Source organism: Leucobacter luti (assembly GCF_004217175.1).
GTDB classification, from domain to species: domain Bacteria; phylum Actinomycetota; class Actinomycetes; order Actinomycetales; family Microbacteriaceae; genus Leucobacter; species Leucobacter luti.
Genome location: NZ_SHKI01000004.1, coordinates 1 through 114,996, shown reverse-complemented (window position 1 = coordinate 114,996; position 114,996 = coordinate 1). Strand labels below are relative to the sequence as shown.

Below are 114,996 nucleotides of genomic sequence, written 5' to 3'. Positions count from 1 at the left end.
CTCGGTTTTCGCGTCGTCTCCGGAACCGCGCTCGAGCAACAGCTCGACTCGATCCTCGCCCCCCGATCCCGCTGAGAGCGCGGCGATGGGCACCGCGAGGACATCCCCGTCGGTGGCCGCCACGGGGATTCTGATTCGGACGTTATTGCCGCGCAGCGCGTCGATCTGCGCTGCGCTGAGCTTGCCCGGAGTGAGCCGCACGGTGTAGCGGGCGGAATCACCGGAGGCCGCGCCGCCGCTCTGTCCGCCACCCTGGCCGCCGTCGTCGTCGCCGCTGCCCGCGTCGCCCGATTTCCCCTTCTTCGGAGCGATGATCTTCTGCACCGTGGCCGTGAGATCCTCGCCGTCAGGGCCCGGGAAGGTGGCCGTGAGCCCCTCGGAGAGCAGCTCCGCGTCCTGCTTGGAGATCGTGCCCACAATGGTGAGCGTTGCGCCCGAGACGGTCATGGGGGAGGTCGACAGGATGTCGCCGCGTGCCACGGAGACATCGTCCACGCGGCGGGGGAGGTCGCTGAGGAAGAGCGCCTCACTCGAGGGGAGCGTCGGCAGCACCCCCTCCTGCGCGGTGGCGAGCGCCTCCTGCGCGTCGATGAGCGCGTCGTTCGCCGCCGTCACGGAGGCGCGCTGTGCGGCCGGGTCCGGGCCGCCCTCGCTCACGGCCGCCTGCAGCTCGGCCTGTGCCTGCGCGAGCTGCACGCCCGCGTCGCGCGCGGAACGCTCGGCCTGCTGCAGCGTGTCCTGCGCCTCGGGGCCGCCGCTCGCCGTGGCGTAGCCGATCTGCTCGTACAGCGTGCCCAGGGCGGTTGCGGTGTCGTATTCGAACTGGTCGGAGCCGAGATCGCCGGCCCAGTATCCCATGCTGCTGAGGGCGCTCTTGAGCTGCGTCACGTCTGGCCCGCGCATGCCGACGCTGAGGTTGCGGTAGGCGGGCAGCTCGCCGGGGAACACGATGACCGGGCGGCCCGCGACCTCCAGGGCGATGCTGCCGGCGTTGAACTCAGCACCGGCCTCCGGGACGTGCCCGGTGATCACGGGGCGCGCGTCGGAGCCACCAGTGTCGAGCGACACGTCAACGGCGTCCGCGTACGTCACATCGCCCCGCGTCACTACCGTGTTCTCGATCTCTCGCGTTTCTACCGCCGCGGTGACGGGGCCCGCCTTGGGTGGGGCGGTGCGCGCCGCAAGCTCGGCCGGGGACACGATGAACTGCATGACCGCGATCCCGATGAGGAGCGAGACCACCGCGACCGCGGCGATGAGTGCGACGAGCCGCGTTCCCGACCAGGCGCGGCGGGTGCGCGCAGGGGCCCGCGTGCCCGCGGCGTCCTGGCCCTCGCTCGCGTCTGCCGGTGCGGGGGCGGTGTCCGTGTCGAAACTGGTCGTCGCCTCCGGTGCAGCGGGCTCCGGTGCAGCGGGCTCCGGTGTCGCGGCGTCCGGGGCCGCGGGGGAATCGGGAGTCGCCGCATCGGAGGCCTGCGCCCGTCGGCCGCGCCGGGGAAACTTCACTGCGGCTAGTCCTTCTTCTTCGCGCTGTACTTTGACAGGAGCGCGTCGAGCTCGGCCTGGTGCTGGTCGACGAACTTCTGCTCAAGGGCAAACTGCACCTTCATCTGCTTCTCCTGGTACTTCGTCTTCGTCTGGCAGGCGAAATCGGCGGTCGCCACCTCGATCTCGCGCTTCGCGAACGCGTCGGAGTCTTCCTTGCTCGGCTCGCGGTACTCGCCCTCGTCGCCGTCGGGCATGCCGAGCGCGTTGTACTCGTCATACATGACGTTTTGCGCGGCCATCGGGCTGGTGAAATCCGGATAGCCGGATTCCTCCATGCAGGCGGCCCAGGACTGGTCGATCTTGGTCATCTCCGGGTTCGGGTTCTCCTCGTCGTAGAGCTCCGTCCAGACGTCGTTCATTGAGTCGAAGAGATCGGTGAACTCGGGATCCTCGTACATCTCCATGTCGTTGCCGGACTTCTCCTGCTGCGCGAGCTGTGCGGCGCCGTAACAGCCCTGCTCGCTGAGGTCGGGGGAGTACCCGCCCTCGCTCGCCTCGATCTCGGCCCACTCCTCCTCGCTGAGGCTGGGTCCGGAGAGGGTCTCGTAGTACGCGGTCTGCTCGGACTCGCTCAGCGAGTTGACGTAGTCCTGATTCGGGTCGACGTACTCCTCCTCGGTGCCGCCCATGCCCTGCTCAATCCACGGGGAATTGACGATGCCGTAGCCGTACTCCTTGGCGAACTCCTCGGTCCCCATCTCCGGGCCGTCCATGTCCTCGGTGTTGTACACCTGACCCGCGTTTTGCGTGTTGGGGGTGTATTCAAACCCTTCCTTGGCCATGCACGCGGCGACGAACTCCTCGGTCTCGAGGTTTTGCTTGTCGAACTGCTCCTGCGTCATCTCCTGACCGTCCCACAGCGCGGTCATGTACTTCGAGAGTGGGCCGTCTTCGAGGGACGGTGTGCCGGTGCCGCCGTCTCCGCCGCTGCACCCCGTGAGGGTCAGCGCGGCGACCGCAATCGCGGCGGGGGCCCAGAAACGGACAGTACTCGTGCGTGTGATCATGGCACCTCAATCTGCAGGGGTGTCGGCGTGGGCGAGTCCCGGGGCTCGACGATGAGTAAATCGTCAAGCTAGCACACCAGTTGTCAGAGGAGCCCGAGAATCTGAGTGGTTCTCAGATGACACGTGGCGGGCCCCTGCGGTGCGTGGAGCGCACGCGAATCGCCGTGCGACAACGTCCCGGCCGCGGCCGCGCCCACGACGGCCCCGCCGGCGCCGCGGGGCTAGGCTGCGAGGAGCCGGGCCAGCTGAGCGCCGACGCGCTCGGACTCGATGAGGAACGCGTCGTGCCCGAACGGCGAGTCGATCCGCGTGGCGCGATCCCCGTCGAGGTTGCCGGGGGTGTGCCGAGCGATTTCGTCCTGGCCCTCGAGTGTGAACAGGCGGTCGCTCGGGATCCCGAGCACGAGGGTCGGCAGGTCGAGCGTTGAGAGCGCGGCGCGCACGCCGCCGCGGCCGCGGCCCACGTCGTGCGAGTTCATCGCCTGCACGAGCGTGACGTAGCTGCCGGCATCGAAGCGGCGCGTGAACTTGTTGCCGTGGAAGTCGAGGTACGACTCGACGGCGAAGCGGCCCCCGCCGCCGAGCGGGCTGACCGCGGACTGCCACGCGCGGCCGAACCGCTCGTCGAGCTCGGTGTTGCTGCGGTAGTTCAGCAGGGCGAGGCGGCGGGCCGTCGCGAGGCCGTGCGTCGGCCCGATCCCGTCGGGCGCGTCGTAGTAGTTGCCGCCGCGGTAGGACGGATCCGAGCGAATCGCCTCCAGCTGCACGAGGTTCAGGCCGATCTGGTCCGCGGTCGTGACCGGGGGGGCGGCGATCACCGCGAGCCGGTCGAGCCGATCCCGCTGGGTGAGCCCCCACTCAAGTGCGTGCATGCCGCCCATCGAGCCGCCGATCACGGCGCGGAAGCTCGCGATTCCGAGCTCGTCGGCGAAGCGCGCGGTCGCGGCAACCTGATCCCGGATCGTGAGGTAGGGGAAGCTCCCGCCCCACTCGCGTCCCTCGGGGGAGAGCGATGCGGGGCCGGTTGAACCCTGGCAACCGCCGAGCACGTTTGGTGCGACGATGCAGAAGCGATCGGTATCGAGCGGCCGGCCGGGGCCCACGATCTCGGCCCACCAGCCGTCGGTGGGGTGGCCCGCGCCCGCGGAGCCGACGAGGTGGCTGTCTCCGGTGAGGGCGTGGAACACGAGGATCGCGTTGTCGCGGCGCTCGTTGAGCTCCCCGAACGTCTCGTACGCGATGCGCACGTTCGGGATCTCGCCACCGAACTCGGTCGCGAGATCCCCGATCGCGGCGAACTTGCGGTCGCCAACGGGGTCGCCGTCGCGCCAGCCGCCCGAGATTGGCGGCCGACCCATGAGCGCGCGCAGCTGCGCGTCGGTGATGAAGTCAGTGGGGAACGAGTCCTCGGGGGTCTGCCAGTCCATAGTTCCCCATTCTGCCCGGGTTCCGGGGCGCCCGAGCGAATGTTACGCCCGAGCTCGCTGGCCGGGACCGTGCCGGGCCAGCGAGCTCGGGTGAGTGCGGCTAGACCCGCGCCGCGGCAACGACCGCGCGTGCGGCGGCGAAGCCCTTCTCGAGGTCCGCCTTGATGTCGTCGATGTGCTCGAGGCCCACCGACAGACGCACGAGGCCCGGGGTCACGCCGGCCGTGAGCTGCTGCTCGGGCGTGAGCTGCGAGTGCGTGGTCGACGCCGGGTGGATGATGAGCGAGCGCACGTCGCCAATGTTCGCGACGTGGCTGAACAGCTCCACGTTCTCGACGACCGCGCGCCCGGCATCAACACCGCCCTTGAGCTCGAACGAGAGCACCGCACCGACGCCCTTCGGGGCGTAGGTGTTCGCCGCCGCGTACCAGGGGCTCGTGGGGAGGCCCGAGTAATACACGGTGGCGACGTCCTCGTGCGAGTCGAGCCACTCGGCGACTGCCTGCGCGTTCTGCACGTGGCGCTCGATCCGCAGCGACAGCGTCTCGATGCCCTGCAGCAGCAGCCACGCGCTCAGCGGTGCGATCGACGAGCCGAGGTCGCGCAGCAGCTGCACGCGCGCCTTGATGATGTAGGCGATCGCGTCGCCGACCGCGCCCGTGTAGCTGACGCCGTTGTAGGAGGGGTCGGGCTCGGTCAGACCTGGGAACTTGTCCGCGTGCTCCGACCAGGGGAACGTGCCGCCGTCGACGATCACGCCGCCCAGCGTGGTGCCGTGACCGCCCAGGAACTTGGTGGCCGAGTGCAGCACGATGTCGGCGCCGTGCTCGAACGGGCGCACCAGGTACGGGCTCGCCACGGTGTTGTCAACGATGAGGGGCAGGTGGTTCTCGTGTGCCACGTCGGCGATCGCGCGGATGTCGAGCACGTTCGAGCGCGGGTTCGCGATCGACTCGGCGAAGAACAGCTTCGTGTTGGGGCGCACGGCGCGCTGCCACGCCGCCGGATCGTCCTGATCCTCAACGAACGTGACCTCGATCCCGAGCTTCGCGAGCGAGTACTTGAACAGGTTGTACGTGCCGCCGTAGATCGAGCTCGACGAGACGATGTGGTCGCCCGCGTTCGCGATGTTCAGCACGGCGAACGTCGACGCCGCCTGCCCGCTCGCGAGCAGCAGTGCTCCGGAGCCGCCCTCGAGCGCGGCGATGCGCTGCTCGGCAACCTCCTGCGTCGGGTTCGTGATGCGCGTGTAGATGGGGCCCAGCTCGGCGAGCGCGAAGCGGTTGGCGGCCTGGTCTGCATCCTCGAAGACGAAGGCCGTGGTCTGGTGGATCGGGAGCGCGCGCGACCCGGTGGTGGGGTCGGGCTGCTGCCCGGAGTGGATCTGCTTGGTTTCAAAGCCCCAGGCGTTCTGTTCTGACATGAATGCTCCTCGGTACTGATGCCGGACGACGGTGAATTGTGAAAGACAGGGGTGCTGCAATCACCGAGCGTACGAGGGAGTTCCCACCCCGGCAATTGAACGCGACACCCTGCGTAATGATAGACGCGCGGGGCGGGCGCGCCCCGGAGCTAAGCTGGCGGCAAGAACGCGGCGAGACGCGGCGGAACTCAGCGAGAACGGAGCACAGCATGCTGAAACGGGTCGTGGTGACCGGAGCGAGCTCGGGGATCGGTGCCGCGACGGTGCGACGCTTCACCGAGCTGGGGTGGCAGACCGTGGCCGTGGCGCGCCGCGCGGACCGGCTGCAGCAGCTCGCCGCCGAGACCGGGGCGCACCCGGTGCAGTGCGACGTGACCGACGAGGCGCAGGTCGCAGCGCTCGCCGCAGAGGTGGCTGCGACGGGCGGGGCGGTGGGGCTCGTCAACAATGCCGGCGGCGCGCTCGGCACCGAGTCGGTCGAGGCGTCCTCAAACGACGACTGGCGGCGCATGTTCGAGGTCAACGTGCTGGGCCTGCGCTCGGTGACCGCGGCGCTGCTCCCCGTGCTGCCCGCGGGGGCCGCGGCGACCGGGTGGGCGTCGATCCTCAACCTGACCTCCACCGCGGGGCACGCTGCGTATCCCGGCGGGGGCGGCTACAACGCGGCGAAGTACGCGGCGCACGCCGTGACCGAGGTCTTGCGGCTCGAACTCGCGGGCGAGCCGATTCGGGTCATGGAGCTCGCGCCGGGGCTGGTGCACACCGAGGAGTTCACGCTCAACCGGTTGCGGGGCGACGCCGAGGGTGCCGCGCGCGCGTACGCCGACGTGACGCCGCTGCTCGCGGAGGATGTCGCCCGCGTGCTCGTGGGGGCGTTTGAGCAGCCGCCCCACGTGAATCAGGACCTGATCGTGCTGCGGCCCGTCGCGCAGTCGAGCGTGTTTCACACCCATCGCGGTCCGCTCGCGCCGAGGGGCTGACCCCGTGGATCTCGAATCGCTGCGCGCCGCCGGAGCGATTGCCCCGGACTGGGCCGACGCGCTCGCGCCCGCGGCCGAGCAGCTTGCCGCGGCCGGGCACTTCGTCGCGGCTGAGCGGGCCGCCGGACACGAGGTGCTGCCGGATCGGGATCGCGTCTTCGCGGCGTTTGCGCGCCCGCTCGCCGAGGTGCGCGTGCTCATCGTGGGCCAGGATCCGTATCCCACACCGGGGCACCCGATCGGCCTGTCGTTTGCGACCGCGCCCGGCGTGCGGCCGCTGCCGCGGAGCCTGCAGAACATCTCACGCGAGCTCCAGACGGACATCGGTGCGCCCCCGCTCACGCACGGCGACCTCACCGGGTGGGCCGATCAGGGCGTTCTGTTGCTCAACCGCGTGCTCACCGTGCGCGCCGGCGCGGCTGGATCGCACCGGCAGCGCGGCTGGGAGGCGGTGACCGAGCGGGCGATTGAAGCACTGGTGGCGCGGGGCGGACCGCTCGTTGCGATCCTGTGGGGAAACGACGCGCGGGCGCTCGCCCCGCTGCTCGGCGAGGTGCCGCGCATCGAGAGCGCGCACCCGTCCCCGCTGTCCGCCGCACGCGGATTCTTTGGCTCGGCCCCGTTCAGTCGCGCAAACGCCGCGCTCGTCGCGCAGGGCGCCGCCCCGGTGTCGTGGGCGCTCGCCCCGGCGCCGGACGCGCAGCCGGCGCTCTGGGACTGAGCCGGCGCCCTGGGACTGAGCCGGCGCTCTGCGATGGATTCGGTGCCCCTGACTTGATCCGGCGCTCCGGGGGACTGAGCGGTGGTCCCGGCCCGCGCCCGGCATCGTGTAGACTTGGGCGCTGTACTTCGGCGAGGGGCGCGTGCGCCCGTTATCGACGCGGGACGGAACGCCTCTGCGGGCCATCTTGCTGCGTTACAACGCAAGTGCGAGACACCAATCCCGGCGGCCTGGCCGCCCATCATTGGGCGAAAGCCCGCAAGGAGAGATCACTATGAGCGATTCAAACCAGCTCGTCGGAACCCCCCGCGACACCTTCGGCAAGGGCGTCGCCCGCAAGCTGCGCGCGATCGGCCAGACCCCGGCGGTCGTTTACGGCCACGGCACGGATCCGGTGCACATCTCGCTGGAGACCCACCCGCTGAGCCTCATCCTCCGCCAGGCGAACGCCCTGATCGAGGTCGACGTCGACGGCAAGAAGCACCTCGTGCTCGTCAAGGACGTGCAGAAGGATCCCGTACGCCAGATCATCGAGCACGTTGACCTGATCGTGGTCAAGAAGGGCGAGACCGTCGAGGTCGAGGTCCCCGTGCACGTCGTGGGCGAGCCGTTCTCCGGCACCAACGCGCTGCAGGAGCTCAACACGCTCCGCCTGAGCGCTCTCGCCACCTCGATCCCCGAGAGCGTCGAGGTCAACGTTGAGGGCCTCGAAGACGGCACCCAGATCCTCGCCGGCGCCGTCGAGCTCCCCAAGGGCGCCAGCCTGCTCGACCCGGCCGACGCGCTCGTCGTGAACGTTGTCGCCCCGCGCGGCAACGCCGCTGACGACGAGGCAGACGCTGAGGAAGCCGCCGAGTAGTCTTCGCACACATTCTGGCCCGTCGGGTCGGCGTTCACGCCGATCCGACGGGCCGTTTGACTCTGTGGGGGTGTGTCAGTGGTCCCTGCGATCATTGAGTGCACGGAGGTGTTGAGTGTTCTGGCGAAAACGAAATCAAGTGGAGGACCGCGTGGCTGAGGACAGCTGGTTGATCGTTGGCCTGGGAAATCCCGGGGCGAAGTACGAGACGACGCGTCACAACGTGGGCCAGATGGCACTCGACGTGCTCGCAGAGCGGATCGGCGGCCGGTTCTCCCCGCACAAAGCCGGAGCTCGGATCGCCGAGGGGCGGCTGCGCCCCGGTGGGCCCAAACTGATTCTCGCCAAGTCGAACGGCTACATGAACACCTCGGGCGGTCCCGTGTCCGGGCTCGCAAAGTACTTCGGGGTGCCCGCGGACCGCGTGATCGCGATCCACGACGACCTCGACCTGCCGTTTGACTCGATCAAGCTCAAGCAGGGCGGCGGCCACGGCGGCCACAACGGCCTTCGCGACATCGCGAAGGCGCTCGGCACCCCAGACTACTTCCGCGTGCGCGTGGGGATCGGACGCCCGCCCGGGCAGCAGGATCCAGCCGACTTCGTGCTGAAGCCGTTCGGCTCCACGGAGCGGGGCAACCTCGGGGTACTGCTCGAAGACGCCGCCGACGCGACCGAGGCGCTCGTTGCAGACGGCTTGCTCGCGGCCCAGCAGCGCTTCCACGGCCGGAGCGGCTCATGACGCTGCGCGGGATTGACCGCCTGCTTGAGTCCTCCCCGTCGTTTGCGCGCGCGCTGGATCACAGCGGGGCGGACGCCGAGTTCTCGGTGCCCGAGGGCCTGCGCGCGCCCCTCATTGCCGGCCTGGTGCGCCGCCGGCGCGAGGCGGGGGACCGCGGCGCCCTCCTCCTTATCGCCGCGACGAGCCGCGAAGCGGACGCGCTGCGTGCGGCGCTCGCCTCGCTGATCCCCGAGGCCGTTACCGTCGAGTTTCCGGCATGGGAAACCCTGCCACACGAGCGCCTGAGCCCCAGCGCCGAGACCGTGGGCCGCCGCGCTGCGGCCCTCCGCATGATTCGCGAGCAGGCGCAGGCCGCCGCGACGCCGGGCAGCGACGCCCCGCCGCTCATCGTGGTCGCCTCGGTGCGGGCGGTGCTGCAACCGGTTTCCCCGCACGCGGCGTACGCCGAGCCGCTCACGCTGCGCGCCGGCTCCGAGTCGATCGGCCTCGAAACGGTCGCGCGCGACCTGGTCGCGCGCGCCTACACCCGCGTTGACATGGTCACGCGGCGCGGCGAGTTCGCCGTGCGCGGCGGCATCCTCGACGTGTTTCCGCCGGAGGCCGCGCAGGCGGTTCGGGTCGACTTCTTCGGCGATGAGGTGGATCAGATCCGCCGCTTCGCGGTCTCAGACCAGCGCAGCGCCGGCGACCCGCTCGACGCGGTCGAGCTGTGGCCCGCCCGCGAACTGCTGCTCACCGACGACGTGCGGCTGCGCGCGGCCGAGCTGCTGCCGCGCTTCCCGGCGCTGTCTTCGCTCCTCGAAAAACTGAGCGAGGGCATCCCGGTCGAGGGCATGGAGAGCCTGCTGCCGCAGCTCGTCCCGGGCCTGCAGCCGCTCACCGCGCTCCTGCCCGAGGGCGGCGCCGTGCTCGTGGCGTCCCCCGAGCGCATCGCCGGGCGCGCGGTGAGCCTCGCGGAGACCAACCGCGAGTTCCTTGAGGCCGCGTGGCACGCCGCGACGGCCGGGGCCGACGCGCCGATGCCGATCGAGGACGGCGGCATGCTCACCGTCGCGGAGCTGCGGGCGGCATCCGCGTCGCGACCCTGGTGGACCGTCTCCAGCTTCGTCCACGACGACGCGGAGTTCCCGGCGGCCGACGAGCCAGATACCGCGCCGGGCGGCGCGGCTGGCGCGACGGCGGCGACCGACGCCGCAGAGATCACCGTGCACGGCGGCCCGCTGCCGCGGCCGCCCCAGGGCGCCGACGCGACGGGGGCAGCGATTCGGCTGATCGGCGAGCGGGTCCGCGACGGCTGGCGCGTGGTCGTCACCGCGCAGGGGACCGGCCTCGTCGAGCGCGCACGCGACGTGCTCGCCGAGGCGGGGGCTGCCGCGCGCATCGTCGAGGAGGTCCCCGCAGAGTTCGAGGCGGGCGTCGTCTACCTCGTGGCCGGCACCGCGTGGTCGGGCTTCCAAAGCGCGGAGGCGCGGCTGGTCCTCGCCACCGAGACCGAGTTCTTCGGCCGCGCAATCAGCGCGCAGGCCGCGACCGGCCAGAAGCTCGCGAAGCGCCGCGGCAAGAACGTGGTCGACCCGCTCAAGCTCGTGGCCGGCGATTACGTGGTCCACGAGACTCACGGCATTGGCCGCTTCGTTGAACTCACGCAGCGCATGGTCCCCACCGGCATCGGCCGCGACGCGACGAAGGCGCTGCGCGAGTACCTCGTGCTTGAGTACGCCTCCACGAAGCGCGGCATGCCGCGCGACAAGCTCTACGTTCCCACCGACCAGCTCGATCAGCTCTCCCGCTACGTGGGCGGCGAGGCGCCGGCCCTCTCCAAGATGGGCGGCAGCGACTGGTCCACGGCCAAGAGCAAGGCCCGCAAGGCCGTCCGCGACATCGCCGTCGAGCTCGTGAAGCTCTACTCGGCGCGCGTGGCCTCGAAGGGGCACGCGTTCTCCCCGGACACCCCGTGGCAGCACGAGCTCGAGGAGGCGTTCCCGTACGCGGAGACGCTGGATCAGCTCACCACGATCGACGAGGTGAAGAAGGACATGGAGAGCCCGATCCCCATGGATCGGCTCGTGGCCGGCGATGTCGGCTTCGGCAAGACCGAGGTTGCGGTGCGCGCCGCATTCAAGGCGGTGCAAGACGGCAAGCAGGTCGCCATGCTGGTCCCCACGACGCTGCTGGTCAACCAGCACCTCGAGACGTTCCAGGACCGCTTCGCCGGGTTCCCCGTGCAGCTGCGCCCGCTCAGCCGCTTCCAAACCGAGAAGGAATCGAAGGACACGATCGACGGCCTCGCCGCCGGCACCGTCGACGTGGTGATCGGCACGCACCGCCTGCTCTCGGAGAGCGTGCTCTACAAAGATCTGGGCCTCCTCATCATCGACGAGGAGCAGCGCTTCGGCGTCGAGCACAAGGACGCGCTGAAAAAGCTGAAGACCAACGTCGACATCCTCGCGATGAGCGCCACCCCGATCCCGCGCACGCTTGAGATGGCGGTGACCGGAATCCGTGAGATGTCCACGCTCGCCACGGCACCCGAGGACCGGCACCCGATCCTCACGTTCGTGGGCCCGCGCAGCGACAAGCAGATCACGGCCGCTATCCGGCGCGAGCTGCTCCGTGAGGGCCAGGTCTTCTTCGTGCACAACCGCGTGAGTTCGATCGCGCGGGTGGCCGCGCAGCTCGCCGACCTCGTGCCGGAGGCGCGCATCGCGATCGCGCACGGCAAGCTCTTTGAGCACCAGCTTGAGCAGGTGGTGCAAGACTTCTGGGAGCGCAAGTACGACGTGCTCGTCTCGACCACCATCATCGAGACCGGCCTCGACATCGCGAACGCGAACACGATCATCATCGACGCCGCCGACAAGTACGGCCTGAGTCAGCTGCACCAGCTGCGTGGCCGTGTGGGCCGCAGCCGCGAGCGCGCGTACGCGTACTTCCTCTACGACCCGGAGAAGCCGCTCACCGAGCACGCGCACGAGCGGCTCGACACCCTCGCCGCCAATAACGAGCTCGGCGCGGGCATGCAGGTCGCGCTCAAGGACCTCGAGCTGCGCGGCGCGGGCAACCTGCTCGGCGGCGAGCAGTCCGGCCACATCGCCGGGGTCGGCTTCGACCTGTACCTGCGCATGATCGGCGAGGCCGTCAACACGTTCAAGGGTGAGGAGGTCGCCGGGAACGTCGAGCTGATCCTCGAGCTTCCCGTCGACGCGCACATCCCGGAGGAGTACGTGGAGAGCGAGCGGCTGCGCCTCGAGGCCTACCAGAAGTTCTCGGCGGCCTCGCACCCGCAGGCGCCAGACGACCACGTTGCGCTCGTGCTCGAAGAACTCACCGACCGCTACGGTGAGCCCCCGGCCGAGGTGCAGCGACTCGCCGCGGTGTCTGCCCTGCGTCGGCGCGCAGCGAAGCTCGGCCTCTCGAAGGTGGTCGCGGCCGGCCCAGCGCTGCGCCTCGAACCAGTGAAACTGCTCGATTCGCGCCGCATGCGCATGAACCGCATGTACCCGGGTGCCAGGTACACGGAGGCGACCGGCGCGCTGCAGATCCCGCTCCCCGGTGGCACCGCGAGCTCCCGCAGCCCGCTCGCCGGGGTGGGGCAGCCGAAGACGGGCGACGAGGGCGACATCGTGGCGTGGACCACGCGCGTGATCGCCACCCTGCTCGAGGACGACGCGCCGGCGCAGTAGGCCTGACGGGTCGCCGCGCGCGGGGCCCGCGGGTGCGGCCGGGACTACTCGGCCGCGCAGGCCTCCTGCAGCCGGGCTCCGGTCTCTTGCAGGGCCGGCAGTCGCTGCGAGAAGAGCGCGGTGAGTTCGCCGCCGTACTCCTGCAGCGCGCCGAGCTTGCTCAGATCACCCGAGGTGAGTCCCGCGAGGTCCGGGGCGCCGAGGGCCGCGATGTCGGTCGCGAGCCCGCTCCACTCGGTCTGCGCCTCGCCGAGTGCCGCGAGCACAGCCGGGTCAGTGATCGACGCCGATGCCGCGTCGAGCGCCTCGATCACCGGGTCGACCAGGGCGCCGGCGTCGACCGGCTCGCCCGCGAGCGCGTCGGCGATGAGCTGCGGCCCGCTCTGCGCGGCCTCGCTGGTGACCCGGTCGATCGCGGCGCTCGCCACCTGACACTTTGAGCCAGACGCCGCGGCCTCGGACGTGCCGCCGCCGGACCCGCCAGAGCCGCTCCCGGCGCTCGACCCGCCGGAGCCGGGGAGCCCCGGAATCGCGATGCTGCAGGCGCTGAGCGGCAGCATCAGGAGCGCGAGCGCGGCGGCCGCGGCTGCCCCGCGACCGCGGACGGGGGTGAACCGGCGTGTCATTGGTGTGATCCTTCGCGTGGAAACGTGAAGTCCCTCACACTACCCCGTGCGGCTGACACTTTCGGGTGCCGCCGGTGGCGGCCCGATCGGAGGCCAGATTTGGGTGGGCGGTGCGCTCGGCAGTGCGGTCGGGCGAGCGATCGGGGGCCCGCGGGACGGGAGATCTCCGCTCACGTCCAGGGGCGGTGAGTAGTGTGGTTGCATGGAAAGCGCGAGCATCGGAGCCGACATCCACCCCGACAAACCCAGCGCCGCGAGCGGTCTCGACGCCGCCGCGGCAGCGGTCGCGAGAGCTGCGCAGACGGTGCAGCGCATGGTCTCGCCCGGCGGCTGCGCCTGGCACGAGGCGCAAACGCACGAGAGCCTCACCCCGTTTCTGATCGAGGAGGCCGCCGAGTTCGTCGACGCGATCGAGCGCGAGCTGCCGGCCGCCGAGATCCGCTCCGAGCTGGGCGACGTGCTCTACCAGGTGCTGTTTCACGCGGCAATCGCCGAGCGTGACGACGAGGGATACGGCCTCGCCGAGGTGGCGGATCACCTCACCGACAAGCTCATCGCGCGGCACCCGCACGTGTTCGGCGATCGCGGCTACATGAGCATCGAGGAGTTGCACGCGGAGTGGGAGCGCCTCAAGGAGGACGCCGCTGGCGAGGAACGCGGCTCGCGCGGCGTGCTCGACGGCATCCCTGCCGGAATGCCCACCCTCGCCCGCACGGCCAAGATCGTGGAGCGGTTGAAGCGGGCCGGGCTCGTGAACCCGGGAGCGGGGGAGGGCGCGCCCGACGACCCGCTCGCCGCCGCTATCGGCCCCGACGAGCAGCGGCTCGCCGAGGTGGGGATCGGCGACGCGATGCTCACGCTCGTGATGCGGGCAAACTCGGCGGGGGTCGACCCGGACCGCGCCCTGCGGCTCGCGGCCGACCGGCTCTCCGCGCGCGTGATGCACGACGACGCCTCCTGAGGGTGCCGCCCAGCGCAAGCGTCCGCCGGCGGACCGCGCGGGCTCTCCGCGGGACGGTTGCGCGGGCGCGCAGCGAGACGCCTGGGCGGCCCCGCGCTAGCTGATGAGGCCGCGGCGGCGCGCGGCGGCGACCGCCGCGTGCCGCGTCGACGCGCCCAGCTTCGTCATTGCGGTCTTCATGTAGCTCTTCACGGTGCTCTCCGCGAGGGCGAGGGCGACGGCGATTTCCTGATTCTTCAGTCCGGTGGCTGCGTGGATGAGTACGTCGAGCTCGCGCGGCGCGAGCTGCACCTGGTCGACCTCGGGCGCGGGGGAGCCGAGCCTCATGAGGCGCCGTTCGAGCGCCGCGAGCCGCGCCCGGGTCTCGGGTTCGCCGGTTTCGGCGGCGATCTGGCGCAGCTCTGCGTGGCCCGCGCGCAGCTCCTCGAGGATTCCGCTCGGGATTGCGGCGAGCCCCGCGTCCGGAGGCCCGTGGCTGTGCAGGGGGCCGGGCCGGCTCACGGTCTCGGCGACGCGGCGCGCCACCTCGTCCTGAAACTTCACCTCCTGCGCGAGCGCGCGGGCGATCGCGACGCCCGCCTGCACGAACCGCGTCTGCGGGCGTACGGCGGTGCGCGTGGCCCCGTAGAGCACGCCGCGCACGTCGCCGGCGAGCACGACTGGCACGGCGAAGAGCGTGCGCACGCGCTCGGCGCCGATCTCGAGGTCGTAGTCGTGCGTAATGAGCGGTGAGTGCGCGTAGTCGGACGTGATCCGCGGTCGCACCTCGCTCATCGCGCGCCCGCCGAGGCCGCGGCTGTGCTCCACGCGGAGACCTTGCAGGCTGTCGGTGTGGTTGCCGGTCATTGCGGTGACGGTGGTGACCCCGGCGGCCTCAAATCCGCCGAAGGTGAGGGGGAACGCGGTTTCGCGGGCGAACTCGGCGACGGCGTCGGCCAGCGCCCGCTGCAGATCGGGGTGGGGGGAGTGCGTCATTGAAACTACCAACTTTCGGGGGTACTGCGATGGTAGACGCACTCCTAGCATCGTGGAAACACCTCGCAAAGATGCAGTGTGGGTCTGACGATTTCAAGGGAGAAATGTCGTGACACTTAGTACCGAACATGGCAAAGTTGCGCGCTACAGCGACGTCTGGCGGGACAGCCAGAGCGATCCTGAGGGCTTCTGGTTGAAGGCGGCCGAGCGGATCGACTGGGTCGCCAAACCGCAGACCGCACTGACGCAGCGCAGCGACACCGACTGGAGATGGTTCGCGGACGGCACACTGAACGTGTCCGCAAACGCGCTTGACCGACACGTTGCCGCGGGCCGTGGCGACACGACCGCGCTGATCTACGACTCTGCAATGACGGGCACCACCGCGCGGCTGAGCTACCGCGAGCTGCGGGACCGGGTTGCCGCGTTCGCCGGGGCGCTCCGCGGCCTCGGGGTCGAGGCGGGCGACCGGGTGCTGGTGTACTGCCCTATGACCCCGGAGGCCGTCATCGCGATGCTCGCCTGCGCCCGGATCGGGGCGATCCACTCCGTCGTCTTCGGCGGCTTCGCGGCGAACGAGCTCGCGATGCGGATCCGCGACGCACAGCCGCGGGTGATCGTGACCGCGTCGGGCGGCCTCGAGCCAGGCCGGGCGGTGGAGTACCTGCCGCTCGTGAGCCGCGCGCTCGAGATCTGCGGGGGCGCGGCCTCCGGCGTCGAGGCGGTCGTGGTGCGCGACCGCGAGGCGGTGCCCGGATCCGCCGCCGACTACGCGGCGGACTCCGAGATCCCGTGGCTCGACTGGGACGAGCTCGTCGCCGACGCGGAGCCGGCGGACCCCGTCCCGATGCGCGCCGACGACCCGCTCTACATCCTCTACACCTCCGGCACCACGGGGAGCCCCAAGGGAATCGTGCGCGACAGTGGCGGGTACGCGGTGGCGCTGTCGTGGGTGATGCAGCACGTCTACGACTTCGGGGTGGGCGACACGATCTTCACCGCTTCGGACGTCGGCTGGGTGGTGGGCCACTCGTTCATCGTCTACGGCCCGTTGCTCGCGGGCGGCACCACGGTCCTGTACGAGGGCAAGCCGGTGGGCACCCCGGATCCCGGTGCGTTCTGGCGGGTACTCGCCGAGACCGGCGCGAAGGTGCTCTCGACCGCGCCAACGGCGCTGCGCGCGATCAGGCGCGAGGATCCGGAGCTCACCGAGCTGCGCAAGTACGACCTCTCGCGGCTACAGGCCGTGTACCTGGCGGGGGAGCGGATGGACCCGGAGACCTGGCACTGGGTGCGCGACGGGCTGGGCGTTGAGATCGTCGATCACTGGTGGCAGACGGAGACGGGCTGGCCCATCTGCGCAAACCCGCTGGGGATCGAGACGCTGGAGGCGAAGGCCGGCTCGACGACGGTCCCGATGCCGGGCTTCGACGTGCGCATCGTTGACTCCGCGGGGGCCGACATCACGGCGCCGGGAGTCGAGGGAAACATCGGGATCCGGACCCCGCTCCCGCCGGGGGCCATGCTCGAGATCTGGGGGAGTCGCCAACGCTTCATCGACTCCTACCTGACCGCGTTCCCGGGCTACTACGCCACGGGCGACGCCGGGCACTTCGACGAGGACGGCCACCTGTTCGTGATGGGCCGCACCGACGACGTGATCAACGTCGCCGGACACCGCCTCTCAACGGGCTCGCTCGAGGAAGTGCTGCTGCTGCACCCCGCGATTGCCGAGTGCGCCGTGATCGGCGCGCACGACGAACTCAAGGGCCAGCGGGCCGCGGGCTTTGTGACCGTGAAGCACGGCGTGCGCGTCACCGCTGAGGATCTCGCGGCGGAGCTCGTGCGGCTCGTGCGCGAGCACATCGGCCCGGTCGCGGCGTTCCGCGACGTCACCGTGCTCAACCGGCTCCCGAAGACGCGGTCGGGCAAGATCCTGCGCAAAACAATGCGGCAGATCGTTGACGGGGAACCCTACACGGTGCCCGCCACGATCGAAGACACGGGAGTGGTCGACGACTTCATCGACGCGCTCGCCACGACCGTCACGGCGCCGCCCACGCGCGCCGTCACGATCCCGCGCTGACTCACGCGGCGAGTCGGCGCGAGATCCGCTGCCGGCCGGCCGCCCTCCACCCCAACTCACCCCTCATGCGGCAAGGAGGCCCCATGGTTCACAACACCCCACCCATCACCCCGCCCGATTCGCCGCCCGGTCCGGCGCGCGCGGGCGGCAACCCCGGCGACGTCGAGGTCGACTACGTCGATTTTCAGGCGCGCCCCGAGTTTCAGGAGCTGCGGCACCGCTTCCGCCGCTTCGTGTTTCCCGTCACCGTCGCGTTCATGATCTGGTTCCTTGGATACGTGCTGCTCGCGGCATTCAACCACGAGTTCATGGCGCGCCCGCTGCTCGGCCTCAACGTGGGGCTGTGGCTCGGACTTGCGCAGTTCGTCACCACGTTTGGGATCACAATGTGGTACGTCCGCTTCGCGAACCGGCGCCTCGATCCGGTCACCGAGGGGCTGCGCGCGGAGCTTGAGGACATCGCCGCGGGCGCTGCCCCCAATCAGGCACACGAGACTGAGGCGGGCACCAAATGAACACGCTGAGCATGCTCCGGCTGGAGACGAGCGCCGAACAGAACCCGGTGCTGAACATCTCGATCTTCCTCGCGTTCGTGGCGGTGACCATGGTGATCGTGATCCGTGCGAGCCGCAACAACCGCAGCGCGGCCGACTTCTACGCCGGAGGCCGCGCGTTCACCGGCCGTCAGAATGGCATCGCGATCGCCGGCGACTACCTCTCCGCGGCCTCGTTCCTGGGCATCTGCGGCGCGATCGCGATCAACGGCTACGACGGCTTCCTCTACTCGATCGGGTTCCTCGTTGCCTGGCTCGTCGCGCTGCTGCTCGTGGCCGAGCTGATGCGCAACACAGCGAAGTTCACGATGGCCGACGTGCTCTCGTTCCGCCTGCGCCAGCGCCCGGTACGCATGGCCGCGGCGCTCACCACGCTCGCCGTGTCGTTCTTCTACCTGCTCGCGCAGATGGCGGGCGCGGGCGGGCTGGTGTCGCTGCTGCTCGGCATCGACGACGGGCTCGGCCAGTCGCTCGTGATCGCGGTGGTCGGCGTGGTGATGATCATGTACGTGATGATCGGCGGCATGAAGGGCACCACCTGGGTGCAGATCATCAAGGCGGTTCTGCTGATCCTGGGCGCCGGGGCGATGACGATCTGGGTGCTCGCGCTCAAGGGCTTCAACTTCGCCGCGGTGCTTGAGGCTGCGGTGCAGCACCCGGAAAACCAGAACGGGGCCGCGATCCTCGCGCCGGGGCTCCAGTACGGTGCGAACCCGATCGACTTCGTCTCGCTCGCGCTCGCGTTGGTGCTCGGCACCGCCGGACTCCCGCACGTGCTCATGCGGTTCTATACGGTTCCGACGGCGAAGGAAGCGCGGCGTTCGGTGGTGTGGGCGATCTGGCTGATTGGGATCTTCTACCTGTTCACGCTCGTGCTCGGGTTCGGTGCCGGGGCGCTCGTGGGCCCCGAGACGATCATGAACGCGCCGGGCGGGCAGAACTCTGCCGCGCCGCTCCTCGCGGCGGAGCTGGGCGGGCCGCTGCTGCTCGGCTTCATCTCGGCCGTCGCCTTCGCGACGATCCTCGCGGTGGTGGCCGGGCTCACCATCACGGCGTCGGCGTCGTTCGCGCACGACATTTACAACAGCGTGATCAAGCGGGGCACCGCGTCAGCGAAGCAAGAGGTGCGCGTCGCGAAGATCACGACGCTCGTGATCGGCGCCGCAGCGATCCTCGGCGGGATCGGGGTCCAGGGGCAGAACGTTGCGTTCCTCGTCGCACTCGCGTTTGCCGTGGCCGCCTCGGCGAACCTGCCGACGATCCTGTACTCCCTGTTCTGGTCAAAGTTCACGACCCGCGGCGCGGTCTGGTCGATGGTGGGCGGTCTGGTCACTGCGATCGGCCTGATCGCGCTGTCGCCCGTCGTGTCCGGTGACCCCACCGCGATGCTCGGAGACGGTGTCGACTTCGCGATCTTCCCGCTGAAGAACCCTGGCATCGTCTCGATCCCGGTGGGCTTCCTGCTCGGCTGGCTCGGGTCGATCACTGACCCGGGGCGCGAGTCGAAGAAGCTTGCGGCGGAGATGGAGGTGCGCGCGCTCACCGGGTACGGCGCGGAGCCGCCGGTGAAGCACTGAGGTTCGGGGGTCCGGATCCGCGATCAGGACCCCCGTCTCGCACGGCATCGGCGCGGGCCGGGTGCGCCTCCCACCGGGGGCGCACCCGGCCCGCGGCGGTGCGTGGGCGCTCGGCGGTGCGGCCCGGAGCAGTGCTGCCTAGTCGGTCGCCCCACCCCAGAGGGCGCGCACCACGGCGACCGCGTCGTCAACGCTGACTCCCGCAGCCTGCGCCTCGGCAGCGAGCGCCCGGGCGCGCTCGACGACAGCTTGCGGTGCGCGCGAGGAACCGGGGGCAACCCGGGTGCCGGCCGCGGTGCGGGTGACCACCAGACCCTCCTGCTCCAGTGCCCGGTACGCCTTCGCCGCGGTCGCCTGTGCGATCCCGAAGTCGCGCGCCGTCTGGCGCACCGTGGGGAGGCGCTCGCCGTCGCCGAGCTGGCCGGCTCGGATCGCACCGCGGTACAGCTCGGCGATCTCGTCCGCGGTGCGGGGGAGCGCCGAGTCGGGGGTCATAGCGTTCATGGTGCCACGCTGACCGCGGGCTGCTCCGCAGCCGCGCGGTTCCAGCGCACCGCGGCGCGCACGGTGTCCACGGCGAGGCGGAGCAGCAGCGCGGCGCCGAGCCCCTGAATGACGTAGCCGCCGCGGTGCATCAGCGGAGCGAAGGCCTGATAATCGCTCCCGCCGAAGACCGGGAGCGCGTCCGGGTCCGCGGGTGCCATGATCAGGTCGATGCCGATGCTGCGATCGCCCGCGAAGCCGATGAACGCACAGACCGCGCCGAGCGTGAGCAGCAGCCCGCCGAGCACGAGCAGCACCATCATGCGCGCGGTGGCGGTGCGCTCCGCGCGGGTGTCCGCCGCGGATACGCGGGCGGACGCCGGCCGGTTGGCGTCGGCGGCGAGCGCGGTGCAGAGCGCGGCTGCGGCGGCCCCGATCGCGAGGAGCGTGACGAGGTGGTTGGGCCACCCGGCGCCGGCCGCGTACCCGGAGCCGCCGAGCACGGTGAAGTACACGGGGAGGTCGGTCGCCTCGGGCACGATCCCAAACCGGTTGGCGCCCGCGGGGGCACTCACCCCGATGAGCGTGTGCCAGCCCGCGGTGAGCGCGAGGACGCCAGCCGCCCCGATTGCGGTCCACAGCGGCGCGCGCGGCGTAAACGCCCACCAGTGGCGGCGCGGCGCGAGCGCGCGCTCTCCCGGCGCCGGGCGCGGCTCGCGGGAGAGCACCGCGGCGCCGAGCGCGACCACGAGCGCCGCGGCGAGGAGCGGGGCGGGGCGGCGCCACCAGCCGTCGAACCCGCTCGCGTCGACCACGCCCGCGCGGTAGCCCAGCCAGCTCGTTCCCGTCGCGACGGCGAGGAGGGCGAGTGAGCCGCAGATGCCGAGCCACGTGAGGGCGCTCGCGCGCCGCTCGCGACTCGGCAGCGAGACTAGGCGCCGCGGCACGACCCAGGACAGGGCGAAGAAGGCAAGTCCCAGGGTGAGGGCGACCTCGATTGGGAAGATTTCTTTCGCCTGCCACAGCAGCGTGCGGAGCCAGTTCAGTGCGTCCACGGGGATCCTCTCGTCATTCTTGTGATGCGAGGCTAGCACAACTTGTGCTGCGATCGCGGCTCAAGGTGTGTGCGGCGCCGCGGAGGTGGAAGAATGGACGACTATGGCCAACCCCGTGAACCCGCCGCGCGGCATGCGCGATTTCCTGCCCGCCGACAAGGCTCGCCGCGAGCACGCGCTCGGCATCATCAAGGGCGTCTACCGCGCGCACGGCTTCGACGAGATCGAGACCCCGGTGGTCGAGGACTACGCGCGCCTCCACTCGGGCCTCGGGGGCGACAACGAGAAGCTCTCGTTCTCGATCCTCAAGCGGGGCATCACGCCCGAGGCGCTCGCCGCAGCGGCCGAGGCCGGAGACGTCGAGCAGCTCGCAGACCTGGGCCTGCGCTTCGACCTCACCGTGCCGCTGACCCGCTTCTACGCCTCGCACCGCGCGGAGCTGCCGCCCGTGTTCCGCTCGATCCAGATCGCCCCGGTGTGGCGCGCCGAGCGCCCGCAGAAGGGGCGGTACCGCCAGTTCGTGCAGGCGGACATCGACGTGATCGGGGAGCCGGGAATTCTCGCTGAGATCGAGCTCGTCACCGCCACCTCGCAGGCGCTCGCCGAACTCGGCCTCGACGGCTGCGTGATCCGCGTGAACGACCGCCGCATCCTGTTCGGGCTGCTGGGCCACTGCGGGTTTGCCGCCGAGACCCACGACCGCGCTCTCATCACGATCGACAAGCTCGACAAGATCGGTGCCGACGGCGTGGTGGCCGAGCTGCGCGAGATCGACGCCGCGGCCGCTGACCGGCTTGGCGCGGTGCTGTCCGCCGTCGAGCCCGCGCTCGCCGGCGCGGGCATCCAGCTGACCCGCGACGCGATCGCGGCGGTCCTCCCCGCCGGCGCCGCAGAAGAGGGCATCGCGAACCTCGCCGAGCTCGGCGCCGCGCTCGCCGGCTCGCTGCCCGCAGGGGTGACGGTGTGCTTCGACCCGACGCTCGTGCGCGGCATGGGCTACTACACCGGCACGATCTTCGAGGTCGCGCACCCCGGATCCGGCAGTTCTGTGGGTGGTGGCGGTCGCTACGACGGTATGGTGGGGCGCTTCCTCGGCCAGGACGTACCCGCGGTGGGCTTCTCGATCGGCTTCGAGCGGGTCGTGGACCTGCTCACGCTGCCGGAGACCACGGGGCCCGACGCGGTGGCGCTGGTGTTCGACCCGGACGTCGACTTCGCGCGCCTCGTGGGGCTGAAGCGCGAGCTCGTGGCGCGCGGCCACCGTGTGCGCCTCGAGAAGCGGCAGAAGAACATGAAGACTCTGCTCGCGCGGGTTGCTGCGGACGGGTTCACGAGCATCGCGAACGTGCGCGCGGAGACCGCATCGGCCGCCGACCTCGAGCTGCGCCCGCTCGCCGGCTGAGTCTTGCCGGCACCCCCTTGACCGGCGGCCGGGGCGGTGCGAACCTATCCCCAGAGCCGCACCCGGCGGCCGGATGGGGAGTACCGTCGTGAGCACTCAGATTTTCGTCAACATCACCACCACCGACCTCGATCGCTCGAAGGCGTTTTACACCGCGCTCGGCTGCGAGATCAACCCGCTGTTCACCGATGAGAACGCCGCGTGCGTGGTCTGGGATGAGCAGGTGTTCTTCATGGTGCTCACGCACGAGCACTTCGCACAGTTCACCGACAAGCCGCTCGCGGATCCTGCCCAGTCGGCGCAGGTGCTGATCGCGCTCTCGCGCGACTCGCGAGACGACGTCGACGTGATCGCTCGCGCCGGACTCGCCGCCGGTGGGCGCGAACCGCGCGAGCCGCAGGACTACGGCTTCATGTACTCGCGCACGGTCGAGGACCCGGACGGCAACATCCTCGAGTTCCTCTACATGGATCCGGCCGCGGCCGAGCAGGGGCCGGAGTCGTATCTCGCCGACAAGGCCTGAGTGCGCGCGCGTCGGCGTCGATTCGGTGGCCGCTAGACTATTCGAGTCGGCGACCCCGCCGCACACCGTCGCCCAACTACCCAGCACTGACACACACCTGAGGAGCGCATAGTGGCATTTATCGACGCAGTGATCGCACGCGAGATTCTTGATTCTCGTGGAAACCCGACCGTCGAGGTTGAGGTTGGCCTGACCGATGACTCAGTGGGCCGCGCGGCGGTGCCCTCGGGTGCATCGACCGGCGCGTTCGAGGCGTACGAGCTGCGTGACGGCGATGCCGACCGCTACCTGGGCAAGGGTGTCACGAAGGCCGTCGACGCAGTGTTCGACGAGCTCGCCCCCGCGATCGAGGGCTTCGCCGCCGACGACCAGCGCGTCATCGACGCCGTGCTCCGCGAGGTGGATGGCACTGACAATAAGCAGCGCGTCGGCGCGAACTCGATCCTCGGCGTGAGCCTCGCGGTGGCGCACGCTGCCGCTGCCGCGGCCGAGCTGCCGCTCTACCGCTACCTGGGTGGGCCGAACGCGGCGACGCTGCCCGTCCCGCTCATGAACATCATCAACGGCGGCGCGCACGCCGACACCGGGGTTGATATTCAGGAGTTCATGGCTGTGCCGCTGGGTGCCGAGTCGTTCTCCGAGGGCCTGCGCTGGGGCGTTGAGGTGTACCACTCCCTGAAGGCGCTGCTCAAGGAGAAGGGGCTCACCACCGCGCTCGGCGACGAGGGCGGCTTTGCCCCCGACCTGCCGCACAACGCGGCGGCGCTTGATCTGATCGTCGAGGCGATCACGCGCGCCGGCTACGTGCCGGGCAAGGATGTCGCGCTGGCGCTCGACGTCGCATCGACCGAGTTCTACGCCGACGGTGTGTACACCTTCGAGGGGAAGCAGCGCACGGCCGCCGAGATGAGCGCCTACTACGCAGACCTGATGGCGAAGTACCCGCTCGTCTCCATCGAGGATCCCCTCGCGGAGGATGACTGGGACGGCTGGAAGATCCTCACCGACGAGATCGGTGACCGCGTGCAGCTCGTCGGCGACGACCTCTTCGTGACGAACCCCGAGCGTCTCGCGGACGGCATCGCGCGCGGCACGGCGAACTCGATCCTCGTCAAGGTGAACCAGATCGGCACGCTCACCGAGACGCTTGACGCGGTGCAGCTCGCGCAGCGCGCCGGCTACACTGCCGTGATGTCGCACCGCTCCGGCGAGACCGAGGACGTGACGATCGCGGACCTCGCCGTCGCGACCGACTGCGGCCAGATCAAGACCGGCGCCCCGGCCCGTTCTGACCGGGTCGCGAAGTACAACCAGCTGCTCCGCATCGAGGAGGAGCTCGGTGGGGCCGCAAAGTACGCTGGCCGCGCCGCCTTCCCGCGGTTCACGGCCTAGTCGCCGCGCGGCACTGACGAACGAGACGGCACGGTGAAACGCTGGGCGGGAGACCTCGGGGCCTGGGCTTCGAGTCTGCGCTTCAGTGGCTTCACCGTGCTCGTCGTGGTGCTGGTGCTCGCCGGTGCCGTGATCGTGAGCCCCAGCCTGTCGACGTATGTGCAGCAGCGGCGTGAGATTGCCGAGCTGCGCGAGAGCGTGCGCATCCACCAGGAGGCCGTCTCGGAGATCGATGCCGAGCGGGCCAAGTGGAAAGACCCGGTCTACGTGCGCTCGCAGGCACGGGACCGCCTGTTCTACGTGCTTCCGGGCGAGACGCAGCTCAACGTGATCGACGATATCGTGATGCCCGTCGAGTCCGACGAGGAAACGAGCGCCGAGCTCTCACGCATCCAGGACAACTGGGCGCGTGGTCTCGCGGGGTCGTTCCTGAGCGCCGGCACGATCGCGGCCGACACTGCCGCCGACGCCGCGACTGACGCCGGAGCAGACGCCACCGATGCTGACCCCGCGGCAGACCCCGCCGCGGCGGATCCCACACCCGAAGCAGACCCCGCCCCCGAGGGCACCGAGGAGACCACAGAATGAGCCGCCCGCCATACACCGAGCCCACCGAGGCTGACATTCGCGCCGTGAGCGAGCAGCTGGGGCGCGAGGCCCGCGGCGTCATCGGGATCGCGGCGCGCACCTCTGACGGCAGCCCGACGGTCGTCGCGACCGCGCCGCGGCTTCCCGACGGCTCCCCGTTCCCCACCTTCTACTACCTCTGCCACCCCGAGGCCGTTGCCGCGGCGTCGCGGCTCGAGGCCGTCGGGATGATGGTCGAGTTCAACGAGATGCTCGCCGAGAGCGAGGAGCTGCGCGCGCAGTACGCCGCGGCTCACGAGCAGTACATCGCCGACCGCGATCAGGTGGGCGAGGTGCCGGAGCTCGCGGGCGTGAGCGCCGGCGGCATGCCGACTCGTGTGAAGTGCCTGCACGCCCTCATCGGCCACGCCCTCGCGGCGGGACCCGGCGTGAACCCGATCGGCGACCTCGCGCTCGAGCGCAGCGGCTGGCGCCCCTAGCGGCCCCGGCAGTCGCCGCGGGCGGCGAATATGGATCCGGGGTCCAAATTGTGGGACTCCGAGCGGTTCTCAGGCGAAAAATCGAAGAATCAACGAGATTCTGACGTTTCTCCGTCGAAGTGTCTGAGTGGGACCTGATTGCGCGTTACACTGAATGCAGGGCACGAGTTTGCCCAATCCGCTGTGTCCGTAATGTGGACAGTACCCGCACAAAGTACCAAGGAGACCGCCCCGTGGCGAAGAAGATTCTGATCGTTGGCGGTGGCTACGCCGGCTTCTACACCGCATGGAAGCTCGAGAAGCTGCTCCGTGCCGGTGAGGCCGAGGTCACCATTGTTGACCCGCTGCCGTACCTCGCGTACCTGCCGTTCCTCCCCGAGGTCGCGGCCGGTTCGATCGAGCCGCGGCACGCGGTCGTCGCGCGCCGCCGTCACCTCAAGCGCACCGCGAACATCGCGGGCAAGGTGACCGGAATCTCGCACGCCACGAAGACGGTCACGATCACCCCGAACGAGGGTGAGGTCTTCGACTTCGAGTACGACCAGATCGTTGTCACCACCGGCTCGGTGTCGCGCACGTTCCCGATCGCCGGCATCGCCGACAACGCGATCGGCATGAAGACGATTGAGGAAGCCGTCGCCGTCCGCGACCGCCTCGTCGGCAACTTCGAGCGCGCCGCGTCGCTGCCGAAGGACTCGGCTGAGCGCGCGCGCCTCCTCACTGTCACCGTCGTTGGCGGCGGCTTCGCCGGCATCGAGTCGATCTCCGAGCTGCGCTCGTTCGCGACCAGCCTGCTGCGCCGCTACCCCGAGATTACCTTCGACGAGACGAAGTTCCACCTCGTCGAGGCGATGGGCCGCATCATGCCCGAGGTGTCGCAGCAGACCGCAGACTGGGTGGTCAAGGACCAGACCCGTCGCGGGATCGATATCCACCTCGACACGCAGCTCTCCTCCGCGGTCGACGGCAAGATCGAGCTCTCCACGGGCGAGAACTACGAGTCGGATCTCATCGTGTGGACCGCCGGCGTCATGCCGCGCCCGTTCCTGCGCGGCACCGACCTTCCCATCGGCCCGCGCGGCCACGTGATCGGCAGCCCCACGCTGCAGATCACCACCGAGGACGGCGAAGTGGTCGAGGGCGCATGGACCGCCGGCGACACGTCGCAGACTCCCGACATTTCCGCGACCCCCGGGCCCGGCGGTTTCTGCGTGCCCAACGCGCAGCACGCCGTGCGCCAGGGCCGCCTGCTCGCGAAGAACATCGCCGCGTCGCTGCGCAGCGAGGGTGTGGCCGAGTACAACCACAAGAACCAGGGCGCCGTCGCCGGCCTCGGCATGAACACCGGCGTGTTCCAGTCGGGCAAGTTCGCGATGCGCGGCTACCTCGCGTGGCTCGCGCACCGCTTCTACCACGGTCTCGCGATCCCCACGTGGGAGCGCAAGTGGCGCGTGTTCGGCGGCTGGGTGGGGCACTTCTTCCTGGGCCGCGACGTCGTCAACATCGAGGCGACGCAGGAGCCCCGCGCGATCTTCCAGGAGTTCGCATCGCGGCCGAAGCCGGCAGCGGAGTAGCACTCGCATCAGCACAGCGCCCCGGGAGCCACAGGCTCCTGGGGCGCTGTGCTGTGTGCCGGGCGCCGGAGACCCGGTTCGCTGGCCGGCGGGCTACTTCTCGGGGGCGTGTTTGCTCAGGAACGCGAACATCTCGGTGTCGTCGACGCCGGGGAAAGTGCCGGCGGGAAGCGGTGAGAGCACGTGCGCGTGCATGCGCGCACTCGGCCAAGCTTTCCCCTCCCAGCGTGCGAGCAGACCCGGTTCGGGGGTGCGGCAACAGGCCGGGTCCGGGCAGGTCGAGGTCTTGCGCTCGTGGGTGTCCCGGCCCCGGAACCACTTCGCGTCGTCGAACGCGACGCCACACGCGATCGCGAACGGGCCGAGCTCCGCGTCTCCGGTCTGCACACTTGTCCAGAACGTCCCGTTGGGGGTGTCCGTGTACTGGTAGAACTCGCTCGTGCGGTTCGTGCGGTTGAACGCGGTGCGGCCACCCCACTTGTGACACAGCACCTCGCCCTCGATCGAGCCCGAGTCGTCGCTCGGGAACGGGAGGTTATTGTTTTCGTAGCCGCGCACGAGCGTGCCGGCCCCGTCGGCGCGGTAGTGGTGCACGCGGAGGTCGAGGTGAGTGGTGGCGAGGTTGGTGAAGCGGTGCGCGGCCGCCTCGTGCGTCACGCCGAACGCGTCGCGGAAGTCCTCGATCGCGAGGTTGCGGTTGCGCTTCGCCTGCTGCAAAAACTCGACCGCGCGGGCCTCGGGCATGAGGCAGGCCGCCGCGAAGTAGTTGATCTGGAGCCGCTGTTCGAGAAATTCTGCATAACTTGCCGGTTCGGCGTGCCCGAGCACGCGGTGGGCCATCGCCTGCAGCGCGAGCGAGCGCAGACCGTGGCCGCCGGGGATCGAAGCCGGCGGGAGGTAGATGCGGCCGTTCTCAAGATCGGTGATGCTGCGCGAGTTCGAGGGGAGATCGTCGACGAAGATCAGGGTGAAGCCGAGCAGCTCGGCGAGCATCGCCACCTGCCGGTGCGTCACGGCGCCCGTGGTGTGGCCGATTCGGCGCATGAGGTCGGAGGCGATCAGCTCGATGTCGGGAATGTAGTTGTCTTGCTCGCGCATCTTCAACCGGATCGCGGTGTTCATGCGGCGCGCCTCCTCTGAGGTCGCGGCGGCGGCGCGGGAGCGCCGCGCGAGCTCACGGTGCAGCCCTACGAGCGACTCGAGCGCGTCGTCGCCCAGCGTGCGCGGCGTGCGCACGTGGGGGAGACCGAGGCGCTGATAGCCGGGGCCCGCCTGTGCGCGCTCAAGCTCGATCTCGAGCGCGCTGCGCTGATCGGGCGCTTCCCCGGTGAGAAACGCCGCCGGATCGACGGCGAGCTCGCGGCCGAGCGCCTGCAGCAGACTGAGCTTTGGCTCGCGGCGGCCGTTCTCGATGAGGGAGAGCTGGCTCGCGACCACGCCGACGCGCTCGCCGAGCTGCTCAAGGGTGAGGCCGGCGTTCGTGCGGAAGTGACGCAGCCGCTTGCCAAGCACGAGGCGGTCGAGTTCGACCTCCGAGGCTGGAGAAATGCTGTTCGGTGCCATAAGTTGACTATACGGCAAATTTCTTAAAAGTTTACAGCCGATTTGGTGAACGAGACGTGAATTTGTTCCTCAGAATGGAGATGTCACCGATTCTTCACCAGAGTGAGTTCTGAGGAGCACGACCACATGGGCATCAGTCAGACCGTCGAGACCGCGCCGTCAATCGCGGATCTCGTCGCCGCCGAAGCGACCACGTCAAACACCGAAGTGCTGCAGTGGGTAACCGAGGTTGCCGAGCTCACGAAGCCCGACGCTGTGGTGTGGTGCACGGGCTCGCAGGACGAGTGGAACCGGATCACCTCCGAGATGGTCGAGGCGGGCACACTGATCCCGCTCAACAAGGACCTCCGCCCCGGCAGCTTCCTCGCCCGGTCGCACCCGGCCGATGTGGCGCGTGTTGAGGATCGCACGTTCATCTGCTCCGAGAACGAGGCAGACGCCGGCCCCACGAACAATTGGATGGCGCCAGACGCCATGAAGGCCGAACTCATGCCCCTCTTCGACGGCGCAATGCGCGGGCGCACCATGTACGTCGTCCCGTTCTCGATGGGCCCGGTCGGCGGCGCGATCACGCAGCTCGGGATCGAGATCACCGATTCTCCCTACGCCGTGCTCAACATGCGGATCATGACCCGCATGGGGCAGGCCGCACTCGACGGCATTCTCCCCGGGGGCGAGTGGGTGCGCACCGTGCACTCGGTCGGCGCTCCGCTCGAGATCGGCGAGGAAGACAGCGCCTGGCCGTGCAACGACACCAAGTACATCACGCACTTCCCGGAGACGCTTGAGGTCTGGTCCTACGGCTCCGGCTACGGCGGGAACGCACTGCTCTCGAAGAAGTGCTTCGCGCTGCGCATTGCCAGCGTGATGGGCAAGAACGAGGGCTGGCTCGCAGAGCACATGCTGCTCCTCAAGCTCACCAACACCGAGACCAACAAGGCGTACCACCTGTCGGCCGCGTTCCCGTCGGCCTGCGGTAAGACGAACCTCGCCATGCTTCAGCCCACGATCCCGGGCTGGAAGGTCGAGACCATTGGCGACGACATCGCGTGGCTGCGTCCCGGCCGTGACGGCCGCCTGTACGCGATCAACCCGGAGGCCGGCTTCTTCGGCGTCGCCCCCGGCACCGGTGAGACCACCAACCCCGTCGCGATGGAGACGCTGTGGGGCAACACCATCTACACGAACGTCGCGCTGACCGACGACGGCGACGTGTGGTGGGAGGGGAAGACCGACGAGGTGCCCGATCACCTCATCGACTGGCAGGGCAACGAGTGGACCCCGGACTCCGGCCGCGTTGCCGCGCACCCGAACTCCCGCTTCACCGTCCCGATCCAGCAGACCCCCACGCTCGCGCAGGACTGGTACGAGCAGAACGGCGTGCCGCTCGACGCGATCCTATTCGGCGGACGTCGCGCCACGAACGTGCCGCTCGTCGCGCAGTCGCTCTCGTGGGACCACGGCGTATTCGTCGGCGCAACGATCTCTTCCGAGAAGACCGCCGCGCAGGAGGGCACCGTTGGTGAGCTGCGCCGCGACCCGTTCGCGATGCTTCCGTTCTGCGGCTACAACATGGCCGACTACTGGGGCCACTGGCTTGAGATGGGCGAGACGCTCGGCGACAAGGCCCCGAAGATCTTCCAGGTGAACTGGTTCCGGAAGGGCACCGACGGTCGCTTCCTGTGGCCCGGCTTCGGTGAGAACTCCCGCGTCATCGACTGGGTGATCCGCCGGGTCGAGGGCGACGTGACCGGCCGCGAGACCGCGATCGGCACCGTACCGGCCGACGGCGAGCTGAACCTCGACGGCATCCGGGTGCCCGAGGCGGACATGGCTGAGCTGTTCGCGATCGATCCGGCCTCGTGGCTCGCTGAGTCGGACCTGACGGAGGAGTTCTTCGCGCAGTTCGGAGACCGCCTCCCGGGCGCCCTGCAGGATCAGCTCGCGGGGCTCCGCTCCCGCCTCGGCGCCTAACCCGCGCCGCTGGCACCCCGCAGCGTCGCTGGGGGTGCCACTCACAGACTGTAAGCCCCGCCGTTCTGCCCAACGGCGGGGCTTACTCTATTTGTGGGCGATAACACTCAGTGTCGTGCTCCTTTACCCCCCAGTTGTACTCAGCCCGGGAATCTCCTCATACCGTGAGTGTTGTGGGGGCTTCTTCCCCCATGCTCCGCGCCACACGCGGAGGTCATGTCGTGCGTCTCGCCGCAACCGCGGGGTGCGCGGTGCCCGTAGGGGGCAGAGGGGAAGTTCTTCGCATGGGGAGTACACGATCGCATCGCACGATACGCACTCGGGGCATGATTGGTGCAACGCTGGGCGGCGTTCTGGCACTGACGCTCGCCGCACCCACGTTCGCCCTCGAGATGCCCGGGGAACCCAGCGAGGTGACGGCTCCCGTCGCCCGGGCGGCGACCACCTCGTTCACCCCGGACCTGCAGACCGAGATCCACATCGCGGACGAATCGCGCCCGAGCGACTTCGTTTCTTCCCCCGACGGGGCAACCGGCTACGTGGTGAGCGACGAGAGTAACGAGTTCGTGTTCATCGACATGGCCTCGCGCACGGTGAGCCAGCGGATCGAGCTCCCCGCGACCGGCGCCGAGTACATTCGCCTCACCGCCGACGGGAGCCGCGCCTACATCGCACTGACACAGGGCACCACCACGACCGGGATCGGCGTGATCGACCTGGTCGCCGGCACACTGATCGAGACCTTCACCGAGGTGCCGCCAATGATTGAGGAGATCGCGATCTCACGTGACGCGCAGACCGTCACCGCGGTGGACCTCGACGGGATCCTCGTGCGGCTCGACGCGCACACGGGGGCAGAGCTTGCGCGCGTGGAGCTCCCCGGCGTGAACTACCACTCGCTCCAGCTCATCAACGGTGACACGCAGCTCCTCACTGGCCGCGGTGACCAGGTGCTCACGCTCGACGCCAGCACGCTCGCACAGCTCGACTCTGCGACCATTGCCGGGCTCAGCTCGATCGGCACGCTGCGCGCCGACGGTACTGACGAGCGCGTCTACTTCGCGGACAGCTCGGGAAGCCGCCTGGGCGTGTTCAACCCGGCCACCGGCGAGACGGTCTCCTCCGTCGCCGTGGGGAGCCCGATGCACGAGGTGATCGGCTACGACGAGCTTGACCGCGCGTTCGGCAACGTCCCGTACTGGGACCTGCTCATGGCCGCCGACTTCACCACCGGCGTGCGCTCCGAGAGCTTCCGGCGCACCCCCACCGCGCCATTCTCGATCAACAAGAACCCCGTGACCGGCGAGATTCTCTCCGCGAACGGCGGCTGGAGCAACGCCGAAAAGGGCAGCACCGTGACGATCGTGAACACCCCGAGTGTCACCGACCCCGCGGACGCCACGATCACCGACCCAGACGAGCTGGTGCGCTTCGAGACTGAAGCGGTGGGAATCAAGCGCGGCAACGGTGGCGGCATTATCTGGCAGAACTCCCCGGACGGGGAGACCTGGACCGACATCGAAGACGCGGTGGATGAGCAGTTCGAGATCGTGGCAACGGCGGAGGCGCGCGAGCTGCAGTACCGCGTGCGCTGGCGCGACGACTTCTGGGGGCAGAGCGGCGCGAGCGCCGCGGCGCGGATCGTCGCGCCCGCGCCGGCGATCACCTTCGACGGGCCCCTCGCCGACGGCACCGTGGGCACCGCGTACCCGGACACCGTGATCACCGCGACCGGGTACGCCGACCTCAGCTGGGCCGTTGCCGACCCCGCGGCGGACGCTGCCGCGGCTGCCGGAGCCGGTGCGGCCGCCGACACCGCGGGGCTCCCCGCTGGAATGGCGGTAGACCCCGCAACCGGGACGCTGCGGGGCACCCCGACGGCCACCGGCACCTACACGTTCACCGTCAGCGTGACGGACGCGTTCGGCACGGACGCGCGCGACTACACGTTGACGGTGGGCGCCGGCACCACGGGCCCGATACACCCGACCGACCCGACCGGCCCGACGGGACCGACGGGCCCCAAGGATCCGGCCGATCCGGCCGATCCGGCCGATCCCGCCGATCCGGCAGACCCGAACGCCCCGATCGACACGGCGGGAGAGCTGCCGGCCGCGGTGGACACCGCGGGAGCGCCCGGGACGCTCAGCGAAACCGGGGCGGGTTCGCCGCTCATGATCGCGGCAGCGGCTCTCGGCGCGATCGTGCTCGGCGCCGCGGGGGTGCTCGTCGCCCGCAGGCGCGCAGCCTAACCTCGGAGCGTGGCGTGTAGTGCACCGCACTGCACCGCATCGCAGCGCACTGCATCACAGCGCACCGGGCTCGGGGGAGGATTTCCCGGCCCCGGCCCCGGTGCGCTGTGCCGCCCCGTGTCGATCGCGGATCGCGCCCGTGCGCCTGTGCGCCTGTGCGCCTGTGCGCCTGTGCGCCTGTGCCGATCGTGGCTCGCGACCGCGCGCCGGTACGATCGATGCGCCGCGGGCTACTGCACTTGCCGCAGGAACGCGCGCGTGCGCGGCTCCTGCGGCGCGTCAAACACCTCCGCCGGTGTGCCGCTCTCAACGATCACCCCGCCGTCCATGAAGAGCACTCGATCCGCCACGCTCCGTGCGAAACCCATCTCGTGAGTCACGACGACCATCGTCATTCCCTCCTCCGCGAGCGCCTGCATCACGGCGAGCACCTCGCCGACGAGCTCCGGATCGAGCGCCGAGGTGGGCTCGTCGAAGAGCAGGATCTTGGGTTCCATCGCGAGCGCGCGGGCGATCGCGACGCGCTGCTGCTGCCCGCCGGAGAGCTGCGCCGGGTACGCGTTGGCCTTGTCTGCGAGCCCCACCTTCGCGAGCAGCTCCTGCGCGCGTGCCCGGGCCACCGCCGCGCTGATGCCGCGCACCACCCGGGGCGCGAGCGCCACATTTTCGAGTGCGGTGCGGTGCGGAAACAGATTGAACTGCTGGAACACCATCCCAATCTCCGCGCGCACGCGGTCGATATTGACGTGGTCGGCGGTCAGCTCCTGACCATCGATCACGATCGAGCCGCTCGTGCTCGCCTCCAGGCGGTTGAGGCAGCGCAGCAGCGTGCTCTTTCCCGAGCCGGACGGTCCGATGACGCACACGACCTCAGACTCGGCGACGCTCAGCCCGATCCCGCTGAGCACCTCCGCGTCTCCGAACGATTTTCGCAGCCCGCGCACGGCGATGATGGGGGTCATGTGTGGCGATCCAATCTGCGCTCAAGCACGTTGAGCAGCTTCGACAGGGAGAGCGTGATCACCAGGTAGAAGGCGGCGACCGTGGTGTAGATCTCGACAGCGTTGAAGTGGCTGGCGGCGATGAGGCGGCCCTGGAAGATGAGCTCCGGCACCAGGATCACCGAGAGGAGCGACGTGTCCTTGATGCTGATGATGAACTGGTTGCCGAGCGGCGGGATCATGCGCCGGAACGCCTGCGGCCAGACCACGTGGACGGCGGTGTTGAACCGCGTCATTCCCAGTGACCTGCCGGCCTCGGTCTGGCCGCGGTCGATCGATTGCACCGCACCGCGGACGATCTCCGCGATGTAGGCGCCAGAGTTGAGCCCGATCACGATCACGCCCGCGACGAGCGAGGGGAGCGTGTAGTTGATGAGGAGCGGCAGCGCGAAGTAGATCCAGATCGCCTGCACGAGCACAGGGGTGCCGCGGAACAGCTCGATGTACCCGACGCTGAGCCACACCACGGGGCGCAGCGTGCTGAGCCGCCCGAGGCCAGCGAGCGCGCCGAGGGCGAAGCCGATGGTGAGGCCGGCGACGGACACGAGGAGCGTGTAGCCGAGGCCGGTGGCGAGGGCGGGGAGAAACGCGATGACTCCGGCCCAGTCGAAGGAGGCGATGATGCGCATGTGCGTGACCGCGAGGCCCCTGGGGCGGGCGCGCCGTTGCGACCGCCCCGGGGCGTTCCGGGTGTCCTACTTCGCCATTCCGGCGAGCTCGTCGAGCCAGGCCGGCTCGCCGCCGAACCACTCCTCGTAGATCTGCTCGTAGCGGCCGTCGTCGATGATCTTCGCGAGCGCGGCATTCACCGCGTCCACGAGGTCGTCATTCCCGGGGGCGACGGCGATCCCGTACTCTTGCGCCTCCAGGAGCCCGCCGACCGTCTTGAGCTTCCCCTTGCCGGTGGTGCTGATGTAGTACTCGACGTTCGGCGCGTCGTAGAGCACCGCGTCGGCGGTGCCGCCCTCGACCGCGAGGTACACCTGATCGAGTTGCTCGTAGGGGAGTGCGGTCGCGGTGGGGACGTGCTCGGCGAGGTACTCGAGCGGCGCGGACCCGAGGCGTGACGCGACCGTTCGATCCGCGAGATCACCGATCTCGCGGATATCGGTGTTGTCCGCGGGGACGCCCACGATGATCCCTGACCGGTAATAGGGGTCCGAGAAGTCGACGGTCTTGCGGCGCTCGTCCGTGATGGTAATCCCGGCGATGGCGAGGTCGAAGGCACCTGTTTGGAGGCCGGGGATCACGCCGTCGAAGTTGGTGGTCTCGAGCGTGATGGCAAACCCCACCTCGTCGGCGATCGCGGTGATGAGGTCGATGTCGAAGCCGACGTGCTCCCCGTCGCGGTCGAACTCGAACGGGACGAAGGAGCTGTCTGTGGCGACGACGTAGCTGTTGAGGAGCTCGACATCGGTGGCCGGGGCAGACTCGCTCGTGTCTCCGTTCGACGCGCACGCTGTTGCTGAGAACAGGAGCGCTCCGGCGGCGAGAGCGGCGAGAAATTGTGCGGTGCGGTGCGAGTGCGGCAACGATGCGGCCTTTCGAGTGCTGGCCCCCGCGCCCCACGGTACCCAGCGCCGGGTGGGCGGTCAACCGCGCGCCGCCCGCGACGGGCCGGAGTGGCGTGCATCGCCGTGGAGGGCGGCGTCGCGTTCCGGCGGCGTCGCCTGATCACGCGTGTGATCGCGCCGCGGCGGCGTGCCCCGGCCGCAGGTCACATTCTCATATCGACCGCTTCGGGCGGCGCTCGCGCTAGGCTGCTCCCGTGGTCTTTGCGAAAACCCTCCTGCTCATCGCGGTGCTCGTCGTCGTGCTCGCGGCGGTCGCACTGCGCGTGCGGGCCTGGCGCGCGCGCCGAGCCGCAGCCCGCGCGGCGTGGCAGGCCGAGGTGGAGCGCGCGGTGCGCGACGTCAGCTGAGCTGAGCGCGCAGCCCCGCGGGGTCGAGCTGGATCCAATACTCCACGATGCGGCCGTCCGCGACGCGGTACACGGCGCTGCCGACGGTCTCAAGCGCTCGCCCCGTCGGGGCCACGCCCGCAATCTCGCCGACGTGCGTGCCGTGCTGGGTCCACCGGGCGTAGCCCCGGTCCCCGTCGATGAGGAGCTCGTCGATCCTGAACTCGAATGCGCCGAACGCCTCGATCATCTCCGCCACGTGCTCGGTGTAGTTCGCGGGGGAGCGCTCGACGGTTTCGCGCGCACCGGAGCGCACCTGATGCGCGAGCACCACGGGGGCCAGGTACTCGCCGGCGACCTCGGGCGACCTGCCGCTGCGCACCTCGGTGAGGAAGCCTCGAATGGTGTCCGCGGTGTTTCGTGCCATGCGGATCAGGATATCGCCGCGGGGATACACTTCGTGCATGACACTCGATCTCACCAGCCCCGACGTTGTGGCTGCGGCCGGGGCTGCGCCCTGGGCCGATCCCGATCTCCACTGGGCGACCCTGAACGCGGCCACGCTCGACCGCGCGGCACCGGTGGTCGCGCTCAGTGTTCCGGCACTGCGTCGCAACGCCGACGATCTGCTGCGCCGGGCCGGCGGGGTGCCGGTGCGTGTGGCGAGCAAGTCGGTGCGCTCCCGGGCGGTGCTCGACGCGGTGCTCGCGCTCCCGGGATTCGGCGGTGTGCTCGCCTACACGGTCGCCGAGGCGCTGTGGCTCGCCGAGACCGTCGACGACGTCGTCGTTGCGTACCCGAGCGTCGACCGCGCGGCGCTCGCGCGGCTGGGGGCGTCCGCCGAGCTCGCGGCGCGCGTCACCGTGATGATTGACGATCCGGCGCAGCTCGACCTCATCGACGTGATTGCCGCGCCGGGGTCGCGCGCGCCGATCCGGGTCTGCCTCGACTTCGACGCGTCGTGGCGCTCGCGCGCGCTCGGGCACATTGGCGTGCGGCGCTCCCCGCTGCGGCTGCCGGCGGAGCTTGCCGCGCTCGCACGCACCGTTGCGGGCCGGCAGGGGTTCACGCTCGTGGGCGTGATGGCCTACGAGGCGCAGATCGCCGGCGTTGGGGATCGCCCCGGCAACCCGGCGGAGGGGACGGTGCTCCGCGCAGTGCAGCGCGCGAGCGCGGCCGAGCTTGCCGAGCGCCGCGCGGCCGCGGTGGCCGCGGTGCGGGCCGTGGCGGACCTCGAGTTCGTGAACGGCGGCGGCACCGGATCCGTCGAATCGACCGTGGCGGAGCCGGCGATCACGGAGGTGGCCGCGGGAAGCGGGCTGTACGGCCCGCACCTCTTCGACCACTACACCGGCTTCGACGTTGCCCCGGCGCTCGGCTTCGCGCTCGACGTGGTGCGCACCCCGACCCCCGACCGGGTCACCCTGCTGGGCGGAGGCTGGATCGCGTCTGGTCCCGCCTCCGCTGACCGGCTCCCGCTGCCCGTGTGGCCCGCGGGGCTGCGCTACGAGTCGCGCGAGGGCGCCGGCGAAGTGCAGACGCCGCTGCGCGGGGACGCCGCGCGCGGCCTGCGCATCGGCGACCGCGTCTGGCTGCGGCACACGAAAGCGGGGGAGCCAATGGAGCACACGGCCGAGGTGGTGCCGGTTGGCGCCGACGGAGTTGCCGGCGACCCAATTCCGAGTTACCGCGGCGAGGGGAAGTGCTTCCTGTGAGCGCGCAGCGACCGACCCGCGTCCCCGCACGGTCGCAGTCGCCCGTGCGGCCGCAGAGCCGCTGGCAGAACTGGGCGCGCACCGAAACCTCTACGCCCGCGCTGACCGTGGCGCCGAGCTCACCGGAGCAGGTGGTGCTCGCCGTGCAGCGGGCCCGGGAGACCGGTCACACCGTGAAGCCGATCGGCGCCTCACACAGCTTCACCGCGATCGGGGCGACCGACGGGATCCGGATCGACCTCGACCGGATGCGCGGCCTGGTGTCCGCTGACCTCGCCCGCGGGCGGGTGACGCTGCGCGGCGGCACCCGACTCTGGGAGCTGCCCGCGATCCTCGGCCCGCTGGGGCTCGCGCTGCCGAACATGGGCGATATCGACCGCCAGACGATCACGGGCGCCACCCAGACGGGAACGCACGGCACCGGCCTCGGCCACGGCGGCATCGCCACCGGAATTGTGGCGCTCGAACTTGTCACCGGGCTGGGGGAGACGCTCCGGATCGACGCGGACCACCACCCAGAACTGCTGCACGCCGCGGCGCTCGGCCTCGGCGCGCTCGGCGTCATCACGGAGCTGACCCTGCAGTGCGTGCCGCGCTTCCTCCTCGAAGCGGTCGAGGCCCCCGCGCAGCTCGATGAGGTGCTCGACGGGTACTCGGCGCGAGCGCGCGCGGCCGACCATTTCGAGTTCTTCTGGTTCCCGCACACTCGCAGCGTGCGCACGAAGACGAACACGCGGCTGCCGCTCGACCACGGCAGCGAGCCGCTCGGCGCCGTGTCGCGCTTCATTGACGAGGAGCTCGCCAACAACCTGGCCTTCGGCGCCTGCGTGGGGGTGGGGGCGCTGGCGCCGGGCGCGACACCGGCGATCAACCGCTTCGTGGAGACGCTGTCGAGCCGCCGCCGCTACGTTGACGAGTCGCACCGCGTGTTCGTCACGAATCGGCGCGTGCGCTTTCGCGAGATGGAGTACTCGGTGCCGCTCGACGCGGTCCCCGAGGTGATGCGCGAGCTCGGCGCCCTGATCGAGCGCCGCGACTACCGCGTCTCGTTCCCCATCGAGGTGCGCGCGGCGCCAGCGGACCCGCTCCTGCTGTCGACCGCGCACGGCCGCGACTCCGGGTACATCGCCGTGCACCGGTACCACCGCGACCGCGACCTCGGGTATTTCCGCGACGCCGAGGCGATTCTCGCGGCGCACGACGGCAGGCCGCACTGGGGCAAGATGCACACGCAAGACGCGGCCGCGCTGCGGGAGCGCTACCCGGGCTTCGCGTCGTTTGGTGCGATCCGCGACCGGCTCGATCCCGATCGGGTGTTCGCGAACGACTACCTCACGCGCGTGCTCGGCGCGTAGCCCCGGCCGGGGTGCCCGGCGGCCTCGTGGCCGGGTGCCCGGCGGCCTCGTGCCCGGCCGCCCGGCTTGTACACTGGCGCAGGGCCCCCATAGCCCAATGGCAGAGGCAGACGACTTAAAATCGTTTCAGTCTGGGTTCGAGTCCCAGTGGGGGCACTGCGCTTGCCGGTGAGCTGCTGCTCTGCCGCGGTCTGGCCGCGCGAGACCCGTGCAGGGGCGGCGTGTGCTCGGCGCGTACTCGGCGGTGTGGCGGGCGTGCCGGCACGCGGCGGATCTGATCCCTACGCAGCGCCGGTGGGGCCGCGGTGCTGCTGCGCGGGGCGGCCGGACGGTACGCGCCGCCGCACCCCGGGCGGGTGCCCGCTGCCGTCTGGAAGCTGATCCTTGCGCGGCCACGGCACCGCGTCGACCGCGGCGCGCAGGGAGGTGTGGATGCCGACCATCCGCCGGTCCGCGTCCGCGAGCGCCCACGTGAGGAGGAGGTAGCGGGCCTCGCCGCCGGTGTCGGTGACGCGCTGCACCACCGCCTCGGGCGTCCCCGGGGTGTTGCGCAGCACCACCCACGTGTTCGTGTCGTACCGGATGACATCACTGAATTGCACGCTGCCCCCATTCGAAAGTGTGTTCGAACAGCGTACGTGTCGCGGCTGACATTTGGGTGGAGCGGGGGAGTCCCAGATCCGACACTGCGCCGGTCGGTGAGTTGAGGTCAATCACACAGCCATTTCCGGGTGAACTTGGATAGTATTCACCCATGTCTGGTGGATTGATTGCCACGCTGATTATCGTCGGCGTCCTTGTTATCTTGATCGGGTACGTCTGGGTGACGTACAACTCGCTCGTGACGCTGCGCGTCCGAGTCGACGAGGCATGGAGCGACATCACCGTGCAGCTCAAGCGCCGCGCGGATCTGATCCCCTCCCTGATCGAGACGGTCAAGGGGTACGCGGCGCACGAGAAGAGCGTGTTCGACTCGGTCACCAAGGCGCGCGCCGAGACCATCTCGGCGCAGGGACCGGCCGAGGCCTCTCAGGCCGAAAATCACATGCAGGAGGCGCTCAAGAGCATCTTCGCGGTCGCTGAGGCCTACCCGCAGCTCCAGGCGAGCCAGAACTTCCTCCAGCTGCAGAGCGAGCTCGTCGACACCGAGAACAAGATTCAGGCTTCGCGCCGCTTCTTCAACGGCGGCGTGCGCGAGCTGAACACCAAGATTCAGGTGTTCCCCAACACCATCTTCGCCCGGGGCATGGGCTTCACCGAGCGCGACTTCTTCGAGGTCGCCGATGTCGCAGCGATCTCCGAGCCGCCCCGCATCCAGTTCTGATCCGGGAGGACCGTGTACAGCGCCATACGACGCAACAAGGTCAACAGCTTCCTCGTCATCCTGCTGTTTATCGGCATTGTGGGCGGGCTGGGCTGGTTGGCCGCCGCGATCTACCAGTCGCCGGGCATCGTCATCACCGTCGTGGTGATCTCGATGGGGTACGCCCTGATCCAGTACTTCATGGCGGGCAAGCAGGCGATCTCGATGAGCGGGGCGCAGCGGATCACGCAGGCGGACAATCCCCGGCTCTACCGGATCGTCGAGAACCTCGCGATCACCACCGGCACACCCATGCCAGAGGTCTACATCGTGCACGATCCGGCACCCAACGCGTTCGCGACCGGACGCGACCCTGAACACGCGATGGTCGCGGCAACCACCGGCCTCCTCGACATCATGACCGATGCCGAGCTCGAGGGGGTCATGGCGCACGAGCTCGGCCACGTGCGCAACTACGACATCCGCGTCTCGATGATCGTGTACGGGCTGGTGGTGGCGGTGGGCATGATCGCCGACGTGCTCGTGCGCATGGCGTTCTTCAGCCGAAACAACAACAACGGCAACCCGATCGTGCTCGTCTTCGGCCTCGTCGCCATGCTGGTCGCGCCGCTCGTGGCCACGATCGTGCAGCTCGCGGTGTCCCGCCAGCGCGAGTATCTCGCGGACGCCACCGGTGCGCTCACCACGCGCCACCCCGAGGCGCTCGCGAGCGCGCTGCACAAGCTCTCCGAGTACGGGCGGCCGCTGCAGAAGCAGCAGTCGAGCATGGCGCACCTCTGGATCGCGGACCCGCTGAAGCCCGGCATGATGCAGCGCCTCTTCGCAACGCACCCGCCGATCCCGGATCGGATCCGCCGCCTGCTCGACATGGGCGGCAAGTTCTAACACCGCGCGCAGCCCGGCGCCGCGGCTTGGACCGCTGGCCGCCGGCGCCGGTACCGGCGCTCTCAGCGTGGGCGCGGGCTCTGGAGCTTGGGCCCTCGGATCTGCGGCCCCGGGCTCGCCCGCCCCGCGCGCGGTGTACCTGCCCGCACGCGCGGCGCCCGGCAGGAGTAGGGTTGAGGAAGCCGAAGGAGGTCGCCCACACCCGTGTCAAGCATGTTCCGCTCCCTCTCCGTGCGCAATTACCGCATCTGGTTCGTCGGAGCGCTCGTCTCGAACATCGGCGCGTGGATGCAGGCAACCACCCAAAACTGGGTCGTGCTCACCGAGCTGACTGACACGAACGCCGCGGCCGTCGGCACCACGATGGCCCTGCAATTCGGCCCGCAGCTGCTCCTCGTGCCGTTCAGCGGTGCAGTTGCCGACCGCTTCGACCGGCGCAAGGTGCTGCTCGTCACGCAGTCGCTGCTCATGCTGCTCGCGTTCGGGCTCGGCGCGCTCCTCGTCAGCGGCGTCGCCGAGATCTGGCACCTGTACGGTTTCGCGCTCGCGCTCGGCATCGTCAACGCGTTTGACACCACCTCGCGCCAAGCGTTCGTCTCAGACCTCGTGGGCAACGACCAGCTCTCCAACGCGGTCGCCCTCAACTCGGCGTCATTTAACTCAGCCCGACTGGTCGGCCCGGCGGTGGCTGGCGTGCTGATCGCCGCGGTGGGCTCAGGCTGGGTGTTCATCATCAACGGCTTCTCCTTCCTCGCCGTGCTCGGAGCGCTGCTGCTCATCACCGCGCGCCGCGTGCCGCCCCCGGCTACGGCCCGGCGTGAGTCGCAGCTGCGCCAGCTCATGGCCGGGTTCCGGTACGTGCGGCGCCGCCACGACCTGCTCGTGATCTTCGTGATCGTGTTCCTCGTCGGCGCGTTCAGCATGAACTTCCCGGTGATGTCGTCGACCATGGCCGTCGAGTTCGGCCGCGGCGCGGGAGACTACGGGCTTCTCTCGTCGATTCTTGCGATCGGCTCGCTCTCCGGGGCGCTGCTCTCGGCAAAGCGCCCGGCCGCGCGCATGCGCGTCGTGATCATCTCGGTCGGCGGGATCGGGATCGTGAGCCTCATCGCTGCGTTCATGCCCACGTTCTGGACGTTCGCCGCGACCCTCGTGTTCCTCGGCCTCGCGATCTCCACGATGCTCACCACCGCAAACGGGTTCGTGCAGACCACCGCCGATCCCGCGGTGCGCGGCCGGGTGCTCGCGCTCTACATGGCGATCCTCATGGGCGGCACGCCGATCGGTGCGCCGCTCGTCGGCGCCGCCGCCGACGCGCTCGGGGCGCGCTCGACCCTGATTATCGGTGCGATCGCCGCACTACTCGCGTTCGCGGTCGGAATGACCTGGCTGCTTACTGAACGCGGCCTGCGGTTCCACCGCGACGGCTGGAACTGGCGCGTCACCCACGTGGGGCGCCCCGGGCTCGAAGACAACCCCGCGCAGCAGTCTGAGACACTCACCGCGCCGATCTCGGTGCTGCGACGCGACCCGGACCTGCTCGGGGAATCGGCGCCGCAGGAGCTCCCCACCGGCGTGATCCGGGTCGATCCGGAACCGCTCGACGATACCCGTGATCCGGACGAAGAACCGGATCCGGACGCCGCGCCCGCACGGTAAGAAACGCGCGCGCTGTGGAAGCTTCGGGGAAGCTGGCTGCGCTCACTTTTGCGGGGTAGGCTTGGTCCGTCCCAGCGGCACGGCCGCACCCTTTCCAACCATGGAGCAGATACCCGGTGAGTGACTTCCTGTCCGCCCAGACTCGCACTGAAACGGACTCTCTCGGCAGCGTCGAGATCCCGGCCTCAGCGTACTGGGGCGTGCACACCGCCCGTGCGCACGAGAACTTCCCGATCGCACGCCGCCCGATCTCGGTGTACCCCGACTTCATCCGCGCGTTCGCGTGTGTGAAGCAGGCTGCCGCGCGCGCGAACCTCGAAATCGGGGCGCTCGACGAGCAGCGCGCCACCCTCATCGATCGCGCCTGTGAAGAGATCAAGACGGGGATGCTGCACGACCAGTTCGTCGTAGGTGTGGTGCAGGGCGGCGCCGGCACGTCGAGCAACATGAACGCGAACGAGGTCATCACGAACCGCGCGCTCGAGCTCGCCGGGCACGCGAAGGGTGACTACGCGTACATCAACCCGAACGATCACACGAACCACAGCCAGTCGACCAACGACACGTACCCCACCGCGATCAAGATTGCGCTCGCGTTCTCGCTGGGTAGCCTGCTCGAGGAGCTGCGCCTCCTCTCGGAGTCTTTCGCCGCCAAGGGGCGCGAGTTCTCGCACATCATCAAGGTCGGCCGCACGCAGCTGCAGGACGCCGTCCCAATGACCCTGGGCCAGGAGTTCAACGCGTTCGCGGTGACCCTGCGCGAGGACATCGAGCGGCTGCAGGAGGCCGTCTCGCTGCTCGGCGAGGTCAACATGGGCGCCACCGCCATCGGCACGGGCATCAACGCGCCGAAGGGGTACAAGGAGGCCGTGATTCGGCACCTCCGCGACATCACCGAGCTCAACCTCGAGACCGCGGGCGACCTCGTCGAGTCGACGAGCGACACCGGCGTCTTCGTCACGTTCTCCGCGGCCCTCAAGCGCAGCGCGCTCAAGCTGTCGAAGATCTCGAACGATCTCCGCCTGCTGTCGTCGGGCCCGCAGGCGGGTCTCGGCGAGATCAACCTGCCCGCGCGTCAGGCCGGCTCCTCGATCATGCCGGGCAAGGTGAACCCCGTAATCCCCGAGGCGGTGTCGCAGGTTGCATACGCAATCGCCGGATCGGACGTGACCGTGTCGATGGCCGTCGAGGCGGGGCAGCTGCAGCTGAACGCGTTCGAGCCGATCATCGCGCACTCGCTCTTCCAGTCGATCACCTGGCTTGAGCGCGCCTGCCAGACGCTGCGCATCAACTGCGTCGACGGAATCACCGCGAACGAGGACCGCCTTGAGGACATGGTGGCCCGCTCGGTCACCGTCATCACGGCGCTCGCGCCCGTGATCGGCTACGCCGAGGCGGCAAAGCTCGCGAAGGAGGCGCTCGCGACCAACGCGAAGGTCTCCGAGCTCGTGGTGTCGCGTGGCCTGCTCGATCAGGCCGAGCTTGACGACATCCTGCAGCCGTCGAAGCTCGCGGGCCTCGCGCCCGAGACCGACGCGATCGACATCATCCCCGGCGCGCCGCAGAAGCTCGAGGCTGACGCGGACGCCTCGGACGACTAGCGCGCACACCCAAAGGGGCCGGCGGGAGGAAACTCCCGCCGGCCCCTTTTGTGGTGCTCGCCGTGTTGTCGAAGCTGGTGCGTTGCCGCGGCCGCAGGCGCAGCCGCGGATCGCGGTCGCGGGTCGTAGGCGCGGCCGCGGGTCGCAGGCGAGGCCTACGACCCGCGCGGTCGCTTACGCGCGCACGCAGTGCGAGGTGAGCGTGCCGACACCCGCGATCGACACGGTCACCTCGGTGCCGGGCTTGAGGTACAGCGGCGGCTTGCGTGAGCGGCCAGCGCCGCCGGGGGAGCCGGTCGAGATGACGGTGCCGGGCAGCAGCGTGAGCGACTGCGAAATTGAAGAGATGAGCTCGGCGACGGTGCGGATCATGAACCCCGTCGTCGAGTCCTGCACGCGCAGGCCGTCAACGTCAGTGGTGATCGCGAGCGCCTGCGGATCCGGAATCTCGTCTGCCGTGACCACGACGGGGCCCACCGGCGTGAAGCCGTCGAACGACTTGCAGCGCGACCACTGCGGCTCCTGGAACTGGATGTTGCGCGCCGTGATGTCGTTGATCGTGGTGTAGCCGAAGACGTAGTCGAGCGCCTCCTCAGGGGTGACGTTCTTCGCCGCGCGGCCGATCACCACGCCGAGCTCGCCCTCGTAATCGACCTCTTCGCTCAGGTGCACCGGGATCGGCACCTCGCCGTTGTGCGCGCCCAGCGAGTTGGGGAACAGGGAGAACAGCACGGGGCCAGAATCGTTGTCGAGGCTGAGCTCGCTCGCGTGCTCGTCGTAGTTCAGGCCCACAGCGAGCACGATGGGCGGGCCGATGATCGCCGGCGCGTGCGTGGCCGAGGCGACGTCCTGCCAGGCGTCGCTCTGCGCGGCGGCCTCGCGCAGGCGGTCGACTGCCTGGCTCCCTGCCTCGATGAGCTGCTGCAGCGTCGCGTAGTCGGCGCCGAGCGCGCTGACGGGGACGAAACGCTCGTCTTCAACAACAACGAGCTCGGGGGCCGAATTGGGGGCGGGGATCAGGTGCGCGAATCTCACGTCTCCAGGGTATCTGACTGGGCGGGGTCGTGGGCAGCTCCGCCCCTCCCGGGATGCGCCCCGGTTCCCTCTGAGCGAACTCGGAGGCGCGACTCCCCAAGAATCAGAGAGAATGAGGGCATGACTGAAACACCGATGACGAAGCCTGAGATCGAATTCCCCGACGGGCCCGCGCCCGCCGAGCTGCAGATCGTTGACGTCGTGGAGGGCAGCGGCGACGAGGCGCTCGCGAGCTCGACCGTCGATGTGCACTACCTCGGCGTTGAGTACGACTCCGGTGAGGAGTTCGATTCATCGTGGAGCCGCGGCGAGTCAATCAACTTCCCGCTGCGCGCGCTGATCCAGGGCTGGCAGGTCGGCATCCCCGGCATGAAGGTCGGCGGCCGCCGCAAGCTGATCGTGCCCCCGGCGCAGGCATACGGCACCTCGGGCGGGCACCCGCTCTCCGGCAAGACCCTCATCTTCGTGATCGATCTGCTCGGCGTCAGCTAAGCGCTGCACCGCACGACCGCAGGCCCATTCGGTTCGCCGGGTGGGCCTGCGGTATTTTTCGCCCGCTGTCGCGGCGCGCCGCAGGTGATAGCGTAGCTCTGTTCAGGAAACGCCCAGCTTGAGGAAATGGAGCACCTGTGGCCGACGCCCAGCAGGAGACAAGTCAGCAACCAGCCGCGGGGGTGAAGGGCGCACTCGACCGGTTCTTCCACATCTCAGAGCGCGGCTCCACGTTCGGAACCGAGATCCGCGGCGGCCTCGTCACCTTTGTGACGATGGCCTACATCGTGATCCTCAACCCGATCATCCTCTCCGGCAAGGAAGACGTCGCGGGCAACATGCTCGACTTCGGCCAGGTGAGCGCCGCGACGGCACTCGCTGCCGGCGTGATGACGATTCTGTTCGGCATCGTCTCGCGGCTCCCGTTCGCGTTCGCCGCGGGCCTCGGCATCAACGCCTTCCTCGCGTTCTCCGTGGTGCAGGAGGTGACCTGGCCCGAAGCGATGGCCATCGTGGTCATCAACGGCCTGCTCATCGTGCTGCTCGCGGCAACCGGCCTGCGCCGCATGATCTTCGACGCGGTCCCCGTGCAGCTCAAGCTCGCGATCACCGTGGGTATCGGCTTCTTCATCGCGTTCATCGGCTTCGTGAACTCCGGCTTCGTTGACGCGACCGGCCAGTCGTCGCCCCCCGTGGGCCTCGGGCCGGCCGGCGTCGGATTCATCGCCACGATCCCCACCCTCATCTTCGTGATCACCCTGGTGCTCACCGGCATCCTCGTCGCGAAGAAGGTCAAGGGCGGCATCCTCATCGGGCTCGTCAGCGGCACCGTGATCGCGGTCATCGTCGAGGCGATCTGGAAGATCGGGCCGAAGTTCGGCGCCGACGGGGCCGTCAACCCGGGTGGCTGGAGCCTCACGGAGCCCGTGCTGGGCAACAACCCGTTCGCGCTGCCGGATCTCGGGCTGGTCGGTGCGGTCAGCTTCGACTTCGGCAAGGTCGGCCTCGTTACCGTCATCATGCTGGTCTTCACGCTGCTCTTCACGAACTTCTTCGACGCGATGGGCACCATGACCGGGCTGTCGCGCGAGGCCGGCCTGGCCGACGCGAAGGGGAACTTCCCGCGGATCAAGTCGGCGCTCATCGTTGAGGGCGTCGGCGCGGTCGTCGGCGGCAGCACCTCGTCGTCGTCCACGACCGTGTTCATCGAGTCGGGCGCCGGCATCGGCGAGGGCGCGCGCACGGGCCTCTCAAACGTGGTCACCGGGCTGGTCTTCCTGCTCGCGATGTTCTTCACCCCGCTCACTGAGATCGTGCCCACCGAGGTGGCCGCTGCCGCCCTCGTGATCGTCGGCGCCATGATGATGTCGCAGATCGCAAACATCGATCTCACCGACTTCCGCGTGCTGCTGCCCGTCTTCCTCACGGCCGCGGTGATGCCGCTGAGCTACTCGATCGCCAACGGCATCGGTGCGGGCTTCGTGTCCTGGGTGCTCGTGCACGCGTTCACGGGCAAGGCGAAGCAGGTGCACTGGCTGCTCTGGGTGGTCTCTGTGGGCTTCGTGATCTTCTTCGCGCGCGGGCCGATCGAGGCGCTGCTCGGCGTCTAGTCGAGGCCGGCGGGCACACGCACCACTCGCGCTCTCGCGGGGTTCCGGATCGGTTCCCGCGGGAGCGCGGTGCGTTCGGCCCGGGCGCGGGCGGCTGTGTGCGGGGCGGCTGCCTGCGGGGCGGCCTGGCGCGGCTGCGGCCCGGCTGCGGCCCGGCCCGGCCCGGCTGCGCGGCTGCCTGGTGTGACGGGCCCCGCCGCAGATCCGACCCTGCAGCTCAGATCCGACCCGCTGCTTCGCGTGTGCGGCCCGGTGTAGCGGGTCGGATCTGGGGAAGGGGGTCGGGCTTGAGGGGAGGGGGTCGGACTTGAGGGGAGGGGCAGAGCGGCCGGGCCCGCGGGGCGGATCTGCGCGAGCGCGCCGGGCCGGGGACGCGAGGCGTCCGGGCGCCCGTGGCCAGACTGTGAGGCGCGGCCGCCAGGCGCGGCCGTGGCGCGGCAGCGTGACTAGCCCGGCTGCGCGGCGCGGCTGTCGGGTGGCCCGGCTGTGGCCCGGCTGCCTGGTGTGACGGGCCCGACGCAGATCCGACCCTGCAGCTCAGATCTGACCCGCTGCTTCACGCGCGGTGCTCGGTGTAGCGGGTCGGATCTGGTGAAGGGGGTCGGACTTGAGGGGAGGGGCAGCGCGGCCGGATCCGCGGGCCGGATCTGCGCGAGCGCGCCGGGCTGAGAGACGTGGGTCCGCGGTACGCATTGCCCGCTGCGCGCGGCGTGGCCAGCCCCGACGCAGATCCGACCCTGCGGCTCAGATCCGACCCGCTGCTTCACGCGCGGGGCCCGGTGTAGCGGGGCGGATCTGGGGAAGCGGGTCGGATCCGGCGCAGTGGGCCGGATCTGGGGAAGCGGGGCGGATCTGTGCGAGCGGGCCGGGATGCGCGCCGGGCCGCGCCGGGCCGCGCCGCGCCGGGCCGCGCCGCGCCGCGCCGGGCCGCGCCGCGCACCCTGGGCCGCACGCCGCGGCGCGCTAGTTGCCGAGCACCTTCTGGAACGCCTGCGTGTAGCGGTTGTCCTCCTCGGCGGTGAGCGAGCGCATGTCGAAAATCCGCCCCGAAAGATCGGCGTCGGGGAAGATGAGCGGGTTTTCGGCGAGCTCCGGGTTGAGCTTGGCCATCGCCTCCTGGGCGCCGGCGACCGGGCACACGTACTGCACGTACTCGGCGACCTGGGCGGCCACCTCCGGCTCGTAGTAGTAGTCGACGAGCTCGTGGACCTGATCGAACGCCTGCGTGGCCTTGGGCATTGAGAACGAGTCGACGAACACGGAGGCGCCCGACTCGGGCACCACGAACTTCCAGATCTCCTCACCGGCCTCCTCGTTGAGGATCGCGATGTCGCCGGACCAGCACATGCCCGCCCAGACCGTACCCTGCTCCAGGTCCTGGGTGTACGAGTTGCCCTTGACCGTAGCGACCTGGCCGCTGTCGATCTGCTGCTTCGCGACGGCGAGGGCCGCCTCGAACTCAGGGTCGCCCCAGTCGCCCTCAATGTCGACGCCCTGCTCAAGCATGATCAGTGCGAGCGTGTCGTCCTGCTCGGTCAGCAGGTTGACCTTGCCGCTGAGCTCGGGCGCCCACAGGTCCGAGACCTCGCGCACGCCCTTGGGGTAGAGCTGGGTGTTGTAGACGAGGCCCGTCATGCCGGCCTGGTACGGCACCGACCAGACGCGGTCGGGATCGAAGCTGGCGTTCTTGACCATGTCGATCATGTTCGCGTCGACGTTCGGCATGAGCGAGCGGTCGAACTGCAGCAGCTGGTCCTGTTCGACGAGGCGCACCGTGGTGGTGTCAGACGGCACGATCACGTCGTAGCCGGTGTCTTGCTCGAGCTTGAGCTGGTCCTTGATCTTCGCGATGAAGGTCTTGTTGTCGTCGATGTCCTCGAAGTACTCGACGGAGATGTTGGTCCGCTTCATGAACTCGTTCAGCGACGGCCAGTCGCCGGTTTCCTCGTCGTAGTCGAGGTAGTAGGTCCAGTTCGCCCAGCGGAGGGTGCCGCCGGAGCCGTCGCCCGGGCCGCTCGGCCCTGCGCACGAGGCGAGGGCGCCGGTGCCGAGCACGGCGGCGCCCAGGGCGCTGCCCCGGAGAAGCTGACGGCGGCTCAGTTGGGCGGAGCGTGCGCGACGCACGAGCTCCTGGATCACGGGATCGCTCGACGGACGAGGCATGTGTTTCCTCCTTTGGAAACGTGCAACGGAAAGGGGGGTCCCGCTGCCCATCCTCACACACTTTGCACCAGAAAGTACATGCCTGTGTCAGTCTCGTTGACTAAAGTGCGGCGCGGCGGACGCGGCGGACGCGGCGGCGCGGCGGGCACGGCGGGCACGGCGGACACGGCACAGCACGGTGCGGATCGGCACGGCACCACGGCACCACGACGCCCGCGCGCGGGCGCCGCCAGGCAGCTACGCGGTCGGCGCGCCCAGCACCACGTCGCGCAGCTCGTGCACGAGGCGCGGATCCGCGGCGAACAGCAGCGGTTCTCCCGGCATCGTCGCGTCGTCGCGGCCCAGGATCGCGCCCCCGGCCTCGCGCACGATCAGCGCGGCGGCGGCGTAGTCCCAGGGCTGCAGGCCGCGCTCGTAGTACGCGTCGAGCCGGCCGGCGGCGAGTGAGCACAGATCGTACGCGGCGGATCCCGAGCGGCGAATGTCGCTCGCGCGCGGCAGCAGGCGCGACACCATCTCGGCCTGCTCGATCCGGCGCTCGACGGTGTACCCGAATCCGGTGCCCACGAGCGCCGTGGCCAGCTCAGTGGCCCCCGAGATCGCGATCGCGGTGCCGTTCAGCCGCGCGCCGCCGCCCTCCCACGCCTCGTAGAGCTCGCCGAAGCGCGGGCAGAAGACCGCCCCGGCGATCGCGCGCCGCCCGTCGGCCATCGCCGCGTCGTCGGCGACCGTCGCCGCAATACTCACCGCGTAGGCGGGGAGGTTGTGGAGGTAATTCACTGTGCCGTCGATTGGGTCGACCACCCAGGTGATCCCGCTCGTGCCGGGGATCCCGGTGCCCTCTTCGCCGAGGATCGCGTCGTCCGGGCGAGCCTCCTGGAGTGCCGCGACGACCAGCCGTTCGGCCTCGCGGTCCGCAGCGGTCACCACGTCGGTGATGCTCGACTTTCGATCGGCCACCGAGACTCCGATCTCGCGCAGCTCCATGATGCGCGCACCCACCGACGTGGCGATGTCGATCGCGATCCGGGTGAGCTGCTCCGGTGAGACGTTGAGCGAGAGTGATGCAGTCATACTGCGAAGCCTAGCGGCGTGCGGGCGGGGTGCGGGGAACCGTGTGGTTCCCCGCACCCCGCCCGGTGCCCTGCCTGGATCGTTAGCGCACCGTCTCGTAGGCGTACGCTTCCTCGCCGTGGGCGCCGACGTCGATGCCGGCCTCCTCGACCTCCTGCGGCACGCGCAGGCCGGTGAGGCGCTTCACCACGAGTGCGATGATGAGCGAGACCACGAACGAGTACGCGGCGACCGCCACCACGGAGATGGTCTGCACGAGCAGCAGCCCCCCGTTGCCGCCGGTGAACAGGCCGTCGTCGAACGCGAAGAAGCCGAGGTAGAGCGACCCGATCACGCCGGCGACCAGGTGCAGGCCGACCACGTCGAGCGAGTCATCGTAGCCGAGCCGGTACTTCCAATCGATCGCGAAGGCGCAGGCGATACCCGCGATGAGCCCGAGCACCAGCGCCCAGACGGGGGAGAGGTTTGCCGCCGAGGGGGTGATGGCGACGAGGCCGGCGACTGCGCCAGACGCGGCGCCGATGACACCGGGCTTCTTGCCGCGCAGCACATCGACGATGATCCAGCCGACGATGCCGGCCGCGGGGGCGCCCAGGGTGTTGACCACGATGAGGCCCGCTTCGCCGGCCTCGGTCGCGAGCCCGGAGTTGAAGCCGATCCAGCCGAACCAGAGCAGGGCGGCGCCGATGGTGACGAGCGGCACGCTGTGCGGCTTGTGCGAGCCGGGCGCGAAGCCGACGCGCTGCCCCGCGACGAGGGCGAGGGCGAGCGCCGCGGCGCCGGCGTTGATGTGGATCACGGTGCCGCCGGCGAGGTCGATCACCTCGGGCGTCCCGAGCGTGGTGCCGAGATTCTGGATCCAGCCACCGCCCCAGACCCACGCGGCGACGGGGAAGTAGACGAGGCTCGCCCAGACCCCCGAGAACAGCACCCAGGAGCCGAGACCGACGCGGTCGGCGATGGCCCCGGAGATCAGCGCCGTGGTGATCATTGCGAACACCGCGCCGAACGCGACACCGATGAAGGCGGTCGGATCGGTGTTGACGAGCCCGAAGTCCTTGAACGGGCTGCCGGCGAAGCCGCTCTCGCCCTCCGCGAAGTAGTTCATGCTGTAGCCGAACAGGATCCACAGGACGCCAACCACGCCCATGGCGCTGATGCTGAAGAGCATCATGTTGACGACCGAGCGGACCCGGACCAGGCCGCCGTAGAACAGTGCAAGGCCGGGGGTCATGATGAGCACGAGCGCCGTGCTCGCGAGCGTCCACACGTCTTGCGGCGTGAGTTCCTCCATGGTGTGCCACCTTCCTCCCGGGTCTCCGGGAACGAGTCGTTGCCTCAGTGTGCGCCCTCCGCGTTTCGTGACCGTCACCCCGCGATTACTCCGGAGTGACGGTTGTGTTTCGGCGTGATCACAGGAGAGCGGCAGTGGCGAAGCGCGGTCATGCGGCCGTCAAGTGTCGCTGGCGCTCAGAAGCTGCTAAGCTATGCAGGTTGCCGTCAGAACGGCCGCGGATAAAGAGAGCCCCAGCACCCCGCTGATGGCGCCGCGCAGCAACAGGAAGGGGATCCCTATATGGCACTCGAAGCAGACGTCAAGAAGGCGATCATCGATGAATTCGCGACCAAGCCCGGTGACACCGGCTCCCCAGAGGTCCAGGTTGCAATGCTCACGCAGCGCATCAAGGATCTCACCGAGCACCTGAAGGATCACAAGCACGATCACCACTCGCGCCGTGGCCTCCTGCTGCTCGTCGGCCAGCGCCGCCGTCTCCTGAGCTACCTCTCGAACGTCGATATCACGCGCTACCGTTCGCTCATTGAGCGTCTCGGCCTGCGTCGCTAGTCGCCGCCTGACTTTCTGCGAAGCGCCCGCCCCGGTTTCGGGGCGGGCGCTTCCGCGTTGTGGGGGCACGTCTTGGCGGAGCGCCCACGCCTCCCGGCGGAGCGCCCACGCCTCCGGGCGGAGCGCCCGCGCCTCCGGGCTACGCGGATCGGGTGCGGCGCCGGAACTCGGTGGGGGACTCCCCGTACGCGGTCTTGAAGGTGCGTGAGAAGTGCGCGGCGTCGACGAAGCCGAAGCGCACCATGAGCACGTGGATCGGCAGCGCGTCGAGCTCGGGGTTTGCGAGCGCGGCCCGGCTGAGTTCGAGACGCCGGTGCCGGATCCAGGAAGCGACGCTCGTGCCGGTCTTGCTGAACATCGCGTGCAGGGTGCGCACGGAGATGAAGTTCTCGGCGGCGATGCGCTGCGGTCCCAGCGTCGGGGACGCCAGGTGTTCCTCGATGAACGCGTAGAGCTGGGTCATCGTGTCGTGCTGCCGCGGCTCGGCGCCCGGCGCGCTGCCGAGCTCCTCCTGCAGCACCGTTGACACGAGATCAACCACGGCGTGCGCAAAGCGCGCGCTCTGGTGGGCGGGGAGGTGGTCCATATCGGTGGACAGCTGGCGCAGGAACGGTGCGACCATCTTCGCGAAGCCCTGGCTCCCGCCGATCTTGGTCGCGGAGAACTGCTGGGTGTCGTGGTGCGGGAGCTTGAGGAGGTGCTGCGGGAACACCAGGATCGAGTTGCGAAAGGTGTCGTCGAGCGAGAGCGAGTACGGGCGGTCGCTGTCGTAGAACGCCATGTCGCCGGGGTGCAGCGTCGCCTCTCGCCCGTCCTGGGCCATCTCGCCCACGCCTGCCGTCTGCAGGTGCAGCATGTAGCGTCTGCGCGGCGTGACCGCGGCGACCGAGGCCGAGCGCTCGACCCGGTGCTGAGTGGCGCGCACGTCGAATACCTCGAGCTCGCCCAGGCTCCGGCCCCGGATCTGGCCGCGAAATCTGCCGCCGCGGTCGGTGTCGATCGTGAGCGGCGCGAAGCGCTCGGACACCAGGCGGGAGTACTCGCTGACGTCCCGGGTGGCTGAGGTGCGTACCGAGGCTGCTGGGATGACGTCGTTGTCCATATTCCCCTCTCTGCTGAGCAACTGTACCACTGTGTTTCGGGGGTGTTTCGTGGGGGATCAGCTCGACTCGCGCGCGTGCCGAACGCCGCTGGCGCGCCAAACGCGGGCATCACCGAAGTGATGCCCGCGCAGGGCGAGGGCGGGCTAGCGCGCGCCTCCGAGGTCAGCGGCTCCGCCCGCGTGTCGGCGGCGCCGCGCGAGCCACGCGGCCGCGGCTCCCGCCAGCAGGAGCCCCGCACCGAGCGACCAGAGGCCGGCGTGGTTCGCACCGCCCGTGGTCGCGAGCGCACCGTGCGCCGCGGCCTGCGCCGTGGGCGCGGGGTCCGGGGTGGCTCCCGGCTGCGCCGGCTGCTCGGGTTCGGGCAGCGTCGGGGGCGTCTCCGTCTCAGGCGCCGCCGTGACGGCAACCGTGAGCGCGCGTGCCGCACCGTCGGAGCACGTGTCGTTCACGTGCCCGGCGAACTCCGCGGGCTGCTCCTCGCCGGCGATGCACCACTCCACGGTGAGGGAGCCGGCCTCAGCTGGGGCGGTGAGTCCGTCAACCGCGGTTGCGGTCAGGCCGGTGAGCTGGGCCTGCGACTCCCAGACGGTGCTCGTCGCACGCGCGGCGCCGCGCGCGTCAGCGGGGGCGCCCGACGCCGTGGAAGCCGACGCCGCGGAATCTGACTCTGGGGTGAATGTCGCGGTACCGGTGATGGTCACTGGAACGGGGCTTCCGTCGACCTCGAGCCACGCGCCTCGCGTCAGCTCGGGCACGATGCTCAGCGGGATCGCGGTGCCCGCGGCCACCACCGGCTGCGGGGTCGTGACCGCGAGTGCGAGGTCCGTCTCGGCGACCTCGCTGGCCTCCGCCTCGGCGATGGTCTTCGCGGCGTCAGACGCGACGATGTAGCCGGCGTCGCGCGCGGCGGCGGTGACCTCGGTGACGCGGGCCACGTACGCGTCGTGCGACACGTAGCGCTGCTCGAGCTCCTGCGCGCTGAGCGCGCTCCAGGACGCCGCGGCGCCGCAGGTCCAGCCGCCGGTATTCATTGCATACCCGAATTGCGGGGCTGCCGCGTCTGCGATCTGCACGCCGCCGATCACGCGCCCCTCCGCATCGTGCGCGGCGGTGCCGTCCGCGTTGCGCTCAAAGTAGGCCGAGGGTGCTGCGGGCACGCCATCGCGGGCCCAGGCGTCCGCCGCCGCGACCGCGCCGCCGATGACCTGCCCCACGCGCACCTTCGTGCCCAGGTCGGGGCTCACGCACGGGGCGCCCTGGCTCATAAGCCAGGTGTGAAAGTCGGTGCCGCCGGGCTGCGTGCCGTCTCGGAGAAAGACCTCATCCATGTACTCGTTGACAAAGAACGAGCCGTGCGCGGAGCCGGCGACGTCCCACTCGCGGACGTAGTCCCCGGTAGCCTCACCCGCGCCCCAGGCGAACGACCAGGAGCGGAGCGAGATCCCGGGTGTGGTGATGTCGGATCGGAGTGCCCCCGCGCCATCCCAGAACACGATGCCGTCGAAGAACTGGTGGATCGGGTGAATCTTGTTGTAGTAGAGCGAGAGATAGGAGGCGGAGCCCGACTGGCCGAGTGCGATCACCTCGTCAACACCGAGGTCTGCGAACGGCGAGTCCGGGGAGGACTTCAGGGCGTGTGAGACCTGTCCGAAGATGTCCCAGGCCATCGCGTCGCGCGGGCAGGCGACCCCGTCGCAGTCGGGCTCGACCTCGAGATCGCCGTAGCGTTCGGGGCGCGTGTTCACGAGGTTGTCCACCCCCACCTTCTGGGCGCTCACCACGGCGACGGCGTAGCCCTCGGTGAGGAGGGTGTCGTAGCTCTCGCCGAAGCCGAACTCGCCGTCCTGCCCGGTGGTCACGTTGGTCCACTCGACGACGAGCGTGCCGTTGAACACCTCTGGAGACGGCTGCCGTACCACGACCCGAGTCGTGTAGTCGCCCGCGCTCTCGCCCAGGCCCGCGGTGGTCATCCGATCGGCCGCGGACAGCCCCATCACGGAGCCGTCTGCGTTGAGATACTGACTCGCGGTGCCGGAGGCGAAGTACTCGCGCTCCTCGTACCCGTACGCGGACACGTCGAAAGGGGCTGCCGACAGCATCGTGGTTCCGGGCTTGTCGACCTCGGTGAGGGCCGCGAGTCCGAGGGATGGTGCCGCGACGGCCGGCGCAGCGGCGACCATGCCGCCGCTGAGGATGAGCGCGGCGATCCCGGCCGCGCCGATACTTCGGCCCGACCGGCGGAGTAGACGCGCCATTGAGTCTCTGTTCACGGGGAGTGCACCTTTCAGATTGAGAGCGCCAGCGGTCCTGGCTGTCTCACAGTCTGGCCCGGTCCGGGAGCCGCTCATTAGCTGGGGGTGCAGCGCACTTGACGCTGGGCGCGGTCCCGGTGTGCACCGCCGTGCGACTCAGCGCCCCGCCCCCGCGCCGAAGCGCGAAACGACCCCCGCCCCGAAACGCGAAACGACCCCCGCCCCGAAACGCAAAACGACCCCCGCGCCGAAACGCAAAACGACCCCCGCGCCGAAGCGCGGGGGTCGTTCAGGGCTCGAAGATTAGATCTTCGACGAAGCGTCCTTCAGGACGCTGCGCAGGATGCCGCCGATCTCAGCGAACTCTGCCGGACCGATGGTCAGCGGCGGAGCGAGCTGGATGACGGGGTCTCCACGGTCGTCGGCGCGGCAGTAGAGGCCGGCCTCCCAGAGCGCGGGGGAGAGGTAATCGCGCAGGAGTCGATCCGACTCCTCCTCGTTGAACGTCTCCTTCGTCGCCTTGTCCTTGACAAGCTCGATGCCGAAGAAGTAGCCCTCGCCGCGCACGTCACCGACGATGTCGATGTCGAGGAGCTTCTCGAGCTCGGCGCGGAACAGCGGGCTGTTCTCGCGCACGCGGCCGTTGAGGTCCTCTTCCTCGAAGATGTCGAGGTTCTCGAGCGCCGCAGCAGCCGCCGCCGGGTGACCGGCGAAGGTGAAGCCGTGGTAGAAGGTGTTGTCCTCCGAGTTGAAGGGCTCCGACACCTTGTCCGAGACGATCATGGCACCGAGCGGGACGTAGCCCGAGGTGATGCCCTTCGCCGAGGTGATGATGTCGGGCTCGTAGCCGAGCGCCTTCGAGGCGAAGAACTCGCCAACGCGGCCGTAGGCACAGATGACCTCGTCCGAAACGAGCAGCACGTCGTACTGGTCGCAGATCTCGCGCACGCGCTTGAAGTATCCGGGGGGCGGCGGGAAGCAGCCACCGGAGTTCTGTACGGGCTCGAGGAACACGGCGGCAACGGTCTCGGGACCCTCGAAGAGGATCGCCTCCTCGATGCGGTTCGCGGCCCACTGGCCGAACGCCTCGAGGTCGTTGGACGGAGCGCCCATCTCCTCAGCGCGGTAGAAGTTCGTGTTGGGCACGCGGTGACCACCGGGGGTCAGCGGCTCGTAGAACTTCTTCATGTCGGGGATACCGGTGATCGCCAGGGCGCCCTGCGGGGTGCCGTGGTAGGCGACCGAGCGCGAGATGACCTTGTGCTTCATCGGCTGGCCCTTGATCTTCCAGAAGTGCTTCGCCAGCTTGAACGCCGACTCCACAGCCTCGCCACCACCGGTGGTGAAGAAGACCTTGTTCATCTCGCCGGGAGCGTACGAGGAGAGACGCTCCGAGAGCTCGATCGCTGCCGGGTGGCCGTAGGACCAGATCGGCATGAAGTCGAGCTGCTGCATCTGCTTGGCGGCAGCCTGCACGATGCGCTCGCGGCCGTGGCCAGCGTTCACCACGAAGAGGCCTGCGAGGCCGTCGATGTATTCCTTGCCGGCCGCATCGTAGATGTGGTGGCCGTTTGCGCGGGTGATGACGGGGATACCGTCGTTGAGCACCTTGCGGTTGGTGAAGTGCGGCCACATGTGGCGCTTGGCCGAGGCCTGCAGCGCGGCGGTGTCCACCGCAGCAGTGGGATCGTATGACATGGTTATCTGGTTCCCCAATCGTATTTCTGTTTGGTGAGTTGGAGGTATACGAACGTCTCCGTAGCGGCGACACCCTCGACTGCGCGAACCTTTTCGTTCAGCAGTTCGATGAGTCCATCATCGTCCTCACAGACGACCTCGACAAGGATGTCGAATGAACCCGCGCTGAGCACGACGTAACTGATCTCGGGCATTGCTGCCAGCTGATCAGCGACGACGCGGGTGTCTCCGGAGACCCGGATACCGAGCATTGCTTGTCGGCTGAAGCCGAGTCGCATGGGGTCGGTCACTGCAACAATCTGCATGACCCCGGTATCCGTGAGCTTTTGCACGCGCTGGCGGACGGCGGCCTCGCTGAGGCCGACCGCCTTTCCGATTTCGGCGTACGAACGGCGACCATCGCGCTGGAGTTGCTCAATGATCGCTTTCGACGTTGCGTCGAGCGCTGGCGACGTGCGTTTGCTGCTCACATTACTGATTCTTGCAGTGGGAACCTGAAAAAGCAAAGGAATCCGAAGTTAAGCGCGTCGAATTCTGATGATTTCCACATCTCGCGGGTGTTTGGGCTGCTCCGCGGCTGCCGGTGCCGTGGCCCGGCGTGCGCCACCGACCGCGGCCGGTGTGCGCCCCCGACTGGGGTCGGCGTGTACCCCGGCCGACCTGGCGGGCTGTGCGGATCGCACCAGAAAGCCGCTGGTTTTCGCGGGTTTTGTTGCTGTTGAATGAAGAATTGTGGTTCCAGAGGTTTCGAGCTTTGCATCGGCACACACTCTGTGCCATTCTCAAAACACCACCCGGCACCGTCGCCGTTTGTGCGCGTTGTCGGTTCGCCTATGAGAAACCAAGGGAGATCTCTCATGGTCCGTCAGTCCGAAGACCCCATTGTCCGTAATATCGTGCAGTTGCTTCGCGGAGCGCAAATGAACCGCCGGCAGTTGCTGCGCGGTGCGGCCGCCGGCGCGGCAGGCGCGGGCGCTCTGGGCCTCGCCGCGTGCGCGCCCGGCGGGGGAGGCGGTGGGAGCGGGGACAACCCCGGCATCGTCTGGGGCAACTGGACGTACTACCTCGACTTTGACGAGGCGGCTGGGGTGTTCCCGTCGCTCGAGACCTTCATGGAGCAGTCGGGATTCAACGTCGACTACATCGAGGACATCGACGATAACAACACGTTCTACGGCAAGATCAAGGACCAGCTGAAGCTCGGCCAGTTCACCGGCTACGACACGGTCACGTTTACCGACTGGATGAACGGCCGCCTGATCCAGGACGAGCAGGTGCAGGAGTTCGACTACGCGAACCTGCCCAACGTGAAAGCGAACTTGGTCGACGCGCAGTGGGACGCGCTCGACGTCGATCCCGGGCGCAAGTTCACGGTCCCGTGGCAGCTGCCCGCCTCCGGCTGGGTGTGGAACACCAAGGAGGTGCCGCAGGGCATCAAGACCCTCGACGACTTCCTCCGTCCCGAGCTCAAGGGCAAGGTGGTGGTGCTCAGCGAGATGCGCGACACGATGGGCATGGTGATGGCTGGCCTCGGCACCGACCCGGCCGGCGACTGGGGCGACGCGGAATTTGATGCGGCGCTCGCGTGGCTCGACGACGCACTGAAAAGCGGTCAGATCGGCAACGTGAAGGGGAACAGCTACACGCAGGACCTCATCACGGGCGACGCGCTCGCGGCGATGGCGTGGACGGGCGACGTGGTGATGCTCAACGCCGAGAACGACAACCAGTGGACCCTCGAGATTCCGGAGTCCGGCGGCATGGTCGCGGCCGACTCGTTCACGGTGCCGAACGGCACGAGCGCGGAGTCGAAGAAGAAGGTTGAAGAGCTGATCAACTACTACTACGACCCGGAGGTGATGGCGGAGGTGGCCGACTACGTGACCTTTATCCCGCCGGTGAAGGGAACGCAGGAAGCGATGCAGAAGATCAACCCCGAGAACGCGGACAACCCGCTCATTTTCCCGAGCGAAGAGGACTGGAAGCACCTCCACAACTTCCGCACGCTCAGCCCGGAAGAGGACAAGAAGTACTCGACCGAGTTCCAGAACGTATTGGGGCTGTAGCGGTGGCGGATCACGGCACATTTGCAGAGTCCGGCGCCGACCTCGAACTGGTCGGCATCCAGAAGCGCTTCCCCGGCTTCACCGCGATCGAGCACCTCGATCTGAACATCCCGGCCGGCTCGTTCTTCGCGCTGCTCGGCCCCTCGGGCTGCGGCAAGACCACGACGCTTCGCCTGGTGGCGGGTCTTGAAGACCCCACCGCCGGCAAGATCCTGCTCGGCGGCACCGACGTGAGTACGCTCAAGCCGCACAAGCGCCCGGTCAACACGGTGTTCCAGTCGTACGCGCTGTTCCCGCACATGAGCGTGCTCGAGAACGTGGCGTTCGGCCTGCGCCGGCGCAAGATCGGCGACGCCGTGGCCAAGGCGCACGAGGCGCTGCGCCTGGTGGAGCTCGACCACGTCTCTGATCGCAAGCCGGCGCAGCTCTCGGGCGGCCAGCAGCAGCGCGTGGCGCTCGCCCGCGCGGTGGTCAATCGGCCGGCCCTGCTGCTGCTCGACGAGCCGCTCGGCGCACTCGATCTCAAGCTGCGCCGTCAGATGCAACAGGAGCTGAAGCAGATCCAGCAGGAGGTGGGGCTGACCTTCCTGCACGTGACCCACGACCAGGAGGAGGCCATGACCATGGCCGACACGGTTGCGGTGATGAACAAGGGCCGGATCGAGCAGATGGGCGCCCCCGAGGAGCTCTATGAGCTGCCCCGCACGGTGTTCGTCGCAAACTTCCTGGGGCAGTCGAACCTGTTCGAGGTAGAGGTCGCGGGCTCAACGGATCAGGTGATCCACACCGACCTGAACGGCTCGCGGCTCTCGGTGCTGCGCGCGCGCAGCGAGCGCGACAGCGGCACGATCACGATCGGCGTTCGCCCGGAGAAGCTGCACCTCAGCACGGCGCCGCCCGAGCCCGAGGCGCACCGCAACGTGGTCGGTCCCGGCCGCATCACCGACGTATCGTTCATCGGCGTGAGCACCCAGTACACGGTGGAGATCCCGGGCTCGGCGCCGGTGCACGTGTTCGCACAAAACCTGCAGGCCGGCCCGGCCGCGCGCCTCGGAGACGAGGTGTGGCTGAGCTGGCTCATCGAGCACACCTTCGGCCTCGCCGACGATCGGCTCGACACGGGCGCCCTGACCGCTGACTTCTCGACCCGGGCGATCGCCACCCGGGCCGCGCTCGCGGAGTAGGGGAGGCGACCATGGCTTTTACCGCCTTCTCCGGGGGCCCAACGAAGGTCGTTGAGCAAGCCCCGCGCAAGCGGGGCTGGATCGCCCTCCTGCTGCTCGCCCCCGGCATCGCCTACATGCTGCTGTTCTTCGTCGCGCCGTTTGTGCAGCTCGCGATCACGTCGCTGCAGGCACCCGCCGACAGCGGCGGGATCGGGCAGTACGTTGCCGCCCTGCAGTTCTCGAACTACTGGGCTGCGCTGCAGGAGTACTGGCCGCACCTGCTCCGCTCGTTCATTTACGCGATTGTCGCCACGGTGATCGGGCTCTGCATCAGCTACCCGGTCGCCTACCTCATCGGCGTGAAGGTGCGGTCGCGGCCGATGCTGCAGGGGATCCTGCTGATCCTCGTGGTCGCCCCGTTCTTCATCAGCTTCCTGCTGCGCACCCTCGCGTGGAAGTCGATCCTGCCGAGCGAGCTGGTCGGCACGCACTTCTCGGTGATCTTCGGTCTGGTGTACAACTTCATCCCGTTCATGGTGCTGCCGATGTTCTCGTCGCTGCAGGCGCTCGACATGCGCCTGCTGGAGGCGGGATCCGACCTGTACGCGTCACCGGTGACCACGTTCAGGCGCGTGACCCTGCCCCTGTCGATGCCCGGCATCGTCTCCGGCACGCTGCTGAGCTTCATCCCGATGTCGGGCGACTACGTGAACGCGTCGCGCGAGTTCTTGGGCGGGACGTCGACCACGATGATCGGTAACGTCATCGAATCCAACTTCCTGCAAACCCAGAACTATCCGATGGCGGCGACGCTGTCGATCATCCTGATGGTCGTGATCCTCGTGATCGTGGCGACCTACGTGCGCAAGAGCGGGGCGGAGGACCTCCTGTGAAGGGTTTCAGCCTGGGGAAGGCGTTTGTTCCCGTCGTCGCGACCATCGCGCTCGTGTATCTGCTGCTGCCGATCGCGCACGTCATCCTGTTCTCGTTCAACGACTCCGGCCGCAACAACATCCTGTGGCGCGGCTTCACGCTCGACAACTGGCAGAACCCGTGCGGTGCGCCGCAGGTGTGTACCGCGTTCGGCAACTCGATCCTGGTCGGGGTGGTCGCCACGGTGATCGCCACTGTGCTGGGCACCATGATCGCGTTGGCGCTCGTGCGCTACCGCTTCAAGTTCCGCTCCACGGTCAGCCTGCTGCTGTTCACGCCGATGGCGACTCCCGAGGTCGTGCTCGGCGCGGGCCTCGCGGCGCAGTTCCTGCTCGCCGGCGTGGAGAAGGGCCTCGGCACGATCATCCTCGCGCACACGATGTTCTGCATCTCGTACGTGGTGGTGGCGGTGAAGGCGCGCGTGGCGAGCCTCAACCCGGCGATCGAGGAGGCCGGGCGCGATCTCTACGCCGGCCCCGGTCAGGTGTTCTGGCGGATCACGCTGCCGATGCTCATGCCCGGCATCATCGGTGCGGCGCTCCTGAGCTTCGCGCTGTCGTTCGATGACTTCATCATCACGAACTTCAACTCGGGCACCGCGACCACGTTCCCCAAGTTCATCTACGTGTCGGCGCTCAAGGGTGTTCCGGCGCAGGCGAACGTGCTCGCGTCGATCGTGTTTGTCGGAGCGCTGCTGCTCGTGATCATCGTGCAGATGGTCAACATCAACAAGCAGAAGCGCCTCGCGCGCAGGTAGCGTGCATCGAACCGCATGATCAGGGGCCCCGCCGAAGAATCTTCGGCGGGGCCCCTGCGTTTTGCGTGGGCTGCTGAACGGGAGGAAGATGTCTCCTTGGCGAGACCAGGTCACGCCGAAGCATATGTCGCAGCGGGGCGATCAGGCCCGGGCGACTCCCGTTTCAAGGAGAGCACATGACGAAGACGTTGATGCCCGCGGCAAAGCGCGGTGGAGCACTGAAGCGCAACCTCGGGCTGTGGGCCATCGTGGGCCTCGGCCTCGGATACATGACCCCGACCGTGGTGTTCGACACGTTCGGTATGGTCGCCCGCGACACGAACAACGTGGTGCCGCTCGCCTACCTCGTCGCGCTCATCGTGATGGTGTTCACGGCGGTGAGCTACGGCAAGATGGCCGGGGCGATCCCCAGCGCGGGGTCCGCGTACACGTACGTGCGCGAGTCGATCCACCCGAACGTCGGCTTCATGGTCGGCTGGACCTCGCTGATCGACTACATGCTGCTCCCGATGGTGAACTGCCTCATTATTCGCAGCTACCTTGAAGCGGTGTTCCCCGGCATCCCCGGCTGGATCTGGGTGGTGCTGTACTGCGTCCTCGTCACGAGCGTGATCTACTTCACCATGCGTGGCACCTCGAACCTCAACATGATCCTGCTCGTGTTCTCGATCATCGTGATGACCGTCTTCGTGGTCATGGTGTGGGCGCAGCTCGCGGCGGGCGAGGGGACCGGCACCGTCGCGTCGGTGCAGCCGTTCATCCACGACGGTGTGACCATGGGCGCCGTGCTCATGGGGGCGACGATCGTGTGCTTCTCGTTCATCGGCTTCGACGCGGTGACGATGTACGTGGAGGAAGCGAAGAGCCCGAAGATTGTGCCGCGCGCGATCCTGCTCACCGTGATCCTGGGCGGCGCGATCTTCCTCATCGCCGGGTACTTCACGCAGCTCCGCTTCCCCGACTGGAACGTGTTCGCCCCCGGCGGGGACATGCAGTATGTCGAGGATTCGACGCTGCCGCTCATCGGCCAGTTCGTCGGTGGCCCCGTGCTGCAGGCAGTGCTCACCGCCGCCGGCTTCGCTGCGACGCTCGCGTCGGGACTCGCGTCGCACGCCTCGGTGTCGCGCATGCTGCTCGTGATGGGCCGCAACAACGTGCTCCCCAAGAAGACCTTCGGCTACATCAACCCGAAGACGCACACCCCCACCTTCAACATCGTGCTCACCGGCGCGGTCTGCCTGCTCGCGATCGCCTTCACGCTCGAGATGATCGCCGCGTTCATTAACTTCGGTGCGCTCATCGCGTTCACCGCGGTGAACATCTCGGTGATCGCCTGGTTCGCGATCAAGCAGGGACGCCGCAAGACCCCCGGCGACATCTTCAAGTACATCGTGATGCCCGGCATCGGCATGGTGCTCACGGGTGTGCTGTGGGCAAACCTGCACGCCGACGCGCTGATCGGTGGTCTCGCCTGGACCGCGATCGGCTTCGTCTACCTGCTGTTCATGACTCGCGGCTTCAAGCGCAAGGCCGCGGCGTTCGACGAGTCGCAGCCGGTCACCGGCTACAACAAGGTGCCGGAGGGCGAGCACCAGGAGTAGCTGCAAAACGATCGCGCGTCAGGCCGCCGGGGTGGAGCTCACCTCGGCGGCCTGCGTGCGCTGTGCGGCCTCGCGCCGCTCGCGTCGGGTGACCGGGTCGAGGAGCGGGAGCGTGATCCCGCACAGCGGGCCGATGAGGATCGCGAACGCGGCGGTGCCGAGGCCCACGTTGCCACCGAGGAGCCAGCCGATCGCGAGTACCGTGAGCTCGACGCCCGTGCGGCCCACCCAGATGGGGATCCCGAAGCGCGCGTGGATGCCCGTCATGAGACCGTCGCGCGGGCCGGGGCCGAGCCGTGCGCCGATGTAGATGCCGCTCGCGACGGCGAGCAGCAGCAGGCCGGCCGTGAAGTACGCGATCCGCGACCAGAGCGCCTCTGGGGCGGGGAGGAGCCACAGCCCGAGGTCGATGCTGGGGCCGACGAGCAGAATATTCAGCACCGTGCCGAGGCCGGGCCGCTGCCGCAGCGGGATCCAGAGCAGCAGCACGCCGAGGCCGATGATGTTCGTGAGGATCCCGATGCTGAGCGGGGTGTGGAGCGAGACGCCCTGCGCAAAGACGGTCCACGGATCGACGCCGACGGCGGCGCGGATCATGAGCGCGTCGGCGAAGCCGTAGAGCAGGAGTCCGGGGATGAGGCGAGACAGGCGTGCGAGCATGGTGATCAGTCCACTTCAATTTGGCCTGGTGTTCAAGATGCCAATCTGTCTATAGTGGCCCCATGATTGCGCAGCGCCTGTCCGCCCGCCGCCTCACCCAGCTGCTCGGGGAGTGGCGCGGCTCCGGCCACGGCTACGAGGAACTCGGCGACAGCATCGGCGTGCTCGTGCGCGACGGCGCGATCACGCCGGGGACCGCGCTCCCCGCCGAACGCCCGCTCGCCGACGAGCTGGGCGTGAGCCGCACCACCGTCGCGGCCAGCTACCGGCGCCTGCGCGAGACCGGCACCGCGCTCTCACGTCGCGGCTCCGGCACCGTGGTGCGCTCGCCGCGCCCCGACGCGGCGCTCACTGCCGAGGGGCCGGCCGGCTCGCACCCCGCGCAGATCGACCTGTCGACCGCGTGCCCCGCGAGCTGGGCCGGGCTCCCTGCGCTGGGGGAGCGGGCCCTCGCCGAGTTCCCCGGGCTCTTCGCCCAGCCCGGGTACGACACCATCGGGCTTCCCGAGCTGCGTCAGGTCATCTCAGACCGCTTCACCCGCCGCGGGCTCCCCACCGTGCCCGAGCAGATCATGGTCACGCTCGGCGCGCAGCACGCAATCTTCCTCGTGGCGCGCACCCTGCTCTCCCGCGGCGACCGCGCGCTCATTGAGTCGCCCAGCTACCCGCACGCCCGCGAGGCGCTCGCCGCAACGGGCGCGCTCGTCGCCGAGCTGCCGGTGGGGCGGCTCGGCTCCGACGAGGCGTCGGTGCTCGACATCGCCGGGCGGGTGGCGCCGCGCCTCGCCTACCTGATCCCGGACCACCACAATCCAACGGGGCTGAGCATGCCCCGCGAGCTCAGGAGCCGGCTCATCCACGCGCTCAGCGCCGCGGGCACGCACGTCATCGCGGACGAGACCACCGCGGAGCTGGTGCTCGGCGAATCGCGCCTGGTTGAGCCGTTTGCCGCCGCGGCCGAGTTGCCGCACCAGTGCGACGCGATCATCACGGTCGGCTCGCTCGGCAAGACGGTCTGGGGCGGCCTGCGGGTCGGCTGGATCCGGGCGACGCCGGATCTCATCGCCAGGCTCGAGGCCTCGCGGCGCGTGAGCGATCTCGGCACGGGCGCCTGGGAACAAGCGACCGCGGCGCTCGCGCTTGAGCGCTACGACGACGTGCTCGACGACCGCCGCCGCGAGCTCACCGCGAAGCACCGGGTGCTGTCCGAGCAGCTCGCGGCACGGCTCCCCGGCTGGGCGGCCAGCCCGGCAAGCGGCGGCGTGTGCACGTGGGTGGACATTGGCGAACCACGCAGCTCGGCACTCAGCCGCGAGGCGGCCAGCCGCGGGGTGCGGCTCACGCCCGGTCCGCGGTTTGGGAGCCCCGGGGTCTTCGAACGCTTCGTGCGCCTGCCGTTCACGGCACCCGAGGCCGAGCTGGTCGCCGCCGTGGAGCTGCTCGCTGCCGCGCGCGTTGCGGCGCCCGCCCGGGACCACGTGCGCCACGACGCCGAGGCGGTGATCTAAGCCGGCGCCCGGTCGCGCGCCAGAAACCGACGCCGGAGCGGGGCCGCAGCGCGGTAGACTCGTGCATCATGCTTGAACTTGATTTCAACGCCCGCATTCGTGCGCTGCGCGCGACCTACGCCGACATTGCGGCCGTCATGGACCTGCCTCGCCTCGACCGCGAGATCATCGAGCTCGAAGAGCAGGCGGCCGCACCGAACCTGTGGGACGACCCCGCCGCGGCGCAGGAGGTCACGAGCGGGCTGTCGCACCGGCAGGCGCGGGTGAAGCGGCTGCGCGCGGTTGAGTCGCGCCTCGACGACCTCGAAGTGCTCATCGAGCTCGCGCTTGAGGCCGAAGACGAGGAGTCGGCGGTCGAGGCCACCGAGGAGCTCGCGGCGCTTGAAGCCGTGATCCAGAACCTCGAGGTGCAGACGATGCTGTCGGGGGAGTACGACGAGCGCGCCGCCGTGGTGACGATCCGCTCGGGTGCCGGCGGCGACGACGCCACCGACTTCGCCGAGATGCTGCTGCGCATGTACCTGCGCTGGGCTGAGCACCACGGCTACAAGACCAAGGTCATGGACACCTCGTACGCCGAGGGGGCCGGGATCAAGTCGGCGACGTTCGAGGTCGACGCTCCGTACGCGTTCGGCACGCTCTCCGTCGAGGCCGGCACGCACCGCCTCGCGCGGATCAGCCCCTTCGGGTCCGCCGACAAGCGCCAGACAAGCTTTGCCGGCGTCGAGGTGATCCCGCTGCTCGAAGAGGCCACCGAGGTGGAGATCCCCGAGAACGACATCCGCGTCGACGTGTATCGCTCGTCGGGTCCGGGCGGCCAGTCGGTGAACACGACCGACTCGGCGGTGCGCCTCACGCACATTCCCACGGGCCTCGTTGTCTCGATGCAGAACGAGAAGTCGCAGATCCAGAACCGCGCCGCGGCGATGCGGGTGCTGCAGACCCGCCTGCTGCTGCTGCAGCGCGAGCAGGAGGCCGCCAAGAAGAAGGAGCTCGCCGGCAGCATCACCGCGAGCTGGGGCGACCAGATCCGCTCATACTTCCTCTACGGCCAGCAGCTCGTGAAGGATCTGCGCACCGGATACGAATCGACGCAGCCGGACGCCGTGTTCGACGGCGACCTCGACGGCTTCATCGCCGCGGGGATCCGCTGGCGCTCGCTCTCGCGCGCGCAGTAGCGCGGCGGCGTACCGGGACGCGCTGCTTCCCGAGTGTTCACCCTCCGAAGCGGGCGTATCTCAGCGCGCCTGCAGCCACGGGAGCGGGTCTCAGCGTAGTGTCGAGGCGTCATGATCCTCTTTGAGAACGTCACCAAAAAGTACCGGGGAACGGCGAAACCCGCGCTCGACGGGATCGACCTGCAGGTCGACCGCGGCGAGTTCGTGTTCATCGTCGGCGCCTCCGGATCCGGCAAATCGAGCTGCCTGCGGCTGATCCTCCGCGAGGACCAGCCCAGCGCCGGCAAGATTCATGTGCTGGGGCAGGACCTCAGCAAGATCTCGTCCCGCAAGGTGCCCTACTTCCGGCGCAACCTCGGGACGGTATTCCAGGACTTCCGTCTGCTCACGAACAAGACGGTGTACGACAACGTGGCGTTCTCGCTGCAGGTGATCGGCAAGTCGCGCGGCTTCATCCAGGAGGCCGTGCCCGACACGCTTGAACTGGTGGGGCTCGCGAACAAGGCGAAGCGCTTCCCGCACGAGCTCTCGGGCGGCGAGCAGCAGCGCGTCGCGATCGCGCGCGCGATCGTCAACAAGCCGGCAATCCTTCTCGCGGACGAGCCCACGGGCAACCTTGACCCCGCGACGAGTCTCGGCATCATGCAGCTGTTGCGCGCAATCAACGCGGCGGGCACCACCGTGGTGATGGCCACGCACGAGGCCACCTTCGTTGACATCATGCAGCAGCGCGTGGTCGAGCTCTCGCAGGGCGTGGTGGTGCGCGACGAGCAGGCCGGCGGCTACGGCGAGACCGCGTCGATCCCGGTCGCCGATCTCTCCGCGGAGGGCGTGCGCGTGCTGCGCACCACCGAGGCCGTGGTGCGTGCGGCGCTCGCGCCCGAGGAAATCGCCCGCGCGAACGCGGCCGCCGCGGCCGGCGCCGCCGCCGTCGAAGACGGTGCCGGGGGAGCCGGGGCCGCCGCTGCCGCCGCGGCTTCCGCGGAGGCGCGCGCCGTGAGCGCCGCCGCTGCCGCCGCCGCTGGTGCCGCGTCAGCTGTTGCCGCGTCCGCCGCCCCGCCGGTTCCGGAGACCCCGGAGGCCTCGGTCTACCAGGAGCCGCAGCCGTTTGGCGAGCACGACGACGAAATCGACGGCGACCTCGACGACACCGTGCGCGCGGACGGCGGTCCGCAGGCGAAGCGCATCCCGGGCTTCCTCGATCCGGGTCGCCCGATTGACCCGGTGCACATGTCTGAGACCGGAAATCTCGCGGCTCACCTTGGGCTTGACCGTAACGACGACGACGAAACAGATGTGGGGCCGGTTCGATGAGGGTAGGGCTCGTACTCGGCGAGGTCTGGAACGGCCTGCGCCGCAACATGTCCGTGGTGATCTCCGTGATCCTCGTGACGTTCGTGTCGCTCACCTTCGTTGGTGCCGCGATCATCATGCAGCTGCAGGTGCAGCAGATGAAGACGTTCTGGTACGACCGCGCGCAGGTCGCGGTGTACCTGTGTACTGACTACGACCAGAGCGCCACCTGCTCCGGAACCGACGCCGGTGAGGACGAGATCGCGGCGGTGCAGGATGCACTCGAGTCCGAGACGCTCGCACCGTACGTCGAGGACTTCTTCTTCGTGAGCCACGAGGAAGCGCTCAAGGAGTTCACGAAGCAGTTCAAGGGCAACCCGATCGTTGAGATCACAAAGGCGGACCAGCTCAACCAGACCTTCTGGATTAAGCTCAGCGACCCGTCGCGATCCGACATCATCACCGAGACGTTCAGCGGCATCCCGGGCGTGCAGAGCGTGTCGGATCAGCGCAGTCTGCTCGACCGCATCTTCCTGTTCCTCGGGGCGGCGAGCTACACGGCGATCGCGATTGCCGGCCTGATGCTCGTGGCGGCGATGCTCCTCATCTCGACCACCATCAGGCTCTCCGCCTTCTCGCGACGGCGGGAGATCGGGATTATGCGCCTGGTGGGCGCTTCGAACCGCTTCATTCAAACCCCGTTCATTCTGGAGGGGATCATCGCGGCGCTCATCGGCGCAGTGCTCGCGAGCGTTGCCTCGGTCGCGATCGTGAAGTTCTTTGTGCAGGGGTTCCTGGCGCGCGAGATCCCCTTCACGAGCTACATCACCGTGGAGCAATCGCTGATCGTGCCGCCCATCCTGATCCTGGTCGGGGTGGTGCTCTCCGCGATCGCGGCCAAGATCGCGATCACGCGGTACCTGCGGGTCTAGCCAGCTGGCGCCCGCGCACCTCAGCGGCGTCCCGCGCGGGGCTCCGGGCTCTTCCGCGTTCGCGGCTGGCCCCGGAGCCCCGCGCTCCGCTAGGCTAGATCCTTGCGCACACGGCGTGCGCCAGAACCCCGAGAGGATGTGACCGTGGCCAAGGAAACCGGCGAGAAGCTGATCGCCTCGAACAAGAAGGCCCGGCACGAGTACCTGATCCTCGACACCTACGAGGCGGGGATGGTGCTCACCGGCAGCGAGGTCAAGTCGCTTCGCATGGGGCGCGCGTCGCTCGTCGACGGCTACGTGTTCATCGAGAACGGCGAAGCCTGGCTCGACGCCGCGTACATCCCCGAGTACCTCAACGGCTCGTGGACCAACCACCGGCCGCGGCGCAAGCGCAAGCTGCTGCTGCACCGGCAGCAGATCGACAAGCTGTACCAGAAGACCCGCGAGGGCGGCATGACGATCGTGCCGCTGCGCATGTACTTCCTCGACGGTCGCGCCAAGGTGGAGATCGCGCTCGCAAAGGGCAAGAAGGAATACGACAAACGACAGACGCTCCGTGAGCGGCAGGACAGCCGCGAGGCGGAGCGGGCGATGCGCCAGCGCAACCAGATGGGCGAGTAGCTCGTGCGCGCGGTGATGCTCAGCTGGGTGTCCGATGGCGGATCCTGAGCGCGGACCCCGCGTGCGGAAAGCCCCGGAGGAGCGCCGCGCCGAGATCCTTGAGGAGGCAGCCGGCATTGCGCTCGCCGACGGGCTTGAGCGCATCACGCTGCGCGAGGTGGCCGAGCGGCTCGGGGTGCGCCCCAGCCTGATCGGGCACTACTTCCCAGTGGTGGGCGACCTGGTTAATGCGGCGTTTACGCTCGCGGTGTCGCGGGAGCGGGACCGCCTGTTCGTGGCCGGGGGCAGCCCGACCGCGCGGCTCGCGGAGTTCGTGCGCCGGGTGGAGAGCGTCCCGGCGCGGCCGCTCGGTCGACTCTGGCTCAACGCGCGGCACCTCGCCCGCTTCGCCCCGGGGCTCGCCGCTGCGATTGCGCAGCAGGAAGCGCTCGACGAGGAGCGGCTTACCGCGCTGATCGAAGCCGGTGTCGCGGCCGGAGAGTTCAGGGTGGGCGACCCGGCGGTCGCGTGCGTGCGCATCTGGATGGCGGTCGACGGACTCGGCGCCTATGCGAACAGCCCCGATCTGCTCGACACGGCGGCGTACTCGGGCTTCGTGGCGGACGTGTGCGCGTGGACACTGGGGATCGCCGAGGGCGGACGCCCTGGTTTCGGTGTTCCCGCAGTGCTAGAATGAGTGTTCCGGCCCAGCGCCGGATTTGAAAATTCAACAGCGCGTAATGTGAATGTCCCAGCGTGCACCGGTCACGGTGCATTGGGGGCCGATCGGATTCGACACGTCGATTTGAGACTGTGAGAAGCGGGTCGAGGACGCGGAGTTATCTCGTAAACGCCCTTCGCAAACCAATAGGTGCCACTTCAAAGCGCACCGACTTCGCTCTCGCTGCCTAAGCACGAGACCGAGTCCGTCAGGCCGGGTGTGCCTCCGCCCCGGTTTCCTGGCGTCATTTAGGGGGCTTGCTTGCGCGTCGTGTCTCAGGGCGTGTAGGGACTGTTACTGAGACTGGGCCTGTCGCACTAGGTGTTCGTGGCAAAGAGCGAGGCCGAGTAGAACGCTAATACGAACTACACCCGTAGAAGGCGCGGAATCATCGAAGTGGACCGGGGTTCAATTCCCCGCGGCTCCACGAGCATTCACATCACGCACTGTTGAGCAACACCCCCGGGTCTTACAGGCCCGGGGGTGTTGTGCGTTCGGGGCCGCTGCCCGTGCCGCGTGGGCGATCGCGGGCCCGGGTGCGGGCGGCGCAGGGACCCGGGCGGCGGGGGGTCCGGGCGGCGGGGATCATCCGATCGTGGAAATTACCGTGGCCGGGACGCCGCCGACGACCGTGCGCGGCGGTACGTCGCGCGTCACCACGGCCCCGGCAGCGACCACTGCGTCGTCGCCGATGGTCACGCCCTGCAGGATCGTCGCCGACGCGCCGATCCACACGTTGCGCCCGATCACGATCGGTGCGGAGGTGACCGCACCGCGCCGGGTCGCGGGGTCAACCGGGTGCCCGGCGGTGACGAGGCTCACGCCGGGGCCGAGCATGGCGTCGTCGCCGATCTCGATGCCGCCGATGTCGTTGAAGCGACAGCCCTGGTTGACGAACACGTTGCGGCCCACGCGCGTGCGCACGCCGTGATCCGAGTACACGGGAGGGATGAGGTGGAATGACTCGTCGACCGCCTGGCCGGTGAGCTCGGCCCAGTGGGCGCGGATGCCGTCCTGGTCTGCGTACGGGAGACGGTTCAACTGCTCGGTCAGGCTGATCGCGCGCTGCACGGTCTCAATAAACGTCATCCTGGGTCCTCTCGCCGCGCGCCGCGCGCGGTGCGCGCCGGGTGTCTGCCGTGCAAGTGAAACACCGGGGGAGCGGGCGCGCAAGTGCGCGCCCGCGTGCCGCACCCGGCTCCCGCGATCGCCTCCGCGCTCGGCCCCGCGTTCGGCCCTGCGCGCCGCCGCTACCGAGTGGAAACCGAGCGACGTTCGGTTTGCATAACCGAACGTCGCTCGGTTATGGTGGGCGAACACCGACGATTGGGCAGCAATGGCGCGACCACACACCCCCCTCCTCAGCGAGGCACGCATCCTTGATGCGGTGCGCCGCCTGGCCATCGACGGCGATTTCACGCTGGCGCAGCTGGCGCGCGAGCTCGACGTGCGCGTCTCGTCGATCTACCACCACGTGCCATCGAAGGCGGCGATCGTTCACCTGCTGCGCCGCGACTGGATCACTCGGCTGCGCACGGAGCTCGGTGACAGCCTCGGCCGCGATCGGCTCACCCGCATCGTGCGCTCCTACGCCGGCTTCGCGGGCGAGATCCCCGCGCTCGTGCCCTCGCTCATTACCGAGCCGCTGCACGACGACGAGCTGCGCTGGCTCTACGAGGAGCTGGCGGAGACGCTGCACGGGCTCGGCGTGCCCGACGAGCGCCTCCTGCCGCTCATCGGCTCGATCGACGCGATCGTGATCGGCGCGGCGTTCGACCTGCTCGCGCCGCCGTTCCAAGCGGGCGAGGTCTCCGCCGAGACGCACCCGCGCCTCACCGCGGCCCTCGCCACCGCCCCCGAAGACGTCGACCGCCGCGCACACCTGTTCGCGACCCTCGACGACCTCATCGCCGGCCTGCTCCGCGGGTTCCCTGCCGCGGCCGAGTCTGCTGGGCCGGAGGGGCCGGAAGAGCTGGAGAGGTCGGCCGGCTAGGGCCGCCCCGGCGCTCACGCGCCGCCCTCGCTCGGCGCGCCACCACCCCACCGGACCAGCGCACGACCGCAGTCTTGCAGTAGAACCGCCCCCCCAGACCACCCCATCGCACGACCGCAGTCTTGCAGCAGAACCGCACCACCCCAGACCACCCCAACGAAGAGGAACGTCACCGATGCACCACACACCCGCCGGATCCGGGCGCGCAGGCGCGCCGGTCATGACCGCGCTGATCACCACCTGGGTGTTCGCGCTGCTGCCGGCAAACCTCGTCCCGTCGATCGTCGAAAAGCTCGTCTACCAGCTTGATGTCTCCGTGACCACCGCGGGCGCGGTCGCCACGGGCATGACCCTGGCGAACGCGGCCGCCGTGCTGCTCTCCCGCCGGGCGGTGCAGCGCGGCAACCGAGTGGTCATCGCCCGCACCGGGCTCGCGATCATGATCGTGGCGTTCGCCTCGGGCGTCGCCTGGCCCACGGCGACGGTCAGCCTCATCGCGCTCGTCGCCGGCGGTGTCGGGTCGGGGCTCGTGATCTCCGCGGCCACGGCGGCGGTGTCCGCGACGCCCAACCCAGACCGCGCCACCACGATCGTGATGACCGTCAACCGCTTCGTTGTCGCGATCGCGTTCCTCATGATCCCCCTGGTGGGCGGCGGTCTGCGCGAGCTTTTCCTGATTCTCGCGATCCCCGGCATCCTCGGCTTCATCGGCGCCCACTGGCTGCCGCGCGTGCCAGAGGAGACCGCGGCGGTCTCGGTCGTTGGTACCGCCGCTGCCGCGGTCTCCGCGGGCGACGCAGCCCCGCCGGCCCCCGCCGCCTCGCGTGCAGCCGCGGCCGCCCGCGCTGTCGCGAGCCCCGCGCAGCAGCGCACCCGGCGCATCGGATGGCTGCTCGCGCTCGGCTTCGGAGCCTGGTCGATCACCGACGACGGTGTGTACGGGCTCGTCGGGGTGATCGTGGGCGAGAGCGACATGCCCGTGGCCGACAGCTTCGTGCCAATGATCTTCTCGCTCTCGGTCTTCTGCGGGCTCGGCGGCGCCCTGCTCGCCCCCTTCTTCCACCGCTGGTTCGGGCGCACGGCCTCCCTGGCGGTGCTGCTCGCCGTGAGCGCGCTCGCGAAGCTCGGGCTGATTGTGCTCGTGTCTCCCGTGATGTACGCGACCGCCAGCGCCGTGTGGGGCTTCGTGTTTGGCGCAATGCTGCCGCTCGTGTTTGGCCTCGCTGCCTCCCTCTCGCGCGATGGCGGGGTGAGTGTGCTCGTGAACGGCGTGTACATCATTGGCGTGGCGCTCGGCCCGCTCGTCGCGACCCAGCTGTTCGATCGCTTCGGCACCGGAGCACTCGCTGCCGTGATGACCACGCTCGCCGCGCTCACCGCCGGGGTGATCGTCTACGCCTCGCGCTTCGCGGAGCGCACCGGGCGGCCGCGTGACCCGCAGCCGCCCGCACCCACCACCGCCGCCGCAGCGGCAGCACCGATCGGAGCACAGGCATGACACGCACCCTCATCACCAACGCGACCGCGTTCATGCGCGGCACCCCCGTCACCGGACGTGGCCTGCTCATCGAGGACGGCGTGATTGTCGCGATCGGAGAGTCTGCCGCGATCGCGGGCTTGCCGGGCGCCGCGGACGCCGCGCTCATCGACGCGGCGGGCGGGCTCGTTCACGCGAGCTTCGCCGACGCGCACGTGCACGCCGTCTTCGCGGGAGTGGAGCTCGGCAGGCTCGAACTGAGCGAGAGCACGAGCGGCGCCGAGACCCTTGACCGTATCGCCGCGTACGCGGCGGCCACTGACGAGGGCTGGGTGCTCGGCGGCGGCTGGAGCATGGCGCACTTCCCGGGCGGCACGCCGACCCGGGCCGAGCTTGACCGGGTGGTGCCGGATCGCCCGGCGTTCATCATCAACGCCGACCACCACGGGGCCTGGGCGAACTCGCGCGCCTTTGAGCTCGCCGGTATCGACGCGAACACGCCGGATCCGGCCGACGGCCGATTCGAGCGCCTGGCCGACGGGACGCCCAGCGGCACCATTCACGAGGGTGCGCAGGAGCTCTTCGCGCACGTGCTTCCGCCCACCACGGTAGACGAGTGCCGCACGGGCTTGCTGCGCGGCCAGCGCGTGCTGCTCGACGCCGGGGTCACCGCCTGGCAGGAGGCGATCCTGGGGGAGTACGCCGGCTACCCGGACGTGACGGCGGCCTACACCGCCGAGATCGCGGGCGGGCTCGACGCCGACGTCTCCGGCGCGCTCTGGGTGACCCGCGACCTGTCGGATCCGAGCTCGGCAATCGATGCCGACGCGATCGTCGCCGACTTCGTGCGGCGGCGGGCCGCCGCGGCGGCGCACGGCTTCCGCACCGACACCGCGAAGATCATGGTTGACGGGGTCGCCGAGAACCTCACCGCGGCGATGAACGAGCCGTATCTCGGCGGGTGCGACTGTGCCGGCGGTGAGGCCGATCGTGGGCTCGCGTACTTCAGCGCCGCCGACCTGATCGAGCTCGTGCCGCGCCTCAACGCGCACGGCTTCAGCGCGCACTTCCACGCGATCGGCGACCGCGCCGCCCGCTACGCCCTCGACGCCGTTGCCGCGGTGCCGGTGGCCGACCGCGCCGGGGTGCGCAACCACATCGCCCACCTGCAGGTGGTTGCCCCGAGCGACATCCCCCGCTTCGCCGAGTTGGGGGTGACCGCGAACTGCCAGGCGCTCTGGGCAGCGCTTGAGGCGCAGATGGTCGAGCTGACCCTGCCGGTGCTGGGAGACGAGCGCGCCGGGTGGCAGTACCCGTTCGGCGGGCTGCACCGCGCCGGGGCCGCGCTCGCGTTCGGCTCCGACTGGCCGGTGTCGACACCGGACCCGTGGCAGGCGCTCCACGTTGCCGTGAATCGCCGCGCCCCGGGCGCCCCGGACGCCCAGCCGCTGCTCCCCGGCGAGGCGCTGCCGCTCGCGGTCGCGCTCGACGGTTACACGCGCGGCTCGCACGAGCTGCTCGGCACCCCGGGCGGTTCCGGGCGGCTCGAAGCGGGCGCGCCGGCCGATCTCGCGATCACCGACCGCGACCCGTTCGCCGGGCCGGAGCACGACATCTGGCTGACGCGGAACCTGGTGACGCTCAGGCGCGGCCGGGTGGTCGCCGATCGGCGCTGACCCGCGCCGGCGGGCGGCCCGCTAGCCCTCGACCCCAAAGAGGGCGTGCGCGGCCGCCTGCGCTTCAGCGGCGCGGCCGTCGCGCGCGAGTGCGCGGAGGCGCGCGGTGGGCTCGTGGAGCAGCCTGCCGGTGAATCGCCGCAGCGCGGTCTCGACGTCGTCTGCGTGCGGCTCGGCTGTGCCGCGGCGCGCACGGCACAGCTCGTCCTCGAGGATCGAGAGCACGTGGCCGCGCAGGCTCGCGAGCGTGGGGCCGATGATCCGCTCGGCCTGCGTGGTCGTGAACTCGGCGGCCGCGGCATCGACGAGGATCCGCGCCTCGTCCTTGGCGCTGAGCTCGGGGATCGAGGAGTGCACGGAGATCGACTCGATGTCGAGCAGTTCGACGCCCGGCACCTCCGCAACACCTGGATCGATGTTGCGCGGCATGCCGAGGTCGAGCACGAGGCGGGTTCGATCGGTCTCGCCCGCGAAGTCCGCGGCGTGCAGCAGCGGCTCCTGCACGAGGCTACAGGCGACCACGAGGTCGGCGCCGGCGAGCGCCTCGGCCACCTCGTCGGCCGCGACCGGATCGAGCCCGTGCGACGCGGCGAACGCTTCGGCGCGGCCAGAGGGGGAGTGGACTCGGATGCGGTGCGCGCCGCGGTCGCGCAGCGCCGCGACGGTGGCCCCCGCGTACGCCCCGGTGCCGACGAGCAGCACGGTCGCCTCATCCCAGCTGGGCACCCGGCGCTCGGCGAGCACGAGCGCGAGCCGCACGAGCGACTGCCCGGCCGAGCGCAGTCCCGTGCGCTCCCGCACGGTGCGCGAGGTGCGCGTTGCGCTCTGGAAGAGCCGCTCCAGACCGTCGGTGATCGTGTGCTCGGCGCGCGCCTGCGCGTGCGCACGCCGCACCTGACCGGCGATCTCCTCCTCGCCGAGCGCCGCGGACTCAAGCCCGCTCGTCACTGCGAAGAGGTGGGCGGCTGCGCCGCGGTCGGTCTCGACCGTTGCCGCGGCCGCGAGTTCGGCGGCGGGCACCTCGATCGTGTCGGAGAGTCGCCGCAGCGCCGCATCGGCGAACGCCGCGGCGTCGTCCCCGAAGCGTTCAGGTTCGTCAACGTAGAGTTCAAAGCGATTGCACGTGGCGAGCAGCACTGAGCCGGGGGCGAACGCGGCGAACGCGGCCGCGACCTCCTCGGTGTGCCGAGAGGCCCGTTCGAGGAGTGGGAGCGAAGAACCGTGGTGGTTCAGGGAGATGCAGAGCAGCATAGATTCGGCGGGATTCCTGATCGAGAGTGGCGGGTCCGCGGTGGGCCACCAGCATCGTAGCTGACACATCTGATCTTTCACATCAGATGTGTGGGGTACGATCACGTCTGATGAATGAGATCACCGCACCCGAGGCAGCGCCGCTCAGCCGCAGCCTGGCTCCAGCCCACCCGCTCGTCGACGGACGCACCGCCGCCGCGCCACTGATCCGCGCGCTGCGCGGCGACCGGCCGGAGACCACGCCGGTGTGGTTCATGCGCCAGGCCGGCCGCTCGCTGCCCGAGTACCGGGCAATCCGCGCGGAGACCCGCATGCTCGACGCGTGCCTTGACCCGGCGCTCGCGAGCGAGATTACGCTGCAGCCGGTGCGCCGGCACGGCGTCGATGCCGCGGTCTTCTTCAGCGACATCGTGGTGCCGCTGCTGCTCGCCGGGGCCGACGTCGATCTCGTCGCCGGCCGCGGCCCCGTGTTCGCCAATCCCGTGCGCACCGCGGCCGACGTGGCCCGCTGCCGCGCTGAGTACACTCCCGAGCGGCTCCGAGCGGCGCTCGATCCGGTGCGCGAGGCCGTGGCGCTCACGGTCGCCGAGCTCGGCGAGACGCCGCTCATCGGCTTCGCGGGTGCGCCATTCACTCTCGCCGCATACCTCGTCGAGGGCGGCCCGTCGCGCGACCATCTCCGGGCGCGCACGCTCATGCACGCCGACCCGGACACCTGGCGCGAGCTGCTCGGCTGGGTCGCGGAGCTCAGCGGCGCGTTCCTTGAGGCGCAGGTCGAGGCCGGAGCGAGTGCGGTGCAGCTGTTCGACTCGTGGGCCGGATCGCTGAGCGTCGCCGACTACCGCGCCCACGTCGCCCCCGCGTCGAGCGCCACGCTCGCCGGAGTGCGGGCGTTCGGCGGGGCCGCCGGCGGGCCGGCGGTGCCCACCATCCACTTCGCGGTCGGCTCGGGGCACCTGCTCGAGGCGACTGCCGAGCTCGGCACCTCCGCGCTCGGCGTCGACTGGCGCACCCCGCTCGACGAGGCGTCGCGCCGCCTGGGCGACCGCGTGCCGCTGCAGGGAAACCTCGACCCCGCGTACCTCGGCGCGCCGGAGCCGGTGCTGCGCGAGGCGCTCGCCGAGGTGCTGCGCCGCGGCTCGCGGGCGCCCGGGCACGTGCTCAACCTGGGCCACGGCGTGCCGCCCGAGGCTGATCCTGCGGTGCTGACCCGGATCGTGGAGCTCGCGCATGGCAGCTGAGCCGCACGTCGCGGTCGTCGGTGGCGGGGTCTCCGGCCTCGTGGCGGCGCGCGAGCTGGCGCGCGCCGGGGTGCGAGTCACGCTCCTGGAGGCCGCGCCGCGGTTCGGTGGCAGGATCCGGGCGGCCGAGGTTGCCGGCCTCACCCTCGACCTGGGGGCCGAGGCGTTTGCAACGCGCGGTGGCGTGGTCGCCGCGCTGATCGCGGAGCTCGGCCGGGCGGACCGGATCGTGACCCCGGCGCCGCTCGGCTCGTGGCTTGTCGCCGGGGCCGACGGCAGCGCCGCGCCGCTCCCGCCCGCGGGGGCGATGGGGATCCCCGCCGCCCCGCTCGGCCGCGCGGCGCGGCGGGTGCTCGGCGTCCGCGGCGCCCTGCGGGCCGCGTGTGAGCCGGTGCTCCCGCGCCGGGTCGGTCGGGGGAGCCACACCCTCGCCGAGCTCGTGCGCGCCCGCTCGGGGTCCCGCGTGCTTGAGCGCCTGGTGCGCCCGGTCGCGCTCGGCGTCTCGGCGGCGCCGCCCGAGCGGATCCCGCTCGACGCCGTCCCCGCGCTCACGGGAGCGTACGCGCAGACCGGCTCGATCACGCGCGCCGCGCGGCGGCTGCGCGAGAGCGCGGCGGCTGCGGGCGGCGCGGTTGCCGGACTGCGCGGCGGCATGACGGACCTCGTGACCGCGCTGGTCGAGGCGTGCGTGGCGAGCGGTGTCGTGCTCCGCACGCTGGCCCCCGTGGCCGCGCTCGCGCCGCGCGAGGGCAGTGGCGGCGCCCGGATCGCGGTCGTTGGGCCGGGCGAGGGCGAGTACCTCACTGCCGACGCCGTCGTGCTCGCGGTGCCAGAGGCCGCCGCCAGGGACATCCTCGGCCAGCCCACCGCCGAGGCCGTGGCGAGCCGCGTCGAGGTGATCGCGCTCGTGCTCGACGCGACCCACCCCGCTGTGCGGCCGCTCGCCGCCGCGCCGCGCGGCACGGGCGCGCTCGTGGCGCCCGCGGATGACGCCGGCGGTGGCGGCCACCCCGCAGCGATCACGGCGAAGGCGCTCACGCACGTCACTCGCAAGTGGCCGCAGCGCGCCCGACCCGGCGTTGAGGTGGTGCGGCTGTCGTACGGCCGCGACGGTGCCGCACCCGCCACGGCCGGGCTCGACGACGCCGCGGCGCTCAGCCTCGCCCTTCGGGACGCGGGGCGTGTGCTCGGCGTCGAACTGCCGGGCGACGCCGTGCGCGGCTTCGCACGGCAGCCCTGGGAGATGCCGGCGCGCGGCAGCCGCGCGGCCCCGCGCCCGCCCGCCGGCGTGCACCTCGCCGGTGACTGGGTGTCCGGGGTGGGCTTCGCCGCGGTGATCCCCGCGGCGCGCGAGCTCGCGCACAGCCTCGCCGCGACACTCACTGCTGCTCCCGCCCCCTTCACTGCTGCTCCCGCCCCCTTCGCTGCTTCAACTCCTGAAAGGCCCGAACGCTGATGCTGCCCCCAGAGACCCCCATCGGACGCGTGTTTCGCGCGGCGGGACCGCAGCCGGCGCGCGCCGGCCTGATCCGGATCGGCACCCGGGGGAGCCGCCTCGCCCTCGCGCAGTCGACCACGGTTGCAGAAGCGATCGCCGCGGCGACCGGACGCGACGTGGCGCTCGTGACGATCACCACGCACGGTGACGTGTCGCGCGAGTCGCTCGCGCAGCTCGGCGGCACCGGGGTGTTCGTGAGCGCGCTGCGTGAGGCACTGCTCGCCGGGGCGTGCGACCTCGCGGTGCACTCGCTCAAAGACCTGCCCACGGGGCCGTGCGAGGGGATCGCGATCGGTGCGATCCCGGTGCGCGCCGACGCCAGAGACGCGCTGTGCGCACGCGACGGGCTGAGCCTCGCCGCGCTCCCGGCCGGGGCAAATATTGGCACCGGGTCGCCGCGGCGCGCGGCCCAGCTGCTCGCCGCTCGCCCCGACCTCGCCGTGCACGACCTGCGGGGCAACGTCGACACCCGGTTGGGGCGGGTCGGCACGGACCTCGACGCCGTGGTGCTCGCCGCAGCCGGGCTTGACCGCTCCGGGCTGAGCGCCGCCATCACCGAGCGCTTCGACCTCAGCGGGGTTCCCACCGCGCCGGGCCAGGGCGCGCTCGGGATCGAGTGCCGCGCCGCAGATCTCCGCGCCCAGCCGTATCTCGCGGCGTTCGAGGCGCTCGACGACCCGGAGGCGCACGCCTGTGCGCTGGCCGAGCGCTCGCTGCTCGCCGCCCTCGAAGCGGGGTGCGCCGCGCCCGTTGGCGCGGCCGCCGAGCTGCGAGACGGCGCGCTCAGCCTGCACGCGACCGTGTACCGCCTCGACGGGGGCGAGCAGCTCGACGTGACCCTTGCCGAGGACTGGGACCCGGCTGACCCAGAGCTCCCGATCACGCTCGGCCGGGCCGCCGCGCGCGAGCTGCTCGCGCAGGGCGCGGCGGAGCTCGCTCCGCTCGGCGGGGACCGGTGACCGACGCTCCCGCGGGCGCGGCGCACGCCGTGCCCGCTCGCTGCACGCCTGCTCCCGCCGCCGATGCCCTCGCCGGGCTTAGGATTCTCGTCCCGCGCGACGGCGAGGGGGCGGTGCGAGCGGAGGCCGCGATTGCGGCGCGCGGCGCGGTGCCCGTGCGCCTGCCGCTCATCACCGCGGTCCCGCCGCGCGACCCCGCCGCACTCGACGCCGCTGTGGCGCGCTGGGCGGCGGGCCACTACGACTGGCTCGTGGTGACGAGCGCCGCGGGCGCCAGCGCGATCGCCGGGGCCGGAGCCCGCGCCGGCGTCGGGCGCGGGATCGCCGCGGTGGGGCCCGCGACCGCCGCGGCCCTCGCCGCACACGGTCTCACCGCGGCCCTGACGCCGACCAGCGAGTTCACGGGCGCGGCGCTCGGCGCAGAGCTCGTCGAGCGGCTCGCGACGGCGACCCCGTCGGCGCGCGTGCTGCTCGCGGTCGCCGCCGCGGCCGGGGACGACGTCGAACGCGCGCTGCGCGACGCCGGGCACCGCGTCGACCGCGTCACCGCCTACCGCACGGTCCCCGCGCCCCGCGATCCGGCCGGCGAGCGCGAGGTCGCCGCGCACGGCGTTGCGGCAGTGCTCGTCACGAGCGGCTCGGTGGCGCGCGAGCTGGCCGCCAGGTTCGACGCCGGCCCCGCCGGTGCCCTTACCGTGGCGATCGGGCCGCCGAGCGCCGCGGTCCTCGTCGAACTCGGCCGGCCGGCCGACGTCGTCGCCTCCCACCACACCATCCCCGGCATGCTCGACGCGCTCGCCGCACACCTCACCGCGCACCCACAGACCACCCCACCTCGCACCACAGGAGACCACGCATGACCCAGTACCCAACGATCCGGCCCCGGCGGCTGCGCCGCACCGCGGCACTGCGCCGGCTCACCACCGAGACCCGCCTGCACCCGGCCGAACTGATCCTGCCGGTGTTCGTGCGCGAGGGCATCTCGGAGCCGCGGCCGATCGCCGCGATGCCAGGCGTGCAGCAGCACACGCTCGACTCGGTGCGCCGTGCGGCGGCCGACGCGGCGGCGGCCGGGATCGGCGGCATCATGCTGTTCGGCGTTCCGGCGGTGCGCGACGCGCGCGGCTCGGCGGCCGACGACCCGGACGGGATCCTCAACGCCGCCACACGCGCCGTGGTGAGCGAGGCCGGCGACGCGCTCGTCGTGCAGACCGACCTCTGCCTCGACGAGTTCACCGACCACGGGCACTGCGGCGTCCTCGACGCCGCGGGTGAGGTGGACAACGACGCGACGCTTGAGCGCTACCGCTCGATCGCGATCGCGCAGGCGGAGGCGGGATCCGCTCTGCTCGGGCTCTCCGGCATGATGGACGGGCAGGTTGCCGCGGTGCGGGGGGCGCTCGACGCCGCCGGACACCGCGACACCGCGGTGCTCGCGTACTCGGCGAAGTACGCCTCGGCCTTCTACGGCCCGTTCCGCGAGGCCGTCGACTCGCAGCTCACCGGCAACCGCCGCGGCTATCAGCAGGATCCGGCGAACCGCCGCGAGGGCCGCCGCGAGGCCGAGCTCGACATCGCCGAGGGCGCCGACGCGGTCATGGTGAAGCCGGCAATGAGCTTCCTCGACGTGCTCTCCGACGTGGCGCAGCGCAGCCCCGTGCCCGTGTGGGCATACCAAGTATCGGGTGAGGCGGCGATGATCGAGGCGGCCGCGGCGAACGGCTGGATCGACCGCCGCGGCGCGATCCTTGAAGCGACCACGAGCATCAAGCGCGCGGGGGCAGACGCGATCCTCAGCTACTTCGCGATCGAACTCGCGGGGTGGCTGCGATGAGCCCGGCGCAGGGGACGGGCCAGCCCGATACCGCGCGCAGCGCAGCACTCGCGGCGCGCGCCTCCCGTGTGATCCCCGGCGGCGTGAACTCGCCGGTGCGCGCGTACGGATCGGTCGGCGGTACGCCGCGATTCCTCGTCTCGGGGCGCGGGCCGTACGTTACGGACGCCGACGGCACCGAGTACGTCGATCTGGTCGCCTCGTGGGGTCCGGCCCTGCTGGGCCACGCGCAGCCGGAGGTGATCGCCGCGGTGCAGGCCGCCGCGGCGCGCGGTCTCGGCTTCGGGGCCTCGGTGCCGGAGGAGGCAGAGCTTGCGGAGGAGATCATCCGGCGGGTGCCCCTGATCGAGCGCTTACGGCTCGTCTCGACGGGCACGGAGGCGACCATGACGGCGATCCGGCTCGCGCGCGGCGCCACCGGGCGACCGCTCATCATCAAGTTCGCGGGCCACTACCACGGCCACTCGGACGGGCTGCTCGCCGAGGCGGGGTCCGGGCTCGCCACGCTCGCGCTGCCCGGTTCTGCGGGGGTCACCGCCGAGACCGCGGGGCAGACGCTCGTGCTGCCCTACAACGACCTGCCGGCGCTTGAGGCCGCGTTCGCGGAGCACGGGGACCGGATCGCCGGGGTGATCGCGGAGGCGGCCGCCGCGAACATGGGCGTGCTGCCGCCCGAGCCGGGCTTCACGCGCGGCATGATCGAGCTCGCGCACCGACACGGTGCGCTCGTGATCATCGACGAGGTGCTCACCGGGTTCCGGTCGGGCCCGTCCGGGTACTGGGGGCTCCAGGCGGCGGGTGCCACGGGGGAAGACTTCCCAGAGGGTGTTGCCCCCGACCTGTTCACGTTCGGCAAGGTCGTGGGCGGCGGCCTGCCGCTCGCCGCGCTCGGCGGGCGGGCCGAGCTCATGGACCTGCTCGCGCCGCTCGGGCCCGTCTACCAGGCCGGCACCCTGTCCGGGAACCCCGTCGCGGTCGCCGCGGGGCTGACCACCCTGCGGCTCGCCGACGCGGCCGCGTACGCGCGGCTCGCGACCGCGGCCGACACGCTCGCTCTCTCGGTGTCGGAGGCCCTCACCTCCGCCGGTGTGGCACACCGGATCGCCCGCGCCGGAACCCTCTTCAGCGTGGCGTTTGGGGACTACGAGCGAGCCCCGCGCACCTACGCGGATATGCAGCGGCAGGACGTGGTGAAGCACCGTGCGTTCTTCCACGCGATGCTCGCCGGCGGAGTCAACCTGCCGCCGAGCGCGTTTGAGGCGTGGTTCGTGACCGCCGCGCACGACGACGCAGCGCTCGAACGGATCGCGCGGGTGCTTCCGGCCGCGGCCGTCGCCGCCGCCCGGGCCGAGGGGCAGCCCCGGGGGGCCGGGGCTTAGCCGCGCCGACGCCGGATCGGGATGGCGAGCGTCCCGGCCGACGGTCGGGGTGCCTAGCGCCCCGACCGCTGCGCGAGGGCCGCGGCCGCCGGTCGGGGTGCCTAGCGCCCCGACCGCTGCGCGAGCGCCGCGGCGCACTCAAGCACGAGCAGCGCCGCGAGCCGCACCGTGCGGCCGTCCGGCGCGTCAGCGCTCGCGTCGACCTCGGCGATGTCGACGCCGCGCACCTGCGGGTCGGCGACGAGCAGCCGGGTGAGGCGGCGCAGTTCGTGCGCCTGTAGCCCGCCCGGAATCGAGGCTGGGCAGCCGGGCGCGACACTGCGGTCGCACACGTCCACGTCCAGGTCGACGTGCACGGGGCCGCCGCCGGCCCCCGCGACGGCGAGAGCCTCCGCCGCCACGTCCGCGAGCGGGCGGTCGTGGAGCTCGTCGCGGTGGATCACCGTGATGCCCAGCTCGCGCGCCCGCTCGCGGTACGCGCGCGAGTTCGCGAAATCTGCGATCCCGATCTGCACGATCCGGCGCGGATCGAGCCCGGCCTCGACGAGCCGCCGCACGGGGGAGCCGTTGCTGCGCCCGTCGCGCAGGTCGTGGTGCGCGTCCACGGTGATAAGCCCGGCGCGCGAGAGCTGATCGCCCGCGACCCCGAGTGCCGCCGGAACGGTGAGCGCGTTGTCGCCCCCCAGCGCGACGACGAGCGAGCTCCGCGCTGAGAGCTCGGCGACGCGCGCGGTCGCCGCCCGCTCGCCCTCCTCGGTGTCCGGGCCGACCACGTCGCCGGCGTCGATGATCCGGAGTGCCTCGTCGATCACCCACTCGGCCTCGCCCCCGCGCGCGCCGGGTGCGCCCGGCGCGACCAGGTGCCCGGAGTAGCGGCGCAGCGCCGCCCGGATCGCCGCGGGCGTCTGCTCGGCGTTCGTGGGGGAGAGGGACGTGTCTGCGGTGGGGATCCCGAGGATCGCGAGGTCGACCGGGGTGCCGGCGGCTGGGTCCCACGCGGGCCACCCTCCGGTGCGCGGCCAGGCGGGATCGTGTGCGAGTGCGACGGTGCTCATACCAGTGACGCTAGCAAGCGGGCCGCTCAGTGGTGCCCGGGACGCGCGCGGCTTGTCTGGGACCCCAGACAGAGTGCGGCGCGGCGCCTCCCGCGAACCCGGCCGATGCGCTGAGATCGAACTATGGACACTCGCACCCCCGCCACGATCGTTCTCGGCGCCGCCCCCCTCTCCGTCGCCGACGTCGTCGCGGTTTCCCGCAATGACGCCCCCGTTGCCCTCGACCCCGCGGCGCTCGCCGCCATCGCGACCAGCCGGGCGGTGATCGACGAGCTCGCCAACGACACGCGTCCCCACTACGGCGTCTCCACCGGATTCGGCGCGCTCGCAACCGTGCAGATCCCGGTCGAGAAGCGGCAGCAGCTGCAGCGCAGCCTCATTCGCTCGCACGCCGCCGGGACCGGACCCGAGGTGGAGCGCGAGGTGGTGCGCGCGCTCATGCTGCTGCGCCTCAACACGCTCGCGACGGGTCGCACCGGGGTGCGCCCCGTGGTCGCCGAGACCTACGCCGCGATCCTGAACGCCGGGATCGTTCCCGTGGTGCACGAGTACGGATCGCTCGGCTGCTCGGGCGACCTCAGCCCGCTCGCGCACTGCGCCCTCACCCTGCTCGGGGAAGGCCAGGTGCGCGTGTCCACCGATCCGCACGACGCCCCGATCCCCGCCGCGGAGGCGCTCGCCGCAGCCGGCATCGAGCCGCTCGTTCTCGCCGAGAAGGAGGGGCTCGCGCTCATCAACGGCACCGACGGCATGCTCGGAATGCTCTGCCTCGCGCTCCACGACCTCACCACGCTGCTGCGCTCGGCAGACGTCGCTGCCGCCGCGAGCATCGAGGCCCTCACGGGCACCGACTCGGTGCTCGCCGCCGAGCTGCAGGCGCTCCGGCCCCACCCCGGCCAGGCGACCGCCGCGGCGAACATGCGCACCGTGCTCGCCGGCTCGGGGCTCGTGCAGCGCCCGGCCGAGAACGAGTTCACCCGAGTGCAAGACGCCTACTCGCTGCGCTGCGCCCCGCAGGTGCACGGTGCCGCCCGCGACACCGCGGAGCACGCCGCGCGCGTTGCCGCGGCCGAGCTGCAGGCCGCGGTCGACAACCCCGTGGTGCTCCCGGACGGCCGCGTCGAGTCGAACGGCAACTTCCACGGCGCACCCGTCGCCTACGTGCTCGACTTCCTCGCGATCGCCGTCGCTGATGTCGCGAGCATGTCGGAGCGGCGCACCGACCGCTTCCTCGATGTCTCCCGCAACCACGGGCTGCCGCCGTTCCTCGCCGCCGACCCCGGCCTCGACTCCGGTCTCATGATCGCGCAGTACACGGCCGCCGGCATTGTCTCCGAGCTGAAGCGGCTCGCCGCGCCCGCGAGCGTCGACTCGATCCCGTCCTCGGCGATGCAGGAAGACCACGTGTCAATGGGGTGGCACGCCGGCCGCAAGCTGCGGCGCTCAATCGACGGGCTCGCGAGCGTGCTCGGGATCGAGCTGCTCGCCTCGACCCGCGCTCTGGACTTCCGGATCGCAGCCGGGGCGGGCGAGCCCGGCCCCGCGACCGCCGCCGTGCACGCGCTGTTCCGCACCGAGATCGCGGCGCCCGACGTGGACGCATTCATCTCCCCGGACATCGCCGCCGCCCAGAGGTTTGTGCTCTCGGGCGCGGTGCTCGCCGCGGTGAACACCGCGAGTGGGGAGGCGCTCGCCTGATTCGGGTGGGCGCGGCTGTGGGCACCCGCACCCGTGCCTGCGTGCTTGCGCCGGCGCCCGCCGCCTGCACCGGCGATCGCGCGCCGGTGCAGGCTAGAGTTCCGGTATGAGTGAGGTGAAGGTTCCGGCGGCGGATCAGACGTTGCGAATCCTTCAGCTGCTCACCACCTCGCGGGGGCCGTTGCCGGCGTCGATGATCGCCACGCAGCTCGAGCTGCCCCGCTCCACCGTGTACCACCTGCTCGCCGCGCTCCAGGAGCACGGCTTCGTGATGCACCTGCCCGAGGAACGGCGCTACGGGCTCGGGATCGCCGCCCTCGAGCTCGGCTCGGCCTACGCCCGCCAGGAGCCGCTCGCCCGGCTCGGGCGGCCACTCGTGGCAGCGCTCGTGCACCGGGTCCACGCAAACGGGCACCTCGCGGTGCCGCACGGACGTGACGTGCTCTATGTGGTCGAGGAACGGATTCCCGGGGGCGCGGCCCTCGTGTCCGACGTCGACGTGCGATTGCCGATGCACCTCACGGCGAGCGGCCGCGCCATCCTCGCGGCGCTGCCAAAAGCCCAGGTGCGCGCACTATTCCCCGACCGCGCCGCGTTCGTGCACCGGCACGACGTGGCTGGCGAGCAGCACATCGACCGCTATTCAAAGCTGCGCAGCGTGCTCGACGACACGGTCACGCGCGGGTACGCCGTGGAGCGCGGCGCGGTCACCGAGGGGATCTCCTCGGTCGCGGTGCCGGTGCTCGATCATCGGAGCTGGCCGGTCGCCGCGATCGCGCTCACGTTTCGCGATGGGGAGGTCGCGGTCGACGCGTTTGACGGGCTCGCCGCCGAGCTTCGCGCCGCCGCCGAACTGCTCTCGGTCCGCATTCACGGCCGCCCGGCGTAGCGGTGCGGCGGTGCCCGGGGTGCGGGCGCGCGCCCCGCGCCCCGCGCTCCGGCACCGCCGCGCCTCCGCGCCCCTGCTCCGGCACCGCCGCGCCCCGGCCCGCACCCCGCGCCCCGCGCCGGCGCCCGCACAGATCCGACCCTCCCGCGCACATCCGCCCCGGTTCTCGCCGGAGTTTCGGGTCGCATGTGCGCGGGAGGGGCGGATAACGGCGGCCGAGCGGCCGCCCCGCCCCGGACGGGCAGCGCGCCTAGGCCACGCGCTCGCCCGCGCGCCAGACGGCCGACGTAAGCGGCATGCCGGGGCGGTAGGCAAGGTGGGTCGCCGCCGGTGCGTCGAGCAGCTGCAGGTCGGCCCGCGCGCCCGGGGCGATCACGCCCACGCGCGGCTGCGCGACCCCGCGCGGATCGAGCCAGCCGTCCTCGTGCATGCCGAGCGCGATCGCGCCGCCGAGCGTGGCCGCACGCACCGCCTCCGGCACGGTGAGCCGCATCTGGAGCACCGCTGTGGCCACGCAGAACGCCATCGAGCTGGTGTACGAGGTGCCGGGGTTGCAGTTCGACGCGATCGCCACCTCGACCCCCGCGTCGAGCAGCCGGCGGGCCGGGGCGAGCGGCACGCGCGTCGACAGGTCGCACGCGGGCAGCACGGTAGCGACGGTGCCGCGGGCGCCGCTAGCCGCCGCCCGGTCCCACCCGGACCAGGATCCGGCGAGCGCGGCCACGTCCGCATCGGAGAGGAATCCGACGTGGTCCACGCTGAGCGAGCCGTGCGCCACGGCGAGCTCCACGCCGGGCCCGTGGCCCAGCTGGTTGCCGTGCATGCGTGTGGCGAGGCCGCGGGCGCGGGCCGCGGCGAGCACCCGCTCGGAGGCGGCGCGGTCGAACGCGCCCTCCTCGCAAAACACGTCGACGGCGCTCACATGCGGAGCGACCTCCTCGAGCATTTGACCGGTCACGAGGTCGAGGTAGGCGTCCGGATCCGCGTCGGCGGGCACGAGGTGCGCCCCGAGGAACGTGACCGCGTCCACCTGCTCGCCGGCGATCTGCGCCGAGCGCACCTCGTCGGCGACCGTCAGCCCGTACCCGGTCTTCGTTTCGAGCGTGGTGGTTCCGCCGCGCCGCGCCTCGGCCACGAGCCCGGCGAGGTTCGCCGCGAGCTCGGCGTCCGAGGCCGCCCGTGTCGCGGCTACGGTGACGTTGATGCCGCCCGCGGCATATGCCTCGCCGGCCATCCGCGCCTCGAACTCGGCGGTGCGGTCGCCCGCGAACACGAGGTGTGTGTGCGAGTCAACCCAGCCGGGCAGCACGGCGCCGCCGGCCGCGTCGACGCGTTCGTCCGCGGCCGGGGCAGAGCCCGCTGGCCCCACCCAGGCGATCACGCCGTCCGCGACCACGACGGCGGCGTCGGTGAGGCGCCCGCCGGTCTCGGCGTCGTTGGTGGTCAGCTCTCCGATGTGGTCGATCAGCAGTGACTGGCTCATGGCACCCGTTCTACCATGCCTGCTCGGTGTTGCGGATCACCGGGGTCATTGGCACGCGCACGCCGCGCTCGGCCGCGACGTCGACGGCCCGCTGGTAGCCGGCGTCAACGTGCCGGATCACGCCCATGCCCGGGTCGTTCGTGAGTAGGCGCTGCAGCTTTTCTGCGGCGAGGGGGGTGCCGTCTGCGACCGAGACCTGCCCGGCGTGGATGGAGCGACCGATGCCGACGCCGCCGCCGTGGTGCAGCGAGACCCAGGTGGCGCCGGACGCCGTTGAGGTGAGCGCGTTCAGCAGCGGCCAGTCGGCGATCGCGTCGGAGCCGTCGGCCATCGCTTCGGTCTCCCGGTACGGCGAGGCGACGGAGCCTGAGTCGAGGTGATCGCGACCGATCACGATCGGTGCCGAGAGTTTGCCCTCCGCGACGAGTTCGTTGAAGCGCACGGCGGCCTTCGCGCGGTCACCGTAGCCGAGCCAGCAGATCCGCGCGGGGAGCCCCTCGAACTCGACGCGCTCCTGGGCGGCGCGAATCCAGCGGTGCAGGTGCGCGTTCTCGGGGAACAGCTCGAGCAGCGCCTCGTCGGTGACCCGGATGTCCTCGGGGTCTCCTGAGAGCGCGACCCAGCGGAACGGCCCGAGCCCCTCGCAGAAGAGGGGGCGGATATACGCGGGGACGAAGCCGGGGAACTCGAACGCGCGGTCGTAGCCGCCCTGGCGGGCTTCGTCGCGGATCGAGTTGCCGTAGTCAAAGACCTCGGCGCCGGCGTCCTGGAACTCGACCATCGCGCGCACCTGCGCGGCCATTGCGGCGCGGGCATCGCGAGTGAAGCCCTCCGGATCGGCCTCCGCGCGGGCCAGCCGATCCGCCACCTCGTAGCCGATGGGCAGGTACGAGAGCGGGTCGTGCGCGCTCGTCTGATCGGTGACGATGTCGATCGTGATCTCGCCGGCGCGGTGGCGGCGCAGGATCTCGGGGAACACCTCAGCGGCGTTGCCCACGAGACCCACGGACCAGCCGCGCCGCTCGTCCTTTGCGAGCTGCACCTTCGCGAGCGCCTCGTCGAGGTCCGTGACGACCTCGTCGAGGTAGCGCTTCCCAGCGCGGCGCTGCAGTCGCGTCTCGTCCACATCAACGATGAGGCAGGCGCCGTCGTTGAGCGTCACGGAGAGCGGCTGCGCCCCGCCCATGCCGCCGCAACCGCCCGTGAGCGTGATGGTGCCGGCGAGTGTGCCGTCAAAGCGCTTACGCGCGATCGCGGCGAACGTTTCGAACGTGCCCTGGAGGATCCCCTGCGTGCCGATGTAGATCCAGGATCCGGCCGTCATCTGGCCGTACATCATGAGGCCCTCGGCCTCGAGGCGGCGGAATTCGGGCCAGTTTGCCCAGTCGCCCACGAGGTTCGAGTTTGCGAGCAGTACGCGCGGTGCCCACACGTTCGTGCGGAAGACGCCGACCGGCTTGCCCGACTGCACGAGCAGCGTCTCGTCGTCTTCGAGGTCGCGGAGCGTGTCCACGATCGCGTCGTACGCCTCCCAGCTGCGCGCCGCGCGGCCGGTGCCGCCGTACACGACCAGATCGTCTGGGCGCTCGGCCACCTCCGGGTCGAGATTGTTCATCAGCATGCGCAGTGGGGCCTCGGTCTGCCAACTCTTCGCGGATCGGTCAGTGCCGCGCGGGGCTCGGACGGGGCGTGCGCCGGGGAGAGTCATGCTCGGTTCCTTTCGTGGTGCGCCGCGACAGTGCGGCGTGCTGCTCCCATCACACCGTACCGCGGCACTGCCGGCAACGCGCGGCGTGCGCTCCCTGTCCGGGATCCCGGACAGGGAGCCGCCGCGCCGCCGGTGCTGCCGCCGCGCCGCCGGTGCTGCTGCCCCACCGGCGACCTAGCTCCCGCGGGCGGTGCGGCCCCGCTGGCGACACCCGGCCGTGCAAGTGCCGCTGCTCAGCCCGCACGGCCTACGCTGGGACCATGAGGCGTGTCGCGGTGGTCGTGCTGGAGGGGGCGAAGCCCCTCGACGTCGGCATCCCGGCGCAGGTGTTCACGGAGCGCACGAGCATGCCCTACACAGTTGACGTGTGCGGGGTGCACCCGGGATTGATCACCGGTGGTGACGGCCTCTCGTACCACGTGGAGCACGGCCTCGAAGCGCTCGAGACCGCGGATCTCATCTTCGTGCCAGGCACCCGGCACCCGGATCGCGAGCCGCCGCCGGTCGAGCTCACCCGCGCGCTCACTGCCGCCCACGCGCGCGGGGCGCGGCTCGCCGCGATCTCGACCGGTGCCTTCGCGCTCGCCGAGACGGGGCTGCTCAACGGACGCCGCGCCACGACGCACTGGCACTACTCCCAGATCCTCGCCGAGCGCTATCCAGAGATTCAGGTCGACGAGCGCGTGCTGTTCGTTGACGAGGGCTCGGTGCTCACGTCCGCCGGGGCCGCCTCGGGCATCGACCTCTGCCTGCACATCCTCCGCAAGGAGGCGGGCATGGCCGTGGCAAACCACGCGGCCAGGCGCCTCGTGGCCGCGCCCTACCGCAGCGGTGGGCAGGCGCAGTACGTGCCGCAGGGGGTGCCTGAGCCGCACGGGGAGCGCTTCACGCAGACCCGCGAGTGGGCGCTGCGCCATCTTGGCGAGCCGCTCGGGATCGCGCAGCTCGCCGCGCACGCCCGCGTCTCCCAGCGCACGTTCTCCCGCCGCTTCCGCGACGAGACCGGGTACGCGCCGATGCAGTGGATCATGCGGGCGCGTGTGGACCGCGCGCGCGAGCTCCTTGAAGAATCGGGGCTCGGGATCGACGAGATCGCGGCGACGGTCGGCCTCGGCACCGCGACCAATCTGCGCCGCTACTTCCGCCGGGTACTCGCCACCACCCCCACCGACTATCGGAGGACATTCTCGCGGGCGGGGGAGCTGCCCCCGCTTGCCGCGGACGGGCCCGCTTCGGACGCGCCTGCTTCGGGCGGGCCCGCCTCGGACCGGCCCGCTTCGGGCGGGCCCGCTTCGGACACGCTTGTCGCGGGCGAACCCCGGGACTAGGATCGCATTCACCGCCGCGCCGCGTGCCGACGGATCGCGCCGCAGCCCCCGCAGCGGCGCTCACGCCGTCGAACAGGATCCGCGCATGCGTCAGCTCATCGTCACCGCATTTGTGTCAGCCGACGGCGTTGCGGAGGCGCCGGGAGACGGCGAGTACCGCAACGCGGGTTGGACATTCAAGGACGTCGAGTTTGACCCGGCCGCGTATGAGATCAAGGGTCGGGAGCAGGAGGAAGCGGCCGCGCTGCTGTTTGGGCGGCGCAGCTACGAGGCGTTCGCCCCGGTGTGGCCAGGCATGGCCGAGTTTGCCGCGTTCAATGCGATGCCGCGATTTGTGGTCTCGACATCGCTCGCGGCCGACGACGAGCGCTGGCCCGCCACGATCCTGCGTTCGCTCGACGAGGTCGCGGCGCTGCGCGCGGGCGACGGCGGCCCGATCCTCGTGCAGGGCAGCCTTGAACTGGGGCACGCCCTCGCCGCCGCCGGGCTCGTCGACCGCTACCACGTGCTCGTGTTCCCGGTGCTGCTGGGCGCGGGGAAGTGGCTGTTCAGCGCGGCCTCGCACCCCACGCAGCGCCTCGCCGTGGTCGAGTCCGAGACCTATGGAAACGGCGTGCAGAAGGTGGTCTACGACGTCCTGCGGTAGCCCGCCACGGCGTGTCGTGGTGGTGCTCTCGGAGGTTGGCGAGATCCGTTCGAAGGATGGCATTACCGCCACTGGTCCTGGTGCTCGCGGCGGGCCAGGCTAGAAGTCGTAGGGCTTGCACTGTGCAGCGCGAGAGGAAAAGGAACTGATGACCGGTCGGGTAGCAATCAATGGGTTCGGGCGAATTGGGCGGGGCGTGCTGCGCGCGATCCTGAACAGTGGGAGCGACCTCGAAGTGGTCGCGGTCAACGATCTCACCGACAACGCCACACTGGCGCACCTGCTCAAACGCGACAGCCTCTATGGTGCGCTGCCCTGGGACGTCACTCTCGACGGCGACACCCTCGTGGTCGGGGACCGCCGGATCCGGATCTTCGCGGAGCGCGAGCCCGCGAAACTGCCGTGGGGCGAGCTCGGCGTCGACGTGGTGCTTGAGTCGACGGGTTTCTTCACCGATGCCACCGCGGCGCAGCAGCACATTGACGCCGGGGCACAGCGCGTCCTCGTGAGCGCGCCGTCCAAGGGCGCCGATCTCACGGTCGTCGTGGGGGTCAACGACCACCTCTACGATCCGGCAGAGCACCGCATCGTCTCGAACGCGTCGTGCACCACGAACGCACTCGCGCCGCTGGCGCAGGTGCTCGACCGTCTCGCGGGGATCGAGTACGGCTCGATGAGCACCGTGCACGCCTACACGCAGGATCAGCGTCTCCAGGACGCGCCGCACGACGATCTGCGCCGCGCGCGCGCCGCCGCCCTCAACATCGTCCCGACCTCAACGGGGGCCGCGAAGGCGATCGGCCTCGTTCTGCCGCAGCTCGACGGCAAGCTCTCGGGGAGCTCGCTCCGCGTCCCCGTGCCGGTCGGCTCGATCGTGGAGCTGCACGCGACGGTCTCCCGTGAGGTGTCGCGCGACGACGTGCTCGCCGCGTACCGCGCCGCGGCCGCCGAGGGCCCGCTCGCCGGTGTGCTCGAGTACTCCGAAGAGCCGCTCGTGTCCACCGACATTGTGGGCAACCCGCACTCCTCGATTTTCGACTCCGAGCTCACCCACGTCGATGGCCGCCACGTCAAGGTGGTGGCCTGGTACGACAACGAGTGGGGCTTCTCGAACCGCGCGGTGGCCGCGATGGAGCTGCTCGCCGCCGGCTAGGCGCGAGCACCCACCTCGGGCCCGGCGTGGCGCCACGCGCCGCCGGGCCCGCACACACTTCTCGCCGCGGGCTGTGCCCGGCCCGCGGCGGGGAACCTCTCGCGGCTAGGCCGCGCGCGGGCGGCGCAGCCGCGCCACGAGGGCCGCGATCGCGCGCCAGCCGAGCAGAAACAGGCCGAGCGTGAGGATCGTGACGAGCACGAACGCGAACGCGACGCCGCCGCCGGTCCACCAGCGCAGCAGTAGGCCGATCGCGACCGTGCCCACCCACACCGGCAGCCCGGAGGACCAGAGCGCCAGCGGACGCTTCGAAATGCGGGCCGAGATCCAGGTGATCGCGAGCCCGGCGAGGAACGGCCAGGCCGTCTCGAGCAGGCCGAGCAGCGTCGCCTCGCGAGCGTGACTGCTGCGGCCGAGCGCTGCAAACAGCACCACGAGCGCCGCGTCGCACGCGAGCGCGAGGAGCGCCGTGCGCACCGGGTGCGGCGCGGCCGCCGGCCGAGCGACGCCGCTCATCGCGCGCCTCCCGCGTGAGCTCCGGTGCTGCCCTGATCCGAGTCGCTGACCGGTGCCGCGCCGCCGGCCGCGGCGCTCGATCCGCTGGTCGCCGCCGCGCCGTGAGCCGCGGCCACCGTGCTGAGCACCGCCTCGTGCAGCGCACCGTTTGTTGCGAGCGAGCTGCCGTTCCAGGCGCTCTCGGCTCCCGCGATGTCGGTGAAGCGGCCGCCGGCCTCGCGCACGATTGGCACGAGCGCGGCGAGGTCGTAGGGCTTCACGTCGAACTCGGCCACGATGTCGACGAGGCCCTCGGCGAGCAGCATGTACGACCACATGTCGCCGTAGGCGCGATCGCGCCACACGGCCCGGCTGAGCTCGATGAGCGGGTGGAGGTACCCCGCGAGGTCCCACTGCTCGATGCTCTGGAAACTCAGCGACGCGTGCGCAAGGTCCGCGACGCCGGAGACACGCAGCCGCCGCGGCTCTTCCCCGGCCTGCTGGCCCCATGCGCCCCCGCCGGTCTCGGCCCACCAGCGCGCGCCGAACGCCGGGGCGGACACCACGCCGACCGTCTGTTCGCCGTCGACCTCAAGCGCGATCAGCGTGGCCCAGTTGGGCACGCCGCGCAGGAAGTTCGAGGTGCCGTCGATCGGGTCGATGATCCAGCGACGAGTGCCGCGTTCCGCCGTGCCAGACTCCTCGCCAAGGAAGCTGTCGCCCGGGTAGACCGCGTCGATGCGCTCGCGGAGGGTCCGCTCGACGGCCTGATCGGCGTCGGTGACGAAGGTGCGATCCGGCTTCGTTGACACTGCGAGATCGGCCGCGCGGAAACGGGGGAGCGAGACCGCGTCGGCGAGCTCGGCGAGCTCCAGGGCGAACGCGAGATCGCTGGACGGAGTGGGCAGTGGAGCGGTCATCTGGGCGCCCTTCATGAACGGCGGGTGAATGGTGGATCCGGGTACGAGAAAAGCCCGGCGATCTGCGCCGGGCTTCGGTGTCTGCCTGATCGATACGTGAGTTCGGAGAAGCTCGCACCCTCGGAAAAACGATAGCAGAGCTGGGGCGGTGGAGCCCCGCAGCGAGCGGTGTAGACCCCCACCGGGCATCAGCTGATGCGGGGAACCGGTGGGGGTCCGTGGAAACACTAGTAATCAGCACGCGTTCGCCCCAAGCTGTGGCGCGCAATGTGGTCCGAATGGGGGTCATCGATGTACCGTCACGCACGGAGCACGGGTAGGCTGATCCGGCGCTCAGTCGGCACTCGACTGAGTGCAACCCGCCCATCGCGGTACACCACCCGCAGCCTCCTCCCGGTCCGTGATCGCTGGCCCGATGGTGGGAAGCTCGCCTGACGAATACGGCGGACCTCGCCGCGACGACTCGAGAGAGGACATGCCGCATGCCCCACGCATCCGAACCAGCGATCGCGCGCGTGAAGCTCATGAATGAGTACGGTGCTGATTTTCCGCTGTGGGGATACGACAAAGACGAAGACGGCCCCCACTTTCGCGAGGACCTCGTCTCTACCGCCACCGGGGCGGCGTTGCGGCGCTGGGCCGATGTCTTCGACGAGCACTACGACCCAGAATCCGGCTGGCAAAGTCTGGCGGTCTGAAAGCTCCAGTTCGCGGCGGGCAACGAACTCTACGCAGTGCTGAAGCGGGAGCTTGAACCCGGAATTGCGGTTGAGTTCGAGTTCTGGGAAGCGCTGGTGCAGGGTGAGCAAATCTCGGAGGCGGAACTCAGGGGCTAGGCGTGGCCCGCGCCCCCGCGCCCCCGCGCCGCCTCGCCGCGGGGAGCGGCCCTGGGCGGAACCAACGCAGCGGGTGCGACGATCCCCACACAACGAAAAGCCCCGAGATCGTGATGACCTCGGGGCTACCCGTGCGCCCTCACGGGCTCGAACCGTGGACCCGCTGTACGCACTCGTGCGTACTCTGCCGTAGGGCTGGACGTGGCCTGGGGAGATGGTCGGCTGCTCCGCGAATCCGCCGTACGACCCGTGCAGGAGCGAGTATGCAAGGGTTCCTCATCCGCTCTCTCTGGGGGAGCGAAGGACCAGTTTCGTGCGTTGCGTACCTGACAACGGCAGTCGCAACCTACTGGGGGTTGAGTGTGAACGTGGCGTAGACCGGGAGATGATCGGACCCGAGCCACTCAGTTACGTCAGTGGTGTAAGACGTAATGGTCAGGCGGCTGTTCTCCTTGAAAAACACTCGGTCGAGCCGATTGCCTTTGGTCGTGGGCACCGTGAAACCTGGATTCGTTTTGAGGCCCTTCCCGGAAATGGGGATCCCCGGGACATCGTGAGCATCTCGGAGTCCAGCACTTTTCGCTCGGAGAATTGCCGCTGAGCTATTGGCCGAATTGAAATCGCCGGTCAGAATCACGGGGTCGTTCGGGTCTACAACGATCTCGTTGATTCGATTGATCACCACCGCCATCTGGCGGTCCCGCTCAACGTTCATTACATCCGCGGTAGAGCTGGCGTTTGAGGGGAGATGCGTATTGAAGACATAGAAGTGGGTCTGTGACTTCTTATCCAGGAATCGGGCCCACTGAAGAAACATGGGGTTGTTTCGCGCGTTCGTGCCAAGCTTTCTGACGCCAGCCTGCGTGGGATCGTTTGGATTGTTCTCGAGCTTCCTCGTGTCGTACATGATCGTTGGTCGCTGCTGCCATGCCCGCGCCGCATCCGTATTGTGCTCAATCATCCGCCAGTGCTCTTTGAGGCTGACGCTGTTCTTGAGGTGGTCACGTTGAGTTAAGTACTCGGCTTCCTGGAGATTGACAACGCTTGCTCCGCTGTTCGCGATGTATTTGATGACCTTGTATCGACGGGCTTCCACGCCGACTTTCTTCCACGGATGGTTGAGGCGTAGCTCTAAATCGCTAGCTGAAGTATTGAACTCTCCTTCACGAAGAATGTTGTAGCTGAGGACCTTCAACTCGGACTGCTCTCCGAGCGCCACTTCTGCCGCAGTCTCCTCCGCGCTTGCAAGGGCTGGCGATATGCCAACCAATCCGAGCGAAATTGCCGCCGTCGAAGCTATCCCGATGCGGGAAAGCTTGCGAACCAAACTTGTTCTCAATCTGAACTCCTCGATGTAGTGCCCCGAGCAGCTAGTCAAGCATTCTTCAAAGGTGCAGCCCAAGCTGGGCCGGCGAGACTAGCGAACACGAGTCTGGCCCGACGCGCTCGTCGCTTCGGTCCGTCGCGTGGTGGGGATAAGGCCGCCCGGTCCGCCGAGCAACCGAAGTTGCTGCGTCCTCGATTGCCCTCCATAGTGGGGGGCCCTCGTTTCCGTGGGCAGCTTTCTGCCGGGTCAGTCCCAACTTCGCGAGAAAGAGAAACTGAGTAGTCAGCGGTGATGTCTTCGCAATCCGAGTGCGTAGCTAGTTGTCGGTGGAGTGGTGTTCCCAAGTGTGGGCTCGCAATATGGGCGAAGCGCCGGTGTTGTCTTAGGGGATGTCGCTAGATTTCATTGTGTCCCCATCCGGGGGTGTGCTCGAACGGGTCTCCCGGTCAGCCCGACGTTCGGTTGCTCCGTAACGGTTATAAGCACAGCGGTGCCCGCCGCGTAAGCATGCTCCGGGGGTAGGGACGAAACGCGACAGGCACTCCAAGATGAAGAGTAGCGCTCAACCTTTCCCTCCCGCCAGTTGACACGCAGCGGGTTTCGGTCGGGTGTGTTTTGCGGATCCAGGACATGAGGTGTGCCCCGTCCGGGGCCTTGCGTGCCGCTTCCACCGACTCCCACCCCGCACCTCCGCCCGCGAACTCGACGCGCTCGAGATCGTCGCCGTTGCGGAGGCGAGGTTGGTCGTTGAGGGAGGTGGGGCCTCGAAGCGCACAACAGCACGAGCGAATATGAGCTGGGCGGACGATTGCAGGCGACTCGCGGCGCCGCGGGAAGCGGCCCTGGTCGGGGCGAAAGCGGCAGGCCCGGCGCCCACGCACACAACGAAAAAGCCCCGAGATCGTGATGATCTCGGGGCTAGCCGTGCGCCCTCACGGGCTCGAACCGTGGACCCGCTGATTAAGAGTCAGCTGCTCTACCAACTGAGCTAAAGGCGCATTCGCTGCTGATCAGAGGGGCAAGCTCTCTGCGCAACGGATGAAACTCTAACACGATCGCGACGCGGCGCTCAAATCCAGGTGGTCATCCCGCGCGCGTCGCGACCGTGCGCGGCGCTCAGGCCGCTGGTGCGGGCGGGGCGGGGCTGGCTTTGGGGCGCGCTTTGGGGCGGCGCACGAGGAAGGCAGCGGAGACCGCGACCGCGATGACGGAGCCGGCCATGACCGCGAGCCGGGCGGTATCGGCGTCGGCCTGATCAGAGAAGCTGAGCTCGGTGACGAGGAGCGACACCGTGAAGCCCACGCCGGCGAGCGCGCCGACCCCGATGAGCTCGCGCCACGCGATCGCGGAGTCAAGCTCCGCCCGCGTGAATTTTGTGAGGAGCCACGTCACGAGCGTGATGCCGATCGGCTTGCCGATCACGAGGCCGACCATGATGCCGAGCGCGATCGGGTCGAGCGGGAACCGTGAGGCCCCGCCGACCGCGACTCCGGCGGCGAAGAACGCGAAGATCGGGACCGCGATCCCGGTCGAGAGCGGGCGGAAGCGGTGCTCAAACGTCTCGGCGAGCTGGGTGCCCTGCCGCCCGTTCACGGGGATGAGGAACGCGAGCACCACGCCCGCGATCGTGGCGTGGATGCCCGAGGCGAGGAACAGTGACCACACCACGATGCCGAGGGGGAGCAGGATCAGCCAGGGGCCGAAGGTTGAGCGCGCGAGCGGCGCGGCGAATCGGCGGGCGATGAACGCGTACAGCGCGAGCGGAATGAGCGCGAGCGCGAGGGGGAGGAGCTGGATGTTCTCGGTGTAGAAGACCGCGATGATCGTGATCGCGATCAGGTCGTCGACGACCGCGAGGGTGAGGAGGAACATGCGCAGCGCCGGCGGGATCCGTGGCGCGATGAGACCCAGCACCGCGACGGCGAACGCGATGTCCGTTGCGGTGGGGATCGCCCAGCCGTGTACGGCTGGCGTGCCGGCCGTGAACGCGACGAACAGGAGCGCGGGGATCGCCACCCCGCCGAAGGCTGCGGCGACCGGCACGATCGCCGTCGAGAACTTGCTGAGGGCGCCGGAAACGAATTCGCGCTTCAGCTCGAGCCCCACCATGAAGAAGAAGATCGCGAGCAGGCCGTCAGATGACCAGTGGCCCAGACTGAGGTGCAGTCCGAGTGCTTCGGGGCCGATCTTTGTGTCGCGCAGCGCGAAGTACCCGTCCGCGAGGGGGCTGTTCGCGGCGATGAACCCGATCAGGGCGGCAATCATGACGATCACGCCACCGACGACCTCGGCGCGGAGCAGGCGGCTGATGCGTGCGGCCTCGCGCTTGCTGACGAGCGAGAGTGTGCGGCGGCGGCGCCGCGGCTGTGGTGCGGGGGTGAGGGGTGACTGGCTCATGTATCTCGCCTTCGTTTGGGGACAGCTATCTCAACTGTCGACCAGACTTCCCGACGCACCGCGGCCAAGTGTAGCCGCTTCGACGAAAGTGTGTCAGCGTGACTTTTTCTCGACTTCGAATTCTTGATCCTGATCTTGCATTGCGACGCTCGCGACCGCGAGGGCGAGGCCCCCAAGCCAGACGCCCCAGACGATAAACCGACGCCAATCGCGGGGCATCCCGCCGGCGCGTCGTGCGGTTCCGACGGCGCCGAGCGCGGCGCCGAGCACCGCGGGGCTGGTGAGGTACTTCCCGATCGCCACGTGGCCTCCCGTCTCGTAGTGTGCTGATCAGCCTACTGCGGCTTGGGTCGAACGCGCGCGTTTGCGATAGCCTAGGTGCCAGGACTCCGCGCAAGCGGAGAGTGGCATTGCGGGGACTCCCGCACCGACGGAGTGTAAGGAGTGGGCGTATGAGCTCGCAGGACAATGGTGCGCTGTTCGAGGAAAGCTCGCGGGGTGGTGTGAGCGCGATCACCGCGATCATGTTCGTGCTCTCGCTCGTGCTCACGCTCGGCGGCTTCGTCATGATGAGCTACGGGTTCAACCCCTCGGCCGGCGCCACGGTTGAGCTCGGCCTCTTCGCCGGCGGCCTCGCCGCGACCGTTGTGGGCTTCCTGATCCCGTTCGCGATCCTGCCCGCGATCGGAAAGTAACCCTCATCACGCACGAAAGCACCGCGGGCGCTCGCTCGCGGTGCTTTCGTGTATTTCGGGCGGGTTGACGTCCGCGGCGAGGCATGTGCGAGGGCATAGACTTGGCTCATGGCAGAGATTGACATGAAGCCGCGAAGCCGCGACGTCACCGATGGAATCGAAAAGGCCGCTGCGCGAGGCATGCTTCGTGCGGTTGGCATGGGCGATGAAGACTGGGATAAGCCCCAGATCGGCATTGCTTCCTCGTGGAACGAAATCACCCCCTGCAACCTGAGCCTTGATCGCCTGGCTCAGGGCGCGAAGGAGGGCGTCCACTCCGGCGGCGGGTACCCGCTGCAGTTTGGCACGATCTCCGTCTCGGACGGGATCTCGATGGGGCACGAGGGGATGCACTTCTCGCTCGTCTCGCGCGAGGTCATTACCGATTCGGTCGAGACCGTCGTGATGGCCGAGCGCCTTGACGGGACTGTGCTGCTCGCCGGTTGCGACAAGTCGCTTCCGGGGATGCTGATGGCCGCGGCTCGCCTCGACCTCGCGAGCGTGTTCCTGTACGCGGGCTCGATCGCGCCGGGCTGGGTCAAGCTGACCGACGGCACGGAGAAGGAAGTCACGATCATTGACGCCTTCGAGGCAGTCGGTGCGTGCAAGGCCGGCACCATGTCTGAGGAAGACCTCAAGCGCATCGAGTGCGCGATCGCTCCGGGCGAGGGCGCCTGCGGCGGCATGTACACGGCAAACACGATGGCGTCGATCGCCGAGGCGCTCGGCATGAGCCTGCCCGGATCCGCCGCCCCGCCGTCGGCCGATCGCCGCCGCGACTACTTCGCGCACCGCTCGGGCGAGGCCGTGGTCAACATGCTGCGCCTTGGGATCACCGCGCGCGACATCCTCACCAAGAAGGCGTTCGAGAACGCGATCACGCTGCTCATGGCGTACGGCGGCTCGACGAACGCGGTGCTGCACCTGCTTGCAATCGCGCGCGAGGCCGAGGTTGACCTCACGCTCGACGACTTCAACCGCATTGGCGAGAAGGTACCGCACCTCGCGGACATGAAGCCCTTCGGTAAGTACGTGATGGCCGACATCGATCGCCAGGGCGGCGTCCCGGTGATCCTGAAGGCCCTGCTCGATGCCGGGCTGCTCCACGGCGACGTGATGACCGTGACCGGGAAGACCATGGCGGAGAACCTCGCCGAGCTGAATCCCGACCCGATCGACGGCGAGGTGATTCACCAGCTCGACGACCCGATCCACGCGACCGGCGGGCTGACGGTGCTGCACGGATCGCTCGCGCCCGAGGGTGCGGTCGTGAAGACGGCCGGCTTCGACGCCGAGCTGTTCGAGGGCCCCGCCCGGGTGTTCGACCGGGAGCGTGCCGCAATGGACGCGCTCACCGAGGGCAAGATCTCGAAGGGCGATATCGTCGTCATCCGCTACGAGGGGCCGAAGGGTGGCCCCGGAATGCGCGAGATGCTGGCGATCACCGCGGCGATCAAGGGCGCTGGACTCGGAAAAGATGTACTACTATTGACTGACGGACGATTCTCAGGCGGCACAACCGGCCTGTGCATCGGCCACATTGCACCAGAGGCTACGGACGGCGGTCCGGTCGCCCTGGTCCGCGACGGTGACCTGATTCGGGTCGATATCGCCGCTCGAACGCTCGATCTGCTGGTAGAACCCGCTGAGCTTGAGGCCCGCCGAGAAAACTGGGCCCCGCTTCCCCCGCGATACACGCGCGGCGTACTCGCAAAGTACTCCAAGCTGGTTCGGTCCGCCTCCGAAGGCGCCGTCACCGGCTAACACCTCGTGCGCGACGGCTTCGTGAGTTTCGACCACGGAGCCGCCGCGCTGTGTATCGCGTCAGACATTCGACCACGAAAGCAAGCAATGACCTTGGAATCGAGTCACACTCCACCGATACCGGCTGCCGCGGTGCGCGGCGAGCGCATGTCCGGTGCGCAGGCTGTCGTTCGTAGCCTTGAGGCGCTGGGCGTTCCCAACGTGTTCGGGCTGCCCGGCGGCGCCGTCCTCCCGCTGTACGACGCGCTCATGGACGCGAGCCAGCTGCGCCACATCCTCGTGCGCCACGAGCAGGGCGGCGGCCACGCCGCCGAGGGGTACGCGGCCGCGAGCGGCGAGGTCGGCGTGTGCATCGCCACCTCCGGGCCCGGCGCCACGAACCTCGTCACCGCGATCGCCGACGCCTACATGGACTCGGTCCCGCTGCTCGCGATCACCGGACAGGTGTTTTCGCACCTCATGGGCACTGACGCGTTCCAGGAAGCGGACATCGTCGGCATCACGATGCCGATCACGAAGCACTCGTTCCTGGTAAAGACCGCAGCTGAGATCCCCGAGGCGATCGCAGCCGCGTACCACCTCGCCTCCACGGGGCGGCCCGGCCCGGTGCTCGTGGACATCACGAAGGACGCGCAGGAGGGGCTGCTCGACTTCGAGTGGAACCCGCAGGTCGACCTTGCCGGCTACCGGCCCATCACCAAGGCGAACAGCAAGCAGATTCAGGCGGCAGCCGATCTCATTGCCGCCGCTGAGCGGCCCGTGTTTTACGTGGGTGGCGGCGTCGGCCGCGCCGGCGCCTCTGAAGAGCTGCTGCAGCTCGTCGAGCTGGTCGGGGCTCCCGTGGTGACCACGCTGATGGCCCGCGGCGTCTTCCCCGACTCGCACCCGCAGCACCTCGGGATGCCCGGCATGCACGGCACCGTTCCCGCGGTGCTGGCGCTGCAGGAGGCGGACCTGCTCATCACACTCGGCGCTCGCTTCGACGATCGCGTGACCGGCAAGGCGGCGCTGTTCGCCCCCGACGCCAAGGTGATCCACGCAGACATCGATCCGGCCGAGATCGGCAAGATCCGCGCCGCTGATGTGCCGATCGTGGGTGACGCCGCCGAGGTGATCGCCGACCTCATCGCCGCCGTGTCCACTGAGAAGGTGAGCCGCGACTGCGCCGACACCTCCGCGTGGTGGGACCGGCTGCGCATGCTGCAGGAGAAGTTCCCGCTCGGCTACCAGTCCACGAGCGACGGACTGCTCTCCCCGCAGCAGGTCATCCAGCGCATTGGCGAGCTCACCGGCCCGGAGGGCGTGTACGCCGCCGGGGTGGGGCAGCACCAGATGTGGGCGGCGCAGTTCATCAAGTATGAGCGCCCCAACTCCTGGCTCAACTCGGGCGGCGCGGGCACGATGGGCTACGCGGTCCCGGCCGCGATGGGCGCCAAGGTCGCCGAGTCGGATCGCGTCGTGTGGGCGATCGACGGCGACGGCTGCTTCCAGATGACCAATCAGGAGCTCGCCACCTGCGTGGTGAACAACATCCCGATCAAGGTCGCGGTCATCAACAACTCGTCGCTCGGCATGGTGCGGCAGTGGCAGACGCTGATCTACGACGGCCGCTACTCGAACACCGAGCTCAACACCGGGCACGGCTCGCAGCGCGTCCCCGATTTCGTGAAGCTCGGTGAGGCGTACGGTTGCCTCGCGATCCGGGTGGAGCGTGAGGATCAGCTCGACGACGCGATCAAGCTCGCGCTCGAGACGAACGATCGCCCCGTGGTGATCGACTTCGTGGTGAGCGCCGACGCAATGGTGTGGCCCATGGTCCGCCAGGGCACCTCGAACAGCGATATTCAGTACGCACTTGAGCACGCCCCTGAGTGGGAGGGAGAGTAACCATGAGCCGTCGCGTTCTCAGCCTCCTCGTGGAGGACAAGCCCGGCCTGCTGACCCGCGTTGCGGGCCTCTTCGCCCGCCGTGGCTTCAACATCGAATCGCTCGCGGTCGGCCCGACCGAGATGCGTGGCCTGTCCCGCATCACCGTCGTGGTCGACGAAGACGAAACCCTGCTTGAGCAGCTCACGAAGCAGCTCAACAAGCTCGTCAACGTGATCAAGATCGTTGAGCTGGACGAAGCAAGCTCCGTGCAGCGCGAACACGTGCTGATCAAGGTGCGCGCCGACAACCAGACGCGCTCGCACGTGCTCGAGGCGGTCAACCTGTTCCGCGCGCGCGTGGTCGACGTCGTCCCCGACGCCCTCACCATCGAGGTCACGGGCGACTCCGGCAAGATCGAGGCGTTCCTGAAGGTGCTTGAGCAGTACGGCATCAAGGAAATCGCGCAGTCCGGGCTGATCGCCATGGGCCGCGGATCCAAGTCGATTACCGAACGAGTGTTTAAGAACTAGCCGGGCCGTCGCCGCCGGCGACCCGCATAGCTTGCGCGACCGCGCAGAACCGAACCAACAACTAGAGGAGAAATCCAAGTGGCTGAGATGTACTACGACGCTGACGCAGACCTGTCGATCATCCAGGGCAAGAAGGTAGCCGTCGTCGGCTACGGCTCCCAGGGGCACGCACACGCGATGAACCTGCGCGACTCGGGCGTCGAGGTTGTTATCGCGCTCAAGGAAGGGTCGAAGTCGATCCAGAAGGCCGAAGAGGCCGGGTTCGAGGTCAAGACCGTTGCCGACGCGGCGGCCTGGGCCGACCTCATCATGATCCTCGCGCCGGATCAGTACCAGCGCACGATCTACACCGAGTCGATCAAGGACCAGCTGACCGCGGGCAAGACCCTCGCGTTTGCCCACGGCTTCAACATCCGCTTCGGCTACATCGAGGCGCCCGAGGGCGTTGACGTGATCCTCGTCGCCCCGAAGGCTCCCGGCCACACCGTGCGCCGCGAGTTCGAGGCCGGCCGCGGCATCCCCGACATCATCGCGGTCGAGGTCGACGCGACGGGCACCGCCTGGGACACCGCGAAATCGTACGCGAAGGCGATCGGTGGCACCCGCGCCGGCGTCATCAAGACCACCTTCACCGAGGAGACCGAGACGGATCTCTTCGGCGAGCAGGCAGTGCTCTGCGGTGGCACCTCGCAGCTCGTCCAGTACGGCTTCGAGACGCTCACCGAGGCCGGCTACCAGCCCGAGATCGCCTACTTCGAGGTGCTCCACGAGCTGAAGCTGATCGTCGACCTCATGTGGGAGGGCGGCATCGCCAAGCAGCGCTGGTCGGTCTCCGACACCGCTGAGTACGGCGACTACGTCTCCGGCCCCCGCGTCGTTGACCCCTCCGTCAAGGAGAACATGAAGGCCGTGCTCGCCGACATCCAGTCGGGTGCGTTCGCGAAGCGCTTCATTGAGGATCAGGACAACGGCGGCAAGGAGTTCCTGGAGCTCCGCGCCAAGGCCGAGAAGCACCCGATCGAGTCGACGGGCCGCGAGCTGCGCGGGCTCTTCGCATGGAAGCAGACCGACTCCGACTACGTCGACGGCAGCGCCGCGCGCTAAGCGCCCAGCTTGCTTGGCTCCACTCGGGCGGGGCTTGCCTCCCTCGAGTGAGCTTGCCTCCCTTGAGTGGAGCCAAAAGCCCCCTTCGCGTCACGCGAAGGGGGCTTTTGCGTACACTCGGGCGTCTGGGGAGCTGGGGGCCTGGGCCAGGGCGGGCGCGGGTGAGTTCAGGCCCGGGCGCTCACGGGCACGGGCCCGCGTCCTACCCCCGGGTCGCGCGCTTCGTGCGGGCGGTCGCCTCGGCAGTCCAGGGGTCCTCGGGCCACGGGTGCTTCGGGTAGCGGCCGCGCATCTCGCGCCGCACGTCCTGGTACGGCCCGTTCCAGAACGAGGCGAGGTCGTCGGTCACCGCGAGCGGCTTGCGCGCGGGGGAGAGCAGGTGGAACAGGATCGGCACGCGCCCGTCGGCGATCCGCGGGGTCTGCGCGAAGCCGAACAGCTCCTGCAGCTTGACGGCGACCACGGGGCGGCCGCTCGGATCGTCCGGCGCCGGGTACGCAATGCGCACGCGCGACCCGGAGGGAACCGCGAGCTGCTCGGGAGCGAGTGCGTCAAGCTGCGCCGCCTCCGGCCAGGGGAGGAGGCGGCGCAGTGCGCCCGCCACGTCGATGCCGTGCAGCGAGGAGCGCGGCCCGAGCCGCGCGAGATCTGGGCCGAGCCAGTCGGTAACCCCGGTCAGTAGGGCGGCGTCGTCCATCGCGGGCCAGGGTGCGCCAAGCTCACGGTGCAGCAGGCCGAGTCGCCCGCGCAGCGCCTCGGCGGCGTCGGTCCAGCGCAGCGCGGCGAGGCCGGCCTCGCGCAGGTGCGCGGCGAACGCCGGTGCGGTGTCGTCTGGCCCGGGGGTCGCGGGGCTCGACGACAGCAGGATCGCGCCGAGCCGCCGCTGCTCCTGCACTCGGACACGGCCGTCCGCGACCCGTGCGGCGCGCTCGCTCGTGCGCAGCGCGGCACCGATGCGCAGCGTGTCTGCCTCGCTGAGTGCCGCGGCGAGGCGGATCACGGCGCCGGTGCCGTCGGCGGCGCGTCCAGCCGCGCGCTGCACCTCGCGCACGGCGAGCCACTCGCTCGCCTGGAGCGCGCTGCCCTCGGGGAGCGCGGCGCGCGTCCCGCTCGCGAGCAGGTAGCTGCGGGAGTGCTCGCCCGTGCGACGTGCGAGCCACTCGGGGCGCGCCAGCGCGGTGACCACGCCGGGGGCATCCGCGGCGTCCACAGCACCCGCAGCTGCCACAGCTGCCACAGCCGCCGCAGCTGCCACGGCCTCGGGAGCGCCAGCCCGGCCCGCCGGGCCGGAGCCGCTCGCAGCCTGGCCCGCCGCGCCGGCGCCCTTCGCAGCCTGCTCCGCCGCGATCCGCGCGAGTCTGCGGCTCTCCCGCCGCCAGCGCTCGGAGCCGGGCGCCCGCCCGGAGCGCAGCTCCCGCAGGAGCGCACCGAGATCTGCCCCGGGGTGGCGGTGGTCGTCCGAGATCGCGGCGACGATCTCCGCCGCGCGCGCGGGATCACCGAGCTCGGCGGCGCCGGAGAGCAGCGCCCGCGCCTCACGCACACCGACGGGCAGCCCGGCGACAACGCTGCCCTGGGGTGTTGCGCGGCCCGCGGCGTCGGTGAGCCCGAGCGCGTGAAGACCCGCCACCGCCTGGGCCATCGCGGCGGGTGGGGGCGGGGTGAGGAGCCGCATTCCCGCGCCGCCGGGGGTGCCCCAGACCGCGAGGAGGAGTGCCGCGTCGAGCAGGTCGGCGGAGAGGATCTCGGCCGGGGCCGCGGCCGGCATGCGGGCGAACTCGGTCTCCGAGTAGGCCCGCACCGCGCGGCCCGGACCCTGGCGGGCTGCGCGGCCGGCGCGCTGCTCGGCGCTGGCGCGCGATGCGCTCACGGTGACGAGCCCCGTCATGTCGCGGCCGCGGTCGCGGCGCACCTCGCGCGCGAGCCCCGCGTCGATCACCAGCCGCACCCCGGGCACGGTGAGGGAGCTCTCGGCGAGCGCGGTGCTCACCACGATCCGCGGGGGATCACCGGCCGCGCGGCCGGAGACTGCCCGATCCTGCTCACGCGCCGAGATCCTGCCGTGCAGGGGGAGCACCTCGACGCGCTCGGCCGCCGGGCCGCCCGCGGTGCCGGCTCGAATCTGCTGCGCCACGGCGTCGACCTCGCGTGCGCCGGGGAGGAACACGAGCGCGTCGCAGCCGGCCCGTGCCTGCTCTGCGATTGCCACGCGGGCGACGTGCGCGAGGAAGTCGCGGGTGACCCCGCGCTCGTCGAGCCGGGCCGTTGCGGCCGGCGCGGGGGAGTACGCCACGTCGAGGGGGTGGAGCAGCGCGGGCACGGCGACCACGGGGGCGTCCCCGAGCAGTGCGGCGACGCCGGCCGCGTCGAGCGTGGCCGACATTGCGATCAGCGTGAGGTCGGGGCGCAGCTCGCGCAGCTCGGCGAGCATGCCGAGGAGCAGGTCGCCGTCGACGGAGCGCTCATGCACCTCGTCAAGGATCACGGCGCCGACGCCGAGCAGTTCTGGGTCGCCGAGCAGCCGGCGCAGCAGCACACCCGGGGTGAGCGCCTCGATCCTGGTGCTGCGGCTCACCTCGCGCTCACCGCGCACCGTGAAACCGACCGGCCCGCCGAGCTGGCTCCCGTCGAGCCCCGCGAGGCGGCGGGCCGCCGCGCGCACGGCGACGCGGCGCGGTTGACTAAGCAGCACGCGCCCCGCGGGGGCGGGTGCCCCGCCGCCCGCTGCTGCCGTGCCGGGGTCCGCCGCAGCGGGCCCGCCGAGCGCGAGCAGATTCGCAACGAGCGGCGGCACGTAGGTGGTCTTGCCGGTGCCTGGTGGGGCGGTGATCACGGCCGCGCCGGTCCCTACAGCGCGCTCAAGCTCGGCGCGAGCCGCGGCGACGGGCAGGCCGGCGCCGATCCGATCGAGATCAAACAGGTGCTGGCTCACTCGTTCATCCTAGGGCGCGCTCGCACGGCGCACCCGGTGGCGGGCGCGGCCGGGGCGCGCGCGCAACGACGCCCGTGTCGCGGGCCGGAGTGCGGCACGCGACACGGGCGTCGTGTGGTGGTGCGTGCGCTAGGCCGCCGGGGCGTTCTCGACCACGATCGGAGCATCGCTCGGCGACGCCCACACCGGCGCGGGGAGCGTGGTGGTGGTGCTGCCGTCCTGGATTTCCTTGAGCGCCGACTCAATCTCGGCCGCGTTCGTCGGCACGTTCAGATCGCACGCCCGGAGCTCGCTCGCGAACTTCAGGGTCAGGCGCGACTTCCCGGCCTCGATCGCCTCAGCCGTGGTGCCGGTGCGCTTGTCGCTGCCGGTCTGAATGTCCGAGACGTCCTCGCAGACGTGGTAGACCTTGCCGCCGTCGACCCACACGACCTCGTCGGCGCCGAGCAGCTGGATCACGGTCGACTGGTCGGCGGTGTACTTCTCAACCGACGGCGGGTTCAGATCGATGCCGATCGCCGTGGCGGCGACCGCGAGGATTACGCCGAGTGCGCCCGCGATCCCCTTCTGCTTGCCGTCCATGTCCTTGTTGGTGAAAATGAGGATGATCAGCGGCAGGAACGCGACGATCGAGATGATCGCGCCGAGCTGGTTCTGCACGAAGAAACGCACGGTCTCGGACCGCTGTGCCGGGTCGAGGCGGTTCGCTTTCTTCCAGAGCACGGAGCCGGTGATCGCGAGTGCCGCGATCACCACGAGCGAGATCAGCAGCGTCGTGAACGCCCACTGCGGGAACACCGCGGTGGCGTTCTGCGTCTCGAGAAGCCCGGTCTCGGGGTCGCGCACCAGGGTGCCGTCCTCGCCCACGAACTCGCGCTGGCGCAGCAGCCAGAAGATCGCCACAGCCTCGAGCGCGATCGCGACGAACCAGAGCGCCGCGGCGATCCACCGGAAGCGCGTCGCCTTGGCCTTCGCCTCGGCTGTGGGCTGCCAGGCAGGGGCGCCGAGCTTCGGTGCTTCGTCGCTCTTCTTCTTGCCAGATTCTGTCACTATCGCGAGTTCCTTTGTGCGTGCTGAGTGGGATCTTTCACAATTGTAGTAGTTCTCGCCGCGCCGGCGGAAGCGTCTGAATTCGCCGTTTGCCCGCCCGCCACACGCCGGGCGGGCGGCTCCCGGGTGACTCAGAGCGGAGCGAAGTTAAGCTGGAGCAATGCGAAAGAAGACGGTCCGAGCGCCGCGGGAAAGCGCGCTCGCGAGCGGCTGGACAGTGGAGGGGGAGCCAGAGGCCCCGGATGCTGACGAAGCCGTCCTCGCCGCCCCCGATGCCCGCCCCGAGTCCTCAGCGGCTGCGCCCGATGCTGCTGGTGCCGAAGCTGACGCCGACGGCACCGCCGCGCTTGCGGCCGATGCCGCAGCGGAACCGACGGGCACCGACCAGGTCTCGAACGGGGCGCTCGTCGCGCTCGGGGTGTTCGGCGGTCTCTACCTTCTGTACTCATACGGCTGGTTTGTCGTGGCGCAGGCGTACTCGGCCGTGAACGCCATCACCGCGGCCGGCAGCGGCTCGCTCGGCGGGATCCTGCAGCAGATCGTGTTCTGGGCGGCGCCGTTCGCGCCGGCGCTGTGGTTCTTCACCGCGCTCGCGCTGAGCGGGCGCGGGCGCACTGCCCGGCTCTCAATCCTGCTCGGCATCGGTGCGATCGTGCTGCTGCCGCTGCCAATGCTGATCGCCCGGGGAGGCTAACGATGGTCACGCGTGTTCTTGCGTGGGTGGTGGGGATCCTTCTCGGAGGGCTCTACGTCTACGCGACCGTCACCGGGGTGGGAAACCTCACCGGAATGCTCGGCCTCAGCGGGGCGCTCGGCACCGGGCTGAGCGTGTCCGGTTGGATCTGGCTTGTCTTCGGCGTCGCGATGCCGCTGATCCTGCTGGCTGCGGCGCTGCTGCTGGGTCGCGGCCGCCGCGCCGGGATCCGGATCCTGCTGCTGGCCGCAGGCATCGCGGTCATCGCCGTGCTGCAGCTCGACCTCATGCATGTGATTCCCGAGTCGTCATATTTCGCCTAGCGTGCGGTGCGCCCCGGGCGCGGCAGTAGACTGGTGAATCTGCGCGAGTCTCGTGCAGTTTCCCTGTCGCTGACCCGAAGGATTCGCTTGATGTCTGCGCCGGTCGTGCTGATCGCCGAACAACTCTCACCCGCCACAATCGCCGCGCTCGGCCCCGACTTCGAGGTGGTGCACGTCGACGGAACTGACCGCGACGCGCTGCGCTCGGCGCTCGCGACCGCTGACGCGGTGCTGGTGCGCTCCGCTACGCAGATCGACGCTGAGGCGCTCGGTTGGGCGCCGAAACTCAAGGTGGTTGCCCGCGCGGGCGTCGGCCTCGACAACGTTGATATCAAGGCCGCAACGCAGGCCGGCGTCATGGTTGTCAACGCGCCGACCTCGAACGTGATCAGCGCCGCTGAGCTCACGGTCGCGCACATCCTCGGCCTCGCGCGCCACCTGCAGCGCGCGCACGCTTCGCTCTCGGTGGGGCAGTGGAAGCGCTCGTCGTTCACCGGTACCGAGCTCTACGAGAAGACGATCGGCATTATCGGCCTCGGCCGGATCGGTGCGCTCGTCGCTGAGCGGCTCCGCGGCTTCGGAGTCGAGCTCGTGGCCTACGACCCCTACGTCACGGCGGCGCGCGCCCAGCAGCTCGGGGTGCAGCTCGTGACGCTCGACGAGCTCGTTGAGCGCGCCGACTTCCTCACGATCCACATGCCCCGCACGCCGGAGACGCTCGGCATGATCGGCGCTGAGCAGCTCAAGGCAATGAAGCGCACCGCCTACGTCGTGAACGTCGCTCGCGGCGGCCTCATCGACGAAGCGGCGCTCGCGGAGGCACTCACGGCTGGCGAGATCGCCGGTGCGGCGCTCGACGTGTTCGTGCAGGAGCCGCCGGCAGACACCGCGCTCACGGGCCTCCCCACGGTCAACGTCACCCCGCACCTCGGCGCATCCACTGAAGAAGCGCAGGAGAAGGCTGGCGTGTCCGTGGCAAAGTCGGTGCGGCTCGCCCTCGCTGGCGACCTGGTGCCCGACGCGGTTAACGTCGCGGGCGGCGTCATCGACGAGTACGTGCGCCCCGGGCTGCCGCTCACTGAGAAGCTCGGCCAGGTGTTTGCGGGCCTCGCGGCCGGCCCGCTCGCCTCGCTCGACATCGAGGTGCACGGCGAGCTCGCCGAGCGCAACGTTGAGGCGCTGCGCCTCGCCGCGCTCAAGGGCATCTTCTCGAAGGTGGTCAGCGACCCAGTCTCGTACGTCAACGCGCCCCTGCTCGCCGAGCAGCGCAACGTCGAGGTGCGCTTCGCGGTCGACGCCCAGTCGGAGAGCTACCGCAACGTGATCACAATCCGCGGCGCGCTCACCGATGGCACCGCGCTCTCGGTCTCGGGCACGCTCACCGGCCCCAAGCAGATCGAGAAGATCGTTGAGGTGAACGGCTACGAGGTCGAGCTGCCGATCCCCGAGCACCTCATCGTGTTCAGCTACACCGACCGCCCCGGCATTGTCGCGGCGTACGGCAGTGAGCTTGGCGAGGCCGGCGTCAACATCGCCGGGCTGCAGATTGCCCGCGACGAGAAGAAGGGGACCGCGCTGTCGGTGCTCTCCGTCGACGCGCCCGTTGCCGACGACGTGATCGCGCGCCTGCGCGTTGCGATCGGGGCGGACGAGCTCCACACGATCGACATCGACGCACTGTAGTCGCAGCCGCGTCGCTCGCGAGACAACCCCCACCGCTTCGGTGGGGGTTGTCTTTTTTTTTGCGCGTGCCCGGCCCGGAGTTGTCGCCGGGGCCGCGGGGGAGTAATGTAATCCCGGGCTCCGGTAAGGATTGCCTAACCATCATCACACCTCTCGCAGACAAGGCAGCGCCACACATGCTCGGAACGTTTCTGATCGGCCTGCGCGAGGGGCTTGAGGCCGCGCTCGTGGTCGGGATACTGCTCGCCTACGTCAACCGGATCGGGCGCCGCGACGTCGCCTGGCGCATCTGGGCCGGCGTGGCGCTCGCGGTGGCGGTCTCGCTCGGTGTCGGTGCGGTGCTCACCTTCGGCGCGTACGGGCTCTCGTTCACGGCGCAGGAGATCATCGGCGGCTCACTGTCGCTCCTCGCGGTCGGCCTCGTCACCTGGATGGTCTTCTGGATGCTGCGCACCGCTAAGGGGATGCGCAGCGAGCTCGAGGGCCAGCTCGGCGACGCGATCGCCGGATCCGGCTGGGGGATCGTGCTCGTTGGCTTCCTCTCGGTCGGCCGCGAGGGCCTCGAGACCGCGCTCTTCATCTGGGCCACGACCCGATCCTCGGGTGAGGCGCCGCTGCTCGGCCTGCTCGCGGCAGTGGGCGGGATCCTCGTCGCCGTGGCGCTCGGCTGGCTCATCTACCGCGGCATGCTCCGGGTCAATCTCGCCCGCTTCTTCACCTGGACCGGGGCGCTGCTCATCGTCTTCGCCGCGGGCGTTGTCGCCTACGGGATCCACGATCTGCAGGAGGCCGCCGTGCTCCCCGGCCCGTTCGCGGCTGCGCCCGAGGGGGCGAGCGCGTTCGTCCAGGCCTGGTACGGCGAATCGGCGTGGGCATTCCGGATCCCGCACATCATCGCCCCGGACGGCGTGCTCGGCAGCCTCCTCAAGGGCACCATCGGTTTCGCCCCGGAGATGACCAAGCTTGAGCTGCTCGGCTACGCCCTGTACCTCATCCCCACGCTCACCCTGTTCTTGCGCCGCGCGGTTCGCCCCGCCCGCGCTCCCCGTCCTGTTCCCGATCTACTTCCAGCCAACTAGGAGCCACCGTGCACGTCTGTAGACCCCTCACCATCGCCGCCCTCGTCGCCGCAGGCGCGCTGACCCTCACCGGGTGTGTGCCGAACGCCGGCACCGGCGAGGCCGCCGCGCTCACCGTCGACTCCGGTGCCGACAGCTGCGCCGTGAGCGCCGACACCGCCGCGAGCGGCCCCATCACCTTCACCGTCACCAACTCGGGGGAGCAGGTCACCGAGTTCTACGTGCTCGCGGAGAACGAGCTGAGCATCATCGGCGAGGTCGAGAACATCGCGCCTGGCGCGAGCCGCGACCTCACCCTCGTCGCCCAGCCGGGCAACTACTTCACGGTGTGCAAGCCGGGCATGGTGGGCGCCGGGATCGGCCAGACCGCGTTCACTGTCACGGGTGACACCGTCGAGGCGAGCGCCGACGACGCCGAGGGCGAGGCCGCGGCGGTCACCAGCTACACCGCGTACGTGAAGAGCCAGGCGGCGGAGCTGCTGCCGCAGGTCCAGGAGTTCGTCGACGCCTACGTCGCCGGCGACGACGCGCAGGCGAAGGCACTGTTCCCGCTCGCGCGCGTGAGCTACGAGCGGATCGAGCCGACCGCCGAGCAGTTCGGCGACCTCGACCCGGCGATCGACTACCGCAAGCCGGGCGCCGAGGCCGAGGGGCTGCCGTTCACCGGCTTCCACCGCATCGAAATGGATCTCTGGCTCGACGCGGCCGCCGAAAACTACCCGGACGAGAAGATCGTGGCGCTGACCACGGCGGAGCGCACCGAGCTTGGCGACAAGCTGGTGGCAGACATCACTTCGCTGTACGACCTCGTGCACTCGGACGACTTCTCGCTGAGCCTCAGCGACATCACGAACGGCGCGATTGGCCTCCTCGACGAGGTCGCGGCACCCGATGGCAAGCTCCCGGGTGAGGAGAACGAGTTCGCGCACACCGACCTCTACGACTTCACGGCAAACGTCGAGGGCGCGCAGGTCGCGTACGAGGCCGTCCGCAACATCGCCGAGTCGAAGGGTGAAGCCGGTGCGGAGCTCGTGCAGACGCTCGACACGCAGTTCGCCGCCATGCTGGATCTGCTCGCCGAGTACGGTGACTACGACGACGGCTTCGTCGACTACTCGACCGTTGACCAGGACGCCCGCAACGAGCTCGGCGCACAGCTGAACGCGCTGAGCGAGCCGCTGTCGCAGCTCACCCACACCGTGCTGGGAGTGAGCGCTGAATAACGACGCATCGATCCCCGAGTCGGGGGGGGCCGCCGGCGCCCCCCCCCCCGGGGGCCCCCCCCCCCCCCCCCCCCCCCCCCCCCCCCCCCCCCCCCCCGGGCGGGGGGGGGGGGGGGGGGGGGGGCGGGGGGGGGGGGGGGCCCCCCCCCCCCCCCCCGCGCCCCCCCCCCCGGCGGGGGGGGCGGC

Annotated in this window: 98 protein-coding genes, 2 tRNA genes and 1 other RNA gene (1 of these 101 only partly in view); 65 read left to right on the top strand and 36 right to left on the bottom strand. The window is 70.0% G+C overall.

Annotated elements, in window-relative coordinates:
* From EV139_RS06885 to EV139_RS06870, 4 genes are all read right to left on the bottom strand, one after another.
* Window positions 1-1,506 carry the 5' portion of a hypothetical protein gene (locus tag EV139_RS06885; protein WP_241988981.1) on the bottom strand. It extends 102 nt beyond the left edge of the window, so only the first 1,506 of its 1,608 coding nucleotides appear in the window; the start codon lies at window positions 1,504-1,506; its stop codon lies off the left edge, out of view.
* Window positions 1,507-1,511: 5 nt separating this feature from the next.
* The gene (locus EV139_RS06880; RefSeq protein ID WP_130453613.1) at window positions 1,512-2,555 is read right to left on the bottom strand and encodes a hypothetical protein; all 1,044 of its coding nucleotides are present in this window, start codon (window positions 2,553-2,555) and stop codon (window positions 1,512-1,514) included.
* 221 nt (window positions 2,556-2,776) lie between these two features.
* Window positions 2,777-3,982 (bottom strand): homoserine O-acetyltransferase MetX, encoded by a 1,206-nt coding sequence (metX, locus tag EV139_RS06875; RefSeq protein WP_130453612.1) that lies wholly within the window; start codon window positions 3,980-3,982, stop codon window positions 2,777-2,779.
* Window positions 3,983-4,082: 100 nt separating this feature from the next.
* Window positions 4,083-5,405 (bottom strand): bifunctional o-acetylhomoserine/o-acetylserine sulfhydrylase, encoded by a 1,323-nt coding sequence (locus EV139_RS06870; protein WP_130453611.1) that lies wholly within the window; start codon window positions 5,403-5,405, stop codon window positions 4,083-4,085.
* A gap of 209 nt (window positions 5,406-5,614) precedes the next feature.
* Here EV139_RS06870 and EV139_RS06865 point away from each other — a divergent pair, with 209 nt between their 5' ends.
* The 5 genes from EV139_RS06865 to mfd all read left to right on the top strand — a co-directional run bounded on the left by EV139_RS06865 (window position 5,615) and on the right by mfd (window position 12,390).
* Window positions 5,615-6,385 carry an SDR family NAD(P)-dependent oxidoreductase gene (locus tag EV139_RS06865; protein WP_130453610.1) on the top strand — a complete coding sequence of 257 codons (771 nt, stop codon included), beginning with the start codon at window positions 5,615-5,617 and terminating at the stop codon, window positions 6,383-6,385.
* Between the two features lie 4 nt (window positions 6,386-6,389).
* Complete coding sequence (locus tag EV139_RS06860) at window positions 6,390-7,106, top strand: uracil-DNA glycosylase (RefSeq protein WP_241988980.1); 717 nt, start codon at window positions 6,390-6,392, stop codon at window positions 7,104-7,106.
* Between the two features lie 274 nt (window positions 7,107-7,380).
* Entirely contained in the window at window positions 7,381-7,965 is a 585-nt protein-coding gene (locus tag EV139_RS06855) for a 50S ribosomal protein L25/general stress protein Ctc (protein ID WP_130453609.1), read from the top strand.
* 151 nt (window positions 7,966-8,116) lie between these two features.
* Complete coding sequence (gene pth, locus EV139_RS06850) at window positions 8,117-8,707, top strand: aminoacyl-tRNA hydrolase (RefSeq protein ID WP_130453608.1); 591 nt, start codon at window positions 8,117-8,119, stop codon at window positions 8,705-8,707.
* Complete coding sequence (mfd, locus tag EV139_RS06845; RefSeq protein WP_130453607.1) at window positions 8,704-12,390, top strand: transcription-repair coupling factor; 3,687 nt, start codon at window positions 8,704-8,706, stop codon at window positions 12,388-12,390. Before pth ends, mfd begins: the two co-directional genes overlap by 4 nt.
* 44 nt (window positions 12,391-12,434) lie before the next feature.
* On the opposite strand, the gene EV139_RS06840 is transcribed toward mfd, so the two are convergent.
* A complete protein-coding gene (locus EV139_RS06840; RefSeq protein ID WP_130453606.1) occupies window positions 12,435-13,016 on the bottom strand; it encodes a hypothetical protein in 582 nt (193 codons plus the stop codon).
* A gap of 202 nt (window positions 13,017-13,218) precedes the next feature.
* Here EV139_RS06840 and EV139_RS06835 point away from each other — a divergent pair, with 202 nt between their 5' ends.
* The gene (locus EV139_RS06835) at window positions 13,219-13,977 is read left to right on the top strand and encodes a MazG nucleotide pyrophosphohydrolase domain-containing protein (RefSeq protein WP_130453605.1); all 759 of its coding nucleotides are present in this window, start codon (window positions 13,219-13,221) and stop codon (window positions 13,975-13,977) included.
* Between the two features lie 96 nt (window positions 13,978-14,073).
* On the opposite strand, the gene EV139_RS06830 is transcribed toward EV139_RS06835, so the two are convergent.
* The gene (locus EV139_RS06830) at window positions 14,074-14,952 is read right to left on the bottom strand and encodes a helix-turn-helix transcriptional regulator (protein ID WP_130453604.1); all 879 of its coding nucleotides are present in this window, start codon (window positions 14,950-14,952) and stop codon (window positions 14,074-14,076) included.
* Window positions 14,953-15,061: 109 nt separating this feature from the next.
* On the opposite strand from EV139_RS06830, the gene EV139_RS06825 reads away from it, so the two are divergent.
* The 3 genes from EV139_RS06825 to EV139_RS06815 all read left to right on the top strand — a co-directional run bounded on the left by EV139_RS06825 (window position 15,062) and on the right by EV139_RS06815 (window position 19,169).
* The gene (locus EV139_RS06825) at window positions 15,062-17,038 is read left to right on the top strand and encodes an AMP-binding protein (protein WP_130453603.1); all 1,977 of its coding nucleotides are present in this window, start codon (window positions 15,062-15,064) and stop codon (window positions 17,036-17,038) included.
* Window positions 17,039-17,121: 83 nt separating this feature from the next.
* The gene (locus EV139_RS06820; RefSeq protein ID WP_130453602.1) at window positions 17,122-17,553 is read left to right on the top strand and encodes a DUF485 domain-containing protein; all 432 of its coding nucleotides are present in this window, start codon (window positions 17,122-17,124) and stop codon (window positions 17,551-17,553) included.
* Window positions 17,550-19,169 carry a solute symporter family protein gene (locus tag EV139_RS06815; RefSeq protein ID WP_130453601.1) on the top strand — a complete coding sequence of 540 codons (1,620 nt, stop codon included), beginning with the start codon at window positions 17,550-17,552 and terminating at the stop codon, window positions 19,167-19,169. The genes EV139_RS06820 and EV139_RS06815 overlap by 4 nt, the downstream gene beginning before the upstream one ends.
* A 138-nt stretch (window positions 19,170-19,307) precedes the next feature.
* Here the strand turns inward: EV139_RS06815 and EV139_RS06810 are convergent, their stop codons facing one another.
* Together EV139_RS06810 and EV139_RS06805 are read right to left on the bottom strand one after the other, a co-directional pair.
* Window positions 19,308-19,673, bottom strand: a complete 366-nt coding sequence (locus EV139_RS06810; RefSeq protein ID WP_237464442.1) for a GntR family transcriptional regulator — start codon at window positions 19,671-19,673, stop codon at window positions 19,308-19,310.
* Window positions 19,670-20,707, bottom strand: a complete 1,038-nt coding sequence (locus EV139_RS06805; RefSeq protein WP_130453600.1) for a hypothetical protein — start codon at window positions 20,705-20,707, stop codon at window positions 19,670-19,672. The genes EV139_RS06810 and EV139_RS06805 overlap by 4 nt, the downstream gene beginning before the upstream one ends.
* A 103-nt stretch (window positions 20,708-20,810) precedes the next feature.
* On the opposite strand from EV139_RS06805, the gene hisS reads away from it, so the two are divergent.
* The 6 genes from hisS (at window position 20,811) to EV139_RS06775 (ending at window position 26,665) form a co-directional block, all read left to right on the top strand.
* Window positions 20,811-22,109, top strand: a complete 1,299-nt coding sequence (hisS, locus tag EV139_RS06800; RefSeq protein ID WP_130453599.1) for a histidine--tRNA ligase — start codon at window positions 20,811-20,813, stop codon at window positions 22,107-22,109.
* A gap of 88 nt (window positions 22,110-22,197) precedes the next feature.
* The gene (locus tag EV139_RS06795) at window positions 22,198-22,632 is read left to right on the top strand and encodes a VOC family protein (protein ID WP_130453598.1); all 435 of its coding nucleotides are present in this window, start codon (window positions 22,198-22,200) and stop codon (window positions 22,630-22,632) included.
* A gap of 111 nt (window positions 22,633-22,743) precedes the next feature.
* Window positions 22,744-24,024, top strand: coding sequence for a phosphopyruvate hydratase (gene eno / locus EV139_RS06790; RefSeq protein WP_130453597.1), 1,281 nt, complete (start codon window positions 22,744-22,746; stop codon window positions 24,022-24,024).
* 33 nt (window positions 24,025-24,057) lie between these two features.
* Complete coding sequence (locus EV139_RS06785) at window positions 24,058-24,612, top strand: septum formation initiator family protein (protein ID WP_130453596.1); 555 nt, start codon at window positions 24,058-24,060, stop codon at window positions 24,610-24,612.
* Window positions 24,609-25,091, top strand: coding sequence for a DUF501 domain-containing protein (locus tag EV139_RS06780; RefSeq protein ID WP_130453595.1), 483 nt, complete (start codon window positions 24,609-24,611; stop codon window positions 25,089-25,091). The genes EV139_RS06785 and EV139_RS06780 overlap by 4 nt, the downstream gene beginning before the upstream one ends.
* Before the next feature lie 233 nt (window positions 25,092-25,324).
* Window positions 25,325-26,665, top strand: a complete 1,341-nt coding sequence (locus EV139_RS06775) for an NAD(P)/FAD-dependent oxidoreductase (RefSeq protein ID WP_130453594.1) — start codon at window positions 25,325-25,327, stop codon at window positions 26,663-26,665.
* Window positions 26,666-26,758: 93 nt separating this feature from the next.
* Here EV139_RS06775 and EV139_RS06770 read toward each other — a convergent pair whose 3' ends face one another.
* Window positions 26,759-28,228 (bottom strand): helix-turn-helix transcriptional regulator, encoded by a 1,470-nt coding sequence (locus EV139_RS06770; protein ID WP_130453593.1) that lies wholly within the window; start codon window positions 28,226-28,228, stop codon window positions 26,759-26,761.
* A 126-nt stretch (window positions 28,229-28,354) separates the two neighbouring features.
* On the opposite strand from EV139_RS06770, the gene EV139_RS06765 reads away from it, so the two are divergent.
* Both EV139_RS06765 and EV139_RS06760 read left to right on the top strand, forming a co-directional pair.
* Window positions 28,355-30,202 carry a phosphoenolpyruvate carboxykinase (GTP) gene (locus EV139_RS06765; RefSeq protein WP_130453592.1) on the top strand — a complete coding sequence of 616 codons (1,848 nt, stop codon included), beginning with the start codon at window positions 28,355-28,357 and terminating at the stop codon, window positions 30,200-30,202.
* A gap of 326 nt (window positions 30,203-30,528) precedes the next feature.
* Complete coding sequence (locus tag EV139_RS06760; RefSeq protein ID WP_130453591.1) at window positions 30,529-32,454, top strand: putative Ig domain-containing protein; 1,926 nt, start codon at window positions 30,529-30,531, stop codon at window positions 32,452-32,454.
* Window positions 32,455-32,684: 230 nt separating this feature from the next.
* Here EV139_RS06760 and EV139_RS06755 read toward each other — a convergent pair whose 3' ends face one another.
* From EV139_RS06755 to EV139_RS06745, 3 genes are all read right to left on the bottom strand, one after another.
* Window positions 32,685-33,416, bottom strand: a complete 732-nt coding sequence (locus tag EV139_RS06755; RefSeq protein ID WP_237464432.1) for an amino acid ABC transporter ATP-binding protein — start codon at window positions 33,414-33,416, stop codon at window positions 32,685-32,687.
* Window positions 33,413-34,084: an amino acid ABC transporter permease gene (locus tag EV139_RS06750; RefSeq protein WP_130453590.1), complete on the bottom strand. Its 672-nt coding sequence runs from the start codon at window positions 34,082-34,084 to the stop codon at window positions 33,413-33,415. The genes EV139_RS06755 and EV139_RS06750 overlap by 4 nt, the downstream gene beginning before the upstream one ends.
* 66 nt (window positions 34,085-34,150) lie before the next feature.
* Entirely contained in the window at window positions 34,151-34,987 is an 837-nt protein-coding gene (locus tag EV139_RS06745) for a transporter substrate-binding domain-containing protein (RefSeq protein WP_130453589.1), read from the bottom strand.
* Window positions 34,988-35,223: 236 nt separating this feature from the next.
* Between EV139_RS06745 and EV139_RS15955 the strand changes: the two genes are divergently transcribed.
* Complete coding sequence (locus EV139_RS15955; protein ID WP_198677482.1) at window positions 35,224-35,376, top strand: hypothetical protein; 153 nt, start codon at window positions 35,224-35,226, stop codon at window positions 35,374-35,376.
* On the opposite strand, the gene EV139_RS06740 is transcribed toward EV139_RS15955, so the two are convergent.
* On the bottom strand, window positions 35,369-35,782 hold the full coding sequence (locus EV139_RS06740; RefSeq protein ID WP_130453588.1) for an ester cyclase: 414 nt from the start codon (window positions 35,780-35,782) through the stop codon (window positions 35,369-35,371). The genes EV139_RS15955 and EV139_RS06740 overlap by 8 nt on opposite strands.
* A 37-nt stretch (window positions 35,783-35,819) precedes the next feature.
* On the opposite strand from EV139_RS06740, the gene EV139_RS06735 reads away from it, so the two are divergent.
* The 3 genes from EV139_RS06735 (at window position 35,820) to EV139_RS06725 (ending at window position 38,581) form a co-directional block, all read left to right on the top strand.
* Window positions 35,820-37,070 carry an alanine racemase gene (locus tag EV139_RS06735; protein WP_130453587.1) on the top strand — a complete coding sequence of 417 codons (1,251 nt, stop codon included), beginning with the start codon at window positions 35,820-35,822 and terminating at the stop codon, window positions 37,068-37,070.
* 44 nt (window positions 37,071-37,114) lie between these two features.
* A complete protein-coding gene (locus tag EV139_RS06730) occupies window positions 37,115-38,425 on the top strand; it encodes a D-arabinono-1,4-lactone oxidase (RefSeq protein ID WP_198677513.1) in 1,311 nt (436 codons plus the stop codon).
* A gap of 83 nt (window positions 38,426-38,508) precedes the next feature.
* Window positions 38,509-38,581 (top strand) — tRNA-Leu (locus EV139_RS06725).
* A 125-nt stretch (window positions 38,582-38,706) separates the two neighbouring features.
* Here the strand turns inward: EV139_RS06725 and EV139_RS06720 are convergent.
* Entirely contained in the window at window positions 38,707-39,027 is a 321-nt protein-coding gene (locus EV139_RS06720) for a hypothetical protein (protein ID WP_130453585.1), read from the bottom strand.
* Window positions 39,028-39,179: 152 nt separating this feature from the next.
* Here EV139_RS06720 and EV139_RS06715 point away from each other — a divergent pair, with 152 nt between their 5' ends.
* The 4 genes from EV139_RS06715 (at window position 39,180) to EV139_RS06700 (ending at window position 43,894) form a co-directional block, all read left to right on the top strand.
* Window positions 39,180-39,749: a LemA family protein gene (locus EV139_RS06715; RefSeq protein ID WP_130453584.1), complete on the top strand. Its 570-nt coding sequence runs from the start codon at window positions 39,180-39,182 to the stop codon at window positions 39,747-39,749.
* 12 nt (window positions 39,750-39,761) lie between these two features.
* On the top strand, window positions 39,762-40,634 hold the full coding sequence (locus EV139_RS06710; RefSeq protein ID WP_130453583.1) for a M48 family metalloprotease: 873 nt from the start codon (window positions 39,762-39,764) through the stop codon (window positions 40,632-40,634).
* A 213-nt stretch (window positions 40,635-40,847) separates the two neighbouring features.
* On the top strand, window positions 40,848-42,293 hold the full coding sequence (locus tag EV139_RS06705) for an MFS transporter (RefSeq protein WP_130453990.1): 1,446 nt from the start codon (window positions 40,848-40,850) through the stop codon (window positions 42,291-42,293).
* Between the two features lie 116 nt (window positions 42,294-42,409).
* A complete protein-coding gene (locus EV139_RS06700; protein ID WP_130453582.1) occupies window positions 42,410-43,894 on the top strand; it encodes an aspartate ammonia-lyase in 1,485 nt (494 codons plus the stop codon).
* Between the two features lie 174 nt (window positions 43,895-44,068).
* On the opposite strand, the gene EV139_RS06695 is transcribed toward EV139_RS06700, so the two are convergent.
* Complete coding sequence (locus EV139_RS06695) at window positions 44,069-44,929, bottom strand: fumarylacetoacetate hydrolase family protein (protein WP_130453581.1); 861 nt, start codon at window positions 44,927-44,929, stop codon at window positions 44,069-44,071.
* Window positions 44,930-45,049: 120 nt separating this feature from the next.
* On the opposite strand from EV139_RS06695, the gene EV139_RS06690 reads away from it, so the two are divergent.
* Window positions 45,050-45,421, top strand: a complete 372-nt coding sequence (locus EV139_RS06690) for an FKBP-type peptidyl-prolyl cis-trans isomerase (protein ID WP_198677481.1) — start codon at window positions 45,050-45,052, stop codon at window positions 45,419-45,421.
* A gap of 137 nt (window positions 45,422-45,558) precedes the next feature.
* Entirely contained in the window at window positions 45,559-47,031 is a 1,473-nt protein-coding gene (locus tag EV139_RS06685; RefSeq protein ID WP_130453580.1) for an NCS2 family permease, read from the top strand.
* 963 nt (window positions 47,032-47,994) lie between these two features.
* Here EV139_RS06685 and EV139_RS06680 read toward each other — a convergent pair.
* The 3 genes from EV139_RS06680 to EV139_RS06670 form a co-directional block, all read right to left on the bottom strand.
* The gene (locus EV139_RS06680; RefSeq protein ID WP_130453579.1) at window positions 47,995-49,194 is read right to left on the bottom strand and encodes an ABC transporter substrate-binding protein; all 1,200 of its coding nucleotides are present in this window, start codon (window positions 49,192-49,194) and stop codon (window positions 47,995-47,997) included.
* Window positions 49,195-49,431: 237 nt separating this feature from the next.
* Window positions 49,432-50,268: an inositol monophosphatase family protein gene (locus EV139_RS06675; protein WP_130453578.1), complete on the bottom strand. Its 837-nt coding sequence runs from the start codon at window positions 50,266-50,268 to the stop codon at window positions 49,432-49,434.
* Between the two features lie 82 nt (window positions 50,269-50,350).
* Window positions 50,351-51,562 carry an ammonium transporter gene (locus EV139_RS06670; RefSeq protein ID WP_130453577.1) on the bottom strand — a complete coding sequence of 404 codons (1,212 nt, stop codon included), beginning with the start codon at window positions 51,560-51,562 and terminating at the stop codon, window positions 50,351-50,353.
* A gap of 282 nt (window positions 51,563-51,844) precedes the next feature.
* Between EV139_RS06670 and rpsO the strand changes: the two genes are divergently transcribed.
* Complete coding sequence (gene rpsO / locus EV139_RS06665) at window positions 51,845-52,114, top strand: 30S ribosomal protein S15 (RefSeq protein ID WP_130453576.1); 270 nt, start codon at window positions 51,845-51,847, stop codon at window positions 52,112-52,114.
* A gap of 139 nt (window positions 52,115-52,253) precedes the next feature.
* On the opposite strand, the gene EV139_RS06660 is transcribed toward rpsO, so the two are convergent.
* From EV139_RS06660 to EV139_RS06645, 4 genes are all read right to left on the bottom strand, one after another.
* Window positions 52,254-53,216 carry an AraC-like ligand-binding domain-containing protein gene (locus EV139_RS06660; RefSeq protein ID WP_130453575.1) on the bottom strand — a complete coding sequence of 321 codons (963 nt, stop codon included), beginning with the start codon at window positions 53,214-53,216 and terminating at the stop codon, window positions 52,254-52,256.
* A gap of 144 nt (window positions 53,217-53,360) precedes the next feature.
* Entirely contained in the window at window positions 53,361-55,472 is a 2,112-nt protein-coding gene (locus EV139_RS06655) for an alpha/beta hydrolase domain-containing protein (RefSeq protein ID WP_130453574.1), read from the bottom strand.
* A 300-nt stretch (window positions 55,473-55,772) separates the two neighbouring features.
* Window positions 55,773-57,167 carry an aspartate aminotransferase family protein gene (locus EV139_RS06650; protein WP_130453573.1) on the bottom strand — a complete coding sequence of 465 codons (1,395 nt, stop codon included), beginning with the start codon at window positions 57,165-57,167 and terminating at the stop codon, window positions 55,773-55,775.
* 2 nt (window positions 57,168-57,169) lie between these two features.
* Window positions 57,170-57,637, bottom strand: coding sequence for an Lrp/AsnC family transcriptional regulator (locus EV139_RS06645; protein WP_130453572.1), 468 nt, complete (start codon window positions 57,635-57,637; stop codon window positions 57,170-57,172).
* A gap of 450 nt (window positions 57,638-58,087) precedes the next feature.
* Here EV139_RS06645 and EV139_RS06640 point away from each other — a divergent pair, with 450 nt between their 5' ends.
* The 5 genes from EV139_RS06640 (at window position 58,088) to EV139_RS06620 (ending at window position 63,690) form a co-directional block, all read left to right on the top strand.
* The gene (locus EV139_RS06640) at window positions 58,088-59,233 is read left to right on the top strand and encodes an ABC transporter substrate-binding protein (RefSeq protein ID WP_237464426.1); all 1,146 of its coding nucleotides are present in this window, start codon (window positions 58,088-58,090) and stop codon (window positions 59,231-59,233) included.
* Between the two features lie 2 nt (window positions 59,234-59,235).
* Complete coding sequence (locus tag EV139_RS06635) at window positions 59,236-60,417, top strand: ABC transporter ATP-binding protein (RefSeq protein ID WP_130453570.1); 1,182 nt, start codon at window positions 59,236-59,238, stop codon at window positions 60,415-60,417.
* An 11-nt stretch (window positions 60,418-60,428) separates the two neighbouring features.
* Complete coding sequence (locus EV139_RS06630; RefSeq protein WP_130453569.1) at window positions 60,429-61,292, top strand: ABC transporter permease; 864 nt, start codon at window positions 60,429-60,431, stop codon at window positions 61,290-61,292.
* Complete coding sequence (locus EV139_RS06625; protein ID WP_130453568.1) at window positions 61,289-62,089, top strand: ABC transporter permease; 801 nt, start codon at window positions 61,289-61,291, stop codon at window positions 62,087-62,089. Before EV139_RS06630 ends, EV139_RS06625 begins: the two co-directional genes overlap by 4 nt.
* Before the next feature lie 176 nt (window positions 62,090-62,265).
* Entirely contained in the window at window positions 62,266-63,690 is a 1,425-nt protein-coding gene (locus EV139_RS06620) for an APC family permease (RefSeq protein WP_198677480.1), read from the top strand.
* A gap of 18 nt (window positions 63,691-63,708) precedes the next feature.
* Here the strand turns inward: EV139_RS06620 and yczE are convergent, their stop codons facing one another.
* Window positions 63,709-64,350 carry a membrane protein YczE gene (yczE, locus tag EV139_RS06615; RefSeq protein ID WP_130453567.1) on the bottom strand — a complete coding sequence of 214 codons (642 nt, stop codon included), beginning with the start codon at window positions 64,348-64,350 and terminating at the stop codon, window positions 63,709-63,711.
* A gap of 62 nt (window positions 64,351-64,412) precedes the next feature.
* On the opposite strand from yczE, the gene yczR reads away from it, so the two are divergent.
* The 7 genes from yczR to ssrA all read left to right on the top strand — a co-directional run bounded on the left by yczR (window position 64,413) and on the right by ssrA (window position 71,012).
* Window positions 64,413-65,858 (top strand): MocR-like transcription factor YczR, encoded by a 1,446-nt coding sequence (gene yczR / locus EV139_RS06610; RefSeq protein WP_130453566.1) that lies wholly within the window; start codon window positions 64,413-64,415, stop codon window positions 65,856-65,858.
* Window positions 65,859-65,926: 68 nt separating this feature from the next.
* On the top strand, window positions 65,927-67,036 hold the full coding sequence (prfB, locus tag EV139_RS06605; protein WP_130453565.1) for a peptide chain release factor 2: 1,110 nt from the start codon (window positions 65,927-65,929) through the stop codon (window positions 67,034-67,036).
* 111 nt (window positions 67,037-67,147) lie between these two features.
* Entirely contained in the window at window positions 67,148-68,350 is a 1,203-nt protein-coding gene (ftsE, locus tag EV139_RS06600; RefSeq protein WP_130453564.1) for a cell division ATP-binding protein FtsE, read from the top strand.
* Window positions 68,347-69,261 carry a permease-like cell division protein FtsX gene (gene ftsX / locus EV139_RS06595; RefSeq protein WP_130453563.1) on the top strand — a complete coding sequence of 305 codons (915 nt, stop codon included), beginning with the start codon at window positions 68,347-68,349 and terminating at the stop codon, window positions 69,259-69,261. Before ftsE ends, ftsX begins: the two co-directional genes overlap by 4 nt.
* A 144-nt stretch (window positions 69,262-69,405) precedes the next feature.
* Complete coding sequence (gene smpB / locus EV139_RS06590; protein WP_130453562.1) at window positions 69,406-69,882, top strand: SsrA-binding protein SmpB; 477 nt, start codon at window positions 69,406-69,408, stop codon at window positions 69,880-69,882.
* A 34-nt stretch (window positions 69,883-69,916) separates the two neighbouring features.
* The gene (locus EV139_RS06585; RefSeq protein WP_130453561.1) at window positions 69,917-70,558 is read left to right on the top strand and encodes a TetR-type transcription factor C-terminal domain-containing protein; all 642 of its coding nucleotides are present in this window, start codon (window positions 69,917-69,919) and stop codon (window positions 70,556-70,558) included.
* 81 nt (window positions 70,559-70,639) lie between these two features.
* Window positions 70,640-71,012, top strand: a transfer-messenger RNA (tmRNA) gene (gene ssrA, locus EV139_RS06580).
* 155 nt (window positions 71,013-71,167) lie between these two features.
* Here the strand turns inward: ssrA and EV139_RS16220 are convergent.
* Window positions 71,168-71,671: a DapH/DapD/GlmU-related protein gene (locus EV139_RS16220; RefSeq protein WP_130453560.1), complete on the bottom strand. Its 504-nt coding sequence runs from the start codon at window positions 71,669-71,671 to the stop codon at window positions 71,168-71,170.
* 247 nt (window positions 71,672-71,918) lie between these two features.
* Between EV139_RS16220 and EV139_RS06570 the strand changes: the two genes are divergently transcribed.
* From EV139_RS06570 to EV139_RS06560, 3 genes are all read left to right on the top strand, one after another.
* Entirely contained in the window at window positions 71,919-72,575 is a 657-nt protein-coding gene (locus EV139_RS06570; RefSeq protein ID WP_130453559.1) for a TetR/AcrR family transcriptional regulator, read from the top strand.
* Window positions 72,576-72,750: 175 nt separating this feature from the next.
* Window positions 72,751-74,073 (top strand): MFS transporter, encoded by a 1,323-nt coding sequence (locus EV139_RS06565; protein ID WP_130453558.1) that lies wholly within the window; start codon window positions 72,751-72,753, stop codon window positions 74,071-74,073.
* A complete protein-coding gene (locus EV139_RS06560) occupies window positions 74,070-75,728 on the top strand; it encodes an amidohydrolase (RefSeq protein ID WP_130453557.1) in 1,659 nt (552 codons plus the stop codon). The genes EV139_RS06565 and EV139_RS06560 overlap by 4 nt, the downstream gene beginning before the upstream one ends.
* A 21-nt stretch (window positions 75,729-75,749) precedes the next feature.
* Here EV139_RS06560 and EV139_RS06555 read toward each other — a convergent pair whose 3' ends face one another.
* Entirely contained in the window at window positions 75,750-76,979 is a 1,230-nt protein-coding gene (locus EV139_RS06555) for a glutamyl-tRNA reductase (RefSeq protein ID WP_130453556.1), read from the bottom strand.
* A 110-nt stretch (window positions 76,980-77,089) separates the two neighbouring features.
* Between EV139_RS06555 and hemE the strand changes: the two genes are divergently transcribed.
* From hemE to EV139_RS06525, 6 genes are read left to right on the top strand one after another with little or no spacing between them, the layout of a single operon-like run.
* Window positions 77,090-78,220 carry a uroporphyrinogen decarboxylase gene (gene hemE, locus EV139_RS06550; RefSeq protein ID WP_130453555.1) on the top strand — a complete coding sequence of 377 codons (1,131 nt, stop codon included), beginning with the start codon at window positions 77,090-77,092 and terminating at the stop codon, window positions 78,218-78,220.
* Window positions 78,210-79,676 carry a protoporphyrinogen/coproporphyrinogen oxidase gene (locus EV139_RS06545; RefSeq protein ID WP_130453554.1) on the top strand — a complete coding sequence of 489 codons (1,467 nt, stop codon included), beginning with the start codon at window positions 78,210-78,212 and terminating at the stop codon, window positions 79,674-79,676. Before hemE ends, EV139_RS06545 begins: the two co-directional genes overlap by 11 nt.
* Entirely contained in the window at window positions 79,676-80,677 is a 1,002-nt protein-coding gene (gene hemC / locus EV139_RS06540; protein ID WP_130453553.1) for a hydroxymethylbilane synthase, read from the top strand. Before EV139_RS06545 ends, hemC begins: the two co-directional genes overlap by 1 nt.
* Complete coding sequence (locus tag EV139_RS06535) at window positions 80,674-81,537, top strand: uroporphyrinogen-III synthase (RefSeq protein ID WP_130453552.1); 864 nt, start codon at window positions 80,674-80,676, stop codon at window positions 81,535-81,537. The genes hemC and EV139_RS06535 overlap by 4 nt, the downstream gene beginning before the upstream one ends.
* A complete protein-coding gene (hemB, locus tag EV139_RS06530; protein WP_130453551.1) occupies window positions 81,534-82,511 on the top strand; it encodes a porphobilinogen synthase in 978 nt (325 codons plus the stop codon). Before EV139_RS06535 ends, hemB begins: the two co-directional genes overlap by 4 nt.
* The gene (locus EV139_RS06525; RefSeq protein WP_130453550.1) at window positions 82,508-83,890 is read left to right on the top strand and encodes a glutamate-1-semialdehyde 2,1-aminomutase; all 1,383 of its coding nucleotides are present in this window, start codon (window positions 82,508-82,510) and stop codon (window positions 83,888-83,890) included. The genes hemB and EV139_RS06525 overlap by 4 nt, the downstream gene beginning before the upstream one ends.
* 101 nt (window positions 83,891-83,991) lie before the next feature.
* On the opposite strand, the gene EV139_RS06520 is transcribed toward EV139_RS06525, so the two are convergent.
* Window positions 83,992-84,945 (bottom strand): arginase family protein, encoded by a 954-nt coding sequence (locus EV139_RS06520; RefSeq protein ID WP_130453549.1) that lies wholly within the window; start codon window positions 84,943-84,945, stop codon window positions 83,992-83,994.
* Window positions 84,946-85,068: 123 nt separating this feature from the next.
* Between EV139_RS06520 and hutH the strand changes: the two genes are divergently transcribed.
* Window positions 85,069-86,643 carry a histidine ammonia-lyase gene (gene hutH / locus EV139_RS06515; protein ID WP_130453548.1) on the top strand — a complete coding sequence of 525 codons (1,575 nt, stop codon included), beginning with the start codon at window positions 85,069-85,071 and terminating at the stop codon, window positions 86,641-86,643.
* Between the two features lie 106 nt (window positions 86,644-86,749).
* A complete protein-coding gene (locus EV139_RS06510) occupies window positions 86,750-87,532 on the top strand; it encodes an IclR family transcriptional regulator (protein ID WP_130453547.1) in 783 nt (260 codons plus the stop codon).
* A gap of 250 nt (window positions 87,533-87,782) precedes the next feature.
* Here the strand turns inward: EV139_RS06510 and hutI are convergent, their stop codons facing one another.
* Window positions 87,783-89,015, bottom strand: coding sequence for an imidazolonepropionase (gene hutI / locus EV139_RS06505; protein ID WP_130453546.1), 1,233 nt, complete (start codon window positions 89,013-89,015; stop codon window positions 87,783-87,785).
* A gap of 10 nt (window positions 89,016-89,025) precedes the next feature.
* Complete coding sequence (hutU, locus tag EV139_RS06500) at window positions 89,026-90,723, bottom strand: urocanate hydratase (RefSeq protein WP_130453545.1); 1,698 nt, start codon at window positions 90,721-90,723, stop codon at window positions 89,026-89,028.
* 260 nt (window positions 90,724-90,983) lie between these two features.
* Between hutU and EV139_RS06495 the strand changes: the two genes are divergently transcribed.
* The 3 genes from EV139_RS06495 to gap all read left to right on the top strand — a co-directional run bounded on the left by EV139_RS06495 (window position 90,984) and on the right by gap (window position 93,850).
* Window positions 90,984-92,051, top strand: coding sequence for a GlxA family transcriptional regulator (locus EV139_RS06495; protein ID WP_130453544.1), 1,068 nt, complete (start codon window positions 90,984-90,986; stop codon window positions 92,049-92,051).
* Window positions 92,052-92,136: 85 nt separating this feature from the next.
* Window positions 92,137-92,697, top strand: a complete 561-nt coding sequence (locus EV139_RS06490; protein WP_130453543.1) for a dihydrofolate reductase family protein — start codon at window positions 92,137-92,139, stop codon at window positions 92,695-92,697.
* Window positions 92,698-92,845: 148 nt separating this feature from the next.
* A complete protein-coding gene (gap, locus tag EV139_RS06485; RefSeq protein WP_130453542.1) occupies window positions 92,846-93,850 on the top strand; it encodes a type I glyceraldehyde-3-phosphate dehydrogenase in 1,005 nt (334 codons plus the stop codon).
* 105 nt (window positions 93,851-93,955) lie between these two features.
* Here the strand turns inward: gap and EV139_RS06480 are convergent, their stop codons facing one another.
* Together EV139_RS06480 and EV139_RS06475 are read right to left on the bottom strand one after the other, a co-directional pair.
* On the bottom strand, window positions 93,956-94,366 hold the full coding sequence (locus EV139_RS06480) for a DUF3054 domain-containing protein (protein ID WP_130453541.1): 411 nt from the start codon (window positions 94,364-94,366) through the stop codon (window positions 93,956-93,958).
* Window positions 94,363-95,265: an inositol monophosphatase family protein gene (locus EV139_RS06475; protein ID WP_130453540.1), complete on the bottom strand. Its 903-nt coding sequence runs from the start codon at window positions 95,263-95,265 to the stop codon at window positions 94,363-94,365. The genes EV139_RS06480 and EV139_RS06475 overlap by 4 nt, the downstream gene beginning before the upstream one ends.
* Before the next feature lie 482 nt (window positions 95,266-95,747).
* Here EV139_RS06475 and EV139_RS06470 point away from each other — a divergent pair, with 482 nt between their 5' ends.
* Window positions 95,748-95,963, top strand: coding sequence for a hypothetical protein (locus EV139_RS06470; RefSeq protein ID WP_130453539.1), 216 nt, complete (start codon window positions 95,748-95,750; stop codon window positions 95,961-95,963).
* Window positions 95,964-96,447: 484 nt separating this feature from the next.
* Here EV139_RS06470 and EV139_RS06465 read toward each other — a convergent pair whose 3' ends face one another.
* The 4 genes from EV139_RS06465 to EV139_RS06450 form a co-directional block, all read right to left on the bottom strand.
* A complete protein-coding gene (locus EV139_RS06465; protein WP_157993008.1) occupies window positions 96,448-97,428 on the bottom strand; it encodes an endonuclease/exonuclease/phosphatase family protein in 981 nt (326 codons plus the stop codon).
* Window positions 97,429-98,353: 925 nt separating this feature from the next.
* Window positions 98,354-98,426, bottom strand: a tRNA-Lys gene (locus EV139_RS06460).
* Between the two features lie 118 nt (window positions 98,427-98,544).
* A complete protein-coding gene (gene nhaA, locus EV139_RS06455) occupies window positions 98,545-99,825 on the bottom strand; it encodes a Na+/H+ antiporter NhaA (protein WP_130453537.1) in 1,281 nt (426 codons plus the stop codon).
* 93 nt (window positions 99,826-99,918) lie between these two features.
* Window positions 99,919-100,128 (bottom strand): hypothetical protein, encoded by a 210-nt coding sequence (locus tag EV139_RS06450; protein WP_130453536.1) that lies wholly within the window; start codon window positions 100,126-100,128, stop codon window positions 99,919-99,921.
* 149 nt (window positions 100,129-100,277) lie between these two features.
* On the opposite strand from EV139_RS06450, the gene EV139_RS06445 reads away from it, so the two are divergent.
* The 5 genes from EV139_RS06445 to ilvC all read left to right on the top strand — a co-directional run bounded on the left by EV139_RS06445 (window position 100,278) and on the right by ilvC (window position 105,826).
* Window positions 100,278-100,520 carry a hypothetical protein gene (locus EV139_RS06445; RefSeq protein WP_130453535.1) on the top strand — a complete coding sequence of 81 codons (243 nt, stop codon included), beginning with the start codon at window positions 100,278-100,280 and terminating at the stop codon, window positions 100,518-100,520.
* Window positions 100,521-100,628: 108 nt separating this feature from the next.
* Window positions 100,629-102,323, top strand: a complete 1,695-nt coding sequence (ilvD, locus tag EV139_RS06440) for a dihydroxy-acid dehydratase (protein ID WP_130453534.1) — start codon at window positions 100,629-100,631, stop codon at window positions 102,321-102,323.
* Between the two features lie 147 nt (window positions 102,324-102,470).
* Window positions 102,471-104,210, top strand: a complete 1,740-nt coding sequence (locus EV139_RS06435) for an acetolactate synthase large subunit (protein ID WP_237464412.1) — start codon at window positions 102,471-102,473, stop codon at window positions 104,208-104,210.
* A gap of 2 nt (window positions 104,211-104,212) precedes the next feature.
* Complete coding sequence (ilvN, locus tag EV139_RS06430; RefSeq protein WP_130453532.1) at window positions 104,213-104,722, top strand: acetolactate synthase small subunit; 510 nt, start codon at window positions 104,213-104,215, stop codon at window positions 104,720-104,722.
* Between the two features lie 87 nt (window positions 104,723-104,809).
* Window positions 104,810-105,826 (top strand): ketol-acid reductoisomerase, encoded by a 1,017-nt coding sequence (gene ilvC, locus EV139_RS06425; RefSeq protein WP_237464802.1) that lies wholly within the window; start codon window positions 104,810-104,812, stop codon window positions 105,824-105,826.
* A gap of 202 nt (window positions 105,827-106,028) precedes the next feature.
* Here ilvC and hrpB read toward each other — a convergent pair whose 3' ends face one another.
* Entirely contained in the window at window positions 106,029-108,758 is a 2,730-nt protein-coding gene (gene hrpB, locus EV139_RS06420) for an ATP-dependent helicase HrpB (protein ID WP_130453530.1), read from the bottom strand.
* 129 nt (window positions 108,759-108,887) lie between these two features.
* Window positions 108,888-109,808, bottom strand: a complete 921-nt coding sequence (locus EV139_RS06415) for a hypothetical protein (protein ID WP_237464410.1) — start codon at window positions 109,806-109,808, stop codon at window positions 108,888-108,890.
* A 160-nt stretch (window positions 109,809-109,968) separates the two neighbouring features.
* Here EV139_RS06415 and EV139_RS06410 point away from each other — a divergent pair, with 160 nt between their 5' ends.
* The 5 genes from EV139_RS06410 (at window position 109,969) to efeO (ending at window position 114,810) form a co-directional block, all read left to right on the top strand.
* The gene (locus tag EV139_RS06410; RefSeq protein ID WP_130453528.1) at window positions 109,969-110,502 is read left to right on the top strand and encodes a hypothetical protein; all 534 of its coding nucleotides are present in this window, start codon (window positions 109,969-109,971) and stop codon (window positions 110,500-110,502) included.
* Between the two features lie 2 nt (window positions 110,503-110,504).
* A complete protein-coding gene (locus EV139_RS06405; protein ID WP_130453527.1) occupies window positions 110,505-110,825 on the top strand; it encodes a hypothetical protein in 321 nt (106 codons plus the stop codon).
* 90 nt (window positions 110,826-110,915) lie between these two features.
* Window positions 110,916-112,508 carry a phosphoglycerate dehydrogenase gene (serA, locus tag EV139_RS06400; protein ID WP_130453526.1) on the top strand — a complete coding sequence of 531 codons (1,593 nt, stop codon included), beginning with the start codon at window positions 110,916-110,918 and terminating at the stop codon, window positions 112,506-112,508.
* Window positions 112,509-112,684: 176 nt separating this feature from the next.
* A complete protein-coding gene (efeU, locus tag EV139_RS06395) occupies window positions 112,685-113,587 on the top strand; it encodes an iron uptake transporter permease EfeU (RefSeq protein WP_130453525.1) in 903 nt (300 codons plus the stop codon).
* An 8-nt stretch (window positions 113,588-113,595) separates the two neighbouring features.
* On the top strand, window positions 113,596-114,810 hold the full coding sequence (gene efeO / locus EV139_RS06390; RefSeq protein ID WP_130453524.1) for an iron uptake system protein EfeO: 1,215 nt from the start codon (window positions 113,596-113,598) through the stop codon (window positions 114,808-114,810).
* Window positions 114,811-114,996 lie beyond the last annotated feature (186 nt).

Excerpts from the sequence above, each read along its gene's own strand:
- EV139_RS06880 (WP_130453613.1), bottom strand. The coding sequence starts at position 2,555 with ATGATCACACGCACGAGTACTGTCCGTTTCTGGGCCCCCGCCGCGATT.
- metX (WP_130453612.1), bottom strand. The coding sequence starts at position 3,982 with ATGGACTGGCAGACCCCCGAGGACTCGTTCCCCACTGACTTCATCACC.
- EV139_RS06870 (WP_130453611.1), bottom strand. The coding sequence starts at position 5,405 with ATGTCAGAACAGAACGCCTGGGGCTTTGAAACCAAGCAGATCCACTCC.
- EV139_RS06865 (WP_130453610.1), top strand. The coding sequence starts at position 5,615 with ATGCTGAAACGGGTCGTGGTGACCGGAGCGAGCTCGGGGATCGGTGCC.
- EV139_RS06855 (WP_130453609.1), top strand. The coding sequence starts at position 7,381 with ATGAGCGATTCAAACCAGCTCGTCGGAACCCCCCGCGACACCTTCGGC.
- mfd (WP_130453607.1), top strand. The coding sequence starts at position 8,704 with ATGACGCTGCGCGGGATTGACCGCCTGCTTGAGTCCTCCCCGTCGTTT.
- EV139_RS06840 (WP_130453606.1), bottom strand. The coding sequence starts at position 13,016 with ATGACACGCCGGTTCACCCCCGTCCGCGGTCGCGGGGCAGCCGCGGCC.
- EV139_RS06835 (WP_130453605.1), top strand. The coding sequence starts at position 13,219 with ATGGAAAGCGCGAGCATCGGAGCCGACATCCACCCCGACAAACCCAGC.
- EV139_RS06830 (WP_130453604.1), bottom strand. The coding sequence starts at position 14,952 with ATGACGCACTCCCCCCACCCCGATCTGCAGCGGGCGCTGGCCGACGCC.
- EV139_RS06820 (WP_130453602.1), top strand. The coding sequence starts at position 17,122 with ATGGTTCACAACACCCCACCCATCACCCCGCCCGATTCGCCGCCCGGT.
- EV139_RS06815 (WP_130453601.1), top strand. The coding sequence starts at position 17,550 with ATGAACACGCTGAGCATGCTCCGGCTGGAGACGAGCGCCGAACAGAAC.
- EV139_RS06810 (WP_237464442.1), bottom strand. The coding sequence starts at position 19,673 with ATGAACGCTATGACCCCCGACTCGGCGCTCCCCCGCACCGCGGACGAG.
- hisS (WP_130453599.1), top strand. The coding sequence starts at position 20,811 with ATGGCCAACCCCGTGAACCCGCCGCGCGGCATGCGCGATTTCCTGCCC.
- EV139_RS06780 (WP_130453595.1), top strand. The coding sequence starts at position 24,609 with ATGAGCCGCCCGCCATACACCGAGCCCACCGAGGCTGACATTCGCGCC.
- EV139_RS06770 (WP_130453593.1), bottom strand. The coding sequence starts at position 28,228 with ATGGCACCGAACAGCATTTCTCCAGCCTCGGAGGTCGAACTCGACCGC.
- EV139_RS06765 (WP_130453592.1), top strand. The coding sequence starts at position 28,355 with ATGGGCATCAGTCAGACCGTCGAGACCGCGCCGTCAATCGCGGATCTC.
- EV139_RS06760 (WP_130453591.1), top strand. The coding sequence starts at position 30,529 with ATGATTGGTGCAACGCTGGGCGGCGTTCTGGCACTGACGCTCGCCGCA.
- EV139_RS06755 (WP_237464432.1), bottom strand. The coding sequence starts at position 33,416 with ATGACCCCCATCATCGCCGTGCGCGGGCTGCGAAAATCGTTCGGAGAC.
- EV139_RS06750 (WP_130453590.1), bottom strand. The coding sequence starts at position 34,084 with ATGCGCATCATCGCCTCCTTCGACTGGGCCGGAGTCATCGCGTTTCTC.
- EV139_RS06740 (WP_130453588.1), bottom strand. The coding sequence starts at position 35,782 with ATGGCACGAAACACCGCGGACACCATTCGAGGCTTCCTCACCGAGGTG.
- EV139_RS06735 (WP_130453587.1), top strand. The coding sequence starts at position 35,820 with ATGACACTCGATCTCACCAGCCCCGACGTTGTGGCTGCGGCCGGGGCT.
- EV139_RS06715 (WP_130453584.1), top strand. The coding sequence starts at position 39,180 with ATGTCTGGTGGATTGATTGCCACGCTGATTATCGTCGGCGTCCTTGTT.
- EV139_RS06705 (WP_130453990.1), top strand. The coding sequence starts at position 40,848 with ATGTTCCGCTCCCTCTCCGTGCGCAATTACCGCATCTGGTTCGTCGGA.
- EV139_RS06690 (WP_198677481.1), top strand. The coding sequence starts at position 45,050 with ATGACTGAAACACCGATGACGAAGCCTGAGATCGAATTCCCCGACGGG.
- EV139_RS06680 (WP_130453579.1), bottom strand. The coding sequence starts at position 49,194 with ATGCCTCGTCCGTCGAGCGATCCCGTGATCCAGGAGCTCGTGCGTCGC.
- EV139_RS06675 (WP_130453578.1), bottom strand. The coding sequence starts at position 50,268 with ATGACTGCATCACTCTCGCTCAACGTCTCACCGGAGCAGCTCACCCGG.
- EV139_RS06670 (WP_130453577.1), bottom strand. The coding sequence starts at position 51,562 with ATGGAGGAACTCACGCCGCAAGACGTGTGGACGCTCGCGAGCACGGCG.
- rpsO (WP_130453576.1), top strand. The coding sequence starts at position 51,845 with ATGGCACTCGAAGCAGACGTCAAGAAGGCGATCATCGATGAATTCGCG.
- EV139_RS06660 (WP_130453575.1), bottom strand. The coding sequence starts at position 53,216 with ATGGACAACGACGTCATCCCAGCAGCCTCGGTACGCACCTCAGCCACC.
- EV139_RS06655 (WP_130453574.1), bottom strand. The coding sequence starts at position 55,472 with ATGGCGCGTCTACTCCGCCGGTCGGGCCGAAGTATCGGCGCGGCCGGG.
- EV139_RS06650 (WP_130453573.1), bottom strand. The coding sequence starts at position 57,167 with ATGTCATACGATCCCACTGCTGCGGTGGACACCGCCGCGCTGCAGGCC.
- EV139_RS06640 (WP_237464426.1), top strand. The coding sequence starts at position 58,088 with ATGAACCGCCGGCAGTTGCTGCGCGGTGCGGCCGCCGGCGCGGCAGGC.
- EV139_RS06630 (WP_130453569.1), top strand. The coding sequence starts at position 60,429 with ATGGCTTTTACCGCCTTCTCCGGGGGCCCAACGAAGGTCGTTGAGCAA.
- EV139_RS06620 (WP_198677480.1), top strand. The coding sequence starts at position 62,266 with ATGACGAAGACGTTGATGCCCGCGGCAAAGCGCGGTGGAGCACTGAAG.
- yczE (WP_130453567.1), bottom strand. The coding sequence starts at position 64,350 with ATGCTCGCACGCCTGTCTCGCCTCATCCCCGGACTCCTGCTCTACGGC.
- yczR (WP_130453566.1), top strand. The coding sequence starts at position 64,413 with ATGATTGCGCAGCGCCTGTCCGCCCGCCGCCTCACCCAGCTGCTCGGG.
- prfB (WP_130453565.1), top strand. The coding sequence starts at position 65,927 with ATGCTTGAACTTGATTTCAACGCCCGCATTCGTGCGCTGCGCGCGACC.
- ftsE (WP_130453564.1), top strand. The coding sequence starts at position 67,148 with ATGATCCTCTTTGAGAACGTCACCAAAAAGTACCGGGGAACGGCGAAA.
- ftsX (WP_130453563.1), top strand. The coding sequence starts at position 68,347 with ATGAGGGTAGGGCTCGTACTCGGCGAGGTCTGGAACGGCCTGCGCCGC.
- EV139_RS06585 (WP_130453561.1), top strand. The coding sequence starts at position 69,917 with ATGGCGGATCCTGAGCGCGGACCCCGCGTGCGGAAAGCCCCGGAGGAG.
- EV139_RS16220 (WP_130453560.1), bottom strand. The coding sequence starts at position 71,671 with ATGACGTTTATTGAGACCGTGCAGCGCGCGATCAGCCTGACCGAGCAG.
- EV139_RS06570 (WP_130453559.1), top strand. The coding sequence starts at position 71,919 with ATGGCGCGACCACACACCCCCCTCCTCAGCGAGGCACGCATCCTTGAT.
- EV139_RS06565 (WP_130453558.1), top strand. The coding sequence starts at position 72,751 with ATGCACCACACACCCGCCGGATCCGGGCGCGCAGGCGCGCCGGTCATG.
- EV139_RS06560 (WP_130453557.1), top strand. The coding sequence starts at position 74,070 with ATGACACGCACCCTCATCACCAACGCGACCGCGTTCATGCGCGGCACC.
- EV139_RS06555 (WP_130453556.1), bottom strand. The coding sequence starts at position 76,979 with ATGCTGCTCTGCATCTCCCTGAACCACCACGGTTCTTCGCTCCCACTC.
- hemE (WP_130453555.1), top strand. The coding sequence starts at position 77,090 with ATGAATGAGATCACCGCACCCGAGGCAGCGCCGCTCAGCCGCAGCCTG.
- EV139_RS06545 (WP_130453554.1), top strand. The coding sequence starts at position 78,210 with ATGGCAGCTGAGCCGCACGTCGCGGTCGTCGGTGGCGGGGTCTCCGGC.
- hemC (WP_130453553.1), top strand. The coding sequence starts at position 79,676 with ATGCTGCCCCCAGAGACCCCCATCGGACGCGTGTTTCGCGCGGCGGGA.
- hemB (WP_130453551.1), top strand. The coding sequence starts at position 81,534 with ATGACCCAGTACCCAACGATCCGGCCCCGGCGGCTGCGCCGCACCGCG.
- EV139_RS06525 (WP_130453550.1), top strand. The coding sequence starts at position 82,508 with ATGAGCCCGGCGCAGGGGACGGGCCAGCCCGATACCGCGCGCAGCGCA.
- EV139_RS06520 (WP_130453549.1), bottom strand. The coding sequence starts at position 84,945 with ATGAGCACCGTCGCACTCGCACACGATCCCGCCTGGCCGCGCACCGGA.
- hutH (WP_130453548.1), top strand. The coding sequence starts at position 85,069 with ATGGACACTCGCACCCCCGCCACGATCGTTCTCGGCGCCGCCCCCCTC.
- EV139_RS06510 (WP_130453547.1), top strand. The coding sequence starts at position 86,750 with ATGAGTGAGGTGAAGGTTCCGGCGGCGGATCAGACGTTGCGAATCCTT.
- hutI (WP_130453546.1), bottom strand. The coding sequence starts at position 89,015 with ATGAGCCAGTCACTGCTGATCGACCACATCGGAGAGCTGACCACCAAC.
- hutU (WP_130453545.1), bottom strand. The coding sequence starts at position 90,723 with ATGACTCTCCCCGGCGCACGCCCCGTCCGAGCCCCGCGCGGCACTGAC.
- EV139_RS06495 (WP_130453544.1), top strand. The coding sequence starts at position 90,984 with ATGAGGCGTGTCGCGGTGGTCGTGCTGGAGGGGGCGAAGCCCCTCGAC.
- EV139_RS06490 (WP_130453543.1), top strand. The coding sequence starts at position 92,137 with ATGCGTCAGCTCATCGTCACCGCATTTGTGTCAGCCGACGGCGTTGCG.
- gap (WP_130453542.1), top strand. The coding sequence starts at position 92,846 with ATGACCGGTCGGGTAGCAATCAATGGGTTCGGGCGAATTGGGCGGGGC.
- EV139_RS06480 (WP_130453541.1), bottom strand. The coding sequence starts at position 94,366 with ATGAGCGGCGTCGCTCGGCCGGCGGCCGCGCCGCACCCGGTGCGCACG.
- EV139_RS06475 (WP_130453540.1), bottom strand. The coding sequence starts at position 95,265 with ATGACCGCTCCACTGCCCACTCCGTCCAGCGATCTCGCGTTCGCCCTG.
- EV139_RS06470 (WP_130453539.1), top strand. The coding sequence starts at position 95,748 with ATGCCCCACGCATCCGAACCAGCGATCGCGCGCGTGAAGCTCATGAAT.
- nhaA (WP_130453537.1), bottom strand. The coding sequence starts at position 99,825 with ATGAGCCAGTCACCCCTCACCCCCGCACCACAGCCGCGGCGCCGCCGC.
- EV139_RS06445 (WP_130453535.1), top strand. The coding sequence starts at position 100,278 with ATGAGCTCGCAGGACAATGGTGCGCTGTTCGAGGAAAGCTCGCGGGGT.
- ilvD (WP_130453534.1), top strand. The coding sequence starts at position 100,629 with ATGGCAGAGATTGACATGAAGCCGCGAAGCCGCGACGTCACCGATGGA.
- EV139_RS06435 (WP_237464412.1), top strand. The coding sequence starts at position 102,471 with ATGTCCGGTGCGCAGGCTGTCGTTCGTAGCCTTGAGGCGCTGGGCGTT.
- ilvN (WP_130453532.1), top strand. The coding sequence starts at position 104,213 with ATGAGCCGTCGCGTTCTCAGCCTCCTCGTGGAGGACAAGCCCGGCCTG.
- ilvC (WP_237464802.1), top strand. The coding sequence starts at position 104,810 with ATGTACTACGACGCTGACGCAGACCTGTCGATCATCCAGGGCAAGAAG.
- EV139_RS06410 (WP_130453528.1), top strand. The coding sequence starts at position 109,969 with ATGCGAAAGAAGACGGTCCGAGCGCCGCGGGAAAGCGCGCTCGCGAGC.
- EV139_RS06405 (WP_130453527.1), top strand. The coding sequence starts at position 110,505 with ATGGTCACGCGTGTTCTTGCGTGGGTGGTGGGGATCCTTCTCGGAGGG.
- serA (WP_130453526.1), top strand. The coding sequence starts at position 110,916 with ATGTCTGCGCCGGTCGTGCTGATCGCCGAACAACTCTCACCCGCCACA.
- efeU (WP_130453525.1), top strand. The coding sequence starts at position 112,685 with ATGCTCGGAACGTTTCTGATCGGCCTGCGCGAGGGGCTTGAGGCCGCG.